Here is a 113,311-nt window from a genome sequence, read left to right on the forward strand (position 1 = left end):
TACGCTCCGAATCTGCCCTTTGAATGCAAAAATTTGTCGTCATCTGAAATAACAGCAGGCGGTCGCCGCGTCAGCGGTGGTTGTGCAGACCATCCCAAATTGGTCGAAACTGGTCCAGACAATTAGAGCAGCGTGCTTTCCTCTGCGACAGGCATATCACCATTGAGTGGCACCTCATCCAGCAGGCGCAACTCTTGAGGCGAAAGCTGAATGCGACGACGAGAATGGCGAGGCACAATCTGACCCTTGAATACTTCGCGCGGAACCTCACCCAGCAGCTTGACGACGGCGGCAACCCGTTTCTTGCCATCATCCTGCGCGGTAGGCAGAAAATCAGAACGAGACAATTCGACCAACTGAGGGCGCATGAGAATGCGATGGAAGTTCACCACCTCTTCAAAGATGGAACGGCATTGCTTCGTGAGCTCGTAGATCTTGCTGCGCCCCTCGCTGTCGCCAATGATGGATTTCGCAGCCATTGTCTTGACCATTCGCACGTAGTAATCAAAGCGATTGATCAGCATGATGACGGAATAACCATAGGGTGACCGGAAGCCCAACTCCACACGATATGGCTTCGGATTCTTCAGCACATGGAAATTGAGCCCCTGCGACTCATACCTCTCCAAATCCCGCTGCATATTTTTGATGCGCTTATCAATTTCTCGACGCACCTCATCCATTCTTTCATCCGAAAGAATCAAAGCGTAGTCGGCGTATGGATTGTCTTTCGAAGACAAGTGCCAAATGGCACGCAAGGCGCTTGCTACGCGACGACCGCCAGTCATTGCATAGCCATTTTCACCAGGCTTGGTTTCACGGCCAAGAAACAACCGGGCGGCATGCATGGTGTGAATATCAACAGAATCACTTTCATCATTGGCAACAGCCAATTTACCCATGTCACGCAACCCCAGAGCCTCGCGATCGGTTACTTCCGTATTCGCACCTTCGCGGCTTTTGTGAGCCACACGCATTTTCGACAACGCAGCTTCACGGTTTTCAAGCTCAACGAGACGCGGGTACCGCGGATCTGTGGGATCAACCTGATCTGAATCGATCAAGTCTTTCAGAAACTCACGCTCGCCGACGATGTCATATCCATCCGGAAACGGCGAACCTGCCGCAATCGGAGACTGAATATCAACGGTTTGATTATTTTCGCTCATGGTGTTTCCCTCTCAAATAAACGGTTGTGTTTGCTACTCAGCCGACTGCACTGCTGTGTTAACCAAAGCCTTGTCGAAAGGCCCTTCGACCAATTCGAACGCCCGGTCATTGCCCTCGGCCAGGGCCACCTGACACCCTGCTAACGCTGGGCGGGATTGGGTGATCCAGGAAGGGTGGCCCGGCCCGGGCCACCCCTCACGGCGCAAGGCGTGCTCGGTCATACGCTGCGCCCCGGACCTGACGGAGACCGCGTGCGGCGGACTCGTTCAAGATGCTCGCGGATGAGATCGCGTGCTTTGAGCGAGGCTTCCGTTGCAACGGGCTGGGGCGTCTCGCCTGAGGCGAACGTCAAGGCTTCAGGCGTGGTGTCGAGACTCGCCCTGTGATCCATGCGAGCTGCGATGTCGGCTGCTGCCTTGCGTCGCCGCTGAATTTCAGGAGCACCTTCAGCGATGAAGGTGCCTTGCGCGACCAACCCCACCAGATGCCGAACGAGGCCCACAGGATTCCTGACCACGCTCTTTGCGTGCGTCCACGCCACCTCATCAAGGACGTCCTGCGCACGAGCAGCAACATGGCTCAGGTGCCACCAAACTCCTGGACGCTGCTCCTCATTGAGGAAGTCAGGCCACACAAGATGGTCCGGACTGGCGCCAACAGCAGGGGCTTGGCTGGGCGGGATTGGGGGATTCTGGGGGGGTGGCCCGGCCCGGGCCACCCCTTCCAGACCGAATTCCAATCCTCGACCTTCATCGACCACCCCCACCACTGGCGGTAAGCCATCTTGTTGTAGTGGGTCTTGTAATCCCCCTCTCTCCATATAAAGGCGGGATTGGGCGATCTGTGCAGGAGGCTTTGGGCAGGCCTTAGAGGCGGGATTGGGATGGGTGGGATTGGGATAGGCGGGATTGGGAGATTCTGATGTCGGGAATCCCGCTGTACAGAATCTCCCAATCCCGCCTACTGTAGGATCCACGGGCTTTTCGGCAACGCTGGCAGATCTCGGAGGCACCCCAGACGCCTTGTCAGCTGGGCGTCGAGACATGGGTTGCGCCTTGACGAACTGCCCCTGTGCATTCTTGTTGAGAGCCCGAACCAGGGCGGCCTGGTCAACCAGCAGGTTCACTCGTCGAGGGAAGTTGCTCTGACGCTCAACCAAGACGCCCAGCGTCCGAAGGTGGCGCCTCGCGGTTTCCCACTCGTCACGCGACATGCACAACTCCCGCAGCCAGTCGCTACGGCTGCGGACCATCCAACGCCCCGCCTGGCGCTGATCGTGGATCAGGCGCGACAGGAGAAGGGCGTCGTTGATGTGGGGGGTCAACTCTGCAAGGACGCGGTGGTACGACACCGCGTTGCCCAGCAGCTGCTTGATGACGATGTCATCGGTTCGAAACAGATCCAGGGAGACGAAGTCATCCTGCAACTGGATTTGAATGAGCTCACTTGTGCGTGAGGCGAACACATTCAAATTCAGTCGATATTCCGTACGGCGCGGCATACCAGAGGTGCGCTCTTCAATGAGACCGCGTGAGATCAGTGCCTTGCGAGCACGCTGCTGCACTTTCCAGCTCATCCCTGTTTCGCGTGCCCACTGCTCAGCAGTTTTATGAATCCAGCCTTGTTGTTCAGCAACGCCGATACCTCGGCGAGTCCAATACACGAGCTGCGACAGCAAGACGCCCGCAGCAGGGCTTCCCGCAATTGCAAGAACGTGGCGGTGGACTGCGATGGGGCGACTGCGCAGCAAGTGCTGCGACAAGGCGGCGCTTGGATTGTTGGGAGCTTGGAACTGGCTCATGAGCTCTGGATGACCTGGTAGCCGGTCAATGCATCCCCTTGGCCTGACGCAACTTCTCTGCATGAGCGAGAAGCAACTGCGACAGTCGTTTGAGATCCACGCGATAGTGATTCACACGACGAAACGCGCTGGTGCCTGGTTCAGTTGCTTCACGCTTGACTTCGAGCAGCCCCAGTTGTTCAAGGCAGTCGCGTGCTGTCTGAAGCTCATCACGAGACAGGCCGATGTCGGCGTGCCACTCGTCATTGCCTTTCGCAAACCAACCTTCTGCATCGGCGACGCCAGGCTCATCGGTCACCTGGATTGCCCAAGAGAGCATCAAAGCCGCTGTCACCCGTCCTGTCAGCGGAATGAATGCTCGCTGCACCACGATGGGCAGATCGAGCATGAAGAGCGCGAACTCAGGGTTCGCATTCAGCTCTCTTGCGAGCTGATCATCAGGGCTGTGCATTTCAATGCTCCTCTCGGGCAAGGACGATTCGCTTCCAGAAGAAGAAGTACCCGGACGTGGTTGGGTAACTCACGATCTGGCCCTCGGCCTTTTTGGCGGGGACCACTGTGGCTCGCAAGGCGGGCTGCACACCCACCAATTCCCATCCCTCCGCACCCATCGCCTGCATGTGGTCCTGGTACTGGCTGGCCTGCACGAAGTCGGCAGTGAGGGGATTCGTGGGCATCGGAGGGCCCTTGAAGAAGAGCATTCCTTCCCTGACCGCCTCATAGGCCAGAGGGAAGTAGCTTGTTGAATACTCAAACCGTTGGCGCTGCATCACCAAGACCTCCTCATCGTGTGTGGCTGACAAGCTCATCGCTCATCAACAGGCTGGCTTGCTCTTGCTCCTTGCGAAGCGCTGCGAAACAAGCCGGATTGAGCCAAAGCACTTCGGTTCTGGCGCCGCCGCTGTCGGCAACGGCATCGCGCTCGAGCTGATGCCAATCGGAAAAGAGCTCTTCATACAGATCGCATGCATAGCCCGACAAGACGACGAGGCCTTGCAGGCCATGGAGAACCTGAGCGAGTTCGCGATGTTGGTCATCGCTCATCTCATGTCGGTAGCCATGGCGGCCGTTCTCGTAGCGTGTGCTTCGTACATACGGCGGATCCACGTAGTGCAACGTGGTCGGCGTGTCGTAGTCCTGCATGACCCCTGTGGCTTCTCTGCTCTCAATCGTCACGGCGGTCAGTCGCTCTGTCAGCGCTGGCACGCTGTCAGGCCAGCCCGCCCACTCGGAGCTGGGCAAGGTGGCGTTGGCGCGTTTTGCGCGAAAACCTGGACGATCGTTGCGCGTCGCGGCATCAGCACCGATACCCATGTACGACTGGATGATCGTCTTGTGCGCGGCGTCCAGGGGGTCGATCGGATCCTCGTAGCTCCACTCGAACTCAGCACGAGCGAAAGGCGTGAGCATCAGCCGACGGCGCAGTTCCTGCGCGGTGGCGGGGTTCCGCACCACGCGAAAGACGTTCACGATGCGATGATCCAAATCGTTGTAGACCTCGGCGCGGCATCGCGGCTTTGCCAGCAGGACAGAAGCCGCCCCACCGTATGGTTCAACATAGGTGTCGTGTGCCGGAAAGTGGCTGATGATCCATGGCGCCATGCGGTACTTCCCTCCGTGGTAACGCAACATCGGGCGTGGACGCCCTCCCGGCTGCCGACGAACGGGTAAGGCCAGCACCGTCATGGCTGGGTGCTCCCGACCCGACCATCACCGCTCGCGGTGCCGGCACCAGGGGCCTGACGCACCTTGAAGGAGGCGATCACGGCCTCCAATTGCGCGATCGTCAGGGTGGGATAGGCCTCGTGCAGCGCACGAAAGTGCTCACGGCCCCGGTACGGCCATGAGTCGTTACCGCGGAGCCGGTGCCAAGCCGTTGTGATTTCAAGCCTGGTGTCGTCGTCAGGCAGCGCGCGGCGACCGATCTGTGAAGTCACGCCAAGCATCAGCTGCATGCGCTTGACATCGGACGGCCGCTTGGTGAACAGGTCCATGATCAAGTTGAGGCTTGCGCCATGCCGCACGAAGTATTCGTACAAGCGCTCGTCCGCGCGCATGTGTTCGTAGCGATTCATGTCCGCCACCAACTTGGTCGGGTTGATGCTGATCTGGATGCTCGTGTCGCGAGAGTGCTGAGCCAGCCGCACCAGATCGGCCGTGGTCAGGTTGCGCAGCCGATCAATCGAAGCCGCATCGAAACCCGCCATCTGGTATTCCTGGATGCAGTCAGGATCGAGTTGATCGAACTGTTGCAGCATGTGCGCGAGCACGATCAGCCTGATGGTCGGGTCGAGGACATTGACAGAAGACACGTGAAACTCCCTGGAAAGTGATTGATTGAATTTGTGGTGGTGGTTGCTAGAAGGCTGTTGGTTTGAAGCGCCGATAGAGGCTGTTCACCAGCACATGCAGCAACAACAAGATGACGCTCAGCCCAGCATCGGTGATGAGCGCTTGGATGGCTTGCCCCTGCCCCAGAGCGAGCGACATTCCTGAGCCCAACATGAAGACACCGCATACAAACACTGGCAAGACTGGTGAGCGAATTACGTTCACCAACGTGGACGCCACAAGGACCAAACTCGCGACCACGTCCACCAGGTGACTCATCTCAATGAGCAGCGGATCTTTTTCTCCCGGGAGCATGGGAACTACCCACCGAGCCAGCGCCATGAGAATGAATGCATAGCTCATGCACCGGACCTCGATGAATTGCTCTCCCGTCGCAGGGTTGTAGAAGGATGGTTTGAAGAACTCGCCGAGCTTCATGACACAGCCCCCTCGAAGCCAGAGGGGTAGCGTTCGCTGACCGCACGCATCAGGACGACAACCTGCAGCAGCTGCGTCATTGCGTCAGTTCCCGGCTTCGTTGCCAAGAGCAGGACGTCATCGATGGCGGAATCGCCGATCAGGCTGCCACTAAGTGACGCGAGAGAGAAATCGTCATTGACGAGTGATTGGTAGAAGCGCGATGTCGGCGGCAGTTGCCGGGCTAGCTCAGGCGCAAGCTGCCCTGAGAGTTTCTGCAATGTCCAGAACACTGCACCTGCCTGAGCCCGAACCAGTAGATCAGCAGCACCCTGCTGGACACTGGGCGACGAGAGCGAGCCCGGCTCTGGATACTCCATGAAGAAGCCGAACGGCATCGAATCGCAGGGCACAAAGCACTCAGCGATACCGACTCTCTCAACCAGGTAGCGCAATTCATGAGTCAAGAGCCCCCGCACGTCCTGACCATCGTGAGGAGCCAGGGTGGGATGCCTCACCATGGCTTGGGCGGCCTGCTCGAGCTGCTGCGTAGACGCCTCGTCAGCGGCTTCATGCCGCGTTTCCGGTGCGCCACCTGCGGCGGAAACGATGCTCAAAGATGCCGGAGATTGTGGTGATGCCGGGCGCAGACTCCGAAGCGCCTCCTGCGGCACTACGGCACCGCGATCTTCGTCATCGGCTGGTGCACCTGCACTGCCAGCTTGAGGTGCATTTGAAGTTCCCGACGAGTTGCCACTACCTCCCTGTCGAGCAACTGCTGGGGGCGGTACAGGCGGTGATGGCGGGGCCTTCAGGTCCGCAAGAGTGACATTGCCATCCATTGCAGACATGAGCTGCAGCATGCGCTTGATGCTTGCTGCGCTCTCGCCGACCCGCTCTGCCAAGGCCACCTCGACCGCGTCACAGATTCGATCGACATCGTAGGTCCGAGCATCTCGGAGAAAGTCTTCACTCACTTGGGCAAGCGTGCGCGACACCACGCTCGACCAGAAATCCTCTGGATCCAACTCGAACTTGCCCGCCAGCCGGCATAGTGAGTTCAGCCTTGGTTGATACTTGGAGAGGACCTGTTGTCCGGTCAGCTCAATCAATGCTTTGTCGAGGGCGCCTAGACGCTTGCGCGTGAAAAGCCATCGGCCAATGAGCGCTCGTTTGGCATGGATGCCCTCAGCGGGCAGCAATTCTTCCAGCTTGCGCTCGCTTAGCGGACCATGCTCTTTCTCGAGGTCGTCGATGATCTCGCCTGCAGCCCTCGCCACTTCCCAGAACTTCAGATCGGAGCGCGCAAGGTTCTCGGATAGCGCGCTGGCCATGACACGGCGATCACCGGGCCACTTCTTGAAAATGAAGTGGCTGTACTCGAACCGCGGATCGTTTTCGTCTCGGAAAATGTCCTGCGCAATGCCCAGGCGAGAGTTCCCGCCCCCGGCCAAGAAGTAGGGCTGTCCAGGGCCCCTGCGAGTGACTTGCAGGGCCACGTCCATGCCGTTGGCCTTCATAGATGTACGAATTTCCTCGTACGACTCGTTCACATACTGACGCGGCTGATAAGGGTTGAACCCAACGTCGGCGTTTTTCAGTCGGATCGTGGCGCCGTCGATGTCCGGATCGTTCAGGTCGACCGTCGATGCCTGAGGGTTTCTGGCGGTCACAGACGCATTGGCCATCGCCTGGCGAATGTCGTTTTCACCAGCCGGCGTGACGGAAGACAGGTTTGGCACGCGTCTTCCCCCGCCAAGGACATGGCCAAGTGTTGTAGCGACACCACCACTCGGCACAGGAAGAGGGGGCAGCGACTTGGGCACTGTCATTGAGCACCCCCTGCTGAGGCGAGCTGCTCGCCACCAGCCTCATCAGCAATCTCACCTCCTGCTGGGTCTTGTGGAGGAGCAAACACCTGATCCGGATCGCCCTTGACTCCCCCTGCAAACCAGCCATAGAGCTCGGGAAACAGTTCCCAGGCCAAACGATGCATGACCTCGAATGCCGACAAGATGCGCTGCCCGCTGACGCGGTTGTGCATGTGTACGGGCACTTGCAACGTCGCAGCCTCGTTGTAGGCCACGGCATCTGGCACGACGGTCGAGAGAAAGCGAACCTCGTCGCTTTCTTTGAACTCGCTCCGCACCGCATTCAACAGCGCCTTGGCGTTGCGCGTGTACCTGTCTTTGGAAATCAGAACATGCAGAGGCGCCAGCAACGCAGTGGGCTCTGTGTCCGAGTGCTCCAGGGCCTTGAGCACCTGCAAAGTGCCTGTGGCGAACTCTCGGATGGACTGGCTGTCAGGAGGTAACGGAGAAATCAGCGTGTGCGCGGCAAAAGCCGCCGCTGTCTGAACCGGGCCAATGGCGCCCTGGGTGTCGATGAGCACGAAGTCGTAGTTGTCATCGATGAGGGGGGCGGCAAGCGCACCCTTCAGACGGGTGCGTTGGTCTGCACGGTTGTAGAGCCAGTGCTGCAGTTGGGCCTTGCCATCGTTGGACTTGATGAGGTGCAGGCGGGGGAGCGAGGTGCGGGAGATGCATTCCTGGTCGATCCACCCTTGGGCGAAGACTTCCACAATCCCCTTCGGGGCCTCGTACTCGAGGGGATAGTGCTTGGACAGTGCGGGCTGGATGTCTGCATCGCACAACAGCACCCGGGCGCCCATGTCGGCGAGTACCGCGCCAAGGTTGGCCAGGTTGGTTGTCTTCCCCACTCCGCCCTTGCTGCTGAGGGCTGTCACTCGTCTTGCCATTTCGATCCTCCGGTTTTGCGAACCGAGAGGGAAATGACAAAAGCCCCGCGTCTCAACCGTTGTGAACGGTTAGGACGCGGGGCTAGGAATTGTTGGTGGGCCCTGTAGGATTCGAACCTACGACCAACGGATTAAGAGTCCGCTGCTCTACCAACTGAGCTAAGAGCCCGCTCTGATGCTTGACGCTTCAGGAACGTTGCCAATTGCATTGCCGCAATCAGCGAAGACATAGATTCTACACAGAAAAACCCAGACTTGTCCAGATTTTTGAGGTGTTGTCACCGTCTAGTCGCATTCTCCAAACTTTGCAAGTTGTGCAAGTTTGCAAGTTCTGCAACTTGGTGGGTCGGGAGGGACTCGAACCCTCGACCAACGGATTAAAAGTCCGCTGCTCTAACCAACTGAGCTACCGACCCCAAGCGAAGCCATAAATTATAGCCCGAATTGAAGCGCGTGACCAACACATGACAAAGCAATCCAGTCCTGTGTGGCCTCAACGCAGCAGTCGGGCCACCATCTCTGCCGCGGCCACCATGCCAAAGGTGGCCGTGACCGTCACGCTGGAGCCATAACCTGCGCAGTTCAGTGAGCCATCGGTCGCAGCAGCGCCCTCACCCTCGGGCATATCGCAACGGTCTTGCGGCGGTCGCACCGCTTCGCGCGAGAACACGCAGGCCAGCCCCATCTTGCCCTTGCGCACACCGCCATAGCGTTGGCGCAGGCGCTGGCGCAAGCTGGCCAGCAGCGGGTCGTGCGTGACCTCGGCCAGGTCGGCCACTTCCACATCTTGTGGGCGGCATTTGCCACCGGCAGCACCCACGCTGACCACGGGCACGCCGTGCTGCGCGCCCCAGGCCGCGATGGCCGCCTTGGCCCGAACCTGGTCACAGCAGTCGATGACGCCGTCGATGGCATCCGCCTGCAGCAGCTCGGCCACATTGGCCTCGTCGATGAAGGCCTCCACCGCCTGCACCTCGCCATCGGGGTGGATGAGCGCGATGCGTTCGCGCAAGGCCTGTACCTTGGCCTGGCCCAGGGTGGTCTCCAAGGCATGCACCTGGCGGTTGATGTTGGACTCGGCGATGTGGTCCAGGTCGATCAACACCAACCGGGCCACGCCGTTGCGCGCCAGGGCCTCGGCCGTCCAGGAACCCACGCCGCCCACGCCCACCACCGCGATGCGCGCAGCGCGCAGGCGGGCGTAGCCGTCCACGCCGTGCAAGCGCCTCAGGCCGCCGAAGCGGCGCTCGGGGTCGGGCAGGCTGGCCTGGACCAGCAAATCGATGTCAGCCAAGCGCGTCGCTCACTTGCCCTTGCGCGACGACTTGCCCGCCGGCGCAGACGACATCGTCAGCAGGCGGTCCCGTGCGGCTTGCGCGGCTTCGGTCTGCGGGTACTGCTTGACGATCTGCTCCAGGGAGCGGCGGGCCGCGTCGTTGTCTTTCAACTCCACCTGGCAATTGGCGATCGACAGCAGGGCTTCGGGCGTGCGGGCGTGCTGGGGCGCGCCGTCCACCAGGGCCTTGAAGGCCACGATGGCGTCCTTGTAGTCGCGCAGGCCGTAGTAGGCATTGCCCAACCAGTACTGCGCAGACTCGCGGTAGCCCGTGTTGGGGTAGCGCTTGAGGAAGCCGTTGAGGGCGGCGGAACCCGCGCCGAAGTCGGCCGCGCGCAGGCGGGCCAGGGCCTCGTCGAAGTCACGCTTTTCCTCGGCATCGGCCTGGAAGGTCTTGCCGTCCAGGGTGATGGCCTGCGGCTCCAGCTTGCGCACGCGCTCGTCGAACGAGGTCTGCACGTCCTTCTGCTTGCGCTGCAGATCGGCCACATCGCGCTGCAGCACCTCGCTGCCACCGCGGGAGGCGGCCAACTCGCTGCGCAGCTGCTCGATGGCGCTGTTCATCTCCAGCAGGCTGCGCTTGAGCACGTCCACCTGGGCGCTGAGCGCCTTGATCTGGGCGTTCGCCGATTCGCTGTCCTGGGCGCGTTGCTGGCGCAGGTCCAGGATGGCACGGCGGGCCTCGTCGTCATCGAAGACGCCCGCGTGCGCCGCCATCGGGCCGACCATTGGACTCAGGGCAGCGGCCACCACCACCGCCCAGCCAGACCAGGCGGCAGACCAGGCGGCAGACCATCGGGGGCCGTGGGGGCCGTGGGGGCCGAGGCGGCGGGCCATGGCAGGGGCGGCTCGCATCAGCGGTCCTTGATCTCGGCGCGGCGGTTCTTGGCCCAGGCTTCTTCGCTGGCGCCGGTCACGGCCGGGCGCTCTTCGCCGAAGCTGACGGCTTCGACCTGGTCGGCCGACACGCCCAGCAGGGTCAGGGACTTCTGCACGGCCTCGGCGCGCTTTTGGCCCAGGGCGAGGTTGTACTCGCGGCCGCCGCGCTCGTCGGTGTGGCCTTCGACGATGACCTTCTTGCCCTTGTTGGCCGTCAGGCGCTTGGCGTGGCCGTCGATGGCGCCGCTGAATTCTTCCTTGACCACAAAGCTGTCGAAGTCGAAGTAGATGACGCGGGGCAGGCCACCGGCCAGGGCGTCGTCGTTCTTGGGCGTCAGCACGACCTGGTTGACGTTGGACGAGGCGTTGGCATTGGCGTCGGCCTGGCTGGACTTGGTTGACGCGTCGGAAATGGGCGCGGGCTTGCCGGCGTTTTCATCGAGCTTGACGCTGGAGCCGCAAGCCGACAGCAGGGCCGCGGCGGCGATGGCGCCCATCAAGGCAAAGCGCGGAGTGAAACGGATCGATTGGTGTTGCATGGTGTGGCTCCTGTTGAGGCAATGCGAGAAGTGTCGGTGAAAAGTTGGGGCAGGCACGAAGCCTCAGCGGCGGGGCTGCAGGTAGGGGCCCCAGACGGGCTCGCGCACGTCGGCCACGTTGGTGGCCAGGCGCGCCTTGATGCGGCCGTCCAGCGTGGTGGTCATGAGCACTTCGCGGCCCTGGGTGCGGGTGGCGTAGATGACCTGGCGGCTGTTGGGTGCGAAGCTGGGGCTTTCGTCGTCGCGGGTGTCGGTCAGGGCCTTCACGGCGCCCGAGGCCAGGTCCATCAGGTGCACGCGGTAGCCACCGGACACCTGCGAGACGTAGGCCATCCACTTGCCGTCCGGACTCAAAGCCGGGCTGATGTTGTAGGCACCGCTGAACGTGACGCGCTGGGGCGTGCCGCCACCGGCCGCGATGCGGTAGATCTGCGGTCCGCCGCCACGGTCGCTGACGAAGTAGATGCTGGCGCCATCGGGCGACCACGCGGCTTCGGTGTCGATGGCACCGCTCTGCGTGAGGCGCTTGACGCCATCGCCGTCGGCGCCCATGAGGTAGAGCTGCGAGCCGCCTTCGCGGCTGAGCGTGACGGCCAGCTGGCGGCCATCGGGCGACCAGGCGGGCGCGCTGTTGCTGCCCTTGAAGCCGGCCACCACGCGGCGGCGGCCAGAAGACACGTCCTGCACCACCACCACGGGCTTGCCGGTCTCGAAGGAGACATAGGCCAGCTGGCGGCCATCCGGCGCCCAGGCCGGCGAGATGATGGGCTGGGGGCTGGTCAGCGGGCTTTGCGCGCCCTCGCCGTCCGAATCGGCCACCAGAAGGTGGTGCTTGCCGCCGGACTTGCTGACGTAGGCGATGCGCGTGGCGAAGGCACCGCGGTCACCGGTGAGCTTCTCGTAGATGTCGTCGGCGATGCGGTGCGCAGCCTGGCGCAGGTCGGCCGCTGGCACGACGAGGCTGAGGCCGCCCTGGTCCTTGCCCTTGAGCACGTCCCAGAGGTGGTAGCGCACATCGAAGCGGCCATCGGCCAGGGGCGTGACGGAGCCGGCCAGCAGCGCATCGGCGCCCTTGCTGCGCCAGTCGGGCAGCGCTGGGCGGCTGGTCTCATCGAGGCGGTCGGCGCTGGCGTCGAGCACCTTGAAGAGGCCGCTGCGTTCGAGGTCGGCCTGCACGATGGCCGACAGCGCCGCCGGCGAGCGCGACTCGTCTCGGAAGCGGCCGATGGCCACGGGGATCTGCGTGGCACCGACGCCCGAAATTTCGACGCGGAACTGCGCCAGGGCCGACGACAGCGGCAGCGCGGCGCCACCGGCCGTCAGGGCCAGGCCGGTCAGCAGCCCGCGGCAGGCCGATCGGCGGGAATCAGAAAACGACATAGGCTGGGGTCTGTGGTCAAGGACGGGGCTCATGAGCGTGAACCCCGATTGTGCCGTGTCGTTGGCAAGGATAACGCCGCGGGCTGGCGTGGCGCCGCGTGGCAGATGTCAATCTGTGTAAACGCCGCGCCGGGCTCACAGCAGCACGATGTCGTACTGCTCCGGGGACATCGACGGCTCGGTCTGCAAGGACACGGGCTTGCCGATGAAGTCGCTCAGGCCGGCCAGGTGGGCGCTCTCCTCGTCGAGCAGCATTTCCACCACCGCGGCGCTGGCCACGATGCGGAACTCCTTGGGGTTGAACTGCCGCGCCTCGCGCAGGATCTCGCGCAGGATGTTGTAGCAAACGGTGCGCGCGGTCTTGACCTGGCCGCGGCCTTCGCAGGTCGGGCAAGGCTCGCACAGCATGTGCGCCAGCGACTCGCGCGTGCGCTTGCGCGTCATCTCGACCAGGCCCAGCGGCGAGAAGCCACTGACCGAGCCCTTGGTGCGGTCACGGGCCATCTGCTTGCGCAGCTCCGAGAGCACGTTGTCGCGGTGGTCCTCGCGCAGCATGTCGATGAAGTCGATGATGATGATGCCGCCCAGGTTGCGCAGGCGCAGTTGCCGCGCAATCGCTTGCGCCGCTTCCAGGTTGGTTTTGAAGATGGTGTCGTCGAAGTTGCGCGCGCCGACGTAGCCGCCGGTGTTGACGTCCACGGTGGTCAGCGCCTCGGTCTGGTCAACGATGAGGTATCCGCCGGACTTGAGGTCCACGCGGCGGGCCAGGGCACGCTCGACCTCGGTGTCGATGTTGTAGAGGTCGAAGATCGGGCGCTCGCCCTTGTAGTGCTGCAGCTTGTCCACGCCGGTGGGCGTGAACTCGGCGCCAAAGGCCTTGAGCGCATCGAACTGGATGAGCGAATCGATGCGGATGCTCTGCACCTGCTCGTTGACAAGGTCACGCAACACGCGCTGGGCGAGGTTGAGCTCCTGGTAGAGCAGCGTGCCAGGCGGTGCTTTCAGGCCGTGCTCGCGCACCGTGCCCCAGGTCTTGCGCAGGTAGGCGATGTCCACGGCGAGTTCATCGTCGGTGGCGTCTTCGGCATTGGTGCGCAGGATGAAGCCACCGGAGCGCGGGCGGCCCTCGCGCGCGTCGGCCTCACCGATGAGGCGCAGCATGCGCTCGCGCAGTTGCTCGCGCAACTCGGGCGAACCGATTTTCTGGGAGATGCCCAGGTGGTCGTCTTGCGGCAGGAACACCAGCAAGCGGCCGGCCACGCTGACCTGGGTGGACAGGCGCGCGCCCTTGGTGCCGATCGGGTCCTTGATGACCTGCACCATCAGCGTCTGGCCCTCGTGCACGCGCTTCTCGATGGGCACCTGCGCTTCGGTGCTGCGGGCGTGCGGCCGGGCGCTGCCGTCTTCGCGGTGCAGGTCGGCCACGTGCAGGAAGGCCGCGCGCTCCAGGCCGATGTCGATGAAGGCCGATTGCATGCCGGGCAGCACGCGCACGACCTTGCCGGCGTAGATGTTGCCCACGAGGCCGCGCTCCAGGGTGCGCTCGACGTGCAGTTCCTGCACGGAGCCACTCTCGATGATGGCCACGCGGGTTTCCTGGGGCGTCCAGTTGATGAGGATGTCTTGTGAATGGGGCATGCCGCAATTTACCGCATGCCGCCTGGCGCGGGCCCCGGGCTTGTCAGGGTGCGCGCGGATCGGGCCTCAGACTTGCCAGCCCAGAGGCTTGAGCAGCTCGGTCGTTTCGAACAAGGGCAGGCCCATGATGCCGCTGTAGCTGCCGTCGATGTGCTGCGTCCAGGCGCCGGAGCGCCCCTGGATGGCGTAAGCCCCGGCCTTGCCGAAAGGCTCGCGGCTGGCCACATAGCGGGTGATTTCGCCATCGTCCAGCACACGCCACTGCACGTGCGAGGTGCTCAGGCGCAGCTGGCCGTGCACGCACACCGCCGTGAGCACGCGGTGGGTCTGGCCCGAGAGCGCGCGCAGCATGCGCTCGGCATCGGCCTCGTCAGAGGGCTTGGCCAAGATGGTGTCGCCCAGGGCCACGGTGGTGTCGGCGCACAGGATGGGGCCCATGGGCCAGGCCTCGGGGTCGCGGAAAGCGCGGGCTTGCAGGCGCTCGATGGCGGCACGCCACTTGGCCTGGGTCACGCGCTGGACGTAGTCTTCGGGCGACTCACCGGCGCGCTCGGCTTCGAGCGATTCGGCGTCCTCGTCGGCATCGGCCAGCAAGAGCGCATGGCGCACCCCGAGCTGGTCGAGCAGTTGTCGGCGGCGCGGGCTTTGCGAGGCCAGGTAGAGCCAGGGCGCCTCGCCCCGGGCGTGCGCCTGGGACAGGTCTTTGGCCAGGTTGCTGGCGGATGCGGGCTGGTCGTGTTCGGGCATGGGCGTTCGCGGCAATGCGGCCCGGTGCCGGCGCCATCACGGCGCTCACGGCTCAGGCGCGGTGGTAAGGGTGGTTGTGCCGCAGGGACCAGGCGCGGTAGAGCTGCTCCAGCAGCATCACCCGGGCCATGGCGTGGGGCAAGGTCATGTCGGACAACCGGATGGCCTCGTCGGCCGTCTGTTTGAAAGCCGGGTCGATGCCGTCGGCACCACCGATGACGAGCGCAACATCGCGGCCATCGCGCTCCCAGGCTTCGGTGCGTTCGGCCAGCTGCACGCTGGTCAGGCGCGAACCCCGCTCATCGAGGATGACGCGGCGCGTGCCCTTGGGCAAAGCCGCCTCCATGCGAGCGGCTTCGGCCTGCATGATCGCGGGCACCGGCTTGCCTTCGCGCGGCTCGGCCTTCACGGCCTTGACTTCGACCTTCCAGTCGGGCGGAAACCGCTTGAGGTAGTCGTCGCAAGCCTCCTGCGCCCAGTCGGGCAGGCGCTGGCCGATGGTCAGCACGGTGCACTTCATGGACGCAGGCGAGGCTCAGCGATCAGACAATGGCCCAGCGCTTCAGCGCGCGGCCTTGCGGGCTGGCGCCTTCTTGGCAGCCACTTTCTTGGCAGCCACCTTCTTGACGGCAGGGCGGGCCACGGCCTTCTTGGCTGCCACCTTCTGCCCGGCGGCCTTGCGGACCGATGCCTTCTTGGCGTCCGGCGCGTTCACGACGATGCGCTGCACCGCCTTCGGGGTGGCGGCTTTCTTCGCAGCCACCTTCTTGACCGCGACCTTCTTGGCGGCAGCCTTCTTCGCGGCCGGTGCCACGGTCTTGCTGGCCACCTTGCGGGTCACGATCTTGCGGGCCGGTGCCTTGGCTTCGACCTCCTTCACAGCGGCGGACTTGCGGGCAGGTGCCTTGGCGGAAGTTTTGGCAGGTGCGGCCTTCTTGGCGGCAACCTTCTTGGCAGCCACCTTCTTGCCCTCGGCCTGCTTCGCCTCGGGCTTGGTCACGGCGGCCTTGCGGGCTGCGGTGGTCTTGCCTGCGGCCTTCTTCGGCTTGACGGGCTCGTCTTCCTCTTCAGGCTCGGACGCCTTGACCAGGCCGGTGCGCTGGGCCTTGAGCTTGATCGCCACCGGCTTGTCACCCCAGATCTCTTCGAGCTGGTAGTACTGGCGGATGGCCGGCTGCATGATGTGCACGACGACGGCGGCGCAGTCCACGATGATCCATTCGCCGTTCTCTTCGCCCTCCGTGCGCATGACCTGCAGGCCTGCCGCCTTGACCGCGACGCGCACGCTGGACGCCAGCGCTTTGGTCTGGCGGTTGGACGAACCCGTGGCGATGATCACGCGCTCGAACAGGGGCGAGAGGTGCTCGGTGTTGAAGACGACGATGTCTTGCGCCTTGACGTCTTCCAGGCCATCGACGATGACGCGTTGCAGTTTGCGGATGTCCATTCAGAGGGGGGCGCCAGAGGCGTAGAGTTGATGGTTGGCAATATAGCGCGCCACGCTGACCGAGATCAGCTCGGGCGCCAGAGATTCAGGGCTTTCACCGAGGGCCAGGCGTTCGCGGACCTCGGTGGACGACACCGCTTGCGGCGCCATCGGCAAATGCACCATGCGGTGCGGGTGTGATCGCAAGGCTTCGGGCGGCACGGGCTCGAAGGGTTCGCGGGTCGCCACGGCCAGCGTCACGCGCTGCAACAGCTCCTGCCAGCCCTGCCAGGTGGGCAGGTTGAGGTACTGGTCCAGGCCGATGATGAGCACCCACTCGCGCACCTCGGGACGGGCCGCTTGCAGTGCGCGCACCGTGTCGAGCGTGAACGAAGGGCCATCGCGCAGCACTTCGGTGAGGTCGAGCACAAAGCGGGGTTCGTGGGCGATGGCGGCCTGCACCATGGCGACGCGGTCGGCCGCAGGCGCCAGGCGGCGCGCCTTCTGCCAGGCCTGGCCCACGGGGATCCAGCGGACCTCGTCGAGCTGCAGGTGCGCCAGGGCCGACGCGGCCAGGGCCACATGGGCGCTGTGCACCGGGTCGAAGCTGCCGCCCATCAGGCCGATGCGCAGCACCTGGGCAGCGTCAGCCTCGGTCTGCGAGCGCGTGGACGACGTGGGCGAAGAAGGCAAACCGCTCAGACCCAATCCCGCGGGGGCAGGAAGTCGGTGTAGAGGCGCGCCTCGGGCGTGCCGGGCTCAGGGTGCCAGTCGTAGCGCCAGTTCACCACCGGCGGCATCGACATCAGGATGCTTTCCGTGCGCCCGCCCGACTGCAAGCCGAACAGCGTGCCGCGGTCCCACACCAGGTTGAACTCCACGTAGCGGCCCCGGCGGTAGGCCTGGAAGTCGCGCTCGGCCTGGGTGTAAGGCGTGTCGCGGCGGCGCTGCAGGATGGGCAGGTAGGCCTGGGTGAAGGCATCGCCCACCGAGCGGATCAGGTCGAAACCGCCCTGCTCGCCCAGCTCGGAGACATCGTCGAAGAAGATGCCGCCCACACCGCGCGCCTCGTTGCGGTGCTTGAGGAAGAAGTACTCGTCGCACCACTTCTTGTAGCGCGGGTGCAGTTCGGGCCCGAAGGGCGCCAGCGCGTCCTTGCAGACTTGGTGAAAGTGGCGGGCGTCTTCTTCGTGGCCGTAGTAGGGCGTGAGGTCCATGCCGCCGCCATACCAAGCCACCACCGTGCCATCGGGCCGGTGAGCCGCCAGCATGCGCACGTTCATGTGCACCGTGGGCACGTGCGGGCTGCGCGGGTGGAACACCAGGGACACGCCCATGGCCTCGAAGGGGCAACCCGCCAGCTCGGGCCGGTGCTGCGTGGCCGAGGGCGGCAGGCTCGGGCCCTTCACATGCGAAAAATTGCAGCCGCCGCGCTCCAGCACGTTCCCTTCTTCGACCAGGCGGGAACAGCCGTCACCCTGCAGGCGCTCGTGGGCGCCACGCACCCAGGCATCGCGCACGAAGGGTGTGCCATCTTCGGCTTCGAAGGCCGAGATGATGCGGTCCTGCAGGTCCAGCAGGTGGCTGCGGACGGCGTCGGTGTGGGCCTGGCTCATGGGGGATGTCCTGCGCGTGAGGTCAGCGGGCAAGGGTTCAGCGGGCCTTGATGGCGCGCCAGCCGATGTCGGAGCGGAACTGCATGCCGTCGAACTGGATGCCGCGCAGGTACTCGTAGGCACGCTGCTGGGCCAGCTTGGCCGAATCGCCCAACGCAGTCACGCACAGCACGCGACCACCGCTGGTGCGCAGCACGCCATCCTCGCCCAGCGTGGTGCCGGCGTGGAAGACCATGGCGTCGTCGGCTTCGGCGGGCAAGCCGGTGATGGCCTGGCCCTTCTCGGGGTTCAGCGGGTAGCCGCCCGCGGCCACGACCACGCCGAGCGCGAAGCGGCGATCCCATTGCAGCTCGACCTGGTCCAGGGTGCCGTCGGTGGCGTGCATGAACAGGTCGATGGCATCGCTCTTGAGGCGCATCATGATGGGCTGCGTCTCGGGATCGCCCATGCGGCAGTTGAATTCCAGCGTCTTCGGCGAACCGTTGGCGTCGATCATCAGGCCGGCGTACAGGAAGCCGGTGAAGGGGATGCCGTCCTTGGCCATGCCGTCCAGCGTCGGCTGGATGATTTCCTGCATGGCCTTGGCATAGACGTTGGGCGTCACCACCGGCGCGGGCGAGTAGGCGCCCATGCCGCCCGTGTTGGGGCCTTCGTCGGCGTCCAGCAGGCGTTTGTGGTCCTGGCTGGTGGCCATCACGGCCACGTTCTTGCCGTCGGCCAGCACGATGAAACTGGCTTCCTCGCCGGCCAGGAACTCTTCGATGACCACGCGCGCGCCACCTTCGTTGTGCTGCACGCCCAACTTGTTGTCCAGCAACATGAAGTCGATGGCTTCGTGCGCCTCTGCCAGGCTCATGGCCACGACCACGCCCTTGCCCGCCGCCAGGCCGTCTGCCTTGATGACGATGGGCGCGCCGTGCTGGTCCACATAGGCGTGGGCCGCGGCGGCGTCGGTGAAGGTTTCGTAAAAGGCCGTGGGGATGCCATGGCGCTTCATGAAGTCCTTGGCGAAGGCCTTGGAGCTTTCCAGCTGCGCGGCCTTCTGCGTCGGGCCGAAGATGCGCAGGCCGCGGGCGCGGAACTCATCGACGACACCCGACGCCAGCGGCGCCTCGGGGCCCACCACGGTCAGGACGATCTTGTTGGCCTCGGCAAAGTCGGCCAGCGCCTTCACGTCGGTGATGGGCACGTTGACCAGGCGCGCATCGCGTGCCGTGCCGCCGTTGCCCGGCGCCACATAGACCTTCTGGGCCTTGGGCGATTGGGCCAGCTTCCAGGCCAGGGCGTGTTCGCGGCCGCCGGAGCCGATGACGAGGATGTTCATGGGGAGGTTTCTATCAGTTCAGTTCGGCGTTGTGGAAGACTTCCTGGACGTCGTCCAGGTCTTCCAGCACGTCCAGCAGCTTCTGCATGCGGACGGCATCGTCACCGCTCAATTCAATGGGGGTGTCTGCGCGCATGGTGACTTCGGCCAGTTCGGACTGCAGGCCCGCAGCTTGCAGCGCCTTTTGCACGGCCTCGAAGTCGGGCGGGGCGCACAGCACCTCGATGGAGCCATCGTCGTGGGTGAGCACGTCTTCCGCACCCGCTTCCAGGGCCACTTCCATGACCTTGTCTTCGCTGGCACCCGGGGCGAACAGGAACTGGCCCACGTGCTTGAACTGGAAGGACACCGAGCCGTCCGTGCCCATGTTGCCGCCGTACTTGCTGAAGGCGTGGCGCACTTCGGCCACGGTGCGCACACGGTTGTCGGTCATGGTGTCCACCATGATGGCAGCGCCGCCGATGCCGTAGCCTTCGTAGCGGATTTCCTCGTAGGTGACGCCATCCAGGTTGCCCGTGGCCTTGTCCACGTTGCGCTTGATGTTGTCGGCCGGCATGTTCGCGGCCTTGGCCTTCTCGATGGCCAGGCGCAGGCGCGGGTTCATGTTGACATCGGCCCCGCCAGCACGGGCGGCCACGATGATTTCACGGGTGAGACGGGTCCAGATCTTGCCTCGCTTTTCGTCTTGACGACCCTTGCGATGCTGGATGTTGGCCCATTTGGAATGGCCGGCCATGGTGCGTGCTCCGGAAAGAAAATAGGGGCGGAATGTGGCGATGGGTCCATGCCGACGCGCACGCTGGTGGCTCACCGGCGCGCGCGCGGCCCCAGGAAAAACCTGGGAGATACTTCGATTTTACCTTCGCGCCGGGTGGCCATCGCCATTCCCGGCCCCGAACCCTGGTCAGCGCCGCTGGCCCAACACCGATTTCAGCGCCCAGGAGACCCCATGACCGACCCCATCCTCCTTGCTGCCCACGGCGAGATCGCCTGCCACCTGCTGCCCGCCCTGGCCAACCGCCACGGCCTCATCACCGGCGCCACCGGCACAGGCAAGACCATCAGCCTGCAAAAGCTGGCCGAAAGCTTCAGCGCCATCGGCGTACCCGTCTTCATGGCCGACGTCAAGGGCGACCTGACCGGCATCTCGCAAACGGGCAAGGTCAGCGACAAGCTCGCCGGCATCCTGCAGGAACGCGGCCTGGACACCCCCACCGCCGTGGCCTGCCCGACCACGCTGTGGGACGTCTTCGGCCAGCAAGGCCACCCGGTGCGCGCCACCATCTCTGACATGGGCCCGCTGCTGCTGGGCCGCATGCTCGATTTGAACGACACGCAACAAGGCGTCTTGCAGCTGGTCTTCAAGGTCGCCGATGACAACGGCCTGCTGCTGCTCGACCTCAAAGACCTGCGCGCCATGCTGCAGCACGTGGGCGACAACGCCAGCCAGTTCACCACCGAGTACGGCAACATCAGCCCGGCCAGCATCGGCGCCATCCAGCGTGGCTTGCTGCAGGTCGATGAGCAAGGCGGCGACCGCTTCTTCGGCGAGCCCATGCTCAACATCGGCGACTTCATGCAGACGGTGGGCGGCAAGGGCGTCGTCAACATCCTGGCGGCCGACAAGCTGATGAACGCGCCGCGCCTGTACGCCACCTTCCTGCTGTGGATGCTGTCGGAGCTGTTCGAGACCCTGCCCGAGGTGGGCGACCTGGACAAGCCCAAGCTGGTGTTCTTCTTCGACGAGGCCCACCTGCTGTTCAAAGATGCGCCCTCCGCGCTGGTCGAGCGCATCGAGCTGGTCGTGCGCCTGGTGCGCTCCAAGGGCGTCGGCGTCTATTTTGTGACGCAAAACCCGCTGGACGTGCCCGACACCGTGCTGGGCCAGCTGGGCAACCGCGTGCAGCACGCCCTGCGCGCCTTCACCCCGCGCGACCAGAAGGCCGTCAAGGCCGCGGCAGAAACGATGCGCGCCAACCCGGGCCTGGACATCGCCACGGTCATCACCGAACTGGGCGTGGGCGAAGCCCTGGTCAGCATGCTCGATGAGAAGGGCCGCCCGGCCATCACCGAGCGCGTCTTCATCCTGCCACCGGGCAGCCAGATCGGGCCGATCACGCCCGAGCAGCGCCAGCAGTTGCTGAAAGACTCGCTGGTGTCGGGCGTGTACGAGCAGACGGTGGACCGCGACTCGGCCTACGAGAAGCTCAAAGGCCGTGCCGCGGCCTCACCGACATCGGCCCAGGCCCCCGCGGGCGGTGCGCGCTCCATGCGCGAAGAAGCCGCCGATGCGCTGCGCGGCGGTGCAGGCGATGCTGCTGCGGGCGCTGCCACGGCGGGCGCTGGCGGCTGGCTGGGCGACATGGCCGGCGACCTGCTCAAGGGCAATGGTCGCAAGGACTCCATCCTGGAGACGGTGGCCAAATCGGCGGCACGCACGATCGGCTCGACCGTGGGCCGCGAGATCATCCGCGGCGTGCTGGGTTCCATCCTGGGCGGCAGCACCAGCCGCCGCCGCTGAGCCGACGGCCCTGCGCAACCTCAGCCGCTGACTCAGTCGTCGCGGCCCCAGGCGTAGCGATCGCCGCGGTGCCCCTCCCAGCGGCCATCATGACGACCCTCATGGCGGCCATCGCCGTAACCGTGGCGGCCTTCGTCATGGTGGTGGCGCCAGCCCCAGTGCGGCGGGCGACGGCGGTGGTCGTGGCCGCGCTGGACGTACACGGGTTGAGGTGCGTACATCGGCTGGGGCGCATACACGACCGGGGGCGCGATCACCACCGGTGCGGGGCCGTACAAGCCCCGCGGCGTGTTGGAGAAAGTCGTGCCGACACGGCCTGCGCCCTGGATGGGGGCGTCCACATTGACCGCCCAGTACACGCCCGGCACGCCCTGGCCTGCCTGGACCGCACCTGGCGCTGCCAGCAAAGACGCCGTCAGTGCCGCCAGCGTGGCCAGGCCAGCCCATCGGGCAGTGGTTCGAATGAGAGGTGTGTGCATGTCAGTTCTCCTGTATGCACACAACGGTTGGGCGCCACGCCAGGCTGACAGCCTTTTGTAAATCTGTGTCAGCCAAATGTGTTCAATGGTTGTGCCCGTCGCTGCGGGCGATGGCCAGCAGACGCCCAACCTCGGCGCTGTGCACGCGCACATTGCGGCGGTGCCACAGCCCGATCAGGCACATGCTCACGGCCACGAAGCACCCGAAGGCCGTGATGGCGCCGTAGGCGGTCAGGCCGCTGCCCGTCAACCAACTGTAGCCAAAGCCCAGCAGCAGGATGCAGGCTTGCTCGTTGAAGTTCTGCACCGCGATCGAACGCCCCGCGCCCATCAGGTTGTGACCCCGGTGCTGCAACAGCGCGTTCATGGGGACCACCAGGAAGCCGCCCAGGCCGCCCAGCAAGATCAGAAAGGGCACGGCCACGACGATGTCGTCCAACACGTTCATGCCCAGCACCAGCACGCCCATGGCCACCCCCAGGGGGATGACGCTGGTGGCCTGGTCCAGGCGCATCTTGGCCGAGGCCACCACAGCCCCCACCGCCGTGCCAATGGCCACCACACCGACCAGCGCCGACGCCTTGGTGGTGTCGTAGCCCAGCGCCACGGCCGCCCAGGCCAGCACGATGTAGCGGAGGTTGCCCGACACGCCCCAGAACAGGGTGGTGGTGGTCAGGGAGATCTGGCCCAGCTTGTCGCGCCACAGGCGCGAGTTGCACGACATGAAATCCTTGAGCAACAGCACCGGGTGGCCCACGAAGTCCTGCAGCGGTGTGTCGGTGCGGGGGATGCGCAGGTTGAAGCCCGCGGCCAGCACGTACAGCGACACCAGCATCGCGATGGCTGCCTCAGGTGGCGAGTCGATGCCCGTGTCAACACCGGGCACATCCAGGCTCAGCAGCATCGGCGCGATGGCGTGGCCCATCAGTTGCCCGCCCAGCACCACGCCAAAGATGATGGAAGTGATGGTCAGGCCTTCGATCCAGCCATTGGCCTTGACCAGCTGTGACGGCGGCAGCAACTCGGTGAGGATCCCGTACTTGGCCGGTGAGTACGCCGCGGCGCCCAGGCCCACCACGGCGTAGGCCAACAGCGGGTGCAGGCCGAACAGCATCAGCAGACAACCCAGCACCTTGACGCTGTTGGAGAGGAACATGACCTTGCCTTTGGGCAAGGCGTCTGCGAAGGCCCCCACGAAGGGTGCCAGCACCACGTAGAACAGCGCGAACATCGGCACCAAGGCCGCGCGCTGCCACTCAGGCGCACCATCGGACTTGAGCAACTCGACCGCCGCCACGAACAGCGCGTTGTCTGCCAGCGAGCTGCAGAACTGCGCCGCCATGATCGTGAAAAAACCTTTTTTCATGCGCGAGCGGTGTGGGTCGTCGAGGCTGGGGATCGCAGGTTATAGCACGCCGACCAAGCTGAACGTGGCGACAATCCCGCAAGCTGCACGACCCCATGCACGATCAGGGGTCGTCTCGCACCCGGGTGGCAAAATGGCACCATGCCCCGCCCGCTTGAAGCCCTGGTCCACCTCGACGCCCTGCAACACAACCTGACACGAGCCCGTGCCTGCGCTCCGGACGCCCAGGTCTGGGCGGTGGTCAAGGCCAATGCCTATGGCCACGGCTTGGTGCGCGCTTTCGAGGGCCTGCGCGCCGCCGACGGCTTCGCCCTGTTGGACATCGCCGAGGCGCGCAAGCTGCGCGAGCTCGACTGGCGCGGCCCCATCCTGCTGCTCGAAGGCGTGTTCGATGCACGCGATCTGGAGTCCTGCTCGCGCCTGGGCCTGTGGCACGTGGTGCACTGCGAGCAGCAGATCGACTGGCTGGCGCAGCACAAAACAGAGTGGCCCCACCGCGTGTTCCTGAAGATGAACACCGGCATGAACCGCCTGGGCTTCACACCGCAGGCCTTCCGCAACGCCTGGCTGCGCCTGAGCGCCCTGCCCCAGGTCGATGAGGTGTCTTTCATCACGCACTTCTCGGACGCCGACAGCGACAAGGGCATCGCCCAGCAGGCCGACATCTTCCTGACCCACACGGCCGACCTCAGCGGCGAGCGCAGCCTGTGCAACAGCGCCGCGACCCTGCGCCATGCACACGACCCGAAGGTCCGTGGCGACTGGGTGCGCCCCGGCGTGATGCTGTACGGTGCCTCGCCGGATTACCCGGAGCACGACGCCGCCCACTGGCAGCTGCGCCCGGCCATGACGCTGCGCTCCAGGCTGATCGGCCTGCAACACCTGCAAGCCGGCGACACGGTGGGCTACGGCAGCCGCTTCACGGCCGAGCAGGCCATGCGCATCGGCGTGGTGGCCTGCGGTTATGCCGATGGCTACCCTCGCCATGCGCCGACGGGCACGCCGGTGCTGGTCGATGGACAGCGCACACGCATCGTCGGGCGGGTGTCCATGGACATGGTCACGGTGGACCTGAGCGCGCTGCCGCAGGCCCAGATCGGCACCGAGGTCACGCTGTGGGGGCAAGGCCCGCATGGCAGCCTGCTGTCGATCGACGAGGTCGCCCTGCACGCCGGCACCATCGGCTACGAGCTGATGTGTGCGCTGTCGCAGCGCGTGCCGGTGCTGACGGTGGGCGACGACCACGGCGCGCATGGCACGGCACCTGCATTCGCCCCCTGACCCTCACACCCGACACGGCTCTCCATGGAACTCGACCACCAACGCCACCAGCTGCACATGACCGTGCTCATGACGCCGGACATGGCCAATTTCTCCGGCAATGTGCACGGCGGCACCATCCTCAAGCTGCTCGACCAGGTGGCTTACGCCTGCGCCAGCCGCTATGCCGGCTGCTACGTCGTGACCCTGTCGGTGGACCAGGTCACCTTCCGCCAGCCCATCCACGTGGGCGAGCTGGTCACCTTCCTCGCGTCGGTGAACTACACAGGCACCTCGTCGATGGAGATCGGCATCAAGGTGGTGGCCGAGAACATCCGCACGCAGGTGGTGCGCCACGCCAACAGCTGCTTCTTCACCATGGTGGCGGTGAACGACAAGGCCAAGCCCCAGGCCGTGACGCCCCTCGCCCCCAACACCCCCGACGAGCACCGCCGCTTTGCCGCGGCCAAGCTGCGCCGCCAGCTGCGCCAGGAACTGGACCAGCGCTTCCGCGCCATCCAGTCGGGCCAGCCCGCCGCGAACTGAGCGCCCAGGCAGCCCCATGGCCAAAGACAAAACCATCTACACCTGCCAGGAATGCGGCGGCACCAGCCCCAAGTGGCTGGGCAAGTGCCCGAGCTGCAATGCCTGGAACACGCTCGAAGAAACGCGGGCCGAGCCCGTGGGCCCAGGCAAGAACCGCATGCAGGCCTTGGCCCGTGGCCTGAACGCGGCCCAGCCGGTGACCACCCTGGCCGACATCGAAGCGGCCGACGTGGCCCGCACGCCCACCGGCATCGACGAGCTGGACCGCGTGCTGGGCGGCGGCATCGTGGCCGGCGGCGTGGTGCTGATCGGCGGCGACCCGGGCATCGGCAAATCGACGCTGCTGCTGCAGGCGCTGGACGGCTTGTCGCGGCAGATGAAGGTGCTGTACGTGACGGGCGAAGAAAGCGGCGCCCAGGTGGCGATGCGTGCGCACCGCCTGGGCCTGGACGGCTCGCAGGTGCGCGTGCAGGCGGAGATCCAGCTGGAGAACATCCTCGCCACGCTGGAGGCCGAGCAACCCGCTTTCTGCGTGATCGACTCCATCCAGACGCTGTTCTCGGACCAGCTCAGCTCGGCGCCAGGCTCGGTGGCGCAGGTGCGCGAGTGCGCCGCCCACCTCACCCGCACGGCCAAGGCCAGCGGCTGCACCGTCGTGCTGGTGGGCCACGTGACCAAGGAAGGCGCGCTGGCCGGCCCCCGCGTGCTGGAGCACATCGTGGACACGGTGCTGTACTTCGAGGGCGACACGCACAGCAGCTTCCGCCTGGTGCGCGCCATCAAGAACCGCTTTGGCGCCGTCAACGAAATTGGCGTCTTCGCCATGACCGACAAGGGCCTCAAGGGTGTGAACAACCCGAGCGCCATCTTCCTGTCCACGCACAGCGAGCCGGTGCCGGGCTCCTGCGTGCTGGTGACGCTGGAGGGCACGCGGCCGCTGCTGGTGGAGATCCAGGCGCTGGTCGATTCAGGTGGCCCCAGCCCGCGCCGCCTGAGCGTGGGCCTGGAACGCGACCGCCTCGCCATGTTGCTGGCGGTGCTGCACCGCCATGCGGGCATGGCCTGCTTCGACCAGGATGTGTTCGTCAACGCCGTGGGCGGTGTGCGCATCAGCGAGCCCGCGGCCGACCTGGCCGTGCTGCTGGCCATCCAGAGCAGCCTGCGCGCACGGCCCTTGCCCAAGGGTTTCATCGCCTTCGGTGAAGTGGGCCTGGCCGGCGAGGTGCGCCCTGCCCCGCGCGGTCAGGAACGCCTCAAGGAAGCCGCCAAACTGGGCTTCACCGTGGCCGTGGTGCCCAAGGCCAATGCGCCCAAGAAGCCCATCGAGGGCCTGACCATCCACACGGTGGACCGCGTCGAAGAGGCCATCAACCTCGTGCGCGAGTTGTGACAGCGCATGCCAAGGCGCTGTTGAGTGCCTTGGCTCCCAACGTCAAGCTTCGAATTTGTACTTGACCCGGAGGTTGAGCAATCGCTCTTCGATGTCGCTGTTGAATGCTTCGAGTTCCTGGCGGTTTTTCTCGCGGATGTCTCTGGGCACCGTGAACGCAAAGCCTGCCTTGATGACGACCTCAATTTCACCGTGCGCCGCTTGGGTGCTCGGGGCCGGCAAGGTCTGCGCACTGGAGACTGCACTCGAAGCCGATGCGGTCGTTGCCGCATTTGTATTCATGTGTGACGCCATCTCAGAGGTTCTCCAGGCTGGACGGAAGCAGTGGCACCAAGCCGGCAGCATGGCTGACGATGCTCTGGACAGAAAAGTCAGACATCAACGCCTCGGAGATGTCTCTGTTGCTGTCGATGCTCAACACTGCGACTGGCCTTTCCTGCAAAGGCATTTGGAGTGTCTCACGATCATTGCTGCTGATCAACGGATAACACACTGTGCTCTCCCAGTCACGCCATAAATTTGCAAGGTCGTACTTCGACATCGGTATTTTTTCGCGTTGCGCAAGGGTGTGCAGGTGTGCGCTGCGCCTCAAACTGACCGGCAGGCGCTGGTCGTGCGCCTGCGGCACACCCTTGCAATCCACATCGATGACGATTTGGTCATCGGTGTCGTCGTGCAGGTTGTGGCTGTGGACAACCTTGAAGCAAGACCGACCGACACGCATGAACACCAGCAAACGCAGCCTGAGCCCTTCATCGTGGGCAACGCCAGACGACTGCACTGCGCGCAATGCGATGTCATGCAATTCAGCCAGCAGTTGCTGCACCTTCTGCCCAGCCTGGACCTGGCGCAAGATGGCTCGGTACGATTGCAGCAGACCGGCCTGATAGGCATCACGCGCCTTGTGCCAGGACACATCGAACGCCAACAGCGCCACTGGGCTTTCGATTTTCACCGAAGTGAGGTCGGAGACAAAATTGTGGGTGATGGCCTGTCCGCCGAAAATGCCCGTGCGCAGCACCCGCTTGGTGTGTCCCAGAAAACCGATGTCTCGCCGACCGAACAAGGCCCAACGCAAGCCACCGACCACACCATCACGCCACAACAAACGCAAGGGCGATGCGAACCAACCAGAGGCTGCCTCGCCATGGCTCAAGGCGTCGCGCAACTCAAAGGCGATGTTGGGCACAGTCTGGTGGGGGTTGAGTCGGCGTTCGTGGTACTTCTTCTCCTCCTTGAACGCCCAGACAGGCAAATTGGCCAGCAAGCCCCCATCGACAAAAATGTGGTCCTTGTAAGCGGTGACGGACGTGATGCGGGCTGGCTTGAAAATCAAGGGGATGCTGATGGATGCAGCCACCACCTCGGCCATGGACGCATCGGGGTGGTGATCGTGCCCGAAAAGCTGGAGCTTGCCGTCGGTCAAATCGGTGGTCGCGATTTTGACTTCGACGAAGGGCGGAGGGTTGTCCAACGCGCGAAATCGGCGTGGATCAATGTCTCTGAAAGACAATTTGCGGTTGTGCGGCAACCCGGAAAAATCAGCCCCCAAACGGCGGCGATCTTCATCTGTGAAACGGTCCAGGTGTCGTTTCACCTCGTGCCGCAGAATCTGCTCGATCGCAGCCTCTACGCGCTCTGGATCAAAAATGCCCTTGTCCCGGATGATGGGCCGTATCAAATAAATGAACACCGAAAGCGTCAGCAACAAGGCCAAACCGGCCAAGGCGACAAGCACGCAGAGCAAGCCTGCGTCCCATGTGCCACTTGAGCCCTGCACCTGCCCCACCAGCAGCCCAAACAGGGAGAGGTAGCCAAACACCAGCACCATGAAGTACAGCAGCGGAAACTGCGACAGGTGCAGCAAAAATTTGAACTTGCGCCACTCCTTGCGCCCCAAGAGGTCGATGGGGCTCATCCCATGGCGGCTCAGGATGTCACGCTGCTCGCTTGTCTGGGCCGAGGTCGGTTCAATGATGTCACCCGGCTCGCAACCCACAGCAATCAAGGCTGCAATGAGCGCGCCAGCAGAGGTGCCAGCCACTCCAGCGATCTGGATGTCCAACTCACGGATGGCGCTGAAGGCGCCCACGTGGCTGATGCCCTGAGCTCCCCCGCCTTGGAAAATACAGAACACGGTTTTCATTGCCCGGCAGGCCGACGCATGCCCTCGTCATCAGACGCAAGGCACGCACCACGGCCACTCCCCCACATGGTGCTTTTGTGAGGATTGTGCAGCACGCAGCGGCCGCACTTGGAGCTGTCAGGCAGCCACCAGGCCTCAGCGCTTGATGGCCTGGCGCAAGTTCAGCCCCGACGCCATCAGCGCGCCAAAGTACACCACGCCCGCAGCCACCAGGCAGCCCGCCATCGCGCCGATGCGCCACAGCGGCTGGGCCCGCATGCCGACCCAGTCCAACTGGGTGCTGGCCATCCACAGGCCCACGCCGAGCAAGGCCGTGGCACCGACAACCCGCAGGCCGAACAAGCACCACCCAGGCGACGGCGTGTAGCGCCCGGCACGGCGCAAGCCCACCAGCAGCCAGGCGGAGTTCACCATCGAGCCCAGGCCGATGGACAGCGCCAGCCCCGCATGCCCCAACCAGGGCACGAAAACGGCGTTCATGGCCTGCGTGATGAGCAGCACGGTGATGCCGATGCGCACCGGCGTGCGGATGTCCTGCGTGGCATAAAAGCCCGGCGCCAGCACCTTCACGCCCACCAGGCCCATCAGGCCGACACCGTAGCATGACAGCGCCAGCACCGTTTGCTGCACATCGTGAGGACTGAAGCGGCCATAGTGGTAGAGCACCGCCACCAAGGGCTTGGCAAACACCAGCAAGGCCACAGCGCTGGGCAAGGCCAGCAACAGCACCAGGCGCAAGCCCCAGTCGAGCAGGTCAGAGAACTCCTTCACGTCACCACTGGCCTGCGCCCGCGACAGCTGCGGCAGCAGCACCACCCCGAGCGCCACGCCCAGCATGGCCGTGGGGAACTCCATCAGGCGGTCGGCATAGGTCAGCCAGGACACCGCCCCCGCGCCCAGGTGGGATGCGATCTGCGTGTTCACCAGCAAGGAAACCTGCGCCACCGACACACCCAGCACCGCCGGCGCCATCTGGCGCAGCACGCGCTTGACGCCCGGGTGCGCCCAGGCGCGCCGCCAGGCCGACAGCGACAGGCCGATGCGCGGCACCATGCCGATGCGCAAAAGCGCCGGCACCTGCACGCCCAACTGCAACAAGCCGCCCAGCATCACGCCCATGGCCAGGGCGTACACCGGCTCGACGCCGTGGTCGCGCAGCAGGGGCGCACCGATGGCCGCGGCCGCGATCACCGACAGGTTGAGCAGCACCGGCGTGATGGCCGGCACCGCGAAACGCCCCCAGGTGTTCAAGATGCCCGCGCTCAACGCGACGAGGGACATGAAGCCGATGTAGGGGAACATCCAGCGCGTCATGACCACGGCGGCGTCAAAACCTCCGCTGTCCTTGAGGCCCGAGGCCATCAACCAGACCACCGCGGGCGCGCCCAGCACGCCCAGCACACACACCACCGTCAAGGCGCCCAGCAGCACCGTGCCGACGGCGTTGACCAGGTCGTGTGTGGCCTCGTCGCCCTGGCGGGCGCGACTCTCGGCCAGGATGGGCACGAAGGCCTGCGAGAAGGCGCCCTCGGCGAACAGCCGGCGCAGCAGGTTGGGGATGCGGAAGGCGACGTTGAAGGCGTCGGTCGTGGCGCTGGCCCCGAAGGCCGCCGCGATCAACAGTTCGCGGACCAGCCCCGTGATGCGGGACGCCAGGGTCATCAGGGAGACGATGGACGCAGATTTCAACAGGCTCATCGCCGCATTATAGGAAGCGCCCCGGGCGCTGCCCGCTCATGTCTCTGGACACCGGCCTGGAAACCCGCTATGATCGCCGGCTTTCCATCTTTCACCCTTGTGGGGTGCGAATTGGTGTGCGCCGGTGGGTCGGCGCAGCCAGGCATCCGCAGGGGCGAACAAGCCTCACACAGGCTTCAAAAGGTTGCTCACCATGGCATCTGCATCCAAAGTCAAGAAGACCGTCCGCATCGCTTCGGGCCGCAAGCGCGTCCGCCAGGACGTCAAGCTGAACGCTGCCAACTCGGCCATGCGCTCGAAGTTCCGCACCGCCGTCAAGGGCGTGCTGAAGGCCGTGCAAGCTGGCGACAAGTCACGCGCTGCCGACGCCTTCAAGACCGCTCAATCCGTGATCGACTCGATCGCCGACAAGGGCATCTTCCACAAGAACAAGGCCGCTCGCCACAAGAGCCGCCTGTCGGCCAAGATCAAGGCCATGGCCGTTGCCGCTTGATCACTGACTGACCTGGGCGCCCCACGCAGCGCCCAACAGCAAGGCCCTCCTCGGAGGGCCTTTTTCATGCCTGTTTGAATGCCAAGGCGAGGGCCAAGGCCAGGCGCCGGCCCATCCGGCGGAGCGTCAACGCTTAACGGGGTTGCGCACGTCTGGCAGCAAACACGCGTCCACCACCTGCAGGTCGTTGTCGCGGGCGAAGTTCATGACGAAGTCCCAGGCCATGGGTTCGATGTCGCGCAGGGCCTCGTTGACCACCACGCACTTGACGTTGTCGATGCTGGTGGGCACGCAGTACGGCGAGTAGCCGATGTGGGCCATGGGCCCCGAGGCCACGCCGCCAGGGCGGAAGCAGGACATGGCGCCGGCCAGGCGCTCGGCCCAATCGCTGGGGCGGAAGGTCCTACCGGCGGAGGTCAGGCCCTGGATGAAAACTTCGCGGGGGGGATGGGATCGGTCTGTGGGCGAGGACGTCGACACGGTGGCGCTTCCGACGGGCTGTGCAATGGGTAAATCGACAGTCGCAACGCCAGATTGTGTCTGGCTGCTGCGGAGAACAAGGAAGGCTCCCGGCGGGTAGCCAGGCGGTCGGTCCTTGGGAGACAGGACGCTATTGTCGCGGACAGACGCGCTGATCGCAACTTGGCGGCGCCCATGACCCGGGAATTTGCTGCACCAGGGGATGCAACCCGCGGGCAAACACCTGCCTGCACAGGCGTTTTGCATAGAATGTCCGCAGGCGCAGTGAGGGCTGCGCCGTTTTCATTTCACAGAGAGATTCGCCCATGAACGCCCCCGCCGCCCCCACCGACGTCATGCCCCACGTCATGCCCACCTACGGCCGCCTGCCCATCGCCTTGTCGCATGGCCAGGGCGCCGAAGTCTGGGACACCACGGGCCGACGTTACCTGGACGGCCTCTCGGGCATCGCGGTCAACACCCTGGGACACAACCACCCCAAGCTCGTGCCGGCCCTGCAGGAGCAGGTCAGCCAGATGATCCACTGCTGCAACTACTACCAGGTGCCGCTGCAGGAGGAACTCGCGAAGATGCTGGTCGAGCGCTCGGGCCTGACCAACGTCTTCTTCTGCAACTCGGGCCTGGAAGCCAACGAAGCGGCGCTGAAAATCGCGCGCAAGTTCGGCCACGACAAGGGCATCGACCGCGCAGAGGTGGTGGTTTATGAGAAGGCCTTCCATGGCCGCTCGATCGCCACGCTGTCGGCCACAGGCAACCCCAAGGTGCACGCCGGCTTCGAGCCCCTGGTCGAAGGCTTTGTGCGCGTGCCACTCAACGACATCGCCGCGCTGGAAGAGGTGGCCCGCACCAACCCCAATGTGACGGCCGTGTTCCTGGAGGTCATCCAGGGCGAAGGCGGCGTCAACCCGGCCCGCTCCGACTACCTGCAGGCGGTGCGCGCCCTGTGCGACAAGCAAGGCTGGCTGTTGATGCTCGACGAGGTGCAATGCGGCATCGGGCGCACGGGCAAGTGGTTTGCGCACCAGTGGTCTGGCGTGCTGCCCGACGTCATGCCCCTGGCCAAGGGCCTGGGTTCGGGCGTGCCCATCGGCGCGGTGGTGTGTGGCCCGAAGGCCGCGCACGTGCTCAAGCCCGGCAACCACGGCACGACGTTTGGCGGCAACCCGCTGGCCATGCGCGCCGGCGTGGAAACGCTCAAGATCATGGAGGCCGATGGGCTGATGGCCAATGCCGCCCACGTGGGCGAGCACCTCATGGCCGCCTTGCGCCGCGAGTTCGCAGGTATGCCGGGCGTGGTCGAGATCCGTGGCCAGGGACTGATGATCGGCATCGAACTGGACCGCCCCTGCGGCATCATCCTCAACCGCGCGCTCGACGCCGGCCTGCTGCTCAGCGTGACGGCCGACAAGGTCGTGCGCTTGCTGCCGCCGCTGATCTTCACCACGGCACAGGCCGACGAGCTGGTGGGCATCCTCGCCCCCATCGTGCGCCAGTTCCTGTCCGAACCCCAGGCCTGAGTCACCGCCATGAAGCCCGGAAACAGCCTGATCAAGCACTACCTTCAGTTCAAGGACCTGCGCGCGCCGGAGTACGAGTACCTGTTCCAGCGCGCAGCCCTCGTCAAGCAGCGCTTCAAGAACTACGAGAAGTACACGCCCCTGGTGGACCGCACCCTGGCCATGATCTTCGAGAAGGCGTCCACGCGCACCCGCGTGAGCTTCGAGGCCGGCATGTACCAGATGGGCGGCTCGGTGGTGCACCTGACCACCGACGGCAGCCAGCTGGGCCGCAGCGAGCCCATCGAGGACAGCGCCAAGGTGATCTCTCGGATGGTGGACATCGTGATGATCCGCACCTACGAGCAGACAAAGCTGACGAAGTTCGCGGCCAACTCGCGCGTGCCCGTCATCAATGGGCTGACGAATGAGTTCCACCCCTGTCAGATCCTGGCCGACATCTTCACCTTCATCGAGCACCGAGGCTCGATCCAGGGCAAGGTGGTGGCCTGGGTGGGCGATGGCAACAACATGGCCAACACCTGGCTGCAAGCCGCAGAGCTTTTGGGCTTCACGGTGCACGTGAGCACGCCCAGCGGCTATGAAATCGACCCGACCGTGGCAGGCATCGCCGGCACCGATTGCTACAAGGTCTTCCAGGACCCGATGGACGCCTGCCGCGGCGCCGACTTGGTCACCACCGACGTGTGGACATCCATGGGCTATGAAGCCGAGAACGAAGCGCGCAAGAAGGCGTTTGCCGACTGGTGCGTCGATGCAGACATGATGGCCGTGGCCAAGCCCGACGCCCTGTTCATGCACTGCCTGCCCGCACACCGTGGCGAAGAGGTCGAAGCCGAGGTCATCGACGGACCGCAGTCCGTCGTGTGGGACGAGGCCGAGAACCGCATGCACGTGCAGAAGGTGCTCATGGAGTACCTGCTGCTCGGTCGCATCGGCTGAGGCAGGTCAGCCCGCCCTGCCCTCAGGCGCGGGCAAAGTGGCCGTGCTGGCGGAACAAGCCCATGGCGTCGGCCAGGCGGTCGGCCTGTTGCTTGAGGCTGTCGGCAGCGGCGGCGGTTTGCTCCACCAGTGCAGCGTTTTGCTGCGTGGCCTGGTCCAGCATGCCAATGGTGGTGTTGATCTGGCCGATGCCCAGGTTCTGTTCTGAGCTGGAGGTGGTGATCTGGCCGACCAGTTCGGTCACGCGGCGCACCTGCTCGACGACCTGACCGATGGTCTCGCCCGTGTTGCCCACCAGCAAGCTGCCTGACTCCACCTGCTCGACGCTGCTGGTGATGAGTTGTTTGATTTCTTTGGCCGCCTCGGCGCTGCGCTGGGCCAGGCTGCGCACTTCGGACGCCACGACCGCAAAGCCGCGTCCTTGCTCGCCGGCCCGGGCCGCTTCCACCGCGGCATTGAGGGCCAGGATGTTGGTCTGGAAGGCGATGCCATCGATCACGCCAATGATGTCGGTGATCTTGCGACTGGACTGCTGGATGCCCGACATGGTGGCCACCACGCGGCCGACGGCCTCGCCGCCCTCCACCGCCACGTTCGAAGCCTGCCCAGCCAGGGCATTGGCCTGGTGGGCGTGCTCGGTGCTGGTGCGGATGGTCGCGGCGATCTGATCGACCGACGCAGCGGTTTCCTGGATGCTGGCGGCGGCCTGCTCGGTGCGCAAGCTCAGGGCCAGGTTGCCGGCGGCGATGTCGTTGGACGCGTCGCGGATGGCGTCGGTGGCCTGGCGCACCTGCTCGATGGTGCGGGCGATGTGGCCCAAGGCCTCGCGCAGCTTGTGAGAAGCAGGGTCGTTGGAGCGGGCCGGCGGCAGGTTCAGGTCCACCGCGCCGTCGTTGGACACCAGGTGCTCGGCGATCTCGACGATTTCTTCGGCCGCACGGAACTCGGCCTGGGCGCGGGCGGCCAGGAAGAGCAGCACGCCGCTCTCGGCCACCACGAACAGCGCGTGCTCGACCACCCGCAGGAAGCTGGCCTCGGCAAAGCACATCGGGCCCCAGCCCCAGGCCTGGAACTGGTTGAAGCTCAGGTGGTGGATGGCGATGCTGACCGCGCCCACCAGGATGGGCATGGCGCGGCGATAGACCACCAGGCAGGCCAGGAAGGCGAACACCGCGAAGTGGGCCTCGTTGTGCCCGCGGGACACATGGATCATCAGGCCGACCATGGCCATGCCCAGGAAAGGCAGGGCCGCGCGGCTGAGGGCCCGCTGGGCCCGGCCCATGTAGGCGACCATCACGCTGATGGCCATCAGGGGCACGCCCAGCATCAGCGCGATGCCGACGTTGTCGAAGGTCACGCCGTAGGCCTGGGTGCCCAGGAAGGTCGCGAAGATGGCCAGAAGCACCACAAGGTCGTTGTGGTGCAGGGCGGGTGTTGCGGTTTCTGAGGCGTTCATGCTGGGTTTATCGGCACATGGACCCCCCCCCTTTAAGCCCGTTCGACGTTCTTCGGCGCGTCGCGCACAGAACTTGAGCTAGATCAAAACCGATACGCCAGTCGCAAGCCGCCCCAATGCCGTCCAGCCACCTCGATGGGGGCGGACGCCTCCTTCAGCAGCACGAAGTTGCCACCGCCCATGTCGCGGCGGTAGGTCTGCAGCAGGAAGGGCCGCGTGTTGCGCGCCGAGGCCAGGCCAGTGCGGTCGTTGAAGATGCGTCGCCAGCGGCTGTGGGCGGTGTTCCAGACCACGTCGCCTGGGCGCTGCGGCTGGCAGTACGCGCGGTTGTGGGTGGAGATGTAGCCGTTGCGGTCGGCCGCGATGCAGAACACGACCTGGGGCAGCGCCTTGAGCGCGGCTTCCTGGAAACCGGGAAAGAGCGCATCGCTCAGGGCGTTGAAGGCCGAGGTGTGCTGAGGCGGCTGGCTGCCGGAGAGGGCCTGGTAGTGCTCGTCGAACAGCTGCGCCTGCGAGATGCGACCTTGCGCCAGGGCCTCGCCGAGCGCGTGGGCGATCTGGCCGGCCACCTGCTGGGCCATGTGGATGTAGGGCGTGTCGGAGGTCTCGACGCCACAGGTGGCGATCAATTCCATCAGGCGCTCGGACACCCCCAGCACCGCTTCGCTGCGGCGCGTGGCCGTGCCCAGCACGTCGCGGGTTTGCTGCACCTCCTGCGCCATGCGGCTGACCTGCTGGTTGATGCCGCTGGAGAGCTGCGCGCTGGATTCGGCCGCACTGACGATGCGCTGCACGGCCGCTTCCACACCCAACAAGGCCTGATGCACCCGGCGGCCGCTGTCCGGCTTGCCCTTGCCGGCCTTGCCACCCACCTGACCCACCCCCTGGCCCTCTGGCACCTCCGAGGTGGTGCTCAGGTCGGCCGCCAGCGACTGGATGCGCTGGTCGAGCGTGGCGACCGTGCCCATGATGGCCTTGGAGATCGATTCCACCTGGGTGGACAGGTCCTTGACCGCATCGGCCACCACGCCAAAGCCCAAGCCGGCGTCACCGGCACGCTTGGCCTCGACCGAGGCGTTGAAGGCCACCAGCCGCGTCTGCAGGGCGACCTGGGTGATCTGGCGCGCGGCCTCGGACACCTGGTGCAGCGTGCTGACCACGCCCGTGACCTCGCTGCCGACGTGCTCGACGCTGTCGCGCGCGCGCTGCAGGGCCTGCTGGCTGAGCTGGGTTTCGCTGTGGATGTGCTGCTGCGCCTGGCCGATCTGCTGGGCCTGGTGGACCAGCTCGGTCAGGGTGCCGACCTGGCGCTCGGCCACGGCAGCAGAGTCTTCCAGGGTGCCGCGCAACTGCGCAGCTTCCAGCCCCAGGCCGCTCGTGTCGCGCTGCAGGGTCTGGGCGAGCGCCTGCACACCGGCATCGGTGGATGCGGCGTCAGGGTGCGCGGAGGCACCGGTCTGTGATGCCGTCTGTGATGCCACCGGAGCGGCATCGCGCTTCTTGAACAAGGCCAACATGGGCTTCCTCTTGGAGGGGAAGGCCATCGCCCGAGGGTGCGCTGGGTCTCAGCTCACCACTCTCTGAGCTTGACTCGCAGCCGGGCGATGGACTGGCTGTGAAGCTGACACACGCGCGATTCCGTGACCCCCAGGACCGCTGCGATCTCTTTGAGGTTCATGTCCTGCTCGTAGTACATGCTCATGACGTACTGCTCGCGCTCCGGCAGGTTTTTGATGGCTTCCACCAGCGCGCTGCGCATGCGGTGGTCTTCGAGCAGGCTCAGCGGGTCGTCGCCCTCGGCGGTGACGTGGCGGTCGAGGTAGTCGTTGTCGCCGTCTTCGCCGCTCATGTCTTCCAGGTAGATGAGCTGGGTGCCGCGCACCTTGCCGAGCATCTCCTGGTAGTCGCCGAGGTCCATGCCCATTTCTTTGGCGATCTCGCTTTCCTGCGGCGCGCGGCCGAGCTTTTGCTCCAGGCTGTGCACGGCGCGTTCGATGTCGCGCTGCTGCTTGCGGGTGCCTCGGCTGAGCCAGTCTGCGCCGCGCAGCTCGTCGAGCATGGCGCCGCGGATGCGCTGGGTGGCGAAGGTCTCGAACTGCACGCCCTGCCCTGCGTCGAAGCGGCTGAGCGCGTCGGTCAGGCCGATCATGCCGACCTGGATGAGGTCGTCGATCTCCACGTTGGCCGGCAGCTTGGCGATCATCTGATGGGCCAGGCGGCGCACCAGCGGGCTGTACTGCTTGAGCAAGCTGTTGATGTCAAGGCGTCCTTGGGCGGTGTACGTGCTGGACATGCGGGGCTCCGTGGGCATCAATTGAGGACGGCAGACTGGCGGGCTGGCAGGGCGGCGCCCGGCGAGACCAGGTGGTCGAAGGCGTTGTCGCCCAGGGTGTGGGGCAAGGCACTGCGCAACAAACCGGCGGCCATGTCCATGAAACGGGCGTCGGGGTCGAGCGATGCGGGCTCGAAAGGGTCCAGGCGCAAGGCCGTGCGCTGGGCCACACCCAGGAACTCATCGGCACAACGTGCCAAGCGGGCGATGACCTCGTCGGCCTGTATGCTGCGGCGCGACGCGCACATCAGCAGGTCGTACGCCATCCAGCCGCCGCGCTGGCTCAGCACCTTGACCGCGGCATAGGCATCGGTGAGGCCTTCGGCCATGTCATTGGTGAAGACCAGTGGGCGCAGGTTGGCGTGGCGGCCGCGGCGGGCAAAGATGCGCACCAACTCGCTGGCGGAGGCATGCACCAGCACCACATCGCTTTGCGGAGAGGCATCGGCCAAGGCGTCGAGCAGGCTTTCGCACGAGCCGCGCGCATCGGCGAAAGTCAGGGGCAGACCGCGGGCGGCCATGTAGCTCACTTGCGAGGACAGGCGCTCCACGCCCTCGGCGAGGTCGAATTCGGCGAGTTCGCCAGGCGGGCGGGCCTGCTCAGACGCATCGACCACCAAGGTGTGCAGCCCACAAGCGCCGTAGGCCGCGCACAGGCGCTCCAGCACCAGACCACCGGCCGAGGCGGCACGCGGGTTGGCGACCACCGGGATGAAGCGCAACACACGGGTGGCGAACATCTGGCGCAAGCCCTGCGCCTGGTCAACCGGGTGCATGGCGGGAGGCTTGAGGGTGTGGGCGGTGCTGGCCATGGGGGTGTTCCGCTCAGGCACCACGGGCGGCAGTCAGCATGTCCGCGACGGCGGGCATGGAGGGCGTGGCCAGGATGAGGCTGACCTCGTTGGGGTCCAGGCGGTAGGCGGGGTTCAGGCTGGCACGCATGGCACGGTGCACCAGGGCTTGTGACGAGAGGCGATGCCAATCTTCCGGCACGCGTTGGCCGTTGGCCACACCCAGCACCTTGAGCTTGTGACGAATTAACGCATCCAGCGCCGGACCGAGCTTCACGGCCTCGTCCAGCTTGGACAGGACCACGCCTGCGCACTGCTGCGCTTGGTAGGCGTGCATGACGTCTTCGATGGCGTCGCCCTGGGCCGAGGCGTTGATGACCAGCAGCTTCTTGATGCTGGGGTGCGAGAGCATGTCCAGCAGGTCCTTGGTGCGGCTGTCGCGCTGGGCCATGCCGGCGGTGTCGATCAGGATGAGCTTCTTGCCCGACAGCAGCTCCAGCAGGTCTTCCAGGGCGGCGCGGTCGTGGGCCATGTGCACAGGCACACCGAGGATGCGGCCATAAGCGCGCAGCTGTTCATGGGCACCGACGCGGTAGGCGTCCAGGGTGATGAGGCCGAGGTTGTTGGCGCCGTGCTTGGCAGCGAAGGTGGCGGCCAGCTTGGCGGTGGTGGTGGTCTTGCCCACGCCGGTGGCGCCGATCAGGGCGAAGATGCCGCCCTGGTCTTCGACGGCACGTTCGGTGTCGGCGGTGTTCAGGTTGCGCTGCAGCACCTGGGTGGCCCAGGCGAGTTCGTCGGCCTGGCCATTGGTGACCTCGGCGGGCATGGCGTCCAGCAGCTTGCGGATCAGCACGGTGGAGAAGCCGCCATCCAGCAGGCGCTGGGCCAGGGTGGCTTGCGCCGGGGTGCGGCCCAGCTTGTCGAGGAAGGCCATGGTCTCGAAGCGCTCGGTCACCATGGCGCGCATGGCACGCAACTCGCCCAGCATGACGGCGTTGGCTTCCTGGGCGGCCTTGAGGGCCTCCAGGGTGGCGCGGTCGGCCTGGGGGTTGGCCGCAGCGGCAGGCTTGGCGGCCTGAGGGCGCTGGGCGGCGGCCGGCATGGCAGCCGGCGCGGCGCGGCGGGCGACGACCTGGTCCATGGTCAATTCGGCATGGGCCTGGGCGGCGCGGGGCTGTTGGCGAGGTGGCTGTTGCGACTCTTCCACCACCTGCGTCAGCACCGGCTCGGCGGCCAGGTCCACGGCGGTGGTGCTGGGGCGCGGTGCGGCCTTGGCCGGCTTGGCCGCGGGGTGGGCGGGCTCGGCAAAACGCTGGGTCAGCTGGGCTTCGGGCGTGGCGGCCAGCGCGGGTTCGGTGCGCTGGATGGCGGCCTGGCGGCGCTTGAGCATGCGTTCGCGCACATAGTCCTGGAAGGACAGCGTGCTCATGGCCAGCTGCTTGACGTCTTCCTGCACGTTGTGGGCGATCTGCGAAACAGACTCCGACACCGCCTGCGACACGCTGCGGCCGCTGGCCGAAGCCGCGGGGGCCTCGTCCTGGGGCTCGGCGCGCTCTGCGCGAGCGTCACGGGGTTCGCGGTGGTCCCGCGCAGGGCTGCGGCCACCCGAGGACGACGACATCGACTCGACCGCGGCCATGCCTTCGGCACCCATCGCCAGAATCTCGATGCCACCTTCCGATGCGGGTTTGGTGGACAGCACGATGGCCTCGTCACCCAGCGCAGCCTTGACCTTTTGCATGGCCTCGCGGCTGTTGCGTCCAATGAAGCGTTTGACGTTCATGCGTGGCCTCCGATCAGGGTACCGATGCGAATCGAATGGGTCTCAGGGATCTCGCTGTGTCCCAGCACCTTGAGACGGGGTGCGGCGCGCTTGAGCAGTCGGGCCACCGAGGGGCGGATCAGGTCGGGCACCAGCAGGCAGGCCGGCTGGCCCATGTTCTCCTGGCGCTGCACGGCTTCGGCGGCCTGGCGGGTGAGGTGGTCGGCCACGCCGGGGTCCAGCATCGGGCCGTTGGCCGAGGTCAGGGCTTGCGTCAGCAGGCGCTCCAGGTCGGGCTCGATGGCGATGACGTCCAGCTCTTTGACCGGGCCGTAAATCTGCTGGACGATGGCCGGGGCCAGGCCCACGCGGATGCGGCGCGACAGCTCCGACGGGTCGTTGACCAGGTTGGGCGCCATGGCAGCCTGCTCGGCGATGGTTTCGATGATGGAGCGCATGTCGCGGATGTGCACGCCTTCCTCCAGGAGGAGCTGGAGCACTTTCTGCAGGGTTGCGATGCCGACCATCTTGGGTACCACGTCTTCGATCAGTTTCGGGGCCAGCTTGGTCACATGCTCGACCAGTTGCTGGGTCTCGACGCGGCCCAGAAGCTTGGCGGCGTGGAGTTGCATCAAGTGTGAAAGATGGGTGGCCACCACGGTCGAGGGATCAACGACGGTGTAGCCGGCCATTTGCGCGGCATCGCGCTGGCGCTCCTCGACCCACACGGCGGGCAGGCCGAAAGCGGGGTCCACGGCCTGGGTGCCAGCGATCGGGTTGGTGACGTGGCCGGGGTTGATGGCCATCAGCATGTTGGGGAAAACCTCGCCCTCGCCCACCACGGCACCGCGCAGGGTGATGCGGTAAAAGCTGGGCTTGAGCTCCAGGTTGTCCTTGATGTGCACAGAAGGCGGCAGGAAGCCGACCTCTTGGGCGAACTTGCGGCGCACGCCCTTGATGCGGGTCAGCAAGTCGCCGCCGCGGTCCTTGTCCACCAGCTGGATCAGGCGGTAGCCCACTTCCAGGCCGAGGGTGTCCACCGGCTGCAGGTCTTCCCAGCTGGCTTCGCCATTCGGATTGGGCGCGGCCTGGGCGGGGGCCTCGGACGGCGGCGGGGCGTTCTTGGCGGCTTCCTGCTTGAGGTGGGTCTTCCAGGCCAGCCAGCCCAGGCCACCGGCGACGGGCAGGAAGACGATGGAGGGCATGCCCGGGATCACACCCAGCATGCCGATGATGCCGGCGGCCACGCCCAGCACCTTGGCGTTCTCGAACATCTGGCCAATGATCTGGCCGCCGATGTCCTGCTCCTTGCCGACGCGCGACACCACCATCGCGGACGCCACCGAGATCAGCAGCGCCGGGATCTGCGCGACCAGGGCGTCGCCCACGGCCAGCAGGATGTAAGAGCTGGCGGCCTCGGAGGGCGACAGGCTGTGCTGCACCACGCCGATGACGAAGCCACCGATGATGTTGATGAACAGGATCAGGATGCCGGCGACCGCGTCACCGCGCACGAACTTCGAGGCACCGTCCATGGAACCGTGGAACTCGGCCTCTTCTCCGACTTCGCGGCGGCGCTTCTTGGCCTCTTGCTCGTCGATCAGGCCCGCGCCCAGGTCGGCGTCGATGGCCATCTGTTTGCCGGGCATGGCGTCCAGGGCGAAGCGCGCGGCGACTTCGGCGATGCGCTCCGAGCCCTTGGTGATCACGATGAAGTTGATGACCACCAGGATGGCGAAGACGATCAGACCGACGGCGAAGTTGCCACCGATCAGGAAGTGGCCGAAGGACTCGATCACCTTGCCCGCGGCGCCCGCGCCGGTGTGGCCTTCGAGCAGCACCACCCGGGTGGAGGCCACGTTCAGCGACAGACGCAACAGCGTGGTCAGCAGCAGCACCGAGGGAAAGGCCGCGAAGTCCAGCGGACGCAGCATGGTGGCCGCCACCATCATCACCATCAGCGACATCGCGATGTTGAAGGTGAAGAACAGGTCCAGCACGAAGGGCGGCAGGGGCAGCACCATCAGGGCCAGCACGCACACCACGACGACGGGCGCGGCCATCATCTGGAAGCGCTTGGGATCGTTGCCGGTGATGGCCTGGAGCTTTTGCAACAGCGGGTGCATGAGGGCACATCCTTACAAAGGGTTGCAAGGATTGTTTTCCGCGCGGGGCCCAAGCTTTAGCGAGATAAGCAGGGGTGGTCTGCTGCTATTCCGGGGGGCTTTCGTGGGGTGAAAGCCTCACCCCTGACACCCCTCGCGACGGCCCGTGACGGATGTCACATCAGCCGGCCGCGGTGGCTGCGCGCTGGGCCCGGGCCGCCCGGGCGGTCTTCGACGCCGGGTGGTGCGGGTCGAGCTCGTTGGGCACGTCCAGGTCGGGCAGGTTGCCCGGCATGGCGCCCTGGCCGGTGAGGGCCTGCTTGAGCTGATAGACATAGGCCAGCACCTGGGCCACGGCGCTGTAGAGCGCCACGGGCACCTCCATGTCGAGCTCGGTGTGGGCGTAGAGGGCACGCGCCAGGGGCGGCGCCTCCAGCACGGGCACGCGGTGCTCGACGGCGAGGTCGCGGATCTTCAGCGCCAGCAGGTCGGTGCCCTTGGCCACCACACGGGGGGCGCCCATGCTGCCCTCTTCGTACTTCAGCGCCACGGCATAGTGGGTCGGGTTCATGACCACCAGGTCGGCCGTGGGGATGGCGGCCAGCATGCGCTTCTTGGTCATCTCGCGCATCTTCTGCTTGATGCGGCCCTTGACCTCCTGGTTGCCTTCCTGCTGCTTGAACTCTTCCTTCATCTCCTGGTGGCTCATCTTCATCTTCTCGGCGAAGAGGAACTTCTGCAGGGGGAAATCGATGATCGCGAAGAAGGCGACGACCAGCAGCATGGAGCCGATGACCTCGGCCAGCGTCACGCCCAGGGTGTGGATGGCGGCCGGCAGGGGCATGGCCAGCAGGTTGGCCATGCTGGGCCAGACCTTCATCAGGAAGGTGATGCCCGCGGCGCCCAGCACCAGCCCCAGGGCCGAGGCCTTGAGCGCGTCCACCATGTGCGCCTTGGAAAACAGGTTGGCGATGCCCTGGATGGGATTGAGCTTGCTGAACTTGGGGCTGATGATCTGGAAGGACATCACCCAGCCGCCCGCCGCCACCGAGGCCGCCACCGAGCCCAGCGCCACGGCCAGGCCGAAAGGCACGGCCACCATCAGCCACTGGCTGGCCCACACGCCCACGCGCTCCAGCATGAAATCGGGGTTGGCCACGGTGCGGGCGTCGAAGCGCAGGCCGGCCTGCAGCAGCTTTTCCATGTGCGACATCCACACCGGCGTCAGCCCCAGCAGGGCCGCGGTGGCCGCCAGCAGGACGAGGAAGTGCCCCAGGTCCTTCGAGCGGACGACCTGGCCTTCCTTGCGGGCGTCGGCCAGTTTTTTGGCCGAGGCTGGTAGCTGCTTGTCTTCTGAGCCTTCGGACATGGGGGTGCGTCACGCGGGACGTGGTGGGAGGGCTGGAAGGGATTGTTCCCCTCCCAGGTGCGCCCCATGGGTCGGATAAGCGGGGCGCGAGGTGGCTTGTTCGGGGCGCGTTTCGCGGGGTGGAAGGTGCCCGACGCTGGCGCAAGCGCCGCTGCGCGGGCCCTCGCCCGAATCACTCGGTGCGCCGCGCAGTTCGGGTCGGGCGCAAGGTTGCGGCACCTGGCACGCCGGCCGAAACAGGCGGTGTGCCGGCCGTTCTGGCTTGCTCGCCGGGTTCCCTAGGTGCGGCACGTCACCCAGATTCAGCGGCGCGCCACCCTTTGCCACTGGCGCGCCGCGCGGATCGGGGCGCGCGCAAGGCCTGCATGCCCGACGCGCCGCTGGCAACGGGCGATGGCCCGAGCTCTGGAGGCGGCAGGCCGAGTTCAGCGGGCGACGCCCGACACACACCGCGCGGCGAATGCACCTGGATGGTGCGATGGTCGTGCGTGGCGGCCGTCAGGCCAAGCGAAATGCGGCGACGCTGCGCCATCGCCCAGCACGCACCGCCCCACGGACGTCACCCGCGCCGGTTGGCGCTCGGCGCTCAGGGCTTCGAAGCCATCTCCTGACCGAGGCGCGCCTGCGCCTGGCCAATGGCCTCGTCCTGCGACAGCTTGCGCGTCTTCATCAACTCGGCGGCATCGTCGAGCAAGCGCTGTTGCAGCGCCTCCTCCTGGCCGAACAGCGCCTCGGCGCGCTCGCCAAAGTACTGGGCGCGCAAGGCCTTGAGCGTCTGCAGTTGCTGGCGGGCCTCGTCCAGCGAAGGGCTGTCGGACGTGGCCCCAATGGCCGTGGTGAGCGCCTGGTTGTACTGGGCGTACTGCTCGTACAGGCCGCGCGCCTCGCGCTGCGCCTGGGCCGGCAGCGTCTGAGTCGCCTCGGTGATTTTCTGCAAGGCCTCGTCTCGGCCGTACAGCCCGGTGAGGCGTTCGATGTCCACGCCGGCTTGGGCGTCGATGTGCAAACCGCCACGGGCATTGGCCTTGAACACAGGGGGTGCGATGTGGTCCAGGGGTGACCTCGGCTGGCCGTCAGGCAGCATGGCCCAGGGGTTGGCACCAGCGGGCCTGGACGTCCCCAGGCCGGGCGTGGCCTGCATGGCCGCCGACAGGCCACCAGCGGCATCGGGTGCGGCGGCATCGGACACCCCGGGGCGTCCGTGCAGCCACAGCGCGGTGCCCGCTGCCAGCGCCACGGCGACCAGCGCCAGTGCCGCGAACTGCCGGCGCTTCATGGACCGAGCTTCAGAACGGCCCGGTGGACACGAAGGTCGCCCAGGCGGCGTCCTGACCGTTCAGGAAGGGGCTGTAGGCCGTGTTGCCGTCGGCAAAGCGCTTGACCCAGGCGATGTTGGTGTAGCTGGCCGGCTCCACCGCCTTGTTGGGGAAGAAGTGGTCGGCGCCCTGGATCACGCCCAGCAGCTTGCGCGTGGTGGCGGGGATGGCGTTGTAGAAGGGCTGGGAATGGCTGGCCACCGAAGCGACGGTGTCGGCCGTGCCGCCGATGATGGCCGAAGGCACCGTGATGGCCTTGTACTTGGTGGACGACAGGTTCCAAGGCGCATAGGCCACCGCCGCCTTCAGGCCGGGGGTGGAGGCCGCGGCCTCCAGCGTGCCGCCACCGCCCATGGACCAGCCCGACACCACCTGGCGGGTGACGTCGATCTTGCCGGCCACGGGGCCGGTGGTCACGGCAGAGGCCGCCTTCAGCGCGGCCAGCAACTGGGAGGCGCGGCTGGAGGGGAAGTCCAGCAGCGTCTTGGTGCCGATGGTCACGACCACGAAGCCGTGGGTGGCCAGGCGCTTGCTGATCTCGGTCATCGAGGACTCGGCCGAGACGAAGCCCGGCACCACCGCCACCAGGGCGTACTTGCCCGCGGCGTTGGGCGAGTAGATGGTGCCCTTGCCAAAGCCCGAACCCGGGATGGTCTGCGAGGACACGGCGTAGGGGCCGTCTTTCTGGAGATCGGCGAGCGACTGCGCCTGGGCGGAGGTGCCGAGGCCCAGGCAGGCGATGGCCAAGGCGGCCGCGGTGTGCTGGAGTGTCATGGTGGCTCTGTGTGAGGTGGTGGATTTCACCCAGCACGGAAGCCAGGCGCACGCAATTCATGGAACGCCTCGCGTTCGATGCATGCACGAGTATGTGCGCGCTGACAGACAGGCCCCATCCGGACATCCACGACGTCCGTTCAGGGGGGGCACCCCGTCCGGACGCTCACGCCATGTTGGCTGGCACCACCGTCCACTGCTGGCGCACATCGCCCTCGCCGTTGATGCTTTCCATGTGCACCGGGAAACCCCACAGGCGGGCCACGTGCTTGAGCACCTCGCGGGTGGCGTCGTGCAGCGGTCGATCGTTGTGCTGGGTGTGGCGCAGGGTCAGCGAGCGGTCGCCGCGCAGGTTCACGCTCCACACCTGGATGTTGGGCTCGCGGCTGCCCAGGTCGTACTGGTGGGACAGCGACTCGCGCAGCGCGCGGTAGCCCGCGTCGTCGTGGATGGCGCTGACCTCGTACGCCTTCTCCTTCTCGTCGTCGCGGATGGCGAACAGGCGGAAGTCGCGCATCACTTTCGGCGACAGGTACTGGCCGATGAAGCTCTCGTCCTTGAAGTTGCGCATGGCGTAGTCCAGCGTGGGCAACCAGGCCAGGTCTTCCGGCGGCTTGCCTTCGGCGCAACCGGCGAAGTCGGGGAACCAGGCGCGGTCTTCCGGTGTGGGCTTTTCGCAGATGCGCTTGAGGTCGGTGTACATCGCAAAGCCCAACGCGTACGGGTTGAGCCCGCTGTAGGCGCGGTGCCCGACCGGTGGCTGATAGACCACGTTGGTGTGCGACTGCAACCACTCGATCATCATGCCGTCGCTCAGGTGACCGTCGTCGTACATGGTGTTGAGCAGCGTGTAGTGCCAGAACGTGGCCCAGCCTTCGTTCATGACCTGCGTCTGGCGCTGCGGGTAAAAGTACTGCGCCACCTTGCGCACGATGCGCACGATCTCGCGCTGCCAGGGCTCCAGCAGCGGCGCGTTCTTCTCGATGAAGTAGAGGATGTTTTCCTGCGGCTCGGGCGGGAAGCGGCGCACCGACTCCTCCTCGGGCCGGTCGGCCTTGCGCGGCAGGGTGCGCCACAGGTCGTTGACCTGCTGCTGCAGGTAGGACTCGCGCTCCTCGCGGCGGGCCAGTTCCTTGTCCAGCGAAAGCTTGCCCGGGCGGCGGTAGCGGTCCACGCCGTGGTTCATCAGCGCGTGGCAGGAGTCCAGCAGTTCTTCCACCGCGGCCACGCCATGGCGCTCCTCGCAGCGGGCCACGTAGTTCTTGGCATAGACGAGGTAGTCGATGATGGAGCCGGCGTCCGTCCACATCCGGAACAGGTAGTTGCCCTTGAAGAAGCTGTTGTGGCCGTAGGCCGCGTGCGCGATCACCAGGGCCTGCATGGCCATGGTGTTCTCCTCCATCAGGTAGCTGATGCAGGGGTTGGAGTTGATGACGATCTCGTAGGCCAGGCCCATGTGGCCGCGGCGGTAGTTCTTCTCGGTGGCGATGAACTCCTTGCCATACGACCAGTGGCGGTAGTTCACCGGCATGCCCACGCTGGCGTAGGCGTCCATCATCTGCTCGGCGGTGATGATCTCCAGCTGATTGGGGTAGGTGTCGAGCCGGTAGCGCTCGGCCGTGGCGCGGATGACGTCGTGGTACTGCTCGATCAGCTCGAACGACCAGTCCGACTGCCCGGGCAGCGGATGTTCAGCCCGAAGATGTTCTGCCCTCTTCATGCGTCCACCCCTTCCTTCTTGAACAGCTCGCGGAACACCGGGTAGATCTGCGAGGCGTCCAGCACCTTGCGCATGGCGAAGTGCTTGTGCGTCTCGGACAGGCCCATGTACTCGTCCCACAGGTTCTGCTCGGTCTGCGCCACCTGCACATAGGCGAAGTAGCGCACCAGCGGCAGGATCTTGTCTTCCAGGACCTCGCGGCAGCGCGCCGAGTCGTGGTGCCAGTTGTCACCGTCCGAGGCCTGGGCCACGTACAGGTTCCACTCGTTGGTGGGGTAACGCGCCTGGATGATCTCGTCGAGCAGCACCAGGGCGCTGGACACCACCGTGCCGCCGGTTTCGGTGGCGTGGAAGAAGTCCTGCTCCGAGACCTCCTGCGCCTGCGTGTGGTGGCGGATGAAGACGAGCTCGATCTTGTCGTAGTGCCGCGTCAGGAACAGGTAGAGCAGGATGAAGAAGCGCTTGGACAGCTCCTTGCGCTGCTCGTCCATCGAGCCTGAGACGTCCATCACGCAGAACATCACGGCCTTGGTGGTGGGCACGGGCACCTTGACGCGGCTGCGGAAACGCAGGTCGATGGGGTCGAGGAAGGGGATGCCCTTCATGCGACCGTGGAGGTGCTGAAGTTGCGCTTCGATGTCCTCGATCTCGGCAGCGTGCTTGCGCACCAGGGCGTCGTCGCCCGCTTCCTGCTCGGCGCGCAAGGCGGCCAGGCGCGCTTCCAGCTCCTGGATCTCACGGCGGCTGGACGCCCCGAGCGCGATGCGCCGGCCCAGCGCCCCGCGCATGGAGCGCACCACGTGCAGGTTGTTGGGCGTGCCATCGCTGCTGAAACCGGCGCGGTGGCTCTTCCACTCGGGCACCTCGGCCAGGGCCGTGCGCACGAGGTTGGGCAAGGCCAGGTCCTCGAAGAAGACCTGCATGAACTCCTCCTTGCTCAGCGAGAAAACGAAATCGTCCTCGCCTTCGCCGGAATCACTGGCCTCACCCTGGCCCTGCCCTTGGCCCCCACCGCCCTGCGGCTTGTCGATGCGGTCGCCGCGCACGTACTCCTTGTTGCCCGGGTGCACCACCTCGCGGCTGCCGCCCTGGCCGTGGCTGAAAACGGGCTCGGACAAATCCCGCTTGGGGATGGCGATGTCCTCGCCCTTCTCGATGTCACGGATGCTGCGGCCATTGATGGCGCGCTGCACCGCATCGCGGACCTGGTCCTTGTAGCGACGCAGGAAGCGCTCGCGGTTGCCGATCGATTTGTTCTTCCCCGCGAGCCGTCGGTCGATGATGTGTTGACGTGTCATGCGCAGTTCGCCGTTTCTGAATCAAGCGGCTACCAGGGATCCGGCTTTGCCGGGCCCTTGGTGGCGCCCCCTTGCAGGGGGAGCGCCGAAAGGCGCTCGGGGGTGGGCCATCAAGAAGACTTTCTGACGCGCAGGTACCACTCGCACAGCAGGCGCACCTGCTTGGCGGTGTAGCCCTTCTGCACCATGCGGTTGACGAAGTCCTCGTGCTTCTTGACCTCGTCGGCGCTGGCCTTGGCGTTGAAGCTGATGACCGGCAGCAGCTCTTCCGTGTTGCTGAACATCTTCTTCTCGATGACCACCCGCAGCTTCTCGTAGCTGGTCCACAGCGGGTTCTTGCCGCCGTTGTTGGCCCGCGCACGCAGCACGAAGTTGACGATCTCGTTGCGGAAGTCCTTCGGGTTGGCGATGCCGGCCGGCTTCTCGATCTTCTCCAGCTCGGCGTTCAGCGCGCCGCGGTCGAAGATCTCGCCCGTGTCGGTGTCGCGGTACTCCTGGTCCTGGATCCAGTAGTCGGCGTAGGTCACGTAGCGGTCGAAGATGTTCTGGCCGTACTCGGAGTAGCTCTCCAGGTAAGCCGTCTGGATCTCCTTGCCGATGAACTCGGCGTAGCGCGGCGCCAGCGCCTCCTTGATGTAGGCGATGTACTTCTGCTCGGTGTCTGCCGGGAACTGCTCGCGCTCGATCTGCTGCTCCAGCACGTACATCAGGTGCACGGGGTTGGCCGCCACCTCGGCGCTGTCGAAGTTGAAGACCTTGGAGATGATCTTGAACGCGAAGCGCGTGGAGATGCCGCTCATGCCCTCATCGACACCGGCGTAGTCGCGGTACTCCTGGATGGACTTGGCCTTGGGGTCGGTGTCCTTCAGGCTCTCACCGTCATAGACCTGCATCTTGCTGAAGATGCTGGAGTTCTCGGGCTCCTTCAGGCGCGTGAGGATGGCGAACTGCGACATCATCTTCAGCGTGCCCGGGGCGCACGGCGCCGCCGCCAGGGACGAGCCCCGCACCAGCTTCTCGTAGATCTTGATTTCCTCGCTCACGCGCAGGCAGTACGGCACCTTGACGATGTAGATGCGGTCGAGGAAGGCCTCGTTGTTCTTGTTGTTGCGGAAGGCCTTCCACTCGCTCTCGTTCGAGTGGGCCAGCACCACGCCATCAAACGGGATGGCACCGAAGCCTTCTGTGCCCTTGAAGTTGCCTTCCTGCGTGGCGGTCAGCAGCGGGTGCAGCACCTTGATGGGCGCCTTGAACATTTCCACGAATTCCAGCAGGCCCTGGTTGGCCAGGCACAGGCCACCGGAGTAGCTGTAGGCGTCCGGGTCGTCCTGCGCATAGGTTTCGAGCTTGCGGATGTCCACCTTGCCGACCAAGGCGCTGATGTCCTGGTTGTTCTCGTCGCCCGGCTCGGTCTTGGCGATGCCGACCTGCTTGAGGATGCTGGGGTAGCGCTTGACCACCTTGAACTGGCGGATGTCACCGCCGAATTCTTCGAGGCGCTTCACCGCCCAGGGGCTCAGGATGCGCTGCAGGTAACGGCGCGGGATGCCGTATTCCTTCTCCAGGATGGGGCCGTCTTCGTTGGGCTCGAACAGGCCCAGCGGCGACTCGTTCACCGGCGAGCCCTTGATGGCGTAGAACGGCACCTTCTCGGCCAGCAGCTTGAGCCGCTCGGCGATCGAGGACTTGCCGCCACCCACCGGGCCCAGCAGGTACAGGATCTGTTTCTTTTCTTCCAGGCCTTGCGCGGCATGGCGGAAGTAGCTCACCACCTGCTCGATGGCGTCTTCCATGCCATAGAACTCTTCGAAGGCCGGGTAGAGCTTGATGACCTTGTTGGTGAAGATGCGCGACAGGCGCGGGTCGTTGCGCGTGTCGATCATCTGGGGCTCACCGATGGCCAGGAGCATGCGCTCGGCGGCGGTGGCAAACGCGGTCTTGTCGCGCTTGCAGATGTCGAGGTATTCCTCGAGCGTGTATTCCTCTTCGCGAGTGCGCTCGTAGCGGGCGGCGAAGTTGCTGATCACATCCATGCTGACCTCCAAGTCATTGACCTGTCCATCAATGCCTGGTGATCCGCCGGCCTACCCGTCTGGTGAACCCGGCGCGACCACACAAGCATCGCCTTCACACCAAAGATCAAGGAAATCGCCCCATCGAGGTGGGTGGAGAAAGCTGCCTTTCGCCCACCAGATGGCGCGACCCGTTGCCCTTATCTTGCACCTTTTTTCCGAAGTGCGTGCGACACGGACACAACAATTCAGATGTTGCTGGTGGCCCGCACTTCTTCCATGCTCGTCAACCCTGTCAACACCTTCTCGATGCCATCCTGTCGCAGTGTTCTCATGCCCTCACGCAAGGCGTGTGCCTGAAGTTCATCCGGGCTGGCACCTGTCTGGATCAGGCGCCGTGTGTCGGCGTTCACCGCCATCAGTTCGTGGATGCCCACCCGGCCCTTGAAGCCGGTGTGGTTGCAGTGGTTGCAGCCCGCGCTGTGGTGATGTTGCAGCGCGCCATCGACGGCAAAGCGCTGCTGCCATTCGGCCAGCAATCCGTCGCGCGTGATGCCCATCTGCTCGGGCGGACAGACGTGCAGGTACTCGTCCAGCAAGCCTTGCACCTGCTCGTGCGTGGCGGGCTCTGACACCTTGCAAGCAGGGCACAGGCGGCGCACCAGGCGCTGGGCCAGCACCACCAACAGGGAGTCAGCGAAGCTGAAAGGGTCCATGCCCATGTCGAGCAAACGCGTGACGGTTTCCGGCGCGCTGTTGGTGTGCAGGGTGGACAGCACGAGGTGGCCGGTGAGCGCCGCTTCGATGGCCGTGCGCGAGGTCTCGGTGTCGCGCATTTCACCGACCATGATGACGTCCGGGTCGGCGCGCAGCAGCGCACGCAAGGCCTTGGCGAAGGTCCAGTCGATCTTCGGATTGACCTGCACTTGTCGCAAGCCGGGCTGGGTGATTTCGACGGGGTCCTCGGCCGTCCAGATCTTGCGCTCGGGCACGTTGATGAAGCTCAGCGCCGAGTGCAGTGTCGTCGTCTTGCCCGAGCCCGTGGGCCCCACGCACAGCACCATGCCGTAAGGCCGCTCCATGGCCTGCTGGAAGCGCGCCAGGTTGGCCGGGCTCAGGCCGATCTTGTCCAGCGGCAGGGGCCTGGCCGAGGTCAGGATGCGCATCACCACGTCTTCCAGGCCGTTGTTGGTCGGGATGGTGGCCACGCGCAGTTCCAGCCGGTGCTGGGGCATGAAGCGGGCGAAGTTGATCTTGCCGTCCTGCGGCTTGCGCTTCTCGGAGATGTCGAGGTCGCACATGATCTTGATGCGCGCGATGATGGCGCTGCGGTAGTTCGGCGGCAGCTCCAGGTAAGGCAGCAGCTGGCCGTCCTTGCGGAAGCGGATCTTGACCTTGTCGCGCCCGGCGTAGCTCTCGATGTGGATGTCCGAGACGCCCTGGTGGTGGGCCTCGATGACCATGGTGTTGATGAGCCGCACCAGGGAGTTGTCGCTTTGCTCGATGGGCTTGTCGTCGGTGCCGAAGCCCTGCCCTTCCTTCTCCAGGTCCTCGACGAGCTTGTCGGCGGCGAAGGGGTCACTCAGCTCGGGGGCGGGGATGTCGTGGTCCAGCGAAAAGGACACGGCCGAGACATCGGCCCCCAGCTTGGCATAGGACTCGCGGATGCACCATTCCAGCTGGCTTTGCGGCGCCAGCACGGGCACGACTTTGCACTGTGTGATGAACTCCAACTCCGACAGCACGAGGCGCTGGCTGGGGTCTTCCACCGCGACGATGAGCGCGCCCTCGCGCAGCAGCAGAGGCACCGCGCGCAGGCGGGCCGCCACGGTGAAGGGCACCTTGTGCAAGGCCAGCGGATCGACCGGGAACTTCTGCAAGTCCACCAGCGGGTAGCCCATCTTGCGGGCCAGGGCCGACAGCAGGTCGTGCCGGGAGATCAGCCCCAGGCGCACCAGCAGCTCGCCCAGGGGCACGGTGCGGTCGGACTGCTGCTGGCGCAGCGCGTCGGCGAGCTGGTCTTCGGAGATGAGCGACAGCGCGATGAGCGCCTCGCCGATGCGCACCATGGGCATGCGGCTTTGCTGCGCCAGCGCCACGACGAGCTGGTCCGGCGTGACCACCTGCTGGTTGAGCAGGATGTCGCCCAGCTTCTGGTTGCGCAGGCTGGCCTGCATGCCCACGGCCTGGTCCACCTGGGCGGCGGTGACGGCCTGATCGGCCACCAGGGCCTGGCCGATGGGCGGGCCGAACTGCGCGTCTTCAATCACCTCGCGCGGCACGAACAGGCGGGAGACGGCGCCGTGGGCGTCTTGCGGCGGGAACAGGAAAAGGCCGAAGGCGGTGTCGCTCCAGCCGATGGTCTGGCCACTGAGCTCGCCGCCACCGCGCAGGCGCAGGGTGTAGTCGGTCACAGGCCGTTGCGCCAGCTCGCTGGGCAAGGCCGCCAGCCCTTCCGCGCCTTGCATGGGCAGAACGCCGCGCTGCAGTTGCAGGCTGCGGAACTGGGTGAAACGCAGCGGCATCGTGGTGCGCGCCGGCGGCACCTGGATGTGCGCCACCTGCTCGTCGGGCACGAAGAAGATGAGCCGCCCGCTCATGACCCGGCCGTTGAGGCCGACGATGTCGCAGGGCTCGTGGTCGATCTGGGCGCGTGCGGGCGGGTAGCTGGCGAACGGCGGGGTGGGCCAACGGAAGCCCGAGGACTCGCCACTGGCGTCCACCACGGCGTCGGCGGCAGGCGTCAGGCTGGCCGCAGGCACGGGAGCCGGCGGCATGGCGGGAGTGAGCGGCGTGGAGGTGTCGGGCATGGCCAGGGGGCACGAGGTTGGCGGGAAGGCGCGCAGGCCGCCCCTCGGGTCATGCTATGAAAGCACCCGCTGGCTGAAGCTCGGAAAAGCGGTGGAAAGCCGGTGAAAGCGCCGCGGTCAGAAGTCCAGCGGCTTGAAGTCCAGCAGCATCACCGGCTCGATGCGGCCCTGCTCGTTGAGGGGCAGCACCTCGGTGCGGTCGAGCGCGCGCAGCACGGCGGCGTCCCAGGCCGGCACGCCGGAGGGGACCAGGATCTTGCGCGAAACGATGCGGCCATCGGGCGCGCAGCGCACCTCGACCTGGGCCAGCGGGTTGCCGTTGATGGCGTCGGTGAAGACGACGTTGGGCTTGATGCGCGCGATCAGCCGGCCGATGTAGCTCTTGCTGGGCCCGGCCGATGCGGCAGCCCGCCCTGCCCCGCCCGGCCCGCCGCCGAGCTCGGACATCATCCGCGCGAGGTTGGCCTGGCGCAGGGCTTCGCGCTCGGCGGCGCTTTGCTTGTCGGCCTTGGGGTCGGCCTTGGGGTCGGGCTTGGTTGCGGGCTTGCTGTCTGGCTTGGCCTCGGCTTTGGACGGGGTTTTCGCGTCGGCCTTGCGGCTGGGCTTGGGCGGCGTGGTGTCGAAGGTCTCCTTCGGCTCCTTGCGCTTTTTCTCTTTGGGCTCTTTCTTGGGCGGCGTGCGCTCGGCCACGATGTCGGGCTTGGTCTCGACCTTGGGCTCGGCCTGCGGGGCGGGCTTGGGGGCCGGCGGAGGCTCGACCTGGGGCGGCACGGGCTTGGGCTCAGGGGCGGCCTGCGGCGGAGGCGGCGGTGCGGCAGCCGGGCCGGCGGCGCGCGGGATCTCCGACCACACCTCGGCCTCCACGGCCACCTCGGTCTGCACCTTCCAGTTCACGACCAGGGTCAGGGCCAGCACCAGGCCCAGGTGGGCCAGCACGGCCAGCGACACGCCGGGGCCCCAGCGATCGTCCTGGCGCGGACGCCAACCCGGCCCGCCCTTGATGGCGACCGCACCGATGGGGTCTTGGCCCTGACCAGCTGCCACCGCCTCAGCCTCCCGTGGTCCGCACCGACAGGCCCACACGGGCCACACCGGCGCGTTGCAACACGTCCATCACGTGCACGACGGACTCGTAGCGGATGTCCTTGCGCGCGCTGATGATCACCGGCACGCCGTTCGGGCCGCCTTCGGCATCGGCCTGCACGGCCTTGACCTGCTCGGGTAGCTCTTTCAAGGACAGGCGCTGCCACTCGGCGCGGTTGACGCGCATGCGCACGCGCTCGTCGTCATCGAGCACCACCTCGACGACCTTCTCCGGCGCCTGTTTCGCCTTGCCGATGCTGGGCAGGTCCACCACCCCCGTGGGCAACAGCGGCGCACTCACCATGAAGATGATCAACAGCACCAGCATCACGTCGATGAAGGGCACCATGTTGATCTCGTTGCGGGTGCGCCGGCGTCGGCCGCCCCGGGCGTTGAGTTCGGCCATGGTTCAGCGTCCCTGCGGCTGGCGCGCGGCCTGCAAGGCGGCCTGCAGACCCGCATCGGCGCCACCTGCCGGCATGGCCGTTGCGACCGGGGCAGCAGGCGCGGCATTGCGCGCCAGGATGTTGGAGAACTCCTCGATGAAGGACTCCATCTGGATGGCGATGCGGTCGATGTCACGCGCAAAGCGGTTGTAGGCCAGCACCGCGGGGATGGCCGCGAACAGGCCGATGGCCGTGGCCACGAGTGCCTCGGCGATGCCTGGTGCCACCGTGGCCAAGGACACCTGCTGCACATTGGCCAGGCCCGTGAAGGCGTGCATGATGCCCCACACCGTGCCGAACAGACCGATGTACGGCGAGACCGAACCGACCGAGCCGAGGAAGTCCAGGCGGGACTCGACCACGTCCATCTCGCGCTGGTAGCTGGCGCGCATGGCGCGGCGGGCGCCGTCCAGCAGCACATTGACGTCGGTGACGCGGCGCTCACGCTGCTTCATGAACTCCCGCATGCCGGCGGCGAAGATGCGCTCCTGCGGCGAGGCCGGGCCATTGCCGCTGCTGGCATCCTGGAAGAGCTCCTGCAGGGTGCGTCCGGCCCAGAATTCGCGGTCAAAGGCATCGTTGTCCTGGCGCACGCGCTTGAGGCCCAGCACTTTGGCGAAGATGATGCTCCAGCTGGTCAGCGAGACCAGCATCAGGATGGCCATCACGATCTGCACCACCACGCTGGCGTGCAGCACCAGGTGAAGGATCGACAGGTCTTGGTTCATGGGGCGAGGGCTCCGTGGTCGGCCTGGGGTTCAGGCTGGGGTGTGGGCGGGGGTGTCGGTGGAGGTGCCAGCGTTCGCAGGCAGCGGCTCGGGCAGGCAGCCCAGGATGCGTTGCGGGATGCGGCCTGGGCGCAAGACAGGCTCGGCTGCATCGGCTGCATCGGCCACCACGGCCTGCACCCAGCCGATGCGGATGCGGCCACTGACCAGCAAGATGCCGTTGCGCCAGACCTCTTGCGCGAACACGACGCTGGCGCGGCCGCGCTCGACCACGGCCACCGTCACGTTGAGCAGGTCGTCGAGGCGCGCGGGCTGCAGGTAGCGCAACTGCGTGTCGGCGACGACGAACATGCCCTCGCCGCTGCGGCGCATGCCCTCCTGGTCGAAGCCCAGGGCGCGCAACCACTCGGTGCGGGCGCGCTCCATGAACTTGAGGTAATTGCCGTAGAAGACGATGCCGCCGGCGTCGGTGTCTTCCCAATAGATGCGCACCGGGTGCTGGTGGTGCCAGCGGCCATCGGTGGCGCGGGGGGAGAGGTCGGGCGCGTTCATGAACCGGCATTATCCCCGTTCGGGCACCGCGCCCGCCGGCAACCGCCCAAGCACCTCAGGCTTCACGCATCTTTGCGCCCAGGCTCAGGCCATGTCGGGCGGCATCACGGCGTGCAGCACCACCTGCTCGTCGCCTTCGCGCTCGCGCGAGCGCAACCACCACACGGCGCCTTTGCGCACCGACCAGGGCTGGTCCTGGCCCGTCAGCAGGCGCGCCGCCAACAACCCCAGCGTGGGCTGGTGGCCGACGATGAGCACCGGGTCGCGTGAGACCGGCCAGCGCGCAGCGGCCAGCAGGTCATCGACGCTGGCCAGCGGGTTGAGGGTGTCCAGCGTGCGCACCTTGCGGCCCAGGGCCGCGGCGGTTTGCTGGGTGCGCAGCGCCGGGCTGACCAGCACGCGGGTGGTGTCGGGCAGGCGCTGGTTGAGCCACTCGGCCATGCGCTCGGCCTGGCGCTGGCCCTTGGGCGTCAGCGTGCGCGCGAGGTCACGTTCCAGCTCGAACGGCAGCACCGTTTCGCCATCTTCTGCCAGCAGCATTTGCGCCTGCGCGTGGCGCCACAGGATCAGGTCCATGCCCCATCCTCCCTTGGTTTTTCATTGGCGCCGCAGTGTACGGACGCCCTGTGGCAGGCGCGTGGCAGCGCGGTCACACCGTGGCACACCGCCATGGTGATGCTCAGGCCTGGCCGCGGTGACGCGCCATCAGGGCACGCTGGGCGCTGTGGCCGCCGGGTTCGTTGATGCGCTCGTAGCGGCCATCGCTGAGCTGGCGCCAGGCGTCGCGGCCGTCCAGCAGGTAGGGCACCAGGCATTCGTCGATGACGCGCTGGCGCAGCGCCGGGTCGCGCACCGGCCAGGCCGCCTCGATGCGCCGCGTCATGTTGCGGTTCATCCAGTCGGCACTCGACAGGTACAGGGCCTCTTCGTAGTCGTCGTTGCCCCAGCGGAAGTACAGCACGCGGGTGTGCTCCAGCATGCGACCCACCACCGAGCGCACGCGGATGCGGTCGGTCAGGCCTTCCAGGCCCGGCGGCAGGATGCAGGCGCCGCGGATGATGAGGTCGATGTCCACGCCCGCCTGACCGGCTTCGATCAGCGCCCTCACCAGTGGCTCGTCGGTCAGCGCATTGCACTTGACGACGATGCGCGCCGGGCGCCCCGCACGGGCCGCATCGGCGCAGCGCGCCATCAAGCGCAGCATCTGGTCCTGCAGGCTGAAGGGCGCCAACTGCAGCAGGCGCGTGGACTTCATCTGCGTCAGGCTGGAGAGCTGCTGGAAGACGCGGTCCACGTCGGCCGTCATGTCCGGCTGGCTGGTCAGGAAGCCCACGTCGGTGTAGAGCCGCGAGGTCTTGGGGTTGTAGTTGCCGGTGGACAGGTGCGCATAGCGGCGCAGGCGCGCGCCTTCGCGGCGCGTCACCAGCATCATCTTGGCGTGGGTTTTCAGGCCGACGATGCCATACACCACCTGCGCACCCAGCGCTTCGAGGCGCTCGGCCCAATTGATGTTGGCCTCTTCGTCGAAGCGGGCTTTCAGCTCCACCACGGCCAGCACCTCCTTGCCGCGGCGCACGGCCTCCAGCAGCAACTCCATCAGCACGGACTCGCTGCCCGTGCGGTAAATGGTCTGCTTGATGGCCAACACATCGGGGTCATAGACCGCCTCGCGCAGGAACTGCACGACCACGTCGAAGCTCTGGAAAGGGTGGTGCAGCAGGCAGTCGTGGTGGCGCAGGTGCTCGAACAAGCCTTGCTGGGGCAGCTCGGCCGGCCAGGCAGGCTCGTAGGGCGCAAAGCGCAGCGCGTCGGCATCGGCCTGGTCGATCAGCTGGGTCAGGCGCACCAGGTTGACCGGTCCGTTGACCATGAAGAGGGCCTGCGGCGGCAGGCTGAACTGCTCCAGCAGGAAGTCGGACAGGTCGGCCGGGCAGGAACGCACCACCTCCAGGCGCACCGACTGGCCGAACTGGCGCGTGCTCATCTTGGAGCGCAGCGCCTCGCGCAGGTCGGTCACGTCGTCTTCATCGACCTCCAGGTCGGAGTCGCGCGTCAGGCGGAACTGCGAGAAGGCCTTGATCTCGCGGCCCGGGAAGAGCTCGTCGAGGTGCGCGCGGATGACGCTGGACAGCAGCACGAAGCCCTGTTGGCCCTCCGGCATCAGCGTTTTGGGCAAGGCGATGACGCGCGGCAGCACCCGCGGGATGCGCACGATGGCGATGTCGTTGTCGCGGCCAAACGCGTCCATGCCCCCTAAGCGCACGATGAAGTTCAGCGTTTTGTTGGCGACCTGCGGGAAGGGGTGCGCCGGGTCCAGGCCGATGGGCACCAGCAGCGGGCGCACCTGGCGGCGGAAGAAGTCGGCCACCCACTCGCGCTGGTTGGCGTTGCGGTCGGCGTGGTTGAGGATGAGGATGCCCGCGTCGTGCAGCTTGGGCGTGACCACCTCGTTGAAGATCTGGTACTGCTCTTCGACCAGGCGGTGCGACTCGCGCGAGACCTCGGTGATGTAGGCGGCGTTGATGCCGGTGCCGGGCGTGCGGGACGCCTCGATGACATCGGCGTAGCGGACTTCAAAGAACTCGTCGAGGTTGGAGGACACGATGCAGATGTAGCGCAGGCGTTCCAGCAGCGGGACATCTTCACGCTGGGCCTGGGCCAGCACGCGGCGGTTGAATTCGAGGATGGCCTGCTCACGGCCGAGCAGCTTGACGCGGGGTTGGTCCAGCACCTGGGTGGGAATCGTGTTGTTCATGTACGCAAAAATGAGCCGAATAACGCCAGCAGCTCCATTCTACGGACCCCGGTACATGGAAATGATGACATTTTGACGAACCTCAGTGCGCCGACTCCCAATTGGGGCCCGAGCCCACCTCGGCCACCAGCGGCACGCGCAGCTGCGCCACGCTGGCCATCAGGCGCGGCACCGCTTCTGTCACCCAGGCCAGTTCGGCCTCGGGCACCTCCAGCACCAGTTCGTCGTGCACCTGCATGATGATTTTCGAGGCGCGGCCTTCGGCGTCCAGCGTGTCCTGCACGGCCACCATGGCCAGCTTGATGAGGTCGGCCGCCGTGCCCTGCATGGGCGCGTTGATGGCGGCCCGCTCGGCTCCAGCGCGGCTGGGGCCGTTGGGGCTGTTGATCTCGGGCAGCCACAGGCGCCGACCGAACACGGTTTCCACGTAGCCCTGGGCCTTGGCCTGGGCGCGGGTGTCGTCCATGTAGCGCTTCACGCCGGCGAAGCGGTGGAAATAGCGCTCGATGTAGGACGATGCCGCCGAGCGCTCGATACCGAGGTTCTTGGCCAGGCCATGGGCGCTCATGCCGTAGATCAGGCCGAAGTTGATCACCTTGGCGTAGCGGCGCTGCTCGCTCGACACCTCGTCCACCGGCACGCCGAACACCTCGCTGGCGGTGGCGCGGTGCACGTCCTGCCCTTCAGCGAAGGCGCGCAGCAGGTTTTCGTCTTGCGAGATGTGCGCCATGATGCGCAGCTCGATCTGCGAGTAGTCGGCCGACACGATGAAGTGGCCCGGCGGCGCGATGAAAGCCTCGCGGATGCGGCGCCCCTCGGCCGTGCGCACCGGGATGTTCTGCAGGTTCGGGTCGTTGCTCGACAAGCGCCCCGTCACCGCCACGGCCTGCGCGTAGTTGGTGTGCACCCGGCCCGTTTCGGCATTGACCATCAGCGGCAGCTTGTCCGTGTAGGTGGACTTGAGCTTGGCCATGCCGCGGTACGCGAGGATGCGCGCGGGCAGCGGGTAGTCCTCTGCCAGCTTTTCCAGCACCTCCTCGTTGGTGGACGGCGCGCCCGTGGCGGTCTTCTTGACGACCGGCAGGCCCTGCTTGACGAAGAGGATTTCGCCCAGTTGCTTGGGCGAGCCCAGGTTGAAGGGCTGGCCGGCCAGCTCGTAGGCCTCCTGCTCCAGCTGCACGATGCGCTGGCCCAGCTCGTGGCTTTGCTGCTGCAGCAAACCGCTGTCGATCAGCACGCCGTTGCGTTCGATGCGCTGCAGCACGCGCGAGGTGGGCAGCTCGAAGCGCTGGTAGATGTCTTTCAGGCCCGGCTCGGCCTCCAGCTTGGGCCACAGCGTCTGGTGCACGTGCAGGGTGAGGTCGCTGTCTTCGCAGGAATAGTGCGCCGCGCGGTCCACGGCCACCTGCGCGAACGGGATCTGCTGTGCGCCCTTGCCCGCCACGTCCTCGTAGCTCAGGCCCATGCGGCCGGTGTAACGCAAGGCCAGGTCGCCCAGGTTGTGCTTGCGGTGGGCCTCCAGCACATAGCTCTGGAGCATGGTGTCGTGCACGTAACCGCGCACCGCGATGCCGTGGTTGGCCAGCACGTGGGTGTCGTACTTGATGTTCTGGCCGATCTTCTGGCGGTCGGCGGCCTCCAGCCAGGGCTTGAGTTTGGCCAGCACCTCGTCGAGTGGCAATTGCGCGGGCGCATCGGGGCCTTCATGGCGCAGCGGGATGTAGCACGCATGGCCGACCTTGTCGCTGAACGACAGCCCGACGATGCGCGCCTTCATGGGCTCGAGCGAGTCGGTCTCGGTGTCAAAGGCCACCACGTCGGCCGCGTAAATGCGTGCGCGCCAGGCGTCGAACACGGGCCAGGTGAGCACGGTGTCGTAGCGGGTGTCCACCTGCACGCCTTGGGGCGCGGCCGGGGCATCGGCTGTGGCGCCATCCGCATCGGCTGAAGCATCGGCAGCAGCGCCGAACAGGTCGCCCGTGTCGGTGTCGCTCTTGGGCTTGGCTTTGGTGGCTTGGCTGGATTTGGCCGATGTGGCCACGGCGGTCGCGCCGCTGCCGGCTGCATCGCCCCGCAACAGGCGCTCGACCTCGACCTTGGCACTGCGGAAACCGAAGCGCGTGTAGAAATCCAGCAAACCGGGCAGGTCCGGCGCCTTGAGCGCCAGTGCGTCCAGCGAGGGCCAGGCGGGCACGTGGCCGTCGAGGTCGCAGTCCAGCTTGACGGTGATGAGGCGGCGGCCTTGCGGCAACCAGTCCAGCGCCTTGCGCAGGTTTTCGCCCGTTGCGCCCTTGAACGCATCGGCGGCGGCCATGATGGCGGCCAGCGAGCCGTGCTCCTGCAACCACTTCACGGCCGTCTTGGGGCCGACCTTCTCGACGCCCGGCACGTTGTCCACCGTGTCACCGATCAGGGTGAGGTAGTCGATGATCAGCTCGGGCGGCACGCCGAACTTGGCCACCACGCCGGGGATGTCCAGCACCTCGGGCGGCTTGGCCATGGTGTTGATCAGCGAGACGTGGGGATTGACCAGTTGGGCCAGGTCCTTGTCGCCGGTGGAGATGACCACCCGATGCCCCGATTCGGCCGCCACGCGGGCCAGGGTGCCGATGGCGTCGTCGGCTTCGATGCCGGGCACCTCCAGCACGGGCCAGCCCAGCAGCTTGACGACCTCGTGGATGGGTTCGATCTGCGAGCGCAGGTCGTCCGGCATCGGCGGGCGGTGGGCCTTGTACTCGGGGTACCACTCGTCGCGGAAGGTCGGGCCTTTGGCATCGAACACGCAGACGGCGTGCTCGGCATCGATGTGCTCGCGCAGCCAGCCCATCATGTTCACCACGCCGTGGATGGCGCCGGTGGCCACGCCGCCGGGCCCGCGCAGGTCGGGCATGGCGTGGAAGGCGCGGTAGAGGTAGCTGGAGCCGTCCACCAGCACCATGGTGGGGCGGCTGGGTGTGGCTTGGGGGCTCTGAGGGGTGTCCGGGGCAGTCATGCCCCGGATTGTGACCGCGGTTTGCGCGCCTGCTGCGCCCAGGTCAGGCCGAGATCAGAACTCGGCCATGCCGCCCACGGACAGCAGGTACTGGCTGTTGTGGCCCTTGAAGAAGGCGTCCACGGTGGAGATCAACTTGATGTCTCGCGTCAGGCGGAAGGCCAGGCCGGCGCCAAGGTAAGGAGCCGTGTTGTGCTGCTTGCTGCGCACCACCGTGTTGTTGAGCAGGACGCGGTCGTTGGTTTGCTCCAGCGAACCCCAGCCGATGCGGATCTGGTTGGTGAAGTCCTGGATCAGCTCGACTTCCCAGTTGATGTTGAGGGTGAAAGCACGCACGCTGCGCTCTTCGGAGGCGTAACCCGTGGCCTGGGCGGCCGCGTTGGCGTTGGTGCGCGTGGTCTTGCCGAACATGAAATAGTTCACTTCGGCGGCCAGGCCAGGGGTCAGGCGCTTGCCGGCGAAGATCTTGCCGCTGAAGGTGGCGCGGTCACAGGTGGCATCGCACTGCCAGTTGTTGATGCCAAAGCCCGCAGTGCCACCGACATAGACACCCAGCGGTGCGCTGGCCGGCTGCAGCACTTGGGCCTGGGCGGACACGCCGACCGACATCAGCAGGGCGGCCGCCACGGAGGCCAGGGAAAGGGGCGAGCGAGTGACAGACGCGTTCATGATGACAGGGGCTTCCTCGGTATCGGTTGAGTGGGTGTGTCTCTGCGGTGGTCCGCTGATGACAGAATCCGAGTGAGTCTGCCACAGCGACTCCTACAATCCTGTGCTTGCCGGAGGCCCGATCCTGAGGGTTTACGCCAAGGGAAGGGGCATTGGGAGCGCCCACACCTTCCTTTGGGGGAAGGGTTCACGCACCCCGCCCGCCCGCTGTCAGAAATTACCCCCGAGCAACCTGCCCGACACTGTCCCATGGCCGTTTTCACCGAAGTCACCCCCGCCGAAGCCGGCGCGCTGTTGTCCACCCTGGGCCTGGGCGCCTTGCAAAGCCTGCAAGGCATCCACTCGGGCATCGAGAACACCAACTACTTTGTCCACACCGACCAGGGCGACCATGTGCTGACCCTGTTCGAGCGCCTGAGCGCCGAGCAACTGCCCTTCTACCTGAACCTGATGCAGCACCTGGCCGCGCGCGGCATCCCGGTGCCGGCACCGCAGGCCAATGCACAAGGCGAGATCCTGCACAGCCTCAAGGGCAAGCCGGCCGCGGTGGTGACGCGCCTGAAGGGCCGCAACCAGATGGCGCCTGAGGCGGCCGATTGCGCCCAGGTGGGCGCCATGCTGGCGCGCATGCACCTGGCCGGTCAGGACTACCCGGCCCAGCAACCCAACCTGCGCGGCCTGGCCTGGTGGGTCGAGACCGTGCCCGTGGTCAAGCCCTTCCTGACCCCGACCCAGACCGAGCTGATCGACACCGAGCTGGCCTTCCAGCAGGCCCTGGCCGCCTCGCCCGAGTGCCAGGCGCTGCCGCGCGGTCCCATCCACGCCGACCTGTTCCGCGACAATGTCATGTTCGACGGCCCCACCCTGTCGGGCTTCTTCGACTTTTACTTCGCCGGCTGCGACACCTTCGTCTTCGACATCGCCGTGTGCCTCAACGACTGGTGCATCGACCTGGCCACCGGCGCGCTCGATGACGCCCGCGCGCAGGCCTTTGTGGCCGCCTACGACGCCGTGCGCCCCTTGACCGACACCGAACTGCGCCTGCTGCCATCCCTGCTGCGCTCGGCGGCCATGCGCTTTTGGCTGTCGCGCCTGTGGGACTTCCACCTGCCCCGCGACGCCGCCATGCTCCAACCCCACGACCCCGCCCATTTCGAGCGCGTGCTGAGCCTGCGCCGCCAGCAGCCCTGGGCCTACCAGCGCGCGCAGCGTTCACAAGGCAAAGCCTCCAACCAAGGCGCATCGGCATGAAACTGCGCATCGTGCCCGCCTCCAGCGGCCTGAACTGGATGCGTCAGGGCCTGCAGGTCCTGCGCCGCCAGCCGATGAACTTCATGGGCCTGGTCGGCATGCTGATTGGCGCAGCCCTGCTGCTGGCCACGCTGCCCTTGCTGGGGCCGCTGCTCGTGGTGGGCGTCATGCCCGTCGTGTGGATGGGCTTCATGCTGGCCACGCGGCGCACGATCCTGGGCGAGCGGGTCACGCCCGGCGTGCTGATCGAGGCCGTGCGCGCGCCCGACGCCCCGCGCAAGACCTTCCTGCAGCTCGGTGGCGCCTACATCGCGGCCGTGCAACTGATGATGCTGCTGGCGTCCTGGGTGGGCCCGGGCGCCGAAGCCGTGGCCGACGCGATGGCCGCCATGCAGGACAGCACCGAGCTGGTGGTCAGCCCCGTGGTGCTGGAAGACATGCTCTGGCGCATGGCCCTGCTGATGCCGGTGTCGCTGGTGTTCTGGCACACCCCGGCCCTGGTGCTGTGGGCACGCCTGCCCGTGGGCAAGGCGCTGTTCTTCAGCGCCGTGGCCACCTGGCGCAACCTGGGCGCCTTCGTCATTTACGGCCTGTGCTGGCTGGGCGCGCTGTTCACGCTGGGCCTGCTGGACCGCCTGCTGCTGAGCGCCATCCCCGTGCCCATCCTGGCCAATGCCCTGGCCTTCGCCGGTGCGCTGGGCCTGGCGGGCGCCTTCTACGCCTCGCTTTACTTCACCACGGTGGACTGCTTCGAGTCGCCGCAGCCAGGCCAGGAAGACGGCGAAGCGTCCATCCCGCCCATGGCCTGATCAGCCGCTGTCATCAGCTGCTCAAGCGGCTGACGCCCTCCAGCGGGCAGGCATAGATGGCGTTGCGCAGGGCCGCGATCGCTTCGTAGCGGGTGAAGCTGCGCCGCCAGGCCAGCACCACGCGGCGCGTGGGGGCCGGCTCCTCGAAGGGGATGTGCACCAGGTGCGGGTGCGGCTCTTTCGGCACCGACAGGCTGGGCACCACGGTCACGCCCATGCCGGCGGCCACCATGTGCTTGATGGTTTCCAGGGACGAACCCTCGAAGCTCTTGCGGATGCCTTCGGCGTCGCTCGAAAACCGCGCGAACTCCGGGCAGACCTCCAGCACGTGGTCGCGGAAGCAGTGGCCCGCGCCCAGCAGCAGCATGGTCTCGCGCTTGAGCTCCTCGGCACCGATCGCTTTGCGCGAAGCCAGGTGGTGCGTGCGCGGCACGGCCACGAGGAAGGGCTCGTCGTAGAGCGGCGCAATCGCCAGGTTGCTGTCGATGAAGGGCTCGGCCAGGATGGCGCAGTCCAGCTCGCCGGCGCGCAGCATCTCCAGCAGCTTGACGGTGAAGTTCTCCTGCAGCATCAGCGGCATCTGTGGCACGTGCTCGATGCACGAACGCACGAGGTCGGGCAGCAGGTAGGGGCCGATGGTGTAGATCACGCCCAGGCGCAGGGCACCGGCCAGCGGGTCCTTGCCGCGCTTGGCGATCTCCTTGATGGCCTGGGCCTGCTCCAGCACCGACTGGGCCTGGCGGATGATTTCCTCGCCCAGCGGCGTGACGCTGATTTCGTTGCTGCCGCGCTCGAAGAGCTTGACGTCCAGCTCCTCTTCCAGCTTCTTGACGGCCACGGACAGCGTGGGCTGGGACACGAAACAGGCTTCGGCGGCGCGCCCGAAATGGCGTTCGCGGGCGACGGCCACGATGTAGCGGAGTTCAGTCAACGTCATGGGAACGCATTGTGGTGCAAGTCAGGCCCGCAGGTCAGGCCGTGGGTCAGGCCTTCAAGTACTCGGCCTTCTGCCCCAGCCAGCGGTGGATGTGGCGCTGCGCCGCCGCCGGGTGGTGCTTGAGCATCACCGCCGCGGCTTGCTGCACACGCGCCAGCATGGCCTGCCCCTCCCCTCCGTCCTCGGCCAGGTCGCCCACATTGGCGAAACGCAGCAGGGCCGCGCCCGATTGCCGCGAGCCCATGAACTCGCCGGGCCCGCGGATGTCGAGGTCGCGCCGCGAGATCTCGAAGCCGTCGGTGGTCTCGGCCATGGCGCGCAGGCGCTGCTTGCCCGAGTCCGACAGCGGCGAGGCGTAGAGCAGCACGCACACGCTGGCCACCGCGCCCCGCCCCACCCGGCCGCGCAACTGGTGCAGCTGGCTCAGGCCAAAGCGCTCGGCGTGCTCGATCACCATCAGGCTGGCGTTGGGCACGTCCACGCCCACCTCGATGACGGTGGTGGCCACCAGCACGCTGAGCTCGCCACGCGAGAATCGGTCCATCACCTCGGCCTTCTCGGCGGCAGGCAGGCGCCCGTGCAGCAGGCCCACGCCGAAGCCGGGCAAGGCATCGCTGAGTTCGATGTGGGTGTGGGTGACGTTGCTGAGGTCCAGCGGCGGGCGTTTGTTGCTGTTGCGGCCAGCGGCCACGTCGGCGGCCTCGTCGGTGGCTTCGGTTTCGTCGATCAGCGGGCAGACCCAGTACACCTGCCGGCCCTTGGCCACCTCGTCGCGGATGCGCTCGATGACCTCCTCGCGGCGCGTGTCGGCGAAGACCTTGGTGACGATGGGCGTGCGCCCCGGCGGCAGCTCGTCGATGGTGCTGACCTCCAGGTCGGCCAGGTAGGTCATGGCCAGGGTGCGCGGGATGGGCGTGGCGCTCATCATCAGCAGGTGGGGCTCCAGGTCGGTGGCCTCCAGCTTGCGGCGCAACTGCAGGCGCTGGGCCACGCCGAAGCGGTGCTGCTCGTCGATGAGGGCCAGGCCCAATCGGGCGAACTCGACCTGGTCCTGGATGACGGCGTGGGTGCCCACCACGAGCTGGGCCTCGCCCGAGGCCACGGCCGCGAGCTGCTCGCGCTTGGCCTTGGGCTTGAGGCTGCCCGTCAGCCAGGCCACCTTCACGCCCAAGGGTTCGAGCCAGCCCACCAGCTTGCGGAAGTGCTGCTCGGCCAGGATTTCCGTGGGCGCCATCAGCGCGCATTGCCAACCCGCCTCCATGGCGATGGCGGCTGAGAGCGCCGCCACCACCGTCTTGCCCGAGCCCACATCGCCCTGCAACAGGCGGTGCATGGGCTGCGGACGGGCCAGGTCGATGGCGATTTCCTCGCAGACGCGGCGCTGCGCACCGGTGAGCTCGAAGGGCAGCACGCCCAACAGCTTCTCGTGCAGGCCGCCCGTGCGCAGCGGCAGCACCGGGGCTTGGAGGTGGGCGCGCTCGGCCTTGGCCTGCAAGCGCGAAAGCTGCTGGGCCAGCAACTCCTCGAACTGCAGGCGCTGCCAGGCGGGGTGGCTGTGCTCGCTCAAGCCCTCGATGGACGCATCGGGCGCGGGGAAGTGCAGCTGCTGCAAGGCCTGGCGCAGGCTGGGCCAGTGCGCGGGCAGCATCGCCGCCACGGCCGAGGGCAGCACCTCGTCGAGTGGTGCGCGGCGCAAGCCAGCCTCCACGGCCTTGCGCAGGTAGCTTTGCGGCAGGCCGGCACCGGCCGGGTAGATGGGCGTGAGCGAGGTGGCCAGCGGGGTGGCGTCGCTGACGGTGCGCACCGTGGGGTGGACCATCTCGCGACCGAAGAAGCCCACGCGCAACTCGCCGCGCACGCGCAGGCGCACGCCGGGCGCCCAGGCTTTTTGCTGCGAGCCATAGAAGTTCAGGAAGCGCAGCTGCAACTCGCCCGTGCCGTCGTCGAGCTTGACGAGCAGCTGGCGCCGACCGCGCATCTCCACGCGGTTCTCGCTGACCACGCCCTCGACCTGCACCGTCTGGCCGTCGCGCGCCTGGCGCAGCGGGGTGATGGCGGTTTCGTCCTCGTAGCGCAGCGGCAGGTGCAGGGCCAGGTCGATGTCGCGCACCAGGCCCAGGCGGGCCATGGCGAGCTGCGGCGCCGAGGCCTTGGCAGATGCCTTGGACGCGGCCTGGGTGTCGGCAGACGCGGACTGGGCAGAGGGGGGTCGGGTCGCCGGCGTGCGCGCCACAGGGGGTCTCCTGAACGGAAGGTGTGGGCGCCATTGTGCTCGCGCCAAACGGCTCTCTCGGCCCCCCCTGGCAGACACCCAAGCGTCACGCAAGCGCCCTAAGGTGGCACACACCTTTTCACACCGAGGAGACCCCATGTCGCAACCCCTGCGCAAGCTGCTGGCCCTGTCGGCCGCCTTGTTCATCGCCGCCCCCGGCCATGCCGCCGACACCGACCGCGCCCTGGAGCGCGCCGAACGTGCCGAGCGCACCGAGCGTCAATCGCAAGCCCTGCCCCTGGTCATTGGCCACCGCGGCGCTTCCGGCTACCTGCCCGAGCACACCCTGGAAAGCTACGCCCTGGCCATCGAGCTGGGCGCCGACTACGTCGAGCCCGACCTGGTCGCCACGAAAGACGGCCACCTGATCGCCCGCCACGAGCCCAACATCGTCAACACCACCGACGTGGCCGACCGGCCCGAGTTCGCCTCGCGTCGCCGCATCGCCGTGGTGGACGGCGCGCCAGAAGAAGGCTTCTTCGCCTCCGACTTCACCCTCGCCGAAATCAAGACCCTGCGCGCCAAGCAGGCCTTCGGTGAGCGCCCGCAGCAGTTCAATGGACAACTGTCCATCCCGACGCTGCAAGAGGTCATCGCCCTGGTCAAGCGCAAGACCCTGGAGAAAGGCCGCGTCATCGGCATCTACCCCGAAACCAAGCACCCCACCTATCACCAGGCCCTGGGCCTGCCGCTGGAAGGCCGCCTGCTGAAGGTGCTGACGCAAGCCGGCTGGAACCACCGCCACGCCCCGGTGTTCATCCAGTCGTTTGAGCAGGCCAACCTGATCGCCCTGAGCAAGATGACCTCGGTGCGCCTGATCCAGCTGATCGACGCCAACGACGTCAACCCCGATGGCTCGCTGGATTTCACCGCCCCCTTCGACCGCCCCTACGACTGGACGGCATCGGGCAAGCCCGAGCTGCTGTCGCGCACCTTCGGCTACCTGACGACCGATGCTGGCCTGAAGGAAGTGGCCAGCTACGCCCACGGCATCGGCCCCTGGAAGCGCTACATCGTCTCGACCGTCGCCAACCCCGACGGCACAGGCCCTGGCGAAGCCAAGCTCAAGCTGGCCGAACCCACCGACCTGATCGACCGCGCCCACGCCGCCGGCCTGAAGGTGCACACCTGGACCTTCCGCAACGAGCAGCGCCGCCTGGCCGGTGACTACGCGGGTAACCCCATCAACGAGTACCTGCAGTTCTACAAGCTGGGCATCGATGGCGTGTTCTCCGATTTCGCCGACACCGCCGTGGTGGCGCGTGAAATGCTGAAGCTGGAGCGCCGCATGGCGGCGCAGCAAGCGGACTGATCGCCGCACAAGCCCCTGAGAAGCCGCCGTGTGCGGCTTCTTTCATTTGCGCAACGCAGAAAGCAGCGCGGCCCGCAGGCAGCCCTGCCCCGCCATCAAAATGCTCATTTTGACCACATGAACATCACCCGAGCGGCACTCACACTGGCCACCTTGCTGCCATGCCATGCATGGCCTGCGCCAACCACATCGCCCAACCCGGCCATGCTGGTGCCTGGCACCTACCGGACAGTTGAAACGATCCGTGGCGACTTGAACAAGGACGGGCACGAAGATGTGGTCCTCCTGGTCAAGGCCACCGACCAGAAAATGGTGGTCACAGGCGATGACGGCAAGCCGCTGGACCGCAACCGCAGGGGATTGATCATCGCTTTCAAAAAGGGCCCATCCTATGACGTTGTCCTGAGCAACCTCCAGTGCTTTTCCTCTGAGAACGAAGACGGCGGCGTTTACTTCCCGCCCGAGTTGGAAGTGAGGATCGACAAAGGCAACTTTTACATCGGGTACAGCCACGGACGTTACGGCCACTGGCGCTACAACTTCCGATACCAGAACGCCGGCTTCGAACTGATCGGCTACGACAGCAGCAGCCATCACGGACCGGTCGTGGAACGCGCTCTGAGCGTGAACATCCTCGCCAACAAGGTCGTCCGAAGGGTCAACACAAACCATGCTGCGCAAGGTGGCGACGAACGGTTCAAAGAGATTCGCTCGACCATCCAGAGGCCCAAGACCATCAGGCTGGGCGACATCCCAGACTTCGACGAACTGTCCGTTGAGCGAACCCTGGGCATCTCGCCATGATCGCCATGAACGCCTGCCCGAACGACAAGCCTGCGCGACGGCCAGCCCACCCAGGCGCAGTCGCGCGCGGCCAACGGCGTGCTGCACCACGACACCGCCCCCCCGATGCGAGGCTGCCAGTGCACCGAATGGAGGATGGCGAGAGGGGCGTCAAAGTGTTAAAAAATTGGCCGCGCGGGGGTGTGGGTGTTCACACGCACCGTGCCACCCACGCCATCCGAGGCAGGCCAGTCCCAGGCTGATGGGTTGAAGGCTTGGTGGCTCAACCGCAATCAAACAAGAGGAGATCACATGAACCACAAAACCACAGGCGCCCTGCTGGCGCTGACCCTCGCCTCGTCCAGCGCGCTGGCAGCGTGGCCCAACATCACGGTGTCTTACCTGCAGCCAACCGGCGTTGCAGAGGCCAACACGCCCATCGAGATGTGGGTGCGGGTGACGGCCGACCGCGAGATCGGCACAGCCGCAGGCTTCCCCTTCGGCTTCGACGTGGCCGACTTGCCCAAGACGGAAACCGTCTACGACTTCTCGACCAACACCCGCAAAACCTACACGTTCGCCAGCTACACCTCGCTGAGCATCATCCCCGGCTGGAGCTGCACGCCCCGGTGCGATCCGCCTGGCTACACCTTTGAATCGTTCTATGCGCCAGCGTCGAGCACAGGCCCTCGGGCCTTCACCAACCTGGCCGGGAGCGAGCGCTTGCTCACGGGTGACTTCCTGGTGGGCAGCTTCACCCCGGACGGCAGCGTGACCTCGGGCACCGTGACGTTCTCGCTGGTGCCCGCCCTCAACTTCAACGTCCAGGGCGTTGCCACCGACGGCACGCAGCTCAACGCCTACCTCGGCCCGGCGAACGGCTTCAACGCCTGCCCGTACGACCAGCGTGACACCTGCAGCTTCACCCGCACCATCACCTCGGTGCCCGAGCCTTCCAGCCTGTGGCTGTGGGGGCTGGGGGTGATCGGGGTGGGCGCGGCGCGGCGCTTGGGCGGCAGGCGCGTGTGAGACGTCATGAAAGGGATTCATTGCATCGCCTTGGCAGCTTTCCTCGTGCACGCGCAGGGACAAGCCAATGAGGCTGACATCGCGCTGGGCCAGCAGTGGGCCAGATGTGCGCAGAAGGCGAAAATCTTCAGCAAGGCGAGCAAAGGCGCTGAGGAGGCCAAGAAGTGGAAAGAGATCGCCGCGGTGCATTTCATCTACGCAGAAGCGGCCATGGGAAGCGAGGCCGTGCAGACCGAGATGCTCAAAACCGAAGCCGACTTTGCAGTGAGCTCGGCGCTCACCAACAAGGGCACGGCCACAGCCTATCTTTCCAGCCACAGCAAACAGGCCGCGGCTGACATCGACGCGTGTGTGGTGTCGCTGGGCCAACACGGCAGCAGGTTCGGCACCAAAGTCGATCAGTTGCTGAAGGAGTTCAAGGCTCGGGAATCACGACCCAATTGACATCTGAGGCCCTGGCCCCTGCTCTGTACACCCGCACCGTCTCATGGACAAAACCTGCACCATCTGCGGCCGCCCGTCCCCTGCCGCGGCCATGATCTGCGGCGCCTGCCGCTCATCGTCTTTCCGGTCAAGCAACGAGCCGCATGTGCCCAACGAGGTGCCGCGCGGCGTGCGGCTCAAGAACGGCATGGTCTCGGTGGCGCTGGTCTGCTACGGCGCCTTCAGCCTTTGGCGCAATGACCTCTACCTGCCACTGGGCAGCCGGCCCAGCGCCTACCCGCGGCCCGGCATCCATTTCCAGAACACCTCGCTCACGCTGGTGATCATCGCCATGGCGTTTGCCGTGATCCATCTGCTGGTCGTCATCCTCGACCACCACGACCACAAGCCCAACGAACGCGTTTACCGCTTCCTCGGGCAAGCCGCCAAGGTGCTGGGCATGGCCTTCTTCGTGCTGGCCTATGTGCTGGACCTGATCGTGGACGGGCACCGATGAAAAAGGCCGAGGCAGCCATGCCGCCCCGGCCTTCACCTCACGGCCTCGCCGACATCAACCCAGATCGAAGCGGTCCAGGTTCATCACCTTGGTCCAGGCGGCCACGAAGTCGGCCACGAACTTCGCACCGGCGTCGGCGCTGGCATAGACCTCGGCCAGTGAGCGCAGTTGCGAGTTCGAGCCGAACACCAGGTCGGCCACTGTGGCCGTGGCCTTCACCGCACCGGTCTTCGCATCGCGGCCTTCCAGCACACCCTCGGCAGCGGCGGAACGCTGCCACTTCGTGCCCATGTCGAGCAGGTTCACGAAGAAGTCGTTGCTCAGGGTGCCGGGGCGCTGCGTGAAGACGCCGTGCGCGGCGTCGTCCACGTTCGCACCCAGCACGCGCAGGCCACCCACCAGCACCGTCATTTCGGGCGCGGTCAGCGTCAGCAACTGGGCGCGGTCGATCAGCAGCTCGGCCGCCTGTCCGGCCAGGCCGGGCTGGGCGTAATTGCGGAAACCATCGGCCTGAGGCTCCAGCACGGCGAACGAGGCGACGTCGGTCTGGTCCTGCGATGCGTCGGTGCGGCCCGGGGCGAAGGGCACGGTCACGCTCTGGCCGGCGGCCTTGGCAGCGGCTTCCACACCGGCATTGCCCGCCAGCACGATCAGGTCGGCCAGCGACACCTGCTTGCCACCCGTGGCCTGGGCGTTGAAGGCCTTCTGGACGGCTTCCAGCTTGGCCAGCACCTGCGCCAATTGCGCCGGCTGGTTCACGGCCCAATCCTTTTGCGGGGCCAGGCGGATGCGGGCGCCGTTGGCACCGCCACGCTTGTCGCTGCCGCGAAAGGTCGAGGCCGAGGCCCAGGCGGTGGACACCAGCTGAGACACGCTCAGGCCCGAGGCCAGCACGTCGGCCTTGAGTTGGGCCACGTCGGCGGCATCGACCAGGACGTGGTTGACTTCGGGCACCGGGTCTTGCCAGATCAGCACTTCGGCAGGCACCAGCTTGCCCAGGTAGCGGGCGCGCGGGCCCATGTCGCGGTGGGTGAGCTTGAACCAGGCGCGGGCAAACGCATCGGCGAACTCGGCCGGGTTGGCGTGGAAGCGGCGCGAGATCTTCTCGTAGGCCGGGTCGAAGCGCAGGGCCAGGTCGGCCGTGGTCATCATGGGTTGGTGGGACTTGCTCGGGTCGTGGGCATCGACCACGGTGCCGGCGCCGGCGTTGCCCTTGGGCTTCCACTGGTGGGCGCCAGCGGGGCTTTGGGTCAGCTCCCACTCGTGGCCGAACAGGGTGTCGAAGTAGCCGTTGTCCCAGGTGGTCGGGTTGGGCTTCCAGGCGCCTTCGATGCCGCTGGTGGTGGTGTGCGCGCCCTTGCCGCTGCCGAACTGGTTGATCCAGCCCAGGCCCATGGCCTCGATGGGCGCGGCCTCGGGCTCGGGACCGACCAGGGACGGGTCACCCGCGCCGTGGGCCTTGCCGAAGGTGTGGCCGCCGGCCACCAGGGCGACGGTTTCCTCGTCGTCCATGGCCATGCGGGCGAAGGTTTCGCGGACATCGCGGGCCGAGGCCACCGGGTCGGGCTTGCCGTCCGGGCCTTCCGGGTTCACGTAGATCAGGCCCATCTGCACGGCGGCCAGGGGGTTGGCCAGCTCGCGGTCACCGCTGTAGCGGCTGTTGGCCTTGTCGCTGGTGGCCAGCCATTCGGCCTCCAGGCCCCAGTTGATGTCGGCCTCGGGCTCCCAGATGTCGGGGCGGCCACCGGCGAAACCGAAGGTCTTGAAGCCCATGGTGTCCATGGCGACGGTGCCGGCCAGCACGAACAGGTCGGCCCAGGAGAGCTTTTGGCCGTACTTCTGCTTGATCGGCCACAGCAGGCGGCGGGCCTTGTCGAGATTGCCGTTGTCCGGCCAGCTGTTGAGCGGGGCGAAGCGCTGCGAGCCTGAACCCGCGCCACCGCGGCCGTCGTGGATGCGGTAGGTGCCGGCGGCGTGCCAGGCCATGCGCACGAACAAGGGGCCGTAGTGGCCGTAGTCGGCCGGCCACCAGTCCTGCGAGTCGGTCATCAGGGCCTTGAGGTCAGCGACGACGGCGTCGAGGTCCAGCGTCTTGAAGGCTTCGGCGTAGTCGAAGGCCGCGCCCAGGGGGCTGGACTGCGCGCCGTGCTGGTGGAGGATGCCCACATTGAGCTGGTTGGGCCACCAGTCGCGGTTGCCGCGGGCGCTTTGCGTGGCCTGCGTGGCCGCAGCGGCGTGGAAGGGGCATTTCGCTTCGTTGGACATCGGTGTCTCCTTGTGGGCTGATCGGGGGGCTTGGGAAGGGATGCAGGCAGTCTAGGAGGCCGAGGCTTTTTCCTCAATCTGGGAATTGCTATGGCCGCCATAGGGGCCACTGACCGCAGCGACGGCGCGAGCTTGTCAATGCTCCAACACTTCAAGTAAAATGGAATCATGCAAGATGAAGACATCGTCAAAGCCCTCGGGGCGCTCGCCCAAGCCCACCGACTGCGGGCCTTCCGCGCCCTGGTAGTCGCCGGTCAGGGCGGTTTGACGCCCGGCGTGCTGATGGAACGCCTCGACATCCCCGCCAACACCCTCTCCTTCCACCTCAAGGAGCTCACGCACGCCGGCCTGGTCACGCAGACCCGCGACGGGCGCCACCTGATCTACCGCGCGGCCTTCGAGCGCATGAACGCGCTGCTCGGTTTCCTCACGGCGAACTGCTGCGAGGGTGCGGACTGTGCCGTCCCGACCACCGCACCCTGCGATTGCTGACCACACCCTCCCCGCCCCCGCCACGCCACCCACCGCCGAGGTCCACACCATGTCCGACAAAACGCGCAACGTGCTCTTCATCTGCACGGGCAACTCTGCACGGTCCATCCTGGCCGAGGGCCTGATGAACCAACTCGGCGGCCCCAAGGGCTTCCGCGCCTTCTCGGCCGGCAGCCACCCCAAGGGCGCCGTGCATCCGCAGGCTCTGCAGACCCTGGCGACCCACCACATCCCCACGGACGGGCTGCGCAGCAAAAGCTGGGAAGAGTTCGCCGCGCCCGATGCGCCTCGCATGGACTTCGTCTTCACCGTGTGCGACCAGGCCGCGGGCGAGGTCTGCCCCGTGTGGCCCGGCCAGCCGATGACCGCGCACTGGGGCCAGCCCGACCCGGCCGTCGCCACCGGCTCGCCCGAAACCCAGGCGCGCGCCTTCGTGGACGCCTTCGTGACCTTGCAGCGCCGCATCCAGCTGATGCTCGCCCTGCCCCTGGCCAGCCTGGAACGCCTGGCGCTTCAGCAACACATCCAAGACATCGGAAAGCAATGACACCATGACCACCAACGTCCTGATCCTGTGCACCCACAACTCGGCCCGCAGCGTGCTGAGCGAGGGCATGTTGAACCACCTCGCCCGCCAGTTGGGCAAGGACGTGCGCGCCTACAGCGCCGGCAGCGCGCCCAGCGGTCGCGTCAACCCCTTCGCCCTGGAGGCCCTCACGAACGCTGGGGTGGATGTGTCCGAGGTGCGCAGCAAGAGCTGGGACGAGTTCGTCGCCCCCGGTGCGCCGGAGATGCGCATCGTCATCACCGTGTGCGACAGCGCCGCCGCCGAGACCTGCCCCTACTGGCCAGGCAGCCCGGTGAAGGCGCACTGGGGCTACCCCGACCCGTCCAACGCCGAGCCCGACAAAAAGCCCCAGGCCTTCGAGCTGACCCGCCAGGCGATTGCCTACCGCATGCTGCAGCTGCTGTCCTTGCCGCTCGAATCCATGGGCAACGCCGAGCTGCAAGCCAAGCTCGAAGCCCTCTACAAGAGCTGAGGTCGGCACATGCCCTTGAACCTCTCTCGACGCCTGCTGGGCGAAGCCCTGGGCACGATGCTGCTGCTGGCCGTGGTGATCGGCTCCGGGATCATGGCGCAGCGCCTGTGCGGTGGCAACGATGGCCTGGCCCTGCTGGCCAACACCCTGGCCACGGTGGGCGGGCTGTACATCCTCATCGAGGTGTTCGGCCCGGTCAGTGGCGCGCACTTCAACCCTGCCGTCTCGGCCGTGATGGCCTGGCGCGGTGAGCTGGCCATGGGCGCCCTGCTGCCCTACATCGTGGCGCAACTGCTGGGCGCCATGCTGGGCGCCTTCCTGGCCCATGCGATGTTCGACCTGCCCATCCTGCAATGGTCGGCCAAGGTGCGCACGGGCAACGGCCAGTGGATCGCCGAGGCCGTGGCCACGGCCGGGTTGCTGCTGGTGATCTTGCGGGCGCCGGCCAGCCGGGTGGCGGCCATGGTGGCGGCCTACATCGGCGCGGCCTACTGGTTCACCGCGTCCACCTCGTTCGCCAACCCGGCTGCGGCCTTTGGGCGCATGTTCAGCGACACCTTCGCCGGCATCGAACCCGCCAGCGCCCCGGGCTTCGTGGCGGCGCAATTGGTGGGCGCGGCCATCGGCGTGGGCTTGCATGCCGCGCTGGGTCAGCCCGCCACGGCGCCGATAAAGCCCCGAGCCACGCCCTGAGCCTCACCCCGACGACACCTGATCTGCACTGACACGCCATGCCCCTGCCCGATCTGCCCAACCTCGACGCCGCCCAGTTCGAGCGCCCCAGCGCCGAGCGCTTCGCCGAGCACCTCGCCGGTGTGGGCCGCAGCACCCACGCGCCGCGCATCCTGCTGCTTTACGGTTCGCTGCGCGAGCGCTCCTACAGCAAGCTGCTGACCCTGGAAGCCGAGCGCCTGCTGCAGGCCATGGGCGCCGAAACGCGCGTCTTCGATCCCACCGGCCTGCCCCTGCCCGATGGCGCCCCCGACACCCACCCCAAGGTGGCCGAGCTGCGCGAAGCCGCGGCCTGGTCGGAAGGCATGGTCTGGACCTCGCCCGAACGCCATGGCGCGATGACCGGCATCCTGAAAGCCCAGATCGACTGGATCCCGCTGTCGGCCGGGGCCGTGCGCCCCACCCAGGGCAAGACGCTGGCGGTGATGGAGGTCTCGGGCGGCTCGCAGTCCTTCAACGCGGTCAACCAGATGCGCATCCTCGGGCGCTGGATGCGCATGCTCACCATCCCCAACCAGTCCTCGGTGGCCAAGGCCTTCCTGGAGTTCGACGAGGCCGGGCGCATGAAGCCTTCGGCCTATTACGAGCGCGTGGTCGATGTGATGGAAGAGCTGGTGAAGTTCACCCTGCTCACCCGCGACGTCTCGCCCTACCTGGTGGACCGCTACAGCGAGCGCCGCGAAAGCGCCGAGGCGCTGTCGGCGCGGGTCAACCAGCGCAGCATCTGAGCGCGTCGGGAGCGGTTGCGGCGACAATCCCCCCTCCCCGCTTGCAGGACCTCTGCCCCATGAAAACCTACGACATCGAACTCCAGCGCCTGAAATCCGTGAAGCACGACAAGGGCCTGATCGAAATCGGCGTCGATGCGCTGGTGCTGCCCCGCCCCGCGCGCGACGAGCACACCGTCACCAGCTGCATCTCGCTGGCCGTGGACGACGCCCGCACCCTGATGATCCTGCTCAAGCAGCAGATCACCGAGCTGGACAAGCTGAACCCGCGCAGCAGGCGGTCGGGGCGCTGCTGAGCCCCTGACGCTCAGCCAGCGGATTTCACCCGGGAACCAGCACGCGTCATGCGACATCTGTTGCATGAACGCCTCACCCAATTGGTCAATGTTCAGCACGTCGACGGCTGGACCATGGACCAGATCATTGCCACTCCTCCCAGCAGAAAAGACAGAAGGCCGCATGTAGCGGCCTTCTCATTTGGTGCATCTTTCAGCTTGTTAGGGAAGGTCTGCACAAATGAGCGCTGACCATGGTTGGGTGCACTGATATGACCAAACTGGCGACTGAACGTGCCTCTGGCTGGTGTTTTGGGCGCGTTTCGCGCCCATTTCCCATGCTTTGGACGCACTCATGCCAAGCTCCCGCTCAAACGTTTGCGAACCATCCACAGATTGGCCAACGCAAACAGCGTTTGCAACTGCGCCGTGTTCTTGGCCAGGCCGCGGTAGCGCACCTTCACATGACCGAACTGGCGTTTGATGACACGGAATGGGTGCTCCACCTTGGCTCGGATGCTCGCCTTGATGCGCTCGACCTGGTCGGTCAGCGCATCCATGGGGTCTGCCCTGTCCAGCAGCTTGCGCAAGCCCGGGCGCATGGCCACATGCCACTGCACATCGTCTTTGGCGTCGGGCCGCTTACGCGCCCCTTGGTAGCCAGCGTCAGCAAACACATCCGTCTCTTGCCCGTGCAGCAAACTGTTGGCTTCGACCACATCGTTGACGTTGCCCGATGTGCCGCGCACGGTGTGCACCAGGCCGGAATCGGCGTCCACGCCGATGTGAGCTTTCATGCCGAAGAACCACTGCTGGCCCTTCTTGCTTTGGTGCATCTCCGGGTCTCGTTCACCGCTGGCATTCTTGGTCGAGCTCGGCGCCGAGATCAGCGTGGCATCGACCACCGTGCCGCTGCGCAGCATCAGGCCCTTGGCGCCCAGCAGCAGGTTGACCGTTGCCAGGATCCGCTCGGCCAGCTTGTTCTTCTCCAGCACATGACGGAAGCGCAAGATGGTGCTCTCGTCGGGCAGCCGGTCATCCCAGCCGCCCAGGCCAGCGAAGTCGCGGAACAGCGGCACGTCGTGCAGCGCTTCTTCCATCGCCGGGTCGCTCAGCGTGAACCACTGCTGCATGAAGTGGATGCGCAGCAGCGACTCCACCGGGAACGGCGGGCGGCCGCGTTTGCCTTCGGGCATGAATGGCGCGATCTCTGCCGCCAGGGCAGACCACGGCACCACCCGGTCCATCTCGTCGAGGAACTCCCGGCGGCGCGTGCGCTTCGTCGACGTTCCCAATCCAAGGCTGCTCTGCTTCATGGGCTCAATGGTCTCAGGCAATCAGGCCGGTGCCAAGCACGCGTTCGGGCGATTTATGCAGACCTTCCTTAGCGGACAGAGATCCCGGACGATGAGTCTAGATCACCGGGATATGCGATCTGGCCGGAACTGCATGCTGATCGTCTTGCGGGCCTCGCCAAGTCTAGATCACCGGGATATGCGATCTGGCCGGAACGCAATCTGGCAGGCCGCGACTCCATTCAGGAGCCATGACCAGCCCCCCCACCTGCTCTCTGATAAGGGGACTGAACCTCGGTCATGTGATCAGTCAGCCCTTGGAAGGAAGACGGCCAGCGAGCGTGAGAGAGGCCCGAAGCATCTCGTTGACACGCGTTTGCCAGCCATCGCCAGAGGCGCGCAGTGCAGTCAAGACATCCGCATCAAGGCGCATCTTCACGGGCTCTTTGACGACAAGCGCAACACTGCCTGTTGGTCGGCCGCGGCGACGAGCGACGATTTCTGCAGGGGTGTGAACTTGCAGGGCGGCGCCGGACTTTGCTTCCGCCAACGACTCACGCAGGCCTGGCAGAGCTTGACCAGCATCGGCTTCAATGGCTGCTGCGATCTTGCTCACATCCATGGCCTTCAGTTTCTTCAGCGTGTTCATGACGTCAACTCCGTTTGATGCTCTTTGGCTTCACGTTTTCACGTTCTGCCTTGACATAGACCATCACCAACAGCACGGCCTGATCGTCCACCAGATGGAAGTAGATCACCCGTGCCCCACCGCGCTTGCCCATTCCTGGGCGTGACCACCGGACCTTGCGTGCACCGTCTGCCCCAGGGATCACATCGCCTGCATCAGGCTCGCTGGCGATGAAGTCAATGAACGAGGTCCGCTCATCAGCATTCCAAACAGCCGAGGCTTGCTTGATGAACTCTGGCGTCTCAATCACTGTGCGCATGCATTAAATGTACACCCAATAAAATAAGTTCCAAAGTCCTGCAAGAACTTTGCAACTTGTCGGTGTTTGCGGGCTGGTGTTGATGACGACCATGACGCCTTCATCCTTGCTTCGATCTTCCCGCAGTCGTCGAAGACCTGGGCATCGATGGCAGTCAGGAGATGCGGTCTGGCGAAAACACAAAACGATGGTGTTTTGACATGCCCAGTCACTCGGCCTGCAGCCGCGCCACCTCGGCGCGCAGGGCCTGGTTCTCGGCCGTGAGCTCGGCCACGCGGCGCTGCAGGGCCTGGACCGTGGCGCCAACATTGCCCGCATTTGCTGCATCGGTGGCATCGGCATCCCAAGGCGCGTCGCTGTCCGCTGCGGCGCCATGGCCCTCGCCTGACACCGCCGCCACGGCCCGGCGCTTGTCTTCGCGCACGCGCTTGGCCGCCTGCTTGAGCTCGTCCTTGCCGGCCAGCGCGGCCGAGGCCTGTTCTTCGGCGGGCAGGCTGGCCACGGCCGCCGCGGCGTTGATGCTGATGGTGCCGGCCTTGACCGCGGCCACCAGCTCGGGCGCGGCCTGCTTCTGGATTTTCTCGATCAGCACGACCTGGCTGTTGCTCAGGCGCGCAGCCTTGGCGATGTCAGCGCGGCTTTTCAGGGGCTCGGGGGTGGCGGTGGCAGGCTCGGCGCGGGCGCGGCGCTCGGACAGGATCTCGCGCTTGCGCAGCGCCAGCACACCGCGCTGGAAGTCGGAGACGCTGCGGCGGCCCAGGTGCTGGTCGATCATCCACAGGTGGACGTCTTCCATGGACTTGAACTTCGGGTGCTGCACCGTCTGGAACGTCAGGCCGTGCTTCTGGCAGATGCCGTAGCGGTTGTGGCCGTCCACCAGCACATCGCCCCACAGCACCAGCGCGTCGCGGCAGCCTTCGGCCAGGATGCTGCGCTCCAGGGCTTCGTGCTCCTCGGGCGTCAGGGGGTCGATGTAGGCCTGAAGTTCTTCGTTGACGACGATGTGCATGGTGGAGGTGTTCACTTCTTGGTGCCGGTGCGGCGCGCCGGGCTGGCGGTCGGTTTTTGCGTGGCCTGCTCCAGCCACAAGAGAGCGTCGAGCTGGGCCAGCACGCCGTGCAGGTGCTCGGGCGAGAGCTCGCGCAGGGCCGCCAGGGAGCGCAGCACCAGCAGGTGCGAGTTCAAGGGGCCGGCGTTCTCGGGCGCCCGCGCCAGGGCCTTGTCCACCTGCGCGTCGGCCGCGACCTTGGCCCAGGTACCGCGGAAGCGGTCGAGGCTTTTGAGCTCGGGGCGCGCGGTGCCGCCATGGGCAGGCCGCACGGACGCGGCGGCGTGGGTCGCTGGGGCCTGAGAAACCGCCTGGATGTGGCGGTGGAGTTCGGCCAGTGGCCCCGACGTGGCGGGGCTGGGGCTGGGGCTGGGGCTGGGGCTGGACGCTGGCGCAGCCGCGGCCTCGCTGGCACGCGCCTCTGACCGCGCCAGGGCCTCGCGCAAACGCCCGGCCAGGATGCGCTGCACGGCGCCAGGTTGCGCCTGCAGGCGCTGCGCCATCAGCACCATGTGCTGGAAGCCGATGGGGTCGCGCTGGGCCGCACCTGACGCTTGCAGGGACGCCAGGGCGGCGTTGAAGTCGCTGTCGCTCATGCGGATGCGTTCATGCGGATGCGCTCAGGGCGCAGGCGGCGCCGCCTTGGGCACCGGCGCCATCTCGACGCGGCGGTTCAGGGCCCGGCCGGCTTCGCTGGTGTTGGGCGCGGCGGGTTGCTCGGCGCCGAAGGCTGCGGCGAACACGCGCGACGAGGGCATGCCTTCGCCGATGAGGGCGCGCGTCACGGTCAGGGCGCGCTGCGCCGAGAGCTCCAGGTTGTCGGCGTAGCGGTCGTTGCGGTTCTGCACGGGCTTGTCGTCGGTGAAGCCGCTGACCATCAGCATCTCGTCGCGCTCGCCAAGATAGACGCGCAGCGGCGGCACCAGGGCCTGCAGCAGCTGGCGGCCCTCGGGGCGCAGCTGGTCGGAGTTGAAGGCGAACAGCACGCTGCCGCTGATGCCGATGCGGCCGTTGTTGAGCGTGACCCGGCCCGAGCGCAGCGGGATGGCGAGCGCCTTTTCCAGGGCCATGCGGCGCTGCTCTTCGACCTGGCGCTTCTGGACCTCGGCCTGCAGGTGGCTGACCAGGTCCATCTGCACGACCAGCACGCCCACCAGGATCAGCACGAAGGCGCCGAGCAGGCCGGCCATGAGGTCGCCGAAGACGGCCCAGACAGGCGCGGTGTCGGGCGCGGTGTCACTGCCCGACGGGCTCAGGGCCTCGTCGTGCTCACCGACATCGGCGGCATCGTCCCAGCCATCCAGCACGCTCATGCCGCGCCCCCGGCCAGGGCCGGCCGCAGCTGGCGCAGGTCTTCGACGATGCCTTGCTGCGCGCTGATGCTCAGGTCGATGACCTCGCGCGCCTGGGCCACGTAGTAGGCCAGTTGCTCGTCGCTGCGCGCCATGGACTGCTGCAGGGTGGCTTCCAGGCGCTGCAGGCCGGCGGCGAGCTGGCCGTTGGTGTCGCTGAAGGCCTGCACGCCGTGGCGGAAGGCCTCACCCAGGGTGGAGAGCTCGATGGCGCTGCTGACCACGTGGGCGGCCAGGTGCTCGGTCTTGCTGGCCTGCACACCGAGGGTGTCGGCGAACTGGCGGCTGGCCTGGTCCATCACGGACGCGGCCGAGGCGGCCAGGGCCTCGATGCTGGCGCGCTGCTCGCCCGCGGCCTGGTTGATGGTGTCCAGCAGGGTGCGGATCTGGTCCATGACGGCGGCGCGCTCCTGCAGCGAATGGGTGTCGCGCTCGCTGAGCTGGGCCATCTCGGTGCGCAGTTGCGCGATGACCTCGGACGCGGCCTGCGGCACCTCGGCGGCGGTCTGCATCAGGCGCGTCATGGGCGCTTCCAGGGCCGTGCCCAGGGTGGCCAGGTGCTGGGTGACGGCGGCTTGCAGCTCGCCCAGGCGGGCCACGGCGGCATCGCCCCGCTGGACCTCATCGGCACGCAAGGCGGCCAGCTCGGTGCGCCACAGGCTGGCGAGCTGGTCCATGCGTTCGCCGTGCTGGGCGGCCCAGTGCGATTCGGCCTCGGTGCGGGCCTGGAGCAGGGCCTGCGACTGGCTCACCAGCTGGGCGATGTCGTCCAGCGTCTGGCGGGCCTGCTGGCGGGTGCGCTCGGCGATGTCCTGGGCGCTGGCCTGCAGGGTCTGGCAGATGGCATCTTGCTGCTGCAAGGTCTGTGCGCCCACGCGCTGCCACTCGGCACCGAGCTGGGCGGCCTGCGTGGCCAGGGCCTGCGTCCAGGCGCCGAGCTTGCGTTCGTCGGCCTCGGCCTGGGCGGCCTGGGCCTGCGCGGCCGATTGCTGCAGCGTCGCCAGCGCGCTGCGGGCGGTGTCGCCGATGCGCGCCGAAAGGCCGTCGAGCTGGGCCTGGGTGGCGTCCACCAGGCGCTGGTGTGTCCGGGCAGATTCCGCCGCGATCTCGGCCATGGCCGCTTGCACCACGGGCTGGAGGCTGTCGCCAGCCACCTGCGCGCTGGCCGCCAGGCTGTCTTGCAGCGAGCGCCCCACGGACTGCGCCAGCTGGGCGTAGGCCGCCGAGGCTTCGCGGTGGAAATCGGTTTGCTGGGCCAGCATCTGCGCGCCCAGTTGCTGGTGGCGGCGCTCCACGCCTTCGGCCAGGGTGTGCAGGGCTTGCACCATCGCGGGCAGGGCCTCGGCCTGGGCCTGCAAGGCCAGCAGCGCACCTTGGGTGTCGGCGCGCTGCGCGTCGGCTTGCTGCTCGCGCTGGGCGGCGCGCTGGTGGCGCGCAGAGAGCGGCCGCAGCACCGTGGCGATGCGGGTGTCGAGCAGGCGGACCAGCGCCAGGCGCTCGCGGCGGCTGAGCGCCGACATCAGGCCCAGCATGGCCGAGGCCGCGACACCGGCCACCGAAGTACCGAAGGACAAGCCCAAGCCCTTGATGGGCGCGGCCAGGGCCGCTCGGATGGCCTGCAGGTCGGTCGAGCCTTCGAGCGCGAACACGGCGCCCTGGAAGGTCACCACCATGCCCAGGAAGGTGCCCAGCATGCCGAGCATGACCAGCAAGCCGACCAGGTAGGGCGTGAGCGCCGGCGCCGGCAAGGCCACGCGCTCGCCTTCGATGCGCTGGCGCACGGGGTGGCGCAGGGCCGCGGGAAGGCGGGCCAGCCAGTCGCCGAGCGCGGTGGTGTCTGTGGGTGTGTTGTCTGGGGTGCTGTCTGGCGTGTGGGTCAGGGCCGCGGCCAGGGCGTCCGAGGCGGCGCGGAACTGCCAGAGCTCGGCGGCGCCCAGCACGTAGGTGGCCGCGATGGCGCAGGTCATGGCCAGGGCCAGCCAGCTGGCGCCGATGAAGCCCACGCCCACCCAGCCCACGGCCACCAGGCCGATGGCGAAGGCCACTGCAAAAACGATCCTGTTCATGGGTGCTTCTCGACCTCGCTGCGCAACGCGTGCATCAATCCAATGACCGGCTGCAGGCGGAGGTCCAGCTCCGCGTGCAGCATCTCTTGCATCTCTCCAACATAGGCGCCGTGCCAGCCCTCGAGCAGCTCGCGCTTCAACTGCTCGAAGCGTTTTTCCAGCAGCAGGGGCACGGCGGCCATCAGCTTGTGCTCGCGCCCGCCCAGGGTCTGCTCCAGGGCGGCGTCCAGCGCGGCCAGCTGGCGCAGGCGGGGCGAGGCCTGGGACAGGGCCTGGCGCACCGAGGCGCGCAGGGCAGCGACTTTCTGCGCCATCTGGCCCTGCTGGTCGAGGTGGCGCTTGCGGTGCGGCGCGTGGCCTGCATCGGCCTCGTGCGGGGCGTCGCGCAGCGCCTGGGCGGCCTGCGTGGCGATGCCCTGGGTCAGCGCGGCGCGCACCTGGGCCAGTTCGGCGTCGGTGCGCGCGCACAAGGCCTTCGCGCCCGCTGACACCGCCCTGGGGATGGCGCTGACGGGCCCTGGCGGCAGGGCCGCGTGGAGGCGCACGGTGTCGACCGCGCTCAGCCACTGGGCCAGGCGCTCGGCGAAGTCCTGCCGAGGGGCGTCCTGCCTGGGACCGCCCTGGTCGCGTGCCGTGGCCGCGCTCAGCAGGCGCACCAGCCGCGAACTGGCGAGGTTCGCGCGCATGGCCGGCGTGGCCATCTTGGGCGCAGCGGCGGGTGAGCGGGGGGCGGGAGCTGGCACGGGCAGGGAGACAGGCGGGGAGACAGGCAGGGAGGGAGGCGCTGAGGGAACGTCGGGGAGGCGGAAGTCTAAACGGTGAGCGACAATGCACCCCTTTTTGGCACGGGGCCCGTCCGCCCCTCAAAAGCATGAGCCTGTCTGCCCCGCCCGCCTTCACCCTCGCCGACTTCGATTTCGAACTCCCCGAGGCCCTGATCGCCCAGCACCCCGCCGCCGAACGCAGCGCCTCGCGCCTGCTCGACGGCCGCGCCCTCCCCGTCACCGACCGCATCTTCCGCGAGCTGCCCGAGCTGCTGCAGCCCGGCGACCTGCTCGTCTTCAACAACACCCGCGTCATCAAGGCCCGCCTGTACGGCGCCAAGGCCTCGGGCGGTGCGGTCGAGGCCCTGGTCGAGCGCGTGCTGCCCGGCACGAACGAGGTCTGGGCCCACATGCGCGCCAGCAAATCGCCCAAGCCGGGTGCCAAGGTGCGCTTCGCGGATGCGTTCGACGCCGAAGTGCTGGGCCGCTGCGGACCGGACAACGGCCTGTTCCACCTGCGCCTGGACGGCGACCCGTTCGCGCTGCTCGATGCGCACGGCCACGTGCCCCTGCCCCCCTACATCACCCACGCCGACGAAGAAGACGACGTGCGCCGCTACCAGACGGTGTTCGCCAAGGAACCCGGCGCCGTGGCCGCCCCCACCGCCGCCCTGCACTTCGACGAGGCCTTGCTGGCCCGCATGCGCGAACGCGGCATCGCCACCGCCGAGGTGACGCTGCACGTGGGCGCGGGCACCTTCCAGCCCGTGCGCACCGACAACCTCGCCGAGCACAAAATGCACAGCGAGTGGTTCGAGGTGCCCCAGGCCACGGCCGACGCCATCCGCGCCACGCGGGCCGCGGGTGGCCGCATCGTCTCGGTGGGCACGACCACGCTGCGCGCGCTCGAATCGGCCGCGCTGCAGGCATCACCCGAAGACATCGTGCAAGTCGGCAGCCGCGACACCGACATCTTCATCACCCCCGGTTTCGACTTCAAGGTGGTGGACGTGCTGGTGACCAACTTCCACCTGCCCAAGAGCACGCTGATGATGCTGGTCAGCGCCCTGGCCGGGTACGAACACATCCGCACGCTGTACGCCCACGCCATCGACCAACGCTACCGCTTCTTCAGCTACGGTGACGCCATGCTGATCCAGCGCCCTTCCCTCTCTGACCGCGCCTGAGCCAGGAGCCCCCATGCTGCAATTCGACCTCCTGAAAACCGAAGGCCACGCGCGCCGCGGCACCCTCACGCTCAACCACGGCGTGGTGCAGACCCCCATCTTCATGCCCGTGGGCACCTACGGCACCGTCAAGGGCGTGATGCCGCAGTCGCTGCACGACATGGGCGCGCAGATCATCCTGGGCAACACCTTCCACCTGTGGATGCGCCCTGGTCTGGACGTGATGCAGCAGTTCGGCGGCCTGCACAAATTCGAGAACTGGCACAAGCCCATCCTGACCGACTCGGGTGGCTTTCAGGTCTGGTCGCTGGGAGAGATGCGCAAGATCAGCGAAGAAGGCGTGCGCTTCGCCTCGCCGGTCAACGGCGACAAGCTGTTCCTCACGCCCGAGATCAGCATGCAGATCCAGACCATCCTGAACTCGGACATCGTCATGCAGTTCGACGAATGCACGCCGTATTGGAAAAACGGCGGGAAGGGCGACAAGGGTCAGGGAAACATCACCACCGAGAAGGAAGCCCGCGCCTCGATGGAGCTCAGCCTGCGCTGGGCCAAGCGCTGCCAGACCGAGTTCGACAAACTGGAGAACCCCAACGCGCTGTTCGGCATCGTGCAAGGCGGCATGTTCGAACACCTGCGCGAAGAGTCGCTGGCCGCGCTGGCCGACATGGACCTGCCCGGCTACGCCGTGGGTGGTGTCAGCGTGGGCGAGCCCAAGGACGAGATGCTGCGGGTGATGAACCACATCGGCCCGAAGCTGCCCCCGCACAAGCCGCGCTACCTGATGGGCGTGGGCACGCCGGAAGACCTGGTGGCCGGTGTGGCCGCGGGCATCGACATGTTCGACTGCGTCATGCCCACGCGCAACGCGCGCAACGGCCACCTGTTCACGCGTTTTGGCGACCTGCGCCTGCGCAACGCGCGCAACAAGTCCGACGAGCGTCCCATCGACATGACCTGCGCTTGCTACACCTGCCGCAACTTCAGCCGTGCCTACCTGCACCACCTCGACCGCTGCGGCGAGATGCTCGGCCCCATGCTGACCACCATCCACAACCTGCACTACTACCTGAACCTGATGCAGGAGGTGCGTGACGCGCTGGACGCCGGCCGCTTCGCCGAGTTCCAGCGCCAGTTCGCCGAGGACCGCGCCCGGGGCGTCTGAGGCGCCCCGGAGAACGAGCCGATCAGGGCTCAGCGCTGCCGGTGCAGCAGCAAGTCAGCGATGACCGGCCGGTGCTGAGAGGCCACCGTCCCACCCGCGAAAGCATCGGACACGCCGATGTCTTTGCTGACCAGGATGTGGTCGATGCGCAGGAAAGACAGGCCGCGCAACAGGTGGTGACCATGGGTGTAGCCATAGCCCGAACCCGCCGATGAAAACGCATCCTTCAGGCCCGTGTTCAGCAGGGTCTGCACCACCGCGGAGGCCTCGGGCGCGTTCAGGTCGCCGCCCAGCACGATGGGGCCGGACATCAAGCGCAGGTGCTCGGCCAGCAAGCCGGTCTGCTCCAGCCGGGCCAGCATGTTCTGCTGCCAGTCGGCCATCCCGTCGAAGCCTTCCTTGCGTGCGGCGTTCAGCCCATCGCGCGGGCTCAGCAAGTGCACCGTCACCACGTTCAGCGTGACCCCATGGACCTGGACCTGGCAGGTCACGAAACCGTGCGAGCGCCCCGCGATCGGGATGCCGCCCACCTGGCAGCGCTGCAAGGGCCAGCGGCTGGCCACCACGTACTGCCCGACCTGATAGACCTCGCGGCGCTGGCGGACGACCTGGGACAAGGCGTCCATCGGGCGGCCATCCTCGCCATTGGACAGCTGCAGCGCGTCTTGCAGCACGATGATGTCAGGCTGATGCTCGGTGATCTCCTGGGCCAGCTCGGCAAACCCGCCCGGGCGCTGGGTCGCCAAGTAGGCCTTGACGTTGTAGGTCATGAAGCGCACGCGGCCATGGCCTTCGTCGGCATGCCCCCAGGCCCAGCCCATCACCACCGTCAGCGTCACCGCCAGGCAGACACAGGCCACTGCCCGCCAGGCCCAGCCCAGCCAGCACGAGGCCAGCACGGCCACCAGCACAGGCAGCAGGTAGGCCGGGAATGGCACGTAGTTGATCAGCACCAGACCGGGCAACTGCCGGGGCTCGACGATCTGCCCCGCACAGAGCACGGCCACCGCCACGGCCACCAACACCACGGTGGCCTTCAGGAAAAACCTCATGGGCTGGAAGGCCTGCCCATCGTCCGGTTCACCAAAACGCCCAGTTGCCATACGCCACCACCCACACACCCAGCACGCCATTGGTCACGGCATGCGCCAGCACGGCCGCCCACAGCGAACGCGTGTAGCGGTACAACAAAGCATAGGCCAGACCGGCCACGATGGCACCCAGCCACAGCGTGTGCGCCAGCATGAAGACCAGGGTGGACAAGGCGATCGCCTTGACCGACACGCTGGCCGGGTCCACCTGCTCGAAATCGGGGTTGTCCACCCAGCGCATCAGGAAACCGCGCCAGAAGAGCTCCTCCATCACCGGCACCATCAGCGCAGCGCCGACCCAACGCAGCACGATCAGGCCCCACATCAGCTCGCCCTCGGCGTTGACCGGGCGGAAGCCCGCAGCGGGCTCGCCCAGCACCATCCAGGGCTCGGTCAGGCTGATCCAGAGCTTGAAGACCACCAGCCCCACCACGATGGACAGCAGCGCGTGTTGCCAGCGAAGGCGGCTGCCAGCCAGCAACTCGCTGTACTGGCGGCGCAGCACGATCAGGCTGGCGGTCACCACCACCACCGCGAGGCCATAGACCCAGCGGCCATCGAAGGCCCCCGGGGGCGCGTCGGGCGAAGATGGCGTGAGCTGCCCCCGCAGGGCCAGCAAGGCCATGAAGAGCACGAAGGGGATGACGCGGGCCCAGGCCGCGCGTGAAAGCAGGTTCGTCATGGGGCGAATGCTAGGGCAAGGCGAGGCCTGGATTGTGTCGCTGGCGTGACGTCACACCTCAGATCGCCGGCTCGTCCAGCAAGGCCTGCACGCGCTGCTGCAGCCCCTCGGGCGTGACCTGCGCGGGCGCAACCGGCTCGCCCACCACCAGGCCGATGCGGTTGAACAGCCCTCGGCGCAGCGGGCGCTTCATGGCCGCTCCGTCGATGCGCGAGAACATCGAGCCCCACAGGTTGTGCAGCGCCGCCGGGATCACCGGCACGGGGTTGGTCTCCAGGATCTTCATGATGCCGGCCTTGAAGGGCTGCAACTGACCGTCCTTGGTGATGGCGCCCTCTGGGAAGAGGCACAGCAACTCGCCTTCGCGCAATACCTGGCGGGCGCGCTCGAAAGCGGCCTCGTAGGCCTGCGGGTCTTCCTTTTGCGGCGCGATCGGGATGGCCTTGAGCGCCTTGAACAACCAGCCGACGCCCGGCGTCTTGAAGATGCGGTGGTCCATGATGAAGACCATCGGCCTCGGGCTGGTCACGCCCAGGATGATGGCGTCCACGAAGCTCACGTGGTTGCACACCAGGATGGCCGCGCCCTCGGTGGGCAGGTTCAGGTCACCACGCACCTTCAGGCGGTAAACGATGCGGGTGACGAACAGCATCACCAGGCGGATGATGTATTCGGGCATCAGCCAGAACACATAACCCACCACCAGCACGTTGAGCACCGCCGTGGCGCCAAACACCTCGGGGATGCTGAAGCCTGCGCCCAGCAAGGCACCGGCCAGCACGCTGCTGACGATCATGAACAGCGCGTTGAGGATGTTGTTGGCCGCGATGATGCGGGCGCGGTGGCTGGGCTGGGCGCGCAGTTGGATCAGCGCATACATCGGCACGCTGTACAGGCCCGCGCTGAAGGCCAGCAGGGCCAGGTCGGCCATGACGCGCCAGTGGGCAGGCTGCGCGATGAACTCGCCCACCCCGAGCAAGGCCGCACCTGCCCCGTGCTGCAGCCCGCGCGAGGCCAGGTACAGATCGAAAGCGAACACCGTCATGCCCACGGCGCCAATGGGCACCAGGCCGATCTCGACATGGCGGTGCGAGAAGGTTTCGCACAGCAGCGAGCCCACGGCGATGCCCACCGAGAACACCACCAGCAGCAGCGAGGCCACGTGCTCGTCACCCCCCAGCACGTCGCGCGCAAACGACGGGAACTGCGCCAGGAAGACCGCACCGAAGAACCACATCCACGAGATGCCCAGCAGCGAGCGGAACACGCTGGGGTATTCGGCGGCCAGCTTGAGGTTGCGCCAGGTTTCGCTCACCGGGTTCCAGTTGATCTGCAGGCCCGGGTCGGACGAGGGCGAGGCGGGAATGGCCCGCGACGCCCACCAGCCCAACACGGCCACGCCCAGGCAGGACACGCCCACCCACTGGCGGCCCACATCGGGCATCGCCATCAGCAGGCCGCCGGTGACGTTGCCCAGCAGGATAGCCACGAAGGTGCCCATCTCGACCATGCCGTTGCCGCCGGTCAGTTCGCGTTCGCTCAAGTGCTGCGGCAGGTAGGCGTACTTCACCGGCCCGAACAGCGTGGAATGCAGGCCCATCAGGAACACGCAGCCCAGCAACAAGGGCACGAGCTCCATCCAGAAGCCGATGCCGGCCAGCACCATGATGCCGACCTCCAGCAGCTTGACCGCCCGCATGATGAAGGCCTTGTCGTGCTTGTCGGCCCACTGCCCGGCCGTGGCCGACAGCAGCACAAACGGCAGGATGAACAGCGCCCCGATCACCAGCCCCGCCATCTGCGCGGGCAACCAGCTCACCTGCAGGTGGTAGGTCACCAGCACCGTGAAGGCGAACTTGAAGAGGTTGTCGTTGGCCGCGCCCAGGAACTGCGTCAGGAAGAAGGGGCCGAAGCGGCGCTGGCGCAGCAGGCCGAACTGGCCGCTGTGATGGTCGCTGTGATGGCCGCTGTGGTGGCCGCTGTGCTCACCGCTGTGGGGTTCATGGCTCACGGTGTCAGGCTCCCTTGTTAGGTTGGATGCGGGCCAGCACGGCCTCGGTGTCTTCGCCCAGGGTCGGCGCACGCCGCGTGATGGCGCCCGGTGTCGCCGACAGCTTGGGCACGATGCCCGGCACCTGCACCGTCAGGCCATCGGCCGAGGTGATGCCCAGCAGCATCTCGCGGGCCTGGTAGTGTGGGTCCTCGGCGATGTCTTGCGCGGTGTAGATGCGGCCCACCGGCACGCTGGCGGCGTTGAGCACGTCCACCACCTGGGCCACGGCGCGTGTGCCCGTCCAGGCGCCGATGGCGGCATCGATCTCGGCCACGCGCTGCACACGCCCCGGGTTGCTGGCCAGTTCGGGGTCGGTGGCCAGGTCGTCGCGCCCGATGGCGATCATCAGGCGCTTGAAGATGGAGTCGCCGTTGCCGCCGATCACCACCATGCCATCGGCACAGGGGTAGGCGTTGCTGGGTGCGATCCCCGGCAGGGCCGAGCCCGCGGGCTGGCGCACCGCCCCGAAGGCGCTGTACTCGGGCAGCAGGCTTTCCATGCAGTTGAAGACGGCCTCGTACAAGGCCACGTCCACCACCTGCCCGCGGCCCTTGGGCGCCTCGGCGCTGACGCTGTGGTGGCGCGCCTGCAAGGCCAGCAGGATGCCGATGGCACCGTGCAAACCAGCGAGGGTGTCGCCCAGGCTGACGCCCGCACGCACGGGCACGCGCCCCGGCTCGGCATTGAGGTGGCGCATGCCACCCATGGCCTCGGCCACCACGGCAAAGCCCGGGCGTTCGCGGTAAGGCCCGGTCTGCCCGTAGCCGCTGATGCGCAGCATGATCAGGCCCGGGTTGCGCGCGCTCAAGGCCTCGTAACCCAGGCCCCATTTCTCCAGGGTGCCGGGCTTGAAGTTCTCGATGAGCACGTCGGCTTCGTCGATCAGGCGGGCCACCGTGTCGCGGCCCTCGGGCGTGCGCAAATCGAGCACCACGCTCTTCTTGTTGCGGCTTTGCACCTGCCACCACACGCTGGTGCCCTTGTGGCACATGCGCCATTGGCGCAGCGGGTCGCCGCCCGGGCCACCCTCGTGGGACGGTGGCTCGACCTTGATGACCTCGGCGCCGAAGTCGGCCAGGGTCTTGCCCGCGAAGGGGCCGGCGATGAGCTGCCCGAGCTCGATGACGCGCAAGCCTGCCAGCGCTTGCGGCGGGGTCGCGGATGACGAGTGAGACGGAGGGGAGGACGGAGGGTGCTGGCCTGAGCTCATGGCTCAGCATCGTATGCCAAAGCCATGCACGCCCGAACGCGCCTCCGTGCCCTCAGCGCTTGCCCGCAGGCGACGGGCCGGCCTGTGGCGCCTGGCCCGAGGCCGCGGGGGCCGTGCTCGGGTCCGTCACGAAGCCGATCTTGCCCACGCCGGCGCGCGAGGCATCGGCCAGTGTCTCGGCGACCACGCGGTAAGGCACGGACTGGTCCACGCGCAAGTGCATCTCGGGCGGCGTCGGCTTGGCGCCTTCTGCGGCCAGGCGCAGCACCAGCTCTTCGCGGCTCAGCGCCTTGCCGTTCAGGAAGCGCACACCCGCGGCGTCGATGGACACGTCGATCTTCTCGGCCTGGGCCTGCACCGGCTGGGCGCTGGCCTTGGGCAGCTCCAGCTTGACCGAGTGGCTCATCAGCGGGGCGGTCACGATGAAGATCACCAGCAGCACCAGCATCACGTCGATGAGCGGCACCATGTTGATCTCGGCCAGCGGGGCAGAGCCGCGCTTGTTGTCGAAACTGGCGAAAGCCATGGCGTGATCCTCAGTGCTTGCCGGCGGCGCCTGCCGACGACAGGTTGCGCACATTGGCGCCCTCCGGCGGCGCGGGTGCCTTCAGCGTCTGCCCGGTGGACAGGAAGGTGAACAGCTCGAAAGCGAAGGTGTCCAGGCGCGAACCCCAGACGCGGTTGCTGCGCGTCAGCCAGTTGTAGGCCACCACGGCCGGGATGGCCACGGCCAGGCCCACGCCCGTCATGATCAGCGCCTCGCCCACCGGGCCGGCCACCTTGTCCAGCGAGGCCGAACCCGACATGCCGATGGCGGCAAGCGCGTGATAGACGCCCCAGACCGTGCCGAACAGGCCGACGAAAGGCGCGGTCGCACCGACCGTGGCCAGTGCCGTCAGGCCGCTTTCCATGCGCAGGGTTTCTTCGTCGAGCACCTTCTTGATGGTGCGGGTGAGGAACTCCTGGGCCGTGCCGGCCTCTTCCAGCTTGGCCGCGCCGTAGCGGGCGTGGTGGGCCTGGGCCTGCATGGCGTGGGCCGTCAGGTGGCCGAAAGGCTCTTGCGCGCCGTGGGTGTTGAGCTCGTGCTGCACCGACTCCAGCGAGGTCGCGTTCCAGAACAGGTTGAGGAAGGCCTGGCTGCGCTTCTCACGCAGGATGAGGCCGATGCCCTTGGTGACGATCAGTGCCCAGGACAACAGCGACATCAGCAACAGGATGACGAACAGCCCCTGGCCGATGCCATCGGACTGGGCGATGAAGTGCGAGAACCCCGGCTGCGGCGCAGTTGCCTGTGCGACAGATGCCGCAGCCTCGGGCAAAGAGGCGGTTGCGGTCACGGTGGAAGCAAGGTCGGACATGGTCAAAACTCGTCAAGCTGGAAATTGAGGGGGGCCAGCACCGACACCGAGCGGGGCTGACCATCTTCGATGTGAGGCTGGAAACGCGCGGCACGCATGGCCACCAAGGCGGCCTGGTCCAGGCGCGGATGGCCCGACGACTTGGCCACCTCGACTTCGCGAGGGCGGCCCTGCTCGTCCACCAACACACGCAGGCGCACCACACCGGACTCACCCAACTCGCGCGAGGCCCGCGGGTAGCTGAGCACCGGGGGCACCAGGTAGCGCACCGCCGATGAGGGCAACATTTTCGGCGCGGCAGGCGCTGGCGGTGCGGCCGGCGCCGGCGTGGGCGCCACGACAGCAGGCGCGGGCGCCGCCACGGCCGCGGGGGCCTCGGTGGGCGCAGCCGGGGTGGGCGAAGCGGCAGCCACCGCGGCGGCCGTCTGTGTGGGCGTGGCCAGCACCGAGGGCGCTTGGGCAGCGACACTGCGCGCAGCGGGTGCGGGCGGCGCAGCTTGCGCCAGCGGTGGGGTGTCGGTGGCTGGCGCAGGCGGTGCGGGGGGCGCGGGCGGCACCGGGGCCTCGTTGTCGAGCATCACCACGGCGATGGTGGGCGATGCCAGCTCGGGCACAGGCTCGGCGGTCGCACGCCACAACCAGGTCGCGGCCCCGGCGTGCGCGGCCAGCACCAGCCCGCACACCCAGCCCATCTGGGCGGTGCTGAGGTCCGAGTGCGGGCCCAGCCCACCGGCCCGCATGTGGGCCTGGGGCCCGGCAGCAACAAGACGCGAAGAAGCAGTCATGGGTGCCAGTCTAGCATACGTGATTGATAATCATTCTCAACTGTTGACTTGGATCAAGGGGCTTGCGCCTGGCCTTGCGTTCACACCCCGTTACCGGAATCCCCCCATCGGGGGACGCCTGCGGCAAGGCCGCCGTGGGATCATCCTGGCCGGGCAGGCTGCCAGCGATGCAGCCCCGGATTCCGAATTGCACCAGCCAGGGATGTCATGGACGTGGAAGTGTTGTTGTCGCCCATCGCGGCGCACTCGCCTTGCGGCGAGGACATGTCGTTTTCCAACGAGTTCGACCAGATCGCCGAAATGCGGCGCGCCGACGACCCCAGCCTCGATCAGGGCGCCTGGGTCACGGCGCTCAAGCAGGCCGACTGGCCGGGCGTGGTCCGCCAGTGCAGCGACTTGCTGCGCACCCGCACCCAAGACCTCCGCCTGGCGCTGTGGCTGACCGAAGCCAGCGCGCTCAGCGACGGGCACCGCGGCTTGGCCGAAGGCCTGAGCCTGTGCACCGCCCTGTGCGAGCGGCATTGGGCCGAGTTGCACCCGCGGCCCGAAGGTGGCGACATGGAGGAACGCATCGGCAACATCGCCTGGCTGTTGCAGCGATTGGTGGAACTGGCGCCGGCCCTGCCCGTCACGCAGAGCCGCAAAGGCGAACGCTACAGCCTGCGCGACCTGGCCCACGCACGCCTGCGGGATGCGAAAGCTGGCGATGGCCACAGCGCCTCGGCCAGCCCGGCCTTGGCGGGGGCCACCACCGGCCCCGATGGCGGCCTACCCTTGACCGCCGCCCGCTTCCGCCAGGCCCTGGCAGACACCCCGGCCACCCAGCTGCGCAGCACCTTCGCCGCCCAGCAAGACGCGCAAGCCGCCCTGCTGAGGTGGCAAACGGTCGTGGACACGCACCTGGGCCAGGACGGCCCCAGCTTCGTGGCCGCCCGCGAAGCGCTGGCGCAGGTCACGCACGAACTGGGCCGCCTGCTGCGTGAGGTGGGCGTTGCACCCGCTGTGGCCGACAGCGCGCCCGGCGACAGTGCCGCATGGCAGGCAGCGTCGCCCCAGGAGCTGCCCAACAGCCCCTCCCAAGTGCCAGGGGATGTGGGCCAGGGCACGGCAGGCATTGCGAACGCCATCGCCCATGCCCATGCCCAAGGCAAGCACAACACAGGCGTTCTGCGCGCACCCCAAACACGCGGTGAGGCCCTGCAGCAGTTGCGCGAAGTGGCCGCATTTTTCCGCCAGACCGAGCCCCACAGCCCCGTGGCCTACCTGGCAGAAAAAGCCGTCAAGTGGGGCGACATGCCCCTGCACCAATGGCTGCAGGAGGTCGTCAAGGACGGCGGTGCCATGACCCACCTCAACGAGCTGCTGGGCTTGCCCGGCGCAGACACCGAAAGCGCGGACAACGCCCACTGAGCCGCGGCACGGAGTGGCGATCAGGCTCCGACGCGGAACTCGATGCGGCGGTTGCGGGCCCTGCCCTCCTCGGTCACGTTGCTCGCCACCGGCTGGTCCGGCCCCATGCCGCTGGTGCTGAGGCTGTCTGCGGGGATGCCTTTCGCCATCAGGTAGTCCTTGACGGCCTGCGCGCGCGCCAGCGAGAGGCTGACGTTGGCCGGCCGTGCCCCCAGGCCATCGGTGTGACCGATCAAGGCCACACGCCGCCCGCGCAGCTGCAGCAGGGCCGCCGCCATCTCGTTGAGGATCAGCTGCCCAGCGGGTTTCAGCACCGCGCTGCCAGGCTCGAACTCGATGGTGCGGTTGGCCAGGGCCTGGTCCACCAGGGACTGCTCGCGCGCTGCCACGCGCAGGCCGTTGCGCACGCTGTAAGTGGGGTTCAGGGACTGCGCCATGTCGGCCGCCAGTTGCTGGCGCTGCGCCTCGTTGCCGACCTCGCCCTGCAAATGCACCGTCTGCCCCTGCACGCTGAGCTGGCCGTGGTGGACCTGCTTGAGGCTCGGCGACAGCAACTTGCCCACGTACTGCGACCACTGCGGCGGCGCCACGACGGCGCCCAGCGCCAGCTGGTCCACCACGCGCTCGGCGCCGTAGATCTCGCGCAAGCGGCTCAGCACGGCCGCGCGCGTGGCCTCGTCCGGCACGGTGCCCGACACGATCACCGGCTTGAGCGCGGTGGGAGGCCGGGGCGCAGGCACGGTCAAAGTGGCTGGGGCTGGCACCTGCGCCTGCGCGCCCGTGGTCGCCAGGCTGGTCAGCTGCAGGGCCGCGGCCAAGGTCATCGCCAGGCTTGTGCTGCAGCGGGGTTGCCAGGGTGTGCTCGTGTTCACGTCATGCTCCGAGAAAGACTTCCTGGTGGGTCCGCACCGCCTGCCACAGCGAGAGATCGGGGTCCGACAGGTAGGTGGACAACTTGCGCAAGCCGACGTCCTGGGCCACCTCGGCCTCGACCCACTCGGCCTGGGCCAGGCTCACGCCCTCGTGCCCCGGGGCCTGCGGATCGATGACAGCGCCCAGCGTGCTGGCCGACGCCCCCTGGAAACCCAGCAACAAGTGCGGTGGGCCGCGGTGCACGTCCAGGAACAAGGCCAGCTCCACATCGTGGCGCTGGAAAAAGCCCAGCACCAGCAACAACCACCACGACGCCACCGGCGTTTGCAGCACAGGGTCCGCCGCCAGAGGCAGGCGCAGCAACTTGCCCATGCGACCGCCACCTTGGGTCAAGGCAGGCTGCAGGAGCAGGCCCAGCGCCAGCACGGCCTGGCGCAAGGACAGGCGGGTGCCACTGGCCGCGAGCATCTGCTCCAGGCCCGCGACGGTGTGCGTGTCCAGGAAGGTGAGCAGTTCGGCGCGCGCACGCTCGGCCGTCAGGGCCTGCGGCTGAACGGACTGAAGGCTGGCTTGGGCATCGGCGTGCTCGGTGGCCACCCGGGCCGCACGTCCGGCGCGCGACAGACCGCCCCACACAGAGGCCAGCATCATCGGGGCCAGCACCGCGGCGTCGCGCGGCTGCGGCCATTCGAAGGCCGCGGCGGTGATGAAGGGGAAGCGGCGACCGGAGCTGTCCTGGCTGGCTTGCCAGTGCCCGGCCAGGGCCGCGCGGCTGCCCGTGCTGACGATGGCAAAGGGCAAGTCGGGGGCGGCGTCATAGACCAGCTTCCAGCGCGGGTCGGCAGACAGCCGCTCCAATGTGCGCGACTGCCATTGGTCCAGGTCCGCCACCAGGCCAGCGTGCTGTGTGCTGCGCACGAAATCGCCGCGCGAAGGCAACTTGCCGAAATAGAGCAGCTCGCCAGCGGTCTGCTGGGATGGGACCGCGCTCATCGTGTGCCTCCTGCAGAGACCACCGCGACGGGAACGGCCACGCTGGCCGCGCCCGCCACACCCGCCTCATCGACACCGGCCACGACCGCCGGCAGGGCCACGGCGCGGACCGCGCCACCTCCAGGGCCACCGCCGCCACCGCCAGCACTGCCGCCCGGAGCGCCTGCCCCGCCAGCGCCCACCTCACCCGCGGACGACGCCCCGCTGTTGGAGATGATGCGCAGCTGCACCGCCACGGCCAGATCGCCTTGCGGCCACTTCAGCTCGAACACCTGGCCATCGACCTTGCGGCGACGCGCTGCGTTGATCATCTTCTCCAGGCCGAAGCGGCCCGGCTCGCTGAAGAAGCCCACGCCGCGGCCATCGAAGGTCACGCCACTGATTTTCACGCCCGGTGTGCCTGGCCCCGGCCACACGAAGGGCGTCCAGCTGGAGGCGCCCTGGCGGTAGCGCAGCACCTGCCCATCGATGTCCAGGGTGTACTCGGTCAGGCCAGGCGAGGGCAGCGGCAAGACCTGGAAGGTCGTTTGCACACCGGCCTGCGAGGCATCGGCCGCACCAGCGGGCACCGCACCGCGCCCACCTGCGCCATGGGGGGCAGTCGCTCCGCCAGGACCGCCCAGGGGCGCCACCCAGCCGCCCAGGCCGGCCACGAAGTCAGGACGCAGGCGCACGCCCATGTCGGCCCAGGTGCGCGGGCTCAGGGCATCGCCACGGCGCAGCACCAGTGCGCCCAGCGACTGCTCGACGAATTTGGCCACAGCCCCCTCGCTGCCGAACACCGCGGCCACCTCGGTCGGGCTGGCCTCCAGGCTGGCGCGGCGATCGTATGGGTATTTCGTGGCCAGGGTGCGCTGGAAGGGCTCATAGACCAAGGCCGCCCAGTTGCGGTTGAGTTCGGCCTCGGTGGGGCGCACCAGCACGGCGAAGGCTTGCATCAAGGGCCGCACGAGCAGGGGCCGCAAGGCCGCGCGGGGCGCATCGCCCAGACCGGTGAGCAATTGCTCGTCCACCAGCTTGAGCGACTCGGCCAGCTCGCCCTGCCCTTCCAGCGTCTGCAGCATGAACTGCCGCGAAGCCGGGCCGGCATCGCCCTGGTTCTTCATCTGGTTGAATCGGGTGCGCACGCCCGACAGCGATGCCAGGTAAGTCTGCGCCAGGGTGTTGCCACCCTCGCGCGGCGTCATCAGGCGGTTGATGCCAGCGAATTTCTCGCCGATCGGGCCCATGGGCACGGCCATGGCCTTGCCCAGGTCCACCTGCACATTGACGCCGGCCGGTGCCGGTGCCATGCCCAGCACGGTGCGCTTGAACCACTCGACCACGCCTGTCTGGCCCTGCGCCAGCTTGTCGTTGAGCAGGCTGGGGTTGTCCCAGGCGGTTTGCTCGTGGAGCGTGCGCAGCAAGGTGGCCAGCGGCGAGCTGACCGGGTCGCCCAGGCGGTTCATGCGCTGCACGGCCTGATCGAAGCCGTTGAAGTCCTGCACGCTCACGCCCTGCATGAACTTCTGCCAGGCCTGGGCGTACTCGGTTTTGTAGAGCTGGGTCAGGGTCTTCTGGATTTGCTCGGGGCTGCCTTCGAGGGTGAGGTCGTCGGAGGTGGCGGTCTTGAGCACCCAGTCGGTGGACTGCAGGGTGTGGCGGGCCGCCTCCTCGATGGCGCCCTTGACGTGGCCGTCCCAGGCCTGGCGGGTGAAAGCGCCAGGCACCACCTGGCTGCCGGCCAGCACCTCGCGGTCGCCGTCGCCCATCAGGCTGGCCACGGTCACGGCCGGGTAGCGCGTGGCGGCGCGGGCCTTGATGTCGGCATACACCCGTTCGCGGGCCGGCAGGCCCTTGACCACGCGGCGCAGGTTGTCGCGGGTCTGGTCGATGAGGGCCACGTCCAGGTCGAGCTGGGGAAAAGCCGGATCGCCCATGCGCGCCAGGGCGAAAGACAGCACCCGCTCGGCGTGGCGGATCATCGCTTCGCGCGGCAGGCCGCCGCGGTTGAGCTCCAGCCATTCGCGCCAGAAACGCGTGAGCTGGTCGCCCATGTGGCCAGGCTCCAGGCGGGCCCGCTCGCCCAGCATGAGGTAGGCCTTGAGGGCGTTGTAGGCCTCGCCCACGTCGCGCGCCGAGGCACTGGTGTAGGGCGTGGGCGCATCGGCCTGCCCGGGTGCTGTACCGCCTGCAGCGGCGGAAGCAGAAGCAGCGGCCACAGCCGCAGAGGTCTCACCCGCGCGGCCCTGCGGCACCAGCTCGGCGGCATGCGCATTGACCTCGGCCAGGTAGGCCTGCATGCCCTGGGCGCTGGGCTGCAGCAGCAAGGCTTGCAGGCCGTGGAAGTATTCCTCCTTCAAGCGGCGCTCGATGGCATCGCCCTGGTAGAGGCCCAGGCCCAGCGACCAGGTGTGCTGATCGCGGGCGCGCTGCACCTGCTCCAGCCGGTCTTGCAAGATCTCCAGCGCCTCCAGGCGCGAGGCCAGGTCCACGCGCTTGTCCTGCACGCGCTGCGCATTGACCAGGTCAGCCTGCACGTGCGACACCCACTCGCGGTTGCCCAGGTAAGACCAGGTCCAGCCCGCCAGCAAGGCACCCAGCAACAGCATGCCACCGGCAAAGCTGGCCAGGCGCAAGCGCAACTTCTGGCGGCTGGTGTACTGCTGCACCAATTGCTTGTCGGCGAAGATGACGCGCGAGAACAACTCCTTGAGGAAGAAGCCGCTTTGCGAGTACACGGTCGCGGCCGTGCCAGGCTGCAGCTGAAGACCGAACTGCTCGGCCACGCGGCGGCTGGCGCGGCTGGTGGACTGCCCTTCCTGCACCGCGCTGGTGAAATAAAAGCCACGGAAGATGGGGCGGAACTGGTAGGGGTTCTCTTCGAACAGCGTGTGCAGGAAGGTGCGCAGCGTGGGCTTGAGCGCGGCGAATTCCAGCGGGAAGGTCAGCACGCCAGGCGGCAGCTGTTCGCCGCGGTGCAAGGACATGCGCGTCACCGAAGCATCCTTCAGGCCTTGGCAGAGGACGTCCATGTGCTGCTCGAACAGGGCCGAGGCATCGGCGGGCGACTGCACGTCGTACGGCAGGGTGGCGCCCCAGACACGGTCGCGTTCGGCACGGTCGCGGTCCTCAAAGAAATCGACGAAGCCCGCGATCAAGTCGGCCTTGGTGAAAACCACGTACACCGGCACGAACACTTCGAGCTGCTCGGTGAGCTCCTGCACGCGCTGGCGCAGCTTGCGGGCCAGGTCGATGGCGAAATCCGCCTTCTGGTTGAGCAGCTCGGCGATGCTGACGGCGATGATGACGCCGTTGAGCGGCGCCTTGGGACGGTGCGTTTTCAGCAGCTTGAGGAAGCCCAGCCACTCGCGGTGGTCCTCCTCGTGCACCGAGTAGCGCCCGGCCGTGTCCAGCAAGATGCCCTCGGTGGTGAAGTACCAGTCGCAGTGGCGCGTACCGCCGATGCCCTGGACGATGGGATCGGTGTTTTCGGCAAAGGGGAAGGTCAGGCCCGACTTGACGATGGCCGAGCTCTTGCCCGCCGCCGGGTTGCCGATGATGGCGTACCAGGGCAACTCGTACAGCGCCGCGGCGCCAGAGGTTTCACCGAGCTTGGACGTCTTGATGCGCTTGACGGCATCGGCCATGCGGTTGCGCAAGGCGGCCACTTCGTCGTCCTTGCCGGCGCGCGCGGCCCGGCGCACGGCCTGGTCGGCATCGGCCTCGATGGCCTGCTCCAGCGCCTGCCCAGCCTGGCGCACCTGGTGCCTGCGCCACAACCACACGGCCAACCAGGCCAGCGCCAGCACCACCGCGACGCCCACGGCCCAGACCACCCCCGCGTGCAAGGCGTCGGCGCCCAGCCACAGCAAGGCGGCCAGCGCGGCCACGCCCAGCACAGCGAGCGTGCGGGCATCGAGGAGAAACAACCAGAGTCCTTGCATGACAGCGTCCGTGGGCAGAGGGGTCGAAGATCAGGTGGGTGTGGTGGCCCGTGTGACCGTGGATGCAGCCATGGGCACCGCCGTCGGCCATGACGCAGAGGGCGGCGTCAGCGGCACGGCCACACGCTCCAGCGCGTCCTGCACCAGCAGCGCCAGGGCCATGCCCGCAGGCTCGCCTTGGCGCAAGCCCGCCGAGCCCAGGGCGACGCTCACCAGGGAACGCGCCAGGCCCATGTCGCCACAGCCATCGCCCACCCGCACCACGCTCAGCATCGGGTCGGCCTGGGGGCGCACGGCCAGCAGCGCTTCGAACACCTCGGCGGTGCGGCTGGCGCGGTGGTCGCCGTCGCTGACCAGGGTCCAGTCGCCATCGGCATGCGGCGCCATGCACTGCACCACACGCTGCAGCAGGGCCTGCGTGCCACTGGCATCGACGCGCCCGATGACATCGGCCGAGCGCTCGCGGCGCAGCACCTGCGGCCGCCACATGCGCGGGCACGCAGCGATGTCGTCACGGGCAGAAGGGCTGGGCAGGCCACTGGCAAGCAGGGCATCGGGCGGCATGTGGCACCAGGCCTCCCAGGCGCGGTTGGCGAGCAGCAGGCCGACGCCCGCTTCACCCGGCACGCGGCCGCGCTGGTGGTGGCTGGTGAACAGCTCGCCACGGGCCTGCCACTGCGCCACGCAAGCCTCGTCCACCGCGGTGTCAGCGGCCAGCAGCAGCAAGAGTTGTGGCCGCGGCGAAGCCGACCACGCAAGCCAGTGCGAGGCGAGCTCGGCCCAGACGCGCTCGGGGCTTGCCTCTGCGGCCTCGGTGGCATCGACCGCCTCCGTGGACCCCTGCGACATCGGCTGCGCTGACGGCCACGCCGTTTGCCATTCGGGCGCGGGCGCACCGTGGGCGTCTGTCCAGTCCAGCAAGGCGCCACACTGGCTGCGCACCCAAGCCACGGCACGGGCACGGTCGTCGTGGGTCCAGGCTGCGGGCAGGCACAGCCGCACCTGCAGGGCGGGCGCACGCTCGGCACGGGCCTGGCGCGTGGCCAGGCCATCCGGCCGCCCCACGCCGGACAGGTGGCTGGGCGCGCCTGCGGGCAGGCTGGACATCGGCTCGTGGGCACGGGCGGCCGCGCCCCCTTGCCAGGGGCGCTCGCCAGGCTCGGGGCGCCAAGCCGCCAGCGCGTCCAGCAGGTGATGCAGCGGCGCCTCCAGCAAAGCCAGGGTGCGCAGCACCGGGTCGGGCAAAGGCGTGCTGCCCGCGTGGCCCAGCTCGCCGTGGGCCAGCAACCAGTCGTTCAGATCGAGGTCGGCCACCCGAGCGCTGAAAACGGGCAAGCCATCGGCATCGCTCAGCTCGGGGTCCAGGCTCGGTCGCACGCGGGCTTCTTTGAGCGCGTGCCAGGCCTCTGCGGCACCGTGACCGGCGGACAGGCACAGGGCCTCGGCCAAGACTGTGGCCACAGGCTGCTCGGGCACCTCGGTAAACGGGGCAGGGGCAGGGGCAGGCGCGCCGCGTTCGCCCGCTGCTGCCAGGCCATGCGCGACCGCCGACGTCGGCACGGCGTCCAAGGGGCGATCGGCCAAGGCACGCAGCCGCTTCACCCCGCGCCAGGCCAGCCAGGCCACGGCCGTCAACACCAGGGGCAAGACCAGGAGGTGCAAGACGATGTCCTGGCCCGACACCGCTTCGGGCGTGCGACGCCACTGCCACAGGGTCAGTGCCCACACCGTGGCGGCGATCACCAGCCACAGCATCCCTGCCTTGACTGCTCTGGACATGCCTGTGGCCATGCGAATGTGACGCGATGGTCGAACACGCTGCGCGAGGCTGGGCCTTGCGGCCCCAACCACCGAGCGGACGCCCCATCGGTCCGCGCTCCCTGAATGATGTTTTGGTTGAATGCTGTGCCCAGGCACCTGATCAGGCACTTGGGCGGAGCGAGTCTAAGGGCTGCGCCTCGGCCCCGCCCCCCCACGGAGGGGGGTGTGCTGTTACCAGCTGTGTCAACCGCGGTGGGTGACCCAGGCCCGGTCAAGGGGCCGCGCCCGCACCTGCACCCACACCCGCACGGGCGCGCATGGCCGCCTGCATGCCTGGTTTGCGCCATTCGATGTGGCCCAGGTCGGCCATCTGCCAGCGCCCACCCCAGGTCAGGCCCATCTGCTCGGCCACCTGACCGAACAAGGCATAGCCCTGCCGCGCCCACGGGTCGCGCTCGGAAATGACCAGGCGGCCATCCCGCAGGAAGGCGCAATCGGCCGCCAGGCCCCACTGGTGGTAGCTCTGCCACGGCCCGGCCTGGGTGACGGCCGGCCCGCGCGCGGCCAGCAAGGCCTGGCGTTGCGGGCTGCGCCAGCCTTCGAGCAAGGCCATGTCATAGCCGTGGGTGGCCTTCATCGCACGGAAGACTTGCAACACCGCCTGCACGAAGGCGGGGTCCATCTGGTCCCAGCGGCGGTCGGCCGTGGCCAGGAAGGGCTGCTCGGCCACGATGTCCGCTGCCAGGAACACGTCCGGCGGCACGGGCGGGGGCGGCACCAGGTGCTCGCCGAGCAGCAACTGCGCCACCTGGGCGTTGGCGGGCACCGTGGCGTCGTCGAAACCGTCCAGGCGTTGGGGGTGCCACCGCGACCAGGCCATGACCACAGCCGCGGGCAGGCACAACAGCAGCAGGCCACCCCACCACCACGCGCCGCGACGGCCCAGCCGGCGCACCGCCAAACGCGACAGGCCCGGCACCGGCACCGCACGGCCACGCCAAGCGCCCTGCCACCATCCCGGGAACAGCCAGGCGGCCACGAGCACACCGGACAGCAGCAACGCGCCCAACATGCCCCCCCAGATGGCCCAATCTGCCTGCATGACCCTGTAACGATTGATTGCAATCCCGACCACGCGGCTCCCTGTGCAGGGGCCGGCGTTCGTAGAATGGTTTGTTCAACCATCATAAAAGACAGCGGAGATCGGCCGTGAGCCACGACCAAGACGCCGGCGGCCTCACCGCCCGCCACACGCCACGCACGCGCCAGACAGGCCCGCAAGGCCAGGCCGGCCGCCTGGAACGCCCCAGCCTGTTCGCGGGCATGGAAGACGACGATGTCGATGACGTCGATGCCGACCGCGTTCGGCTGCTGTCCACACTGAGCTCGCGGGGTGGGGCCAAGGCCGGCCGGGGCCGCCGGGATGCGGGGCGTGGCGGGCGAGCCACGGGACGCGGTCGAGCGGGTTCCAGAGAAGCCCTCTGGGCATCGCCGTGGTGGAGCCGCGCCTTGTTCGGCGCGATGGCCCTGGGCGCGGTCGCCGTGCTCTACAGCTTCGTCCAAGTGGTGCGCCAGCCGCACGCGATGTCAGCGCGGGCCCGGGCAGCCGCGGTGGTGACCACGGAACTCAACGCGCTGGCCCCCACGGCCGCAGGCGCTGACATGCCCGCGGCCAGCGCCCGCATCGAGCTTGTGCCGCCCAAGGCCATCGCAGCAGCTTCGCCGGCATCACCGGCAGTTGCCGATGCATCGCCCCAACCTGTGCAGGTTGACCGCCAGGCGCCACATGCCCAGCAAGCCCAACAAGCTCAACAGGCCCAGGCGGCCCTGGTCGCCCGCGCCGCTGCCGATGCCGCCCGGCTGAACGCCCCCACCAGCGCCGTGACGCCGCCCGCCGCCCGCCCGCCCACGGCCCGAGAAGCCAACGGCCGCACGCGCACCAATGAAGATGTCGCCCTGCTGGAAGCCATGATGAAACACGCCAGCGCGCGCCGAGCACCGCCCTCGTCGGTGGAAGCCCTGCAAGCCTGTGCCGCCTTGCAAGGCGCCGACGCCGCCGTGTGCAGGGCCAAAGCCTGTGTGCAACACCCCACTGCACCGGCGTGCCACAGCGACGCCCCCTGAGCAGCGCGCAGCGCACCCGCCGCACTCGCCAGCCATTTGACAAACCTTTGTCACGCGCTTGACGCCAATCCATCAGACCGCCCACTGGGCCAATGGCCCCGGCGTGTGCACAATGCGGGCACAGCGCGCTGCGATGCGCGCTCCCGCAGCCACGCTGCTTCAGTCGGGATCCTCCATGACCACGTCCAAGCTCCGCGCCATCGACAGCGCCTCCAACGCCCCCGAGGGCACAGGCGATGAGGGCGTGCCCGTCTCGGTGCGCATCCGCGAGCGCATCCAGGCCGCACAGAAGCGCTTCCACGCCAACGACAACATCGCCGAATTCATCGAACCGGGTGAGCTGGAAAAACTGCTCGACGAGGTGCAAGGCAAGCTCGGCGGCGTGCTCGAAAGCCTGGTCATCGACACCCACAGCGACCACAACACGCAAGACACGGCCCGCCGCGTGGCCAAGATGTACCTGCAGGAAATCTTCAAGGGCCGCTACCACGCGCCGCCCGCGGTCACCGAGTTCCCCAACGCCGAGCGCCTCAACGAGCTGATGATCGTCGGGCCCATCACCGTGCGCAGCGCCTGCTCGCACCACCTGTGCCCCATCATCGGCCGGGTCTGGATTGGCGTGATGCCCAACGAGCACTCCAACCTGATCGGGCTGTCGAAGTACGCCCGCCTGATCGACTGGATCATGAGCCGCCCGCAGATCCAGGAAGAGGCCGTCACACAGGTGGCCGACCTGCTGCAATCGCGCATGAGCCCCGACGGCCTGGCCGTGGTGATGGAGGCCGACCACTTCTGCATGCACTGGCGCGGCGTCAAGGACATGGACTCCAAGATGATCAACAGCGTCATGCGGGGCTCCTTCCTGAAGAACCCCGACCTGCGCCGCGAATTCCTCTCTCTGGTCGCCAACCGAAAGGCCTGAACCATGCTGGTCCGATTGCTGTATGCCAGCCGCGCCGTCGAGTCGCTCTCAGCCGAAGTCATCGAGGACATCCTCGCCAGCTCGCGCAAGGGCAACCCCGCTTGCGGCATCACCGGGCTGCTGTGCCACAGCGGCGACATCTTCATGCAGGTGCTCGAAGGCGGCCGCGATGCCGTGGGCGCCCTGTACAACCGCATCGCCCGTGACCCGCGCCACCGCGACGTCATCGTGCTGCACTACGAAGAAATCACCGAGCGGCGCTTTGCAGGCTGGACCATGGGCCAGGTCAACCTGAGCCGCGTGAACCCGTCGATCCTGCTGAAGTACTCCGAGCGGCCGGTGCTGGACCCCTATGCCGTGTCGGGCCAGGTGTCGATGGCGCTGCTGGAAGAGCTGATCGCCACGGCGTCCATCCTCAGCCGGCCTTGCTGAGCGCGCCTTCGGCCACCGCACCGTCCGCCCTGCCCGCCACGCTGCTGGGCCTGGATTTCAGCTGCGCGCCCAGCGCCCGCAAGCCACTCACCCTGGCCTGGGGCAGGCGCGCGGGCGGCGTGGTGCGGCTGGACCGCGTGGACGAATTGCCCACCCTCGCGGCGCTGGAGGCCGTGCTGGCGCCTGGTGCCAGCCACACGGGCGGCACCAGTGGCTTCATCGCCGCCTGCGACTTCCCCTTCGGCCTGCCCCGCCCCTTCGTGCAAGCCCTGCAGCGGCACGGCCCGGGCACCCTGCCCGCCGACCTGGATGGCCCGGCCTGCGATGCGGCTGGCGCACCGCTCGAAGCCGAACGCCTGGTGCGCGCCCTGCACCGGCATTGCGTGGACCGCGCCGGCTTCCAGCGCCTCATCGACGGCTGGGGCGACGCCTGGCACCCTGAACGCACCACAGCGCACCCCGGATCGAAACTGCTGCACCGCGCCACCGACCAGGCCATGCCCGGGGTGTCCAGCACCAGCCCGCTGCAGACCCGTTACGTGCCCGTGGGCAAGATGTATTTCGAGGGCATGCGCCGCTTGGTCGATGCCAACTTCACCCTGCCCGGACTGCGTGCCGGACGCACCAACGCCATCGCCCTGGAGGCCTACCCGGGCCTGCTGGCCTCCGAGCTGCTCGGGCGGCGCAGCTACAAGAGCGACGCCAAGGCCAACACGCCCGCCGAGGTGAGCGCGCAACAGGCCCGCCTGATCGCCCGCATGGACCTGCTCAATGCGCTGGAACAAGGCCGCAGCCAAAGGCTGGCCGGCGCGCAAGGGCTGCGACTGCAACTCAGCGCGGCCCAACGCGACCACCTGTTGTCCGACCCCAAGGGCGACCGCCTCGACGCTGTGCTCTGCCTGATGCAGGCCGCCTGGGCGCAACGCCAGCGTGAAGAAGGCAACGCCCACTGGGGCCTGCCCCCGACCCTGGACCCGGTCGAAGGATGGATACTCTCGGCATGAACGAACTTGCCTTTTCCCAGACCGAGGTCCTGGGCCAACCCGCCATCGTCGTGCGCGCCCCGGACGGCGCCCAAGCCACTGTTTTGCTGCATGGCGGCCACGTGGTCTCGTGGGTGCCCGCGGGCGCCGAAGAACAGCTCTACCTCTCGCCCGCAGCCGTGGCTGCGCCCGGCATGGCCGTGCGAGGCGGTGTGCCCGTCATCTTCCCGCAGTTCGAGCTGCGCGGCCCGGACACCTCCCTGCCCCGCCACGGCCTGGCGCGCACGCGCACCTGGGCGCACGACACCAGCCGCATCGGCCGCGACCATGCGCAGCTGACCCTGGCGCTGAGCGACAGCGAGGAAACACGCGCGCTGTGGCCGCACGGCTTCCGCCTGGAGCTGACGGTCTCGGTCGAGGCCAACCGGCTCGACCTCGAACTGCACGCCGAAAACACCGGTGACACGACCTGGCCTTTCGCGGCGGCCCTGCACACCTACCTGGCCGTGTCGGAGTTGCCCCAGGTGCGGCTGCAAGGCCTCGAAGGCCACCGCTTCATCGACCGTTTGCTGGGGGGCGAGACCCTGGAAGACCACCCGGAGAAGCGCTTCCACGGCGAGATCGACCGCATCTACGCCAATGTGCGCGGTGACCTGCTGCTGCGCGATGGCCCGCGCCGTCTGCGCATCGACGCTCAGGACATGCCCGACACCGTGCTGTGGAACCCGGGCCCCGAGGCCTGCGCCAAGCTGGCCGACATGCCCGCCGATGGCTGGCGCCACATGCTGTGCGTCGAAGGTGGCCGCATCCTGGAGCCGATCACCCTGGCGCCGGGCGAAGACTGGACGGGCCGCCAGAGCTTCACGCTCGAAGCGATGTGATGCGGGTGTGGTGGGCAGCGCTCAGCCGGCCGCGCTCAGCAGCTGCTTGAGGTCGGCCGTGAGGGCGTCCACGCCCAGGCCGTAGCGCACGAACAGGCGCACCTGGCCTGCCGGGTCGAACACGTAGGCACCGGCGGTGTGGTCCAGGGTGTAGCCGCCACCTGAGGTGGGCACCTTCTGGTAAAACACCTTGAACTCGCGCGCGGTGGCGTCGATGTCGGCCAGCGAGCCCGTCAGGCCAACGAAGCTGGGGTCCATGCCCGTGAGATAGGCCTTGAGCAAGACCGGCGTGTCGCGCTCCGGGTCCACTGACACGAACACGCCTTGCACGCGCTCGCCATCGGCGCCCAGCCTGCGGCGCACCTCGGCCAGTTCGGCCATGGTCGTGGGGCAGACGTCCGGGCATTGCGTGAAACCGAAAAACACGAACACCACCTTGCCCTTGAACTCGGCCAGGTTGCGCGGTTTGCCATCGAAGTCATTGAGCTGCAAGCGCCGGGCGTAATCCGCGCCGGTGATGTCCACCGCATTGAATTTGGCCGTGGGCTTGGGCACGCCGCCAGGCTGCACCTTGTCGCACCCTGCGAGGGCTGCCAAAGTCACAGGCAGGGCCACAGCGGCACCGGCCAGGCCGCCGGCCGATCGCAACACCGTGCGTCGGCCCATGTCGAGCTTGCTCATGTTCGGGGTGGCGCCCAGGCGCCGAGGTCAGATCGTCCAGTAATGATCGACCAGCAAGGCCGCGAACATCAGCATGAGGTGCACGATGGAGAAGCGGAAGGTCTTGCGGGCCAGTTCGTCACTGTAACGCCGCCACAGCGCAAAGGCGTATCCCACGAACATCAGACCCAGCACCACGGCCGAGGCCAGGTAGATCCAGCCGCTCATGCCGTAGATGAAGGGCAGCAGGCTGCCCGCCAGCAGGATGACGGTGTAGAGCAGCACGTGCAGGCGCGTGAAGGCATTGCCGTGCGTCACGGGCAGCATGGGCAGGCCGGCGCGGGCGTAGTCTTCGACGCGGTACAGCGCCAGCGCCCAGAAGTGCGGCGGCGTCCACAGGAAGATGATGAGACAGAGCATCAGCGCCTCGGGCTCGACGGCACCGCGCATGGCGGCCCAGCCCAGCACGGGCGGCATCGCCCCCGAAGCCCCACCGATGACGATGTTTTGCGGCGTCAGAGGTTTGAGCACCACGGTGTACACGATGGCGTAACCGACGAAGGTGGCCAGGGTCAGCCACATGGTCAGCAGGTTCACCCACAGACCGAGGATGGCCATGCCCGTGCCGCACAGCACGGCGCTGAACAGCAGCGTGTGCTTGCGGCTGAGCTCGCCGCGGGCCGTAGGCCGCCAGGCGGTGCGCTTCATGCGGGCGTCGATGCCCTGCTCGATGAGGCAGTTGAAGGCCGCCGCCGACCCCGCCACCAGCCAGATGCCGATGCAGGCCGCCAGCGCCGTGAGCGCCTCGGCCGCCGACGGCACGCCGGGCACGGCCAGCAGCATGCCGATGACGGCGCAGAAGACGATGAGCTGCACCACCCGGGGCTTGGTCAGCACGTGGTACTGGCGCCAGGCAGCGAGCGGGCGCACGGCAGAGGTGGCGCCCGAAGCGGGGGACGATGCCTGGGCCGAAGCGGACAGGGTGGCCGTGGAAACCGTGGAAGACGCGAAGGTGTCGGACATGTTCAAGGCTCGGTAAGCTGACTCGACTATGACGCAGCCGGGTGCGCATCTCCAGGGTGATGTCCCTGATGTCGCGCGGTCGGGTTCTGCCTTTGCGGCACCTCGGCCTCCGCTTGCGCCAGATGCCCGATCGCACCGCGCGGCAGCACCCACAGCCGCACCAGCCAGGCCACCAGCAGGGCCGCACCCAGCGTGTGGGCCAGGGCCGCCACCAGGGGCCAACCCAGCACCACGTTGCTCAGGCCGGAGGTCAGCTGCCAAAGCAGCAAGCCGACCAGCACGCGGGCCTCGCGCCGCCAGGGCCGTACACCGCCCAAATCACCGCCCACCTGCCAGCGCCCCAGGCGCCAGGCGTAGGTGGCCAAGGCCAGCGCCACAACCAGCGCCAGGCAACGGTGCGCCAGGTGGATGGCCGTCAGCCCCGCCAGGGTGAGGTAGCCAGCCTCGCTGTCGCCGCCCAGCGGGCGCAACAGATGGAAGCCGGCGCGGAAATCGGTGTCGGGCCACCACTGGCCCTGGCAAGTCGGGAACTCGCTGCAGGCCAGCACGGCGTAATTCGTGCTGACCCAGGCGCCCGACGCGATCTGCACCACGAGCAGCAGCAACACGGCCAGGCCGACACGCCGCAAACCGGCGCCTGCCCAGGCCGCATCCAGCGTGTCAGCGGCATCACCGGGCATGCACAATCGCGGCGACAACACGCGCACCTGGGCGGTGAGCATCGCCACGCCCAGCACCGCGCCCAGCAAGTGCCCCGTCACGATGATGGGCTGCAGCTTGAGCGTGACGGTCAAGGCGCCGAACGCCCCCTGGGCACAGACCCACACGAAGGTGGCCGTGGCCCACCAGGGCGACAGGCCGCCGGCATGCCGCATGCGCCAGGCCAACAGCATCAAAGCCGTGATGAGGGCACCCACGCCGGTGGCCAGGTAGCGGTGCAGCATCTCGATCCAGGCCTTGCCGTGCGTGACCGGCCCGCCCGGCAAGGCCGCCTGGGCCGCGCTGATGTCGCTGTGCGCCTGGAAAGGGCTGAGTTCGCCGTAGCAGCCGGGCCAATCGGGACAGCCCAGGCCAGAGTCGGTCAGGCGGGTGAAAGCGCCGAACACCACGAGGTCCAGGGTCAGGAAGAGCGTGGCCACCGTCAACACGCGCTGCCACGCCGGCCAGCCTTGCAAGCCCTGCTGGCGACCACGCCGCAGCACCCAGGCGGCCGGCAGCACGGCCAAGGCCGCACCCAGCAGCGCCACTTCCACGGCGGGGTTGAGGTTGATCAGCGCCAGCATGGTTCAACGACCGGCTTTGTCCCAGGACTCGTTGGCCTTCATCAGGCGCAACAGGTCTTTCTTGATGCGCACCGGATCGGCCTGGGCGGGGAATCGCATCATCCAGTCGCCGCGGGGGTCCACCAGGTAGAAATGGGCCGACAGCGGCTGCCCGGGTTCCGGCTGCAACCAGCGGGCCACGGCTGCAGGGTCGGCACGCAGGGTCCAGGCCTGCTGCATGGCGGGCAAGAGCGACGGGCGCACCGGCGCCTGGTCGGTGACCAGCCAGACGCGGTCGATGCGGTCCTTGTCCTTGCCGAGGATCTCGCGCAACTGACGCTGCTGGTAGAGGTGCTGCTCACAGGCGGGATCGCACGCGCCACCCGCCACCGACACCAGCAGCCACTGGCCTTTGAGCGCGTTGGGCTGCACACGCTGGCCTTGCAGGTCGGTCAACACCAGCTGGCCATCGGCAGGCACCGGCCGCGTCGGCTGGATGAGCTCGCCATAGTTGGTGCGACCTTGCGGGCGCAGCACGTAGTACGTGAAGTACGAGGCCACCACCGGCGCAGCACACACCGCCCAGACCGCCAGCATCTTGATGCGGCCCATGCGGGTGCGCTGGTCGAGCGACTGTCGGGCCTTGTCGGCCGGCGGCAGGCTGTGCACGCTGAGCTGCACCAGCGGGTCGTTGGCGGAAGGCTTGGAGGGCAACTGGGGTGACAAGGCAGAACTCATGGGCGCGAGGGATCGGGTTGGGCCAGGGCACGGGCACGGGCACGGTAAAGGGGCCGCAGGAACTGGAACCACAGTGTGAGGCCCGCGGCGATGGCCGAGAGCGCAAACCACTGCGCGGCGTAGGCCTGGTGCTTGCCGACGCCCGCATCGGGTGCCGTCCAGTGGCGCAGCAAAGCCACCCCGCTTGGCCGCTCATCGTCGGTCTGCAGCAAGGCGCCTGCAAGCGGGGCTTGCCCCAACCAGGCCTGCCAGAAGGCCGCATCGGCGTTTTGTCGGATGACGCGG

Annotated in this window: 104 protein-coding genes and 2 tRNA genes (1 of these 106 cut by a window edge); 28 read left to right on the top strand and 78 right to left on the bottom strand. The window is 67.1% G+C overall.

The annotated features are described in order from the left end of the window. Window positions 1–122: 122 nt before the first annotated feature. From EV672_RS03855 to EV672_RS03965, 23 genes are all read right to left on the bottom strand, one after another. Window positions 123–1,169: a PFL_4669 family integrating conjugative element protein gene (locus EV672_RS03855; RefSeq protein ID WP_083506215.1), complete on the bottom strand. Its 1,047-nt coding sequence runs from the start codon at window positions 1,167–1,169 to the stop codon at window positions 123–125. Window positions 1,170–1,387: 218 nt separating this feature from the next. Beyond that, a complete protein-coding gene (locus tag EV672_RS03860; RefSeq protein ID WP_133606530.1) occupies window positions 1,388–2,971 on the bottom strand; it encodes a hypothetical protein in 1,584 nt (527 codons plus the stop codon). Between the two features lie 25 nt (window positions 2,972–2,996). Continuing rightward, window positions 2,997–3,422, bottom strand: coding sequence for a hypothetical protein (locus EV672_RS03865; protein ID WP_058088767.1), 426 nt, complete (start codon window positions 3,420–3,422; stop codon window positions 2,997–2,999). Between the two features lies 1 nt (window position 3,423). Then, a complete protein-coding gene (locus tag EV672_RS03870) occupies window positions 3,424–3,744 on the bottom strand; it encodes a hypothetical protein (RefSeq protein ID WP_133606532.1) in 321 nt (106 codons plus the stop codon). A 10-nt stretch (window positions 3,745–3,754) separates the two neighbouring features. Continuing rightward, window positions 3,755–4,657 carry a DNA adenine methylase gene (locus EV672_RS03875; RefSeq protein ID WP_058088769.1) on the bottom strand — a complete coding sequence of 301 codons (903 nt, stop codon included), beginning with the start codon at window positions 4,655–4,657 and terminating at the stop codon, window positions 3,755–3,757. After that, on the bottom strand, window positions 4,654–5,283 hold the full coding sequence (locus tag EV672_RS03880; protein WP_058088770.1) for an STY4526/YPO1902 family pathogenicity island replication protein: 630 nt from the start codon (window positions 5,281–5,283) through the stop codon (window positions 4,654–4,656). The genes EV672_RS03875 and EV672_RS03880 overlap by 4 nt, the downstream gene beginning before the upstream one ends. Window positions 5,284–5,329: 46 nt before the next feature. Next, window positions 5,330–5,740, bottom strand: a complete 411-nt coding sequence (locus tag EV672_RS03885; protein ID WP_058088771.1) for a hypothetical protein — start codon at window positions 5,738–5,740, stop codon at window positions 5,330–5,332. Continuing rightward, window positions 5,737–7,461: a hypothetical protein gene (locus tag EV672_RS03890; protein ID WP_133606534.1), complete on the bottom strand. Its 1,725-nt coding sequence runs from the start codon at window positions 7,459–7,461 to the stop codon at window positions 5,737–5,739. Before EV672_RS03890 ends, EV672_RS03885 begins: the two co-directional genes overlap by 4 nt. Before the next feature lie 86 nt (window positions 7,462–7,547). Further along, complete coding sequence (locus EV672_RS03895; protein ID WP_083506216.1) at window positions 7,548–8,477, bottom strand: ParA family protein; 930 nt, start codon at window positions 8,475–8,477, stop codon at window positions 7,548–7,550. A gap of 93 nt (window positions 8,478–8,570) precedes the next feature. Next, window positions 8,571–8,646 (bottom strand) — tRNA-Lys (locus EV672_RS03900). A 170-nt stretch (window positions 8,647–8,816) separates the two neighbouring features. After that, window positions 8,817–8,893: transfer RNA gene (locus EV672_RS03905), tRNA-Lys, on the bottom strand. 77 nt (window positions 8,894–8,970) lie between these two features. Continuing rightward, window positions 8,971–9,762, bottom strand: a complete 792-nt coding sequence (locus EV672_RS03910) for a tRNA threonylcarbamoyladenosine dehydratase (protein ID WP_424923119.1) — start codon at window positions 9,760–9,762, stop codon at window positions 8,971–8,973. An 18-nt stretch (window positions 9,763–9,780) separates the two neighbouring features. Continuing rightward, entirely contained in the window at window positions 9,781–10,668 is an 888-nt protein-coding gene (gene ybgF / locus EV672_RS03915) for a tol-pal system protein YbgF (RefSeq protein WP_243738510.1), read from the bottom strand. Then, a complete protein-coding gene (gene pal / locus EV672_RS03920; protein ID WP_133606536.1) occupies window positions 10,668–11,231 on the bottom strand; it encodes a peptidoglycan-associated lipoprotein Pal in 564 nt (187 codons plus the stop codon). Before pal ends, ybgF begins: the two co-directional genes overlap by 1 nt. A gap of 63 nt (window positions 11,232–11,294) precedes the next feature. After that, the gene (tolB, locus tag EV672_RS03925) at window positions 11,295–12,611 is read right to left on the bottom strand and encodes a Tol-Pal system beta propeller repeat protein TolB (RefSeq protein WP_133606538.1); all 1,317 of its coding nucleotides are present in this window, start codon (window positions 12,609–12,611) and stop codon (window positions 11,295–11,297) included. A 135-nt stretch (window positions 12,612–12,746) separates the two neighbouring features. Next, entirely contained in the window at window positions 12,747–14,249 is a 1,503-nt protein-coding gene (rng, locus tag EV672_RS03930) for a ribonuclease G (RefSeq protein ID WP_133606540.1), read from the bottom strand. Between the two features lie 66 nt (window positions 14,250–14,315). Next, window positions 14,316–14,996 (bottom strand): Maf family protein, encoded by a 681-nt coding sequence (locus EV672_RS03935; RefSeq protein ID WP_133606542.1) that lies wholly within the window; start codon window positions 14,994–14,996, stop codon window positions 14,316–14,318. A 52-nt stretch (window positions 14,997–15,048) separates the two neighbouring features. Beyond that, window positions 15,049–15,516, bottom strand: coding sequence for a 23S rRNA (pseudouridine(1915)-N(3))-methyltransferase RlmH (rlmH, locus tag EV672_RS03940; protein WP_133606544.1), 468 nt, complete (start codon window positions 15,514–15,516; stop codon window positions 15,049–15,051). 42 nt (window positions 15,517–15,558) lie between these two features. Further along, window positions 15,559–16,443, bottom strand: coding sequence for a ribosome silencing factor (gene rsfS, locus EV672_RS03945; RefSeq protein WP_133606546.1), 885 nt, complete (start codon window positions 16,441–16,443; stop codon window positions 15,559–15,561). Then, the gene (gene nadD, locus EV672_RS03950) at window positions 16,444–17,115 is read right to left on the bottom strand and encodes a nicotinate (nicotinamide) nucleotide adenylyltransferase (protein WP_243738511.1); all 672 of its coding nucleotides are present in this window, start codon (window positions 17,113–17,115) and stop codon (window positions 16,444–16,446) included. 5 nt (window positions 17,116–17,120) lie between these two features. Continuing rightward, window positions 17,121–18,038, bottom strand: a complete 918-nt coding sequence (gene hemF, locus EV672_RS03955; RefSeq protein WP_133606548.1) for an oxygen-dependent coproporphyrinogen oxidase — start codon at window positions 18,036–18,038, stop codon at window positions 17,121–17,123. Window positions 18,039–18,075: 37 nt separating this feature from the next. Continuing rightward, the gene (gene purD / locus EV672_RS03960) at window positions 18,076–19,362 is read right to left on the bottom strand and encodes a phosphoribosylamine--glycine ligase (protein WP_133606550.1); all 1,287 of its coding nucleotides are present in this window, start codon (window positions 19,360–19,362) and stop codon (window positions 18,076–18,078) included. Window positions 19,363–19,375: 13 nt separating this feature from the next. Continuing rightward, window positions 19,376–20,098, bottom strand: coding sequence for a YebC/PmpR family DNA-binding transcriptional regulator (locus EV672_RS03965; protein WP_133606552.1), 723 nt, complete (start codon window positions 20,096–20,098; stop codon window positions 19,376–19,378). Window positions 20,099–20,311: 213 nt separating this feature from the next. Between EV672_RS03965 and EV672_RS03970 the strand changes: the two genes are divergently transcribed. Next, a complete protein-coding gene (locus tag EV672_RS03970) occupies window positions 20,312–21,883 on the top strand; it encodes a helicase HerA-like domain-containing protein (RefSeq protein ID WP_133606554.1) in 1,572 nt (523 codons plus the stop codon). A 32-nt stretch (window positions 21,884–21,915) separates the two neighbouring features. On the opposite strand, the gene EV672_RS03975 is transcribed toward EV672_RS03970, so the two are convergent. Continuing rightward, window positions 21,916–22,362 (bottom strand): hypothetical protein, encoded by a 447-nt coding sequence (locus EV672_RS03975; RefSeq protein ID WP_133606556.1) that lies wholly within the window; start codon window positions 22,360–22,362, stop codon window positions 21,916–21,918. An 82-nt stretch (window positions 22,363–22,444) separates the two neighbouring features. Further along, window positions 22,445–23,728: a lysophospholipid transporter LplT gene (gene lplT, locus EV672_RS03980; RefSeq protein WP_133606558.1), complete on the bottom strand. Its 1,284-nt coding sequence runs from the start codon at window positions 23,726–23,728 to the stop codon at window positions 22,445–22,447. Window positions 23,729–23,869: 141 nt separating this feature from the next. Here lplT and alr point away from each other — a divergent pair, with 141 nt between their 5' ends. From alr to radA, 3 genes are read left to right on the top strand one after another with little or no spacing between them, the layout of a single operon-like run. After that, a complete protein-coding gene (gene alr, locus EV672_RS03985) occupies window positions 23,870–25,009 on the top strand; it encodes an alanine racemase (RefSeq protein WP_133606560.1) in 1,140 nt (379 codons plus the stop codon). A 24-nt stretch (window positions 25,010–25,033) separates the two neighbouring features. After that, window positions 25,034–25,534 (top strand): acyl-CoA thioesterase, encoded by a 501-nt coding sequence (locus EV672_RS03990; RefSeq protein WP_243738512.1) that lies wholly within the window; start codon window positions 25,034–25,036, stop codon window positions 25,532–25,534. Window positions 25,535–25,550: 16 nt separating this feature from the next. Beyond that, window positions 25,551–26,924, top strand: coding sequence for a DNA repair protein RadA (gene radA, locus EV672_RS03995; protein ID WP_133606562.1), 1,374 nt, complete (start codon window positions 25,551–25,553; stop codon window positions 26,922–26,924). Window positions 26,925–26,966: 42 nt separating this feature from the next. On the opposite strand, the gene EV672_RS04000 is transcribed toward radA, so the two are convergent. From EV672_RS04000 to murJ, 3 genes are all read right to left on the bottom strand, one after another. After that, entirely contained in the window at window positions 26,967–27,206 is a 240-nt protein-coding gene (locus EV672_RS04000; RefSeq protein ID WP_133606564.1) for a hypothetical protein, read from the bottom strand. A 13-nt stretch (window positions 27,207–27,219) separates the two neighbouring features. After that, a complete protein-coding gene (locus EV672_RS04005; RefSeq protein ID WP_133606566.1) occupies window positions 27,220–29,070 on the bottom strand; it encodes a patatin-like phospholipase family protein in 1,851 nt (616 codons plus the stop codon). 135 nt (window positions 29,071–29,205) lie between these two features. Continuing rightward, window positions 29,206–30,768 (bottom strand): murein biosynthesis integral membrane protein MurJ, encoded by a 1,563-nt coding sequence (murJ, locus tag EV672_RS04010; RefSeq protein ID WP_133606568.1) that lies wholly within the window; start codon window positions 30,766–30,768, stop codon window positions 29,206–29,208. A gap of 193 nt (window positions 30,769–30,961) precedes the next feature. Here murJ and rpsT point away from each other — a divergent pair, with 193 nt between their 5' ends. Beyond that, window positions 30,962–31,261, top strand: a complete 300-nt coding sequence (gene rpsT, locus EV672_RS04015; RefSeq protein ID WP_133606570.1) for a 30S ribosomal protein S20 — start codon at window positions 30,962–30,964, stop codon at window positions 31,259–31,261. A 126-nt stretch (window positions 31,262–31,387) separates the two neighbouring features. Here rpsT and EV672_RS04020 read toward each other — a convergent pair whose 3' ends face one another. After that, window positions 31,388–31,741 (bottom strand): DUF3579 domain-containing protein, encoded by a 354-nt coding sequence (locus tag EV672_RS04020; protein ID WP_133606572.1) that lies wholly within the window; start codon window positions 31,739–31,741, stop codon window positions 31,388–31,390. A 305-nt stretch (window positions 31,742–32,046) separates the two neighbouring features. Between EV672_RS04020 and EV672_RS04025 the strand changes: the two genes are divergently transcribed. Both EV672_RS04025 and argF read left to right on the top strand, forming a co-directional pair. Continuing rightward, window positions 32,047–33,258, top strand: coding sequence for an aspartate aminotransferase family protein (locus tag EV672_RS04025; RefSeq protein WP_133606574.1), 1,212 nt, complete (start codon window positions 32,047–32,049; stop codon window positions 33,256–33,258). A gap of 9 nt (window positions 33,259–33,267) precedes the next feature. After that, a complete protein-coding gene (argF, locus tag EV672_RS04030) occupies window positions 33,268–34,200 on the top strand; it encodes an ornithine carbamoyltransferase (RefSeq protein ID WP_133606576.1) in 933 nt (310 codons plus the stop codon). A 22-nt stretch (window positions 34,201–34,222) separates the two neighbouring features. On the opposite strand, the gene EV672_RS19205 is transcribed toward argF, so the two are convergent. The 21 genes from EV672_RS19205 to EV672_RS04135 all read right to left on the bottom strand — a co-directional run bounded on the left by EV672_RS19205 (window position 34,223) and on the right by EV672_RS04135 (window position 63,170). Continuing rightward, a complete protein-coding gene (locus EV672_RS19205; RefSeq protein WP_133606578.1) occupies window positions 34,223–35,656 on the bottom strand; it encodes a methyl-accepting chemotaxis protein in 1,434 nt (477 codons plus the stop codon). An 83-nt stretch (window positions 35,657–35,739) separates the two neighbouring features. Then, entirely contained in the window at window positions 35,740–37,173 is a 1,434-nt protein-coding gene (locus EV672_RS04040; RefSeq protein WP_133606580.1) for a methyl-accepting chemotaxis protein, read from the bottom strand. 53 nt (window positions 37,174–37,226) lie between these two features. Then, window positions 37,227–37,949: an RNA polymerase sigma factor FliA gene (locus tag EV672_RS04045; RefSeq protein WP_133606582.1), complete on the bottom strand. Its 723-nt coding sequence runs from the start codon at window positions 37,947–37,949 to the stop codon at window positions 37,227–37,229. A gap of 17 nt (window positions 37,950–37,966) precedes the next feature. Continuing rightward, window positions 37,967–38,800 (bottom strand): MinD/ParA family ATP-binding protein, encoded by an 834-nt coding sequence (locus EV672_RS04050; protein WP_133606584.1) that lies wholly within the window; start codon window positions 38,798–38,800, stop codon window positions 37,967–37,969. A 13-nt stretch (window positions 38,801–38,813) separates the two neighbouring features. Next, window positions 38,814–40,562 carry a flagellar biosynthesis GTPase FlhF gene (gene flhF, locus EV672_RS04055; RefSeq protein WP_133606586.1) on the bottom strand — a complete coding sequence of 583 codons (1,749 nt, stop codon included), beginning with the start codon at window positions 40,560–40,562 and terminating at the stop codon, window positions 38,814–38,816. Beyond that, on the bottom strand, window positions 40,559–42,667 hold the full coding sequence (flhA, locus tag EV672_RS04060) for a flagellar biosynthesis protein FlhA (RefSeq protein ID WP_133606588.1): 2,109 nt from the start codon (window positions 42,665–42,667) through the stop codon (window positions 40,559–40,561). Before flhA ends, flhF begins: the two co-directional genes overlap by 4 nt. A gap of 160 nt (window positions 42,668–42,827) precedes the next feature. Continuing rightward, complete coding sequence (flhB, locus tag EV672_RS04065; protein WP_133606589.1) at window positions 42,828–44,015, bottom strand: flagellar biosynthesis protein FlhB; 1,188 nt, start codon at window positions 44,013–44,015, stop codon at window positions 42,828–42,830. A 586-nt stretch (window positions 44,016–44,601) separates the two neighbouring features. Next, window positions 44,602–45,291 (bottom strand): lipase secretion chaperone, encoded by a 690-nt coding sequence (locus tag EV672_RS04070; protein WP_133606590.1) that lies wholly within the window; start codon window positions 45,289–45,291, stop codon window positions 44,602–44,604. 10 nt (window positions 45,292–45,301) lie between these two features. Next, window positions 45,302–46,105: a poly(ethylene terephthalate) hydrolase family protein gene (locus tag EV672_RS04075; RefSeq protein ID WP_133606591.1), complete on the bottom strand. Its 804-nt coding sequence runs from the start codon at window positions 46,103–46,105 to the stop codon at window positions 45,302–45,304. Window positions 46,106–46,271: 166 nt separating this feature from the next. Then, window positions 46,272–47,825, bottom strand: coding sequence for a SpoVR family protein (locus EV672_RS04080; protein ID WP_133606592.1), 1,554 nt, complete (start codon window positions 47,823–47,825; stop codon window positions 46,272–46,274). Further along, on the bottom strand, window positions 47,822–49,123 hold the full coding sequence (locus EV672_RS04085) for a YeaH/YhbH family protein (protein WP_133606593.1): 1,302 nt from the start codon (window positions 49,121–49,123) through the stop codon (window positions 47,822–47,824). Before EV672_RS04085 ends, EV672_RS04080 begins: the two co-directional genes overlap by 4 nt. A gap of 110 nt (window positions 49,124–49,233) precedes the next feature. Then, on the bottom strand, window positions 49,234–51,156 hold the full coding sequence (locus EV672_RS04090; protein WP_133606594.1) for a PrkA family serine protein kinase: 1,923 nt from the start codon (window positions 51,154–51,156) through the stop codon (window positions 49,234–49,236). A 227-nt stretch (window positions 51,157–51,383) separates the two neighbouring features. Continuing rightward, complete coding sequence (locus EV672_RS04095) at window positions 51,384–53,945, bottom strand: GspE/PulE family protein (RefSeq protein WP_341770441.1); 2,562 nt, start codon at window positions 53,943–53,945, stop codon at window positions 51,384–51,386. A gap of 117 nt (window positions 53,946–54,062) precedes the next feature. After that, window positions 54,063–54,989, bottom strand: coding sequence for a cell envelope integrity protein TolA (tolA, locus tag EV672_RS04100; RefSeq protein ID WP_133606595.1), 927 nt, complete (start codon window positions 54,987–54,989; stop codon window positions 54,063–54,065). A gap of 4 nt (window positions 54,990–54,993) precedes the next feature. After that, a complete protein-coding gene (locus tag EV672_RS04105; RefSeq protein ID WP_133606596.1) occupies window positions 54,994–55,434 on the bottom strand; it encodes a biopolymer transporter ExbD in 441 nt (146 codons plus the stop codon). 3 nt (window positions 55,435–55,437) lie between these two features. Then, window positions 55,438–56,202 carry a protein TolQ gene (tolQ, locus tag EV672_RS04110; protein ID WP_133606597.1) on the bottom strand — a complete coding sequence of 255 codons (765 nt, stop codon included), beginning with the start codon at window positions 56,200–56,202 and terminating at the stop codon, window positions 55,438–55,440. A 30-nt stretch (window positions 56,203–56,232) separates the two neighbouring features. Further along, window positions 56,233–56,754, bottom strand: a complete 522-nt coding sequence (locus EV672_RS04115; RefSeq protein ID WP_133606599.1) for a YbgC/FadM family acyl-CoA thioesterase — start codon at window positions 56,752–56,754, stop codon at window positions 56,233–56,235. A gap of 84 nt (window positions 56,755–56,838) precedes the next feature. After that, entirely contained in the window at window positions 56,839–57,330 is a 492-nt protein-coding gene (locus EV672_RS04120; RefSeq protein ID WP_133606601.1) for a SixA phosphatase family protein, read from the bottom strand. Window positions 57,331–57,433: 103 nt separating this feature from the next. Next, the gene (gene ppk1, locus EV672_RS04125; RefSeq protein WP_133606603.1) at window positions 57,434–59,509 is read right to left on the bottom strand and encodes a polyphosphate kinase 1; all 2,076 of its coding nucleotides are present in this window, start codon (window positions 59,507–59,509) and stop codon (window positions 57,434–57,436) included. Window positions 59,510–59,591: 82 nt separating this feature from the next. Next, the gene (gene polA, locus EV672_RS04130; RefSeq protein ID WP_133606605.1) at window positions 59,592–62,501 is read right to left on the bottom strand and encodes a DNA polymerase I; all 2,910 of its coding nucleotides are present in this window, start codon (window positions 62,499–62,501) and stop codon (window positions 59,592–59,594) included. Window positions 62,502–62,555: 54 nt separating this feature from the next. After that, window positions 62,556–63,170: an outer membrane beta-barrel protein gene (locus EV672_RS04135; protein WP_133606607.1), complete on the bottom strand. Its 615-nt coding sequence runs from the start codon at window positions 63,168–63,170 to the stop codon at window positions 62,556–62,558. A 249-nt stretch (window positions 63,171–63,419) separates the two neighbouring features. Here EV672_RS04135 and EV672_RS04140 point away from each other — a divergent pair, with 249 nt between their 5' ends. Next, the gene (locus tag EV672_RS04140; RefSeq protein WP_133606608.1) at window positions 63,420–64,421 is read left to right on the top strand and encodes a homoserine kinase; all 1,002 of its coding nucleotides are present in this window, start codon (window positions 63,420–63,422) and stop codon (window positions 64,419–64,421) included. Beyond that, window positions 64,418–65,230, top strand: coding sequence for a BPSS1780 family membrane protein (locus tag EV672_RS04145; protein ID WP_133606610.1), 813 nt, complete (start codon window positions 64,418–64,420; stop codon window positions 65,228–65,230). The genes EV672_RS04140 and EV672_RS04145 overlap by 4 nt, the downstream gene beginning before the upstream one ends. Window positions 65,231–65,243: 13 nt before the next feature. Here EV672_RS04145 and EV672_RS04150 read toward each other — a convergent pair whose 3' ends face one another. Both EV672_RS04150 and recG read right to left on the bottom strand, forming a co-directional pair. Next, on the bottom strand, window positions 65,244–66,167 hold the full coding sequence (locus tag EV672_RS04150) for a LysR substrate-binding domain-containing protein (protein ID WP_133606612.1): 924 nt from the start codon (window positions 66,165–66,167) through the stop codon (window positions 65,244–65,246). A gap of 46 nt (window positions 66,168–66,213) precedes the next feature. After that, entirely contained in the window at window positions 66,214–68,400 is a 2,187-nt protein-coding gene (gene recG / locus EV672_RS04155; protein ID WP_243738513.1) for an ATP-dependent DNA helicase RecG, read from the bottom strand. A 136-nt stretch (window positions 68,401–68,536) separates the two neighbouring features. Here recG and EV672_RS04160 point away from each other — a divergent pair, with 136 nt between their 5' ends. The 5 genes from EV672_RS04160 to EV672_RS04180 all read left to right on the top strand — a co-directional run bounded on the left by EV672_RS04160 (window position 68,537) and on the right by EV672_RS04180 (window position 72,503). Continuing rightward, the gene (locus EV672_RS04160; RefSeq protein WP_133606616.1) at window positions 68,537–69,751 is read left to right on the top strand and encodes a glycerophosphodiester phosphodiesterase; all 1,215 of its coding nucleotides are present in this window, start codon (window positions 68,537–68,539) and stop codon (window positions 69,749–69,751) included. Window positions 69,752–69,868: 117 nt separating this feature from the next. Continuing rightward, complete coding sequence (locus tag EV672_RS04165; RefSeq protein WP_208110706.1) at window positions 69,869–70,555, top strand: hypothetical protein; 687 nt, start codon at window positions 69,869–69,871, stop codon at window positions 70,553–70,555. 291 nt (window positions 70,556–70,846) lie between these two features. Beyond that, window positions 70,847–71,563, top strand: a complete 717-nt coding sequence (locus EV672_RS04170; RefSeq protein WP_208110707.1) for a PEP-CTERM sorting domain-containing protein — start codon at window positions 70,847–70,849, stop codon at window positions 71,561–71,563. A gap of 6 nt (window positions 71,564–71,569) precedes the next feature. Beyond that, the gene (locus EV672_RS04175) at window positions 71,570–72,007 is read left to right on the top strand and encodes a hypothetical protein (protein ID WP_133606618.1); all 438 of its coding nucleotides are present in this window, start codon (window positions 71,570–71,572) and stop codon (window positions 72,005–72,007) included. Between the two features lie 43 nt (window positions 72,008–72,050). Next, window positions 72,051–72,503: a hypothetical protein gene (locus EV672_RS04180; protein ID WP_133606620.1), complete on the top strand. Its 453-nt coding sequence runs from the start codon at window positions 72,051–72,053 to the stop codon at window positions 72,501–72,503. Window positions 72,504–72,557: 54 nt separating this feature from the next. On the opposite strand, the gene katG is transcribed toward EV672_RS04180, so the two are convergent. After that, window positions 72,558–74,768, bottom strand: a complete 2,211-nt coding sequence (gene katG, locus EV672_RS04185; RefSeq protein ID WP_133606622.1) for a catalase/peroxidase HPI — start codon at window positions 74,766–74,768, stop codon at window positions 72,558–72,560. 168 nt (window positions 74,769–74,936) lie between these two features. Between katG and EV672_RS04190 the strand changes: the two genes are divergently transcribed. Genes EV672_RS04190 through EV672_RS04215 form a run of 6 tightly spaced genes read left to right on the top strand, consistent with a single transcriptional unit; the run spans window position 74,937 to window position 78,056 of the window. Then, window positions 74,937–75,260: an ArsR/SmtB family transcription factor gene (locus tag EV672_RS04190; RefSeq protein WP_133606624.1), complete on the top strand. Its 324-nt coding sequence runs from the start codon at window positions 74,937–74,939 to the stop codon at window positions 75,258–75,260. A 49-nt stretch (window positions 75,261–75,309) separates the two neighbouring features. Then, window positions 75,310–75,807 (top strand): arsenate reductase ArsC, encoded by a 498-nt coding sequence (locus EV672_RS04195; RefSeq protein WP_133606626.1) that lies wholly within the window; start codon window positions 75,310–75,312, stop codon window positions 75,805–75,807. Window positions 75,808–75,811: 4 nt separating this feature from the next. Next, entirely contained in the window at window positions 75,812–76,300 is a 489-nt protein-coding gene (locus EV672_RS04200) for an arsenate reductase ArsC (RefSeq protein ID WP_133606628.1), read from the top strand. A gap of 9 nt (window positions 76,301–76,309) precedes the next feature. After that, on the top strand, window positions 76,310–76,993 hold the full coding sequence (locus EV672_RS04205) for an aquaporin (RefSeq protein WP_133606630.1): 684 nt from the start codon (window positions 76,310–76,312) through the stop codon (window positions 76,991–76,993). 38 nt (window positions 76,994–77,031) lie between these two features. Beyond that, window positions 77,032–77,760 (top strand): arsenical resistance protein ArsH, encoded by a 729-nt coding sequence (gene arsH, locus EV672_RS04210; RefSeq protein ID WP_133606632.1) that lies wholly within the window; start codon window positions 77,032–77,034, stop codon window positions 77,758–77,760. A 59-nt stretch (window positions 77,761–77,819) separates the two neighbouring features. Continuing rightward, window positions 77,820–78,056 (top strand): hypothetical protein, encoded by a 237-nt coding sequence (locus EV672_RS04215; protein WP_133606634.1) that lies wholly within the window; start codon window positions 77,820–77,822, stop codon window positions 78,054–78,056. A gap of 332 nt (window positions 78,057–78,388) precedes the next feature. Here EV672_RS04215 and EV672_RS04220 read toward each other — a convergent pair whose 3' ends face one another. The 8 genes from EV672_RS04220 to EV672_RS04255 form a co-directional block, all read right to left on the bottom strand. Beyond that, a complete protein-coding gene (locus EV672_RS04220; RefSeq protein WP_133606636.1) occupies window positions 78,389–79,351 on the bottom strand; it encodes an IS5 family transposase in 963 nt (320 codons plus the stop codon). Window positions 79,352–79,640: 289 nt separating this feature from the next. Then, window positions 79,641–79,979: a BrnA antitoxin family protein gene (locus EV672_RS04225; protein WP_243738514.1), complete on the bottom strand. Its 339-nt coding sequence runs from the start codon at window positions 79,977–79,979 to the stop codon at window positions 79,641–79,643. A gap of 4 nt (window positions 79,980–79,983) precedes the next feature. Beyond that, complete coding sequence (locus tag EV672_RS04230) at window positions 79,984–80,277, bottom strand: DNA-binding protein (protein ID WP_133606638.1); 294 nt, start codon at window positions 80,275–80,277, stop codon at window positions 79,984–79,986. A gap of 208 nt (window positions 80,278–80,485) precedes the next feature. Then, the gene (locus EV672_RS04235; RefSeq protein ID WP_133607331.1) at window positions 80,486–81,286 is read right to left on the bottom strand and encodes a ParB N-terminal domain-containing protein; all 801 of its coding nucleotides are present in this window, start codon (window positions 81,284–81,286) and stop codon (window positions 80,486–80,488) included. A gap of 11 nt (window positions 81,287–81,297) precedes the next feature. Then, entirely contained in the window at window positions 81,298–81,921 is a 624-nt protein-coding gene (locus tag EV672_RS04240; RefSeq protein WP_133606640.1) for a DUF2894 domain-containing protein, read from the bottom strand. 24 nt (window positions 81,922–81,945) lie between these two features. Beyond that, window positions 81,946–82,629, bottom strand: a complete 684-nt coding sequence (locus tag EV672_RS04245; RefSeq protein WP_424923120.1) for an OmpA family protein — start codon at window positions 82,627–82,629, stop codon at window positions 81,946–81,948. A 5-nt stretch (window positions 82,630–82,634) separates the two neighbouring features. Further along, a complete protein-coding gene (locus EV672_RS04250; RefSeq protein WP_133606643.1) occupies window positions 82,635–84,743 on the bottom strand; it encodes a hypothetical protein in 2,109 nt (702 codons plus the stop codon). Beyond that, complete coding sequence (locus tag EV672_RS04255) at window positions 84,740–85,429, bottom strand: DUF3348 family protein (protein ID WP_166643440.1); 690 nt, start codon at window positions 85,427–85,429, stop codon at window positions 84,740–84,742. Before EV672_RS04255 ends, EV672_RS04250 begins: the two co-directional genes overlap by 4 nt. 185 nt (window positions 85,430–85,614) lie before the next feature. On the opposite strand from EV672_RS04255, the gene queA reads away from it, so the two are divergent. Beyond that, entirely contained in the window at window positions 85,615–86,694 is a 1,080-nt protein-coding gene (gene queA, locus EV672_RS04260; protein WP_133606647.1) for a tRNA preQ1(34) S-adenosylmethionine ribosyltransferase-isomerase QueA, read from the top strand. 13 nt (window positions 86,695–86,707) lie between these two features. Then, the gene (tgt, locus tag EV672_RS04265; RefSeq protein WP_133606649.1) at window positions 86,708–87,859 is read left to right on the top strand and encodes a tRNA guanosine(34) transglycosylase Tgt; all 1,152 of its coding nucleotides are present in this window, start codon (window positions 86,708–86,710) and stop codon (window positions 87,857–87,859) included. A 29-nt stretch (window positions 87,860–87,888) separates the two neighbouring features. Here the strand turns inward: tgt and EV672_RS04270 are convergent, their stop codons facing one another. The 7 genes from EV672_RS04270 to EV672_RS04300 all read right to left on the bottom strand — a co-directional run bounded on the left by EV672_RS04270 (window position 87,889) and on the right by EV672_RS04300 (window position 95,038). Beyond that, the gene (locus tag EV672_RS04270; protein WP_166643441.1) at window positions 87,889–88,911 is read right to left on the bottom strand and encodes an endonuclease/exonuclease/phosphatase family protein; all 1,023 of its coding nucleotides are present in this window, start codon (window positions 88,909–88,911) and stop codon (window positions 87,889–87,891) included. A gap of 28 nt (window positions 88,912–88,939) precedes the next feature. After that, window positions 88,940–89,632: a CAAX prenyl protease-related protein gene (locus tag EV672_RS04275; RefSeq protein ID WP_133606653.1), complete on the bottom strand. Its 693-nt coding sequence runs from the start codon at window positions 89,630–89,632 to the stop codon at window positions 88,940–88,942. Between the two features lie 58 nt (window positions 89,633–89,690). Then, complete coding sequence (locus EV672_RS04280) at window positions 89,691–91,562, bottom strand: MFS transporter (RefSeq protein WP_243738556.1); 1,872 nt, start codon at window positions 91,560–91,562, stop codon at window positions 89,691–89,693. Window positions 91,563–91,647: 85 nt separating this feature from the next. Then, a complete protein-coding gene (locus EV672_RS04285) occupies window positions 91,648–92,895 on the bottom strand; it encodes a CaiB/BaiF CoA transferase family protein (protein WP_133606657.1) in 1,248 nt (415 codons plus the stop codon). Window positions 92,896–92,947: 52 nt separating this feature from the next. Next, window positions 92,948–93,421: an ExbD/TolR family protein gene (locus tag EV672_RS04290; protein ID WP_133606659.1), complete on the bottom strand. Its 474-nt coding sequence runs from the start codon at window positions 93,419–93,421 to the stop codon at window positions 92,948–92,950. 10 nt (window positions 93,422–93,431) lie between these two features. Beyond that, complete coding sequence (locus tag EV672_RS04295; protein WP_133606661.1) at window positions 93,432–94,253, bottom strand: MotA/TolQ/ExbB proton channel family protein; 822 nt, start codon at window positions 94,251–94,253, stop codon at window positions 93,432–93,434. Window positions 94,254–94,255: 2 nt separating this feature from the next. Next, on the bottom strand, window positions 94,256–95,038 hold the full coding sequence (locus EV672_RS04300; RefSeq protein WP_133606663.1) for an energy transducer TonB: 783 nt from the start codon (window positions 95,036–95,038) through the stop codon (window positions 94,256–94,258). 207 nt (window positions 95,039–95,245) lie between these two features. On the opposite strand from EV672_RS04300, the gene tssA reads away from it, so the two are divergent. Continuing rightward, window positions 95,246–96,448 (top strand): type VI secretion system protein TssA, encoded by a 1,203-nt coding sequence (gene tssA, locus EV672_RS04305; RefSeq protein ID WP_133606665.1) that lies wholly within the window; start codon window positions 95,246–95,248, stop codon window positions 96,446–96,448. A gap of 20 nt (window positions 96,449–96,468) precedes the next feature. Here the strand turns inward: tssA and EV672_RS04310 are convergent, their stop codons facing one another. From EV672_RS04310 to EV672_RS04330, 5 genes are all read right to left on the bottom strand, one after another. Continuing rightward, window positions 96,469–97,320: an OmpA family protein gene (locus tag EV672_RS04310; RefSeq protein WP_243738515.1), complete on the bottom strand. Its 852-nt coding sequence runs from the start codon at window positions 97,318–97,320 to the stop codon at window positions 96,469–96,471. Window position 97,321: 1 nt separating this feature from the next. Beyond that, window positions 97,322–98,314, bottom strand: a complete 993-nt coding sequence (gene tagF, locus EV672_RS04315; RefSeq protein ID WP_133606667.1) for a type VI secretion system-associated protein TagF — start codon at window positions 98,312–98,314, stop codon at window positions 97,322–97,324. Continuing rightward, on the bottom strand, window positions 98,311–102,240 hold the full coding sequence (gene tssM, locus EV672_RS04320; protein WP_133606669.1) for a type VI secretion system membrane subunit TssM: 3,930 nt from the start codon (window positions 102,238–102,240) through the stop codon (window positions 98,311–98,313). The genes tagF and tssM overlap by 4 nt, the downstream gene beginning before the upstream one ends. A gap of 30 nt (window positions 102,241–102,270) precedes the next feature. Then, window positions 102,271–104,019, bottom strand: a complete 1,749-nt coding sequence (locus EV672_RS04325; RefSeq protein ID WP_133606671.1) for a DEAD/DEAH box helicase family protein — start codon at window positions 104,017–104,019, stop codon at window positions 102,271–102,273. Between the two features lie 253 nt (window positions 104,020–104,272). Next, on the bottom strand, window positions 104,273–105,073 hold the full coding sequence (locus EV672_RS04330; protein WP_243738516.1) for a M15 family metallopeptidase: 801 nt from the start codon (window positions 105,071–105,073) through the stop codon (window positions 104,273–104,275). 137 nt (window positions 105,074–105,210) lie between these two features. Between EV672_RS04330 and EV672_RS04335 the strand changes: the two genes are divergently transcribed. From EV672_RS04335 to EV672_RS04355, 5 genes are all read left to right on the top strand, one after another. Then, on the top strand, window positions 105,211–106,125 hold the full coding sequence (locus EV672_RS04335) for a hypothetical protein (protein WP_133606675.1): 915 nt from the start codon (window positions 105,211–105,213) through the stop codon (window positions 106,123–106,125). Window positions 106,126–106,300: 175 nt separating this feature from the next. Beyond that, window positions 106,301–107,047, top strand: a complete 747-nt coding sequence (folE, locus tag EV672_RS04340) for a GTP cyclohydrolase I (protein WP_133606677.1) — start codon at window positions 106,301–106,303, stop codon at window positions 107,045–107,047. 3 nt (window positions 107,048–107,050) lie between these two features. Continuing rightward, a complete protein-coding gene (locus tag EV672_RS04345; protein WP_133606679.1) occupies window positions 107,051–107,479 on the top strand; it encodes a BLUF domain-containing protein in 429 nt (142 codons plus the stop codon). Next, window positions 107,473–108,483 (top strand): DUF429 domain-containing protein, encoded by a 1,011-nt coding sequence (locus EV672_RS04350; protein WP_243738517.1) that lies wholly within the window; start codon window positions 107,473–107,475, stop codon window positions 108,481–108,483. Before EV672_RS04345 ends, EV672_RS04350 begins: the two co-directional genes overlap by 7 nt. Next, complete coding sequence (locus EV672_RS04355; protein WP_133606681.1) at window positions 108,480–109,343, top strand: D-hexose-6-phosphate mutarotase; 864 nt, start codon at window positions 108,480–108,482, stop codon at window positions 109,341–109,343. Before EV672_RS04350 ends, EV672_RS04355 begins: the two co-directional genes overlap by 4 nt. A gap of 21 nt (window positions 109,344–109,364) precedes the next feature. On the opposite strand, the gene EV672_RS04360 is transcribed toward EV672_RS04355, so the two are convergent. The 5 genes in view from EV672_RS04360 to EV672_RS04380 are tightly spaced (at most 27 nt apart) and all read right to left on the bottom strand, a layout consistent with a single transcriptional unit that may run on beyond the window. Continuing rightward, the gene (locus tag EV672_RS04360) at window positions 109,365–110,024 is read right to left on the bottom strand and encodes an SCO family protein (RefSeq protein WP_243738518.1); all 660 of its coding nucleotides are present in this window, start codon (window positions 110,022–110,024) and stop codon (window positions 109,365–109,367) included. 27 nt (window positions 110,025–110,051) lie between these two features. After that, window positions 110,052–111,026 (bottom strand): heme o synthase, encoded by a 975-nt coding sequence (gene cyoE, locus EV672_RS04365; RefSeq protein ID WP_133606683.1) that lies wholly within the window; start codon window positions 111,024–111,026, stop codon window positions 110,052–110,054. Between the two features lie 26 nt (window positions 111,027–111,052). Further along, on the bottom strand, window positions 111,053–112,309 hold the full coding sequence (locus tag EV672_RS04370; protein ID WP_133606685.1) for a COX15/CtaA family protein: 1,257 nt from the start codon (window positions 112,307–112,309) through the stop codon (window positions 111,053–111,055). A gap of 3 nt (window positions 112,310–112,312) precedes the next feature. Then, window positions 112,313–113,014 carry an SCO family protein gene (locus EV672_RS04375; protein ID WP_243738519.1) on the bottom strand — a complete coding sequence of 234 codons (702 nt, stop codon included), beginning with the start codon at window positions 113,012–113,014 and terminating at the stop codon, window positions 112,313–112,315. An 8-nt stretch (window positions 113,015–113,022) separates the two neighbouring features. Next, window positions 113,023–113,311: the final stretch of an SURF1 family protein gene (locus tag EV672_RS04380; protein ID WP_243738557.1), read on the bottom strand. Its footprint extends 473 nt past the window's final position; 289 of the gene's 762 nt are visible here — the last part of the coding sequence; its start codon lies off the right edge, out of view — the gene reads right to left on this strand; its stop codon occupies window positions 113,023–113,025.

Origin of the sequence: Aquabacterium commune, from assembly GCF_004362855.1 — a bacterium.
GTDB classification, from domain to species: Bacteria; Pseudomonadota; Gammaproteobacteria; order Burkholderiales; family Burkholderiaceae_C; genus Aquabacterium; species Aquabacterium commune.

Excerpts from the sequence above, each read along its gene's own strand:
- EV672_RS04285 (WP_133606657.1), bottom strand. The coding sequence starts at position 92,895 with ATGAGCTCAGGCCAGCACCCTCCGTCCTCCCCTCCGTCTCACTCGTCA.
- argF (WP_133606576.1), top strand. The coding sequence starts at position 33,268 with ATGAAGCCCGGAAACAGCCTGATCAAGCACTACCTTCAGTTCAAGGAC.
- EV672_RS04080 (WP_133606592.1), bottom strand. The coding sequence starts at position 47,825 with ATGAAGAGGGCAGAACATCTTCGGGCTGAACATCCGCTGCCCGGGCAG.
- EV672_RS04345 (WP_133606679.1), top strand. The coding sequence starts at position 107,051 with ATGCTGGTCCGATTGCTGTATGCCAGCCGCGCCGTCGAGTCGCTCTCA.
- EV672_RS04360 (WP_243738518.1), bottom strand. The coding sequence starts at position 110,024 with ATGAGCAAGCTCGACATGGGCCGACGCACGGTGTTGCGATCGGCCGGC.
- EV672_RS04115 (WP_133606599.1), bottom strand. The coding sequence starts at position 56,754 with ATGAACGCGCCCGACCTCTCCCCCCGCGCCACCGATGGCCGCTGGCAC.
- EV672_RS04000 (WP_133606564.1), bottom strand. The coding sequence starts at position 27,206 with ATGAATACAAATGCGGCAACGACCGCATCGGCTTCGAGTGCAGTCTCC.
- EV672_RS04275 (WP_133606653.1), bottom strand. The coding sequence starts at position 89,632 with ATGACGAACCTGCTTTCACGCGCGGCCTGGGCCCGCGTCATCCCCTTC.
- EV672_RS03990 (WP_243738512.1), top strand. The coding sequence starts at position 25,034 with ATGGAACTCGACCACCAACGCCACCAGCTGCACATGACCGTGCTCATG.
- rng (WP_133606540.1), bottom strand. The coding sequence starts at position 14,249 with ATGCCCCATTCACAAGACATCCTCATCAACTGGACGCCCCAGGAAACC.
- tgt (WP_133606649.1), top strand. The coding sequence starts at position 86,708 with ATGCTGCAATTCGACCTCCTGAAAACCGAAGGCCACGCGCGCCGCGGC.
- EV672_RS04150 (WP_133606612.1), bottom strand. The coding sequence starts at position 66,167 with ATGACGTTGACTGAACTCCGCTACATCGTGGCCGTCGCCCGCGAACGC.
- alr (WP_133606560.1), top strand. The coding sequence starts at position 23,870 with ATGCCCCGCCCGCTTGAAGCCCTGGTCCACCTCGACGCCCTGCAACAC.
- ybgF (WP_243738510.1), bottom strand. The coding sequence starts at position 10,668 with ATGCGAGCCGCCCCTGCCATGGCCCGCCGCCTCGGCCCCCACGGCCCC.
- ppk1 (WP_133606603.1), bottom strand. The coding sequence starts at position 59,509 with ATGAACAACACGATTCCCACCCAGGTGCTGGACCAACCCCGCGTCAAG.
- tagF (WP_133606667.1), bottom strand. The coding sequence starts at position 98,314 with ATGAGCGCGGTCCCATCCCAGCAGACCGCTGGCGAGCTGCTCTATTTC.
- EV672_RS04300 (WP_133606663.1), bottom strand. The coding sequence starts at position 95,038 with ATGACTGCTTCTTCGCGTCTTGTTGCTGCCGGGCCCCAGGCCCACATG.
- EV672_RS04180 (WP_133606620.1), top strand. The coding sequence starts at position 72,051 with ATGGACAAAACCTGCACCATCTGCGGCCGCCCGTCCCCTGCCGCGGCC.
- EV672_RS04140 (WP_133606608.1), top strand. The coding sequence starts at position 63,420 with ATGGCCGTTTTCACCGAAGTCACCCCCGCCGAAGCCGGCGCGCTGTTG.
- arsH (WP_133606632.1), top strand. The coding sequence starts at position 77,032 with ATGCCCCTGCCCGATCTGCCCAACCTCGACGCCGCCCAGTTCGAGCGC.
- EV672_RS04240 (WP_133606640.1), bottom strand. The coding sequence starts at position 81,921 with ATGAGCGACAGCGACTTCAACGCCGCCCTGGCGTCCCTGCAAGCGTCA.
- EV672_RS04220 (WP_133606636.1), bottom strand. The coding sequence starts at position 79,351 with ATGAAGCAGAGCAGCCTTGGATTGGGAACGTCGACGAAGCGCACGCGC.
- EV672_RS04145 (WP_133606610.1), top strand. The coding sequence starts at position 64,418 with ATGAAACTGCGCATCGTGCCCGCCTCCAGCGGCCTGAACTGGATGCGT.
- EV672_RS04325 (WP_133606671.1), bottom strand. The coding sequence starts at position 104,019 with ATGTCCAGAGCAGTCAAGGCAGGGATGCTGTGGCTGGTGATCGCCGCC.
- EV672_RS04330 (WP_243738516.1), bottom strand. The coding sequence starts at position 105,073 with ATGTTGGGCGCGTTGCTGCTGTCCGGTGTGCTCGTGGCCGCCTGGCTG.
- EV672_RS04005 (WP_133606566.1), bottom strand. The coding sequence starts at position 29,070 with ATGAAAACCGTGTTCTGTATTTTCCAAGGCGGGGGAGCTCAGGGCATC.
- EV672_RS04040 (WP_133606580.1), bottom strand. The coding sequence starts at position 37,173 with ATGTTGGCCTTGTTCAAGAAGCGCGATGCCGCTCCGGTGGCATCACAG.
- tssM (WP_133606669.1), bottom strand. The coding sequence starts at position 102,240 with ATGCAAGGACTCTGGTTGTTTCTCCTCGATGCCCGCACGCTCGCTGTG.
- rpsT (WP_133606570.1), top strand. The coding sequence starts at position 30,962 with ATGGCATCTGCATCCAAAGTCAAGAAGACCGTCCGCATCGCTTCGGGC.
- hemF (WP_133606548.1), bottom strand. The coding sequence starts at position 18,038 with ATGAGCCAGGCCCACACCGACGCCGTCCGCAGCCACCTGCTGGACCTG.
- EV672_RS04085 (WP_133606593.1), bottom strand. The coding sequence starts at position 49,123 with ATGACACGTCAACACATCATCGACCGACGGCTCGCGGGGAAGAACAAA.
- EV672_RS04025 (WP_133606574.1), top strand. The coding sequence starts at position 32,047 with ATGAACGCCCCCGCCGCCCCCACCGACGTCATGCCCCACGTCATGCCC.
- EV672_RS04050 (WP_133606584.1), bottom strand. The coding sequence starts at position 38,800 with ATGGCCAGCACCGCCCACACCCTCAAGCCTCCCGCCATGCACCCGGTT.
- EV672_RS04235 (WP_133607331.1), bottom strand. The coding sequence starts at position 81,286 with ATGCACATCGTCGTCAACGAAGAACTTCAGGCCTACATCGACCCCCTG.
- EV672_RS04045 (WP_133606582.1), bottom strand. The coding sequence starts at position 37,949 with ATGTCCAGCACGTACACCGCCCAAGGACGCCTTGACATCAACAGCTTG.
- EV672_RS04355 (WP_133606681.1), top strand. The coding sequence starts at position 108,480 with ATGAACGAACTTGCCTTTTCCCAGACCGAGGTCCTGGGCCAACCCGCC.
- EV672_RS04090 (WP_133606594.1), bottom strand. The coding sequence starts at position 51,156 with ATGGATGTGATCAGCAACTTCGCCGCCCGCTACGAGCGCACTCGCGAA.
- EV672_RS03875 (WP_058088769.1), bottom strand. The coding sequence starts at position 4,657 with ATGACGGTGCTGGCCTTACCCGTTCGTCGGCAGCCGGGAGGGCGTCCA.
- EV672_RS03970 (WP_133606554.1), top strand. The coding sequence starts at position 20,312 with ATGACCGACCCCATCCTCCTTGCTGCCCACGGCGAGATCGCCTGCCAC.
- flhF (WP_133606586.1), bottom strand. The coding sequence starts at position 40,562 with ATGAACGTCAAACGCTTCATTGGACGCAACAGCCGCGAGGCCATGCAA.
- EV672_RS04250 (WP_133606643.1), bottom strand. The coding sequence starts at position 84,743 with ATGAACAGGATCGTTTTTGCAGTGGCCTTCGCCATCGGCCTGGTGGCC.
- purD (WP_133606550.1), bottom strand. The coding sequence starts at position 19,362 with ATGAACATCCTCGTCATCGGCTCCGGCGGCCGCGAACACGCCCTGGCC.
- katG (WP_133606622.1), bottom strand. The coding sequence starts at position 74,768 with ATGTCCAACGAAGCGAAATGCCCCTTCCACGCCGCTGCGGCCACGCAG.
- EV672_RS04255 (WP_166643440.1), bottom strand. The coding sequence starts at position 85,429 with ATGCGCGCGAACCTCGCCAGTTCGCGGCTGGTGCGCCTGCTGAGCGCG.
- pal (WP_133606536.1), bottom strand. The coding sequence starts at position 11,231 with ATGCAACACCAATCGATCCGTTTCACTCCGCGCTTTGCCTTGATGGGC.
- EV672_RS04270 (WP_166643441.1), bottom strand. The coding sequence starts at position 88,911 with ATGAGGTTTTTCCTGAAGGCCACCGTGGTGTTGGTGGCCGTGGCGGTG.
- EV672_RS03895 (WP_083506216.1), bottom strand. The coding sequence starts at position 8,477 with ATGGCAAGACGAGTGACAGCCCTCAGCAGCAAGGGCGGAGTGGGGAAG.
- rsfS (WP_133606546.1), bottom strand. The coding sequence starts at position 16,443 with ATGGACATCCGCAAACTGCAACGCGTCATCGTCGATGGCCTGGAAGAC.
- EV672_RS04190 (WP_133606624.1), top strand. The coding sequence starts at position 74,937 with ATGCAAGATGAAGACATCGTCAAAGCCCTCGGGGCGCTCGCCCAAGCC.
- EV672_RS03885 (WP_058088771.1), bottom strand. The coding sequence starts at position 5,740 with ATGAAGCTCGGCGAGTTCTTCAAACCATCCTTCTACAACCCTGCGACG.
- EV672_RS04295 (WP_133606661.1), bottom strand. The coding sequence starts at position 94,253 with ATGTCCGACCTTGCTTCCACCGTGACCGCAACCGCCTCTTTGCCCGAG.
- EV672_RS04370 (WP_133606685.1), bottom strand. The coding sequence starts at position 112,309 with ATGCTGGCGCTGATCAACCTCAACCCCGCCGTGGAAGTGGCGCTGCTG.
- EV672_RS04070 (WP_133606590.1), bottom strand. The coding sequence starts at position 45,291 with ATGAAGCGCCGGCAGTTCGCGGCACTGGCGCTGGTCGCCGTGGCGCTG.
- tssA (WP_133606665.1), top strand. The coding sequence starts at position 95,246 with ATGGACGTGGAAGTGTTGTTGTCGCCCATCGCGGCGCACTCGCCTTGC.
- EV672_RS04160 (WP_133606616.1), top strand. The coding sequence starts at position 68,537 with ATGTCGCAACCCCTGCGCAAGCTGCTGGCCCTGTCGGCCGCCTTGTTC.
- EV672_RS04200 (WP_133606628.1), top strand. The coding sequence starts at position 75,812 with ATGACCACCAACGTCCTGATCCTGTGCACCCACAACTCGGCCCGCAGC.
- queA (WP_133606647.1), top strand. The coding sequence starts at position 85,615 with ATGAGCCTGTCTGCCCCGCCCGCCTTCACCCTCGCCGACTTCGATTTC.
- flhB (WP_133606589.1), bottom strand. The coding sequence starts at position 44,015 with ATGTCCGAAGGCTCAGAAGACAAGCAGCTACCAGCCTCGGCCAAAAAA.
- EV672_RS03965 (WP_133606552.1), bottom strand. The coding sequence starts at position 20,098 with ATGGCCGGCCATTCCAAATGGGCCAACATCCAGCATCGCAAGGGTCGT.
- polA (WP_133606605.1), bottom strand. The coding sequence starts at position 62,501 with ATGACTGCCCCGGACACCCCTCAGAGCCCCCAAGCCACACCCAGCCGC.
- EV672_RS04230 (WP_133606638.1), bottom strand. The coding sequence starts at position 80,277 with ATGCGCACAGTGATTGAGACGCCAGAGTTCATCAAGCAAGCCTCGGCT.
- rlmH (WP_133606544.1), bottom strand. The coding sequence starts at position 15,516 with ATGAAGTGCACCGTGCTGACCATCGGCCAGCGCCTGCCCGACTGGGCG.
- tolQ (WP_133606597.1), bottom strand. The coding sequence starts at position 56,202 with ATGAACCAAGACCTGTCGATCCTTCACCTGGTGCTGCACGCCAGCGTG.
- EV672_RS04195 (WP_133606626.1), top strand. The coding sequence starts at position 75,310 with ATGTCCGACAAAACGCGCAACGTGCTCTTCATCTGCACGGGCAACTCT.
- EV672_RS04290 (WP_133606659.1), bottom strand. The coding sequence starts at position 93,421 with ATGGCTTTCGCCAGTTTCGACAACAAGCGCGGCTCTGCCCCGCTGGCC.
- flhA (WP_133606588.1), bottom strand. The coding sequence starts at position 42,667 with ATGCACCCGCTGTTGCAAAAGCTCCAGGCCATCACCGGCAACGATCCC.
- EV672_RS04135 (WP_133606607.1), bottom strand. The coding sequence starts at position 63,170 with ATGAACGCGTCTGTCACTCGCTCGCCCCTTTCCCTGGCCTCCGTGGCG.
- radA (WP_133606562.1), top strand. The coding sequence starts at position 25,551 with ATGGCCAAAGACAAAACCATCTACACCTGCCAGGAATGCGGCGGCACC.
- EV672_RS04120 (WP_133606601.1), bottom strand. The coding sequence starts at position 57,330 with ATGGACCTGATCCTGTGGCGCCACGCGCAGGCGCAAATGCTGCTGGCA.
- EV672_RS04225 (WP_243738514.1), bottom strand. The coding sequence starts at position 79,979 with ATGAACACGCTGAAGAAACTGAAGGCCATGGATGTGAGCAAGATCGCA.
- EV672_RS19205 (WP_133606578.1), bottom strand. The coding sequence starts at position 35,656 with ATGAACGCCTCAGAAACCGCAACACCCGCCCTGCACCACAACGACCTT.
- EV672_RS04170 (WP_208110707.1), top strand. The coding sequence starts at position 70,847 with ATGAACCACAAAACCACAGGCGCCCTGCTGGCGCTGACCCTCGCCTCG.
- EV672_RS04175 (WP_133606618.1), top strand. The coding sequence starts at position 71,570 with ATGAAAGGGATTCATTGCATCGCCTTGGCAGCTTTCCTCGTGCACGCG.
- EV672_RS03935 (WP_133606542.1), bottom strand. The coding sequence starts at position 14,996 with ATGCCCGAACACGACCAGCCCGCATCCGCCAGCAACCTGGCCAAAGAC.
- EV672_RS04215 (WP_133606634.1), top strand. The coding sequence starts at position 77,820 with ATGAAAACCTACGACATCGAACTCCAGCGCCTGAAATCCGTGAAGCAC.
- EV672_RS03865 (WP_058088767.1), bottom strand. The coding sequence starts at position 3,422 with ATGCACAGCCCTGATGATCAGCTCGCAAGAGAGCTGAATGCGAACCCT.
- EV672_RS04105 (WP_133606596.1), bottom strand. The coding sequence starts at position 55,434 with ATGGCCGAACTCAACGCCCGGGGCGGCCGACGCCGGCGCACCCGCAAC.
- EV672_RS04075 (WP_133606591.1), bottom strand. The coding sequence starts at position 46,105 with ATGACACTCCAGCACACCGCGGCCGCCTTGGCCATCGCCTGCCTGGGC.
- EV672_RS03975 (WP_133606556.1), bottom strand. The coding sequence starts at position 22,362 with ATGCACACACCTCTCATTCGAACCACTGCCCGATGGGCTGGCCTGGCC.
- EV672_RS03855 (WP_083506215.1), bottom strand. The coding sequence starts at position 1,169 with ATGAGCGAAAATAATCAAACCGTTGATATTCAGTCTCCGATTGCGGCA.
- murJ (WP_133606568.1), bottom strand. The coding sequence starts at position 30,768 with ATGAGCCTGTTGAAATCTGCGTCCATCGTCTCCCTGATGACCCTGGCG.
- EV672_RS04205 (WP_133606630.1), top strand. The coding sequence starts at position 76,310 with ATGCCCTTGAACCTCTCTCGACGCCTGCTGGGCGAAGCCCTGGGCACG.
- lplT (WP_133606558.1), bottom strand. The coding sequence starts at position 23,728 with ATGAAAAAAGGTTTTTTCACGATCATGGCGGCGCAGTTCTGCAGCTCG.
- EV672_RS04095 (WP_341770441.1), bottom strand. The coding sequence starts at position 53,945 with ATGCCCGACACCTCCACGCCGCTCACTCCCGCCATGCCGCCGGCTCCC.
- EV672_RS04165 (WP_208110706.1), top strand. The coding sequence starts at position 69,869 with ATGAACATCACCCGAGCGGCACTCACACTGGCCACCTTGCTGCCATGC.
- tolB (WP_133606538.1), bottom strand. The coding sequence starts at position 12,611 with ATGTCGTTTTCTGATTCCCGCCGATCGGCCTGCCGCGGGCTGCTGACC.
- EV672_RS03860 (WP_133606530.1), bottom strand. The coding sequence starts at position 2,971 with ATGAGCCAGTTCCAAGCTCCCAACAATCCAAGCGCCGCCTTGTCGCAG.
- folE (WP_133606677.1), top strand. The coding sequence starts at position 106,301 with ATGACCACGTCCAAGCTCCGCGCCATCGACAGCGCCTCCAACGCCCCC.
- cyoE (WP_133606683.1), bottom strand. The coding sequence starts at position 111,026 with ATGTCCGACACCTTCGCGTCTTCCACGGTTTCCACGGCCACCCTGTCC.